The following is a 107,543-nucleotide window of genomic DNA, read 5'->3' on the forward strand; positions in this document are numbered from 1 at the left end:
CGGAAGAAGACACGGATTGATCAAACGAACTATGATTTTTCATGGACTCGCCCTCGCTGTCGTTGGCTGTTTAGACTGCCACCGTGGCGCATTGACGCCTCGGCTTGGGCGAGTCCATCCAATTACAGGGGAATTGCGGGGCGTCGGATTATTCGCGTGGAACGAGGTCCAGACACACCGAATTGATGCAATACCGCAGGCCAGTCGGCGGCGGACCATCAGGGAATACGTGCCCCAGGTGCGCATCGCATTTGGCGCAGACCACTTCGGTGCGGATCATGCCGTGGCTGACATCCCGGATTTCGGTCATGGCGTTGTCGCCGATCGGCGCATAGAAGCTCGGCCAGCCGCAACCGGAGTCGAACTTGGTCGTTGAGTCGAACAGCGGCTCGTTACAGCAGATGCAGTGGTAGATACCGTCGGTCTTGGTGGCGTTGTACTTGCCGGAAAACGGTCGTTCGGTGCCCTTGAGACGACACACGTTGTACTGCTCTGGATCGAGCATCGCCTTCCATTCTTCCAGGGTTTTTTCCAACTTTTCCATCATCACACCTCAGCGGCTGAAAAAGCCCGATCTGTACCTTTTCCACGGATCGGGCGGCACGTATGATTGCGCCTCGTCAAACGCCAGTCTGGCAGCCAGACCACGCGCATTCAAACGGAAATATGGGTGCTGCATCTCAAGGCGTCAGGCCTGTGTGAATACGCAGGATTCCCAGTACGGTTGTCCAAACGCCGACTGGATCGTTCATTTTCGGGAACACATCGCCATGCAGGTCAGCAAATCGAACAAGCTCGCCAACGTCTGCTACGACATTCGCGGCCCGGTGCTCAAGCACGCCAAGCGCCTGGAAGAGGAAGGCCATCGCATCCTCAAGCTGAACATCGGCAACCCGGCGCCTTTTGGTTTCGAAGCACCGGATGAAATCCTCCAGGACGTGATCCGCAACCTGCCGACCGCCCAGGGCTATAGCGACTCCAAGGGCCTGTTCAGCGCGCGCAAGGCCGTGATGCAGTACTACCAGCAAAAGCAGGTAGAAGGTGTCGGCATTGAAGACATCTACCTGGGTAACGGCGTTTCCGAACTGATCGTGATGTCGATGCAAGCCCTGCTCAACAATGGCGACGAAGTGCTCGTGCCTGCGCCTGACTACCCGCTGTGGACGGCAGCCGTGAGCCTGTCCGGCGGCAACCCGGTGCATTACCTGTGTGACGAGCAAGCCAACTGGTGGCCGGACCTGGCCGACATCAAGGCCAAGATCACCCCGAACACCAAGGCCCTGGTAATCATCAACCCGAACAACCCGACCGGCGCGGTGTATTCGAAGGAAGTGCTGCTGGGCATGCTGGAACTGGCCCGCCAACACAATCTGGTGGTGTTCTCCGACGAGATCTACGACAAGATCCTCTACGACGATGCCGTGCACATCTGCACCGCCTCCCTGGCGCCAGACCTGCTCTGCCTGACCTTCAACGGCCTGTCCAAGTCCTATCGCGTGGCCGGCTTCCGTTCCGGCTGGATCGCCATTTCCGGTCCGAAGCACCATGCCCAGAGCTACATCGAAGGCATCGACATGCTGGCCAACATGCGCCTGTGCGCCAACGTGCCGAGCCAGCACGCGATCCAGACCGCCCTGGGCGGCTATCAGAGCATCAATGACCTGGTGCTGCCGCAGGGCCGCCTGCTGGAGCAACGCAACCGCACCTGGGAATTGCTCAACGACATTCCGGGCGTGAGCTGCGTCAAGCCGATGGGCGCGCTGTATGCATTCCCGCGGATCGACCCCAAGGTCTGCCCGATCCACAACGACGAAAAGTTCGTCCTCGACCTGCTGCTCTCTGAAAAGCTGCTGGTGGTTCAAGGCACCGCTTTCAACTGGCCATGGCCGGACCACTTCCGCGTCGTGACCTTGCCACGCGTCGATGACCTGGAGATGGCCATCGGACGCATCGGCGGCTTCCTCAAGTCCTACCGCCAGTAAGCGGCCCGTCACCGTGCGACGCTGCTGCAGCGTCGCACGGTGATTCATTCAGCAACATATGCATGCGCGCCACCGGTGGCAACCGCTTCGCGCCCTGCCGGATGACGCCCTGCCTGCTCGCGCCTAACAAAGGCGGGGGCCTTCGACATGATTTGACTGACAAACACTTCCCGCACTCGCGTCGGAAATGCCCTGCAAGCAGCTAGACTGTTGCCGTAGGACACAGTTTGAAATAGTCACCCGGTTGAATACCCCGGTGCAGCACCTTATATACCCCGCAGTAAGCTACATCTTTAGCATGAGGAGATTTCTACAACCATGATGCGCATCCTGCTGTTCTTGGCCACTAACCTGGCGGTCGTGCTGATTGCCAGCATCACCCTGAGCCTTTTCGGCTTCAACGGGTTCATGGCGGCCAATGGGGTTGACCTCAACCTCAATCAGCTGCTGATTTTCTGTGCGGTCTTTGGTTTCGCCGGTTCGCTGTTCTCGCTGTTCATCTCCAAGTGGATGGCGAAGATGAGCACCAGCACCCAGATCATCACCCAGCCACGCACCCGTCACGAGCAATGGCTGCTGCAAACCGTCGAGCAACTGTCCCGCGAAGCCGGGATCAAGATGCCCGAAGTCGGTATCTTCCCGGCCTACGAGGCGAACGCCTTCGCCACCGGCTGGAACAAGAACGACGCGCTAGTCGCCGTGAGCCAGGGTCTGCTCGAACGTTTCTCGCCGGATGAAGTCAAAGCCGTCCTGGCCCACGAAATCGGCCACGTGGCCAATGGCGACATGGTTACCCTGGCACTGATCCAGGGCGTGGTGAACACCTTCGTGATGTTCTTCGCCCGGATCATCGGCAATTTCGTCGACAAGGTGATCTTCAAGAACGAAGAAGGCCAAGGCATTGCCTACTACGTGGCGACCATTTTCGCCGAACTGGTTCTGGGCATCCTGGCCAGCGCCATCGTCATGTGGTTCTCGCGCAAGCGCGAATTCCGTGCCGACGAAGCCGGTGCAAACCTGGCCGGCACCGCCGCGATGATTGGCGCCCTGCAACGCCTGCGGGCGGAACAAGGCCTGCCGGTGCACATGCCCGACACCCTGAACGCCTTCGGCATCAACGGTGGCATCAAGCAAGGGTTCGCTCGCATGTTCATGAGCCACCCGCCGCTGGAAGAGCGTATCGACGCTCTGGCTCGTCGTCGTGGCTAACAGGCTCCACAGCAAATCAAAAGGCCCGCAGTGATGCGGGCCTTTTTTTGTCTGCTGGAATGTTTCGGTGTTTTTTAGGACCTCTTCGCGAGCAAGCCCGCTCCCACAAGGGTCCTGCGTCGCTCACAAATCCCCTGTGGGAGCGGGCTTGCTCGCGAAGGGGCCAGTGCAGCTAATCGATCCTACCGACTGGAAACCCGATACACCCGCTCCTCAAGCCGTGTCACACCCGCCTCCAGAAACTTCCCGCTCTCGCTCAACACATCCTGATCTTCCAGGATCTTCAGCGCCCATGAGTCACTGAACAATCGCCGTACCTCATCATCGAGTACAGCAAACGGCGGGCCGGGCATTTGCGCCTGGTCATAGTCCAGGGTAATCACCAGGCCAAGGGCTTCCTTCGGCAGTATCCGCTTCAAATGGGCGGCATAGCGCTCTCGCATTTCCGCCGGCAACGCGATCAACGCCGCGCGATCATAAAGCGCGGAGCAATCGGCAACATCGCCTGCCGTCAGCTCGAAGAAGTCGCCGCACCACAGCTCAATGGAACCTGCCCGATAAACCTTGAACGGCCCCTGTTCGCTGACGGCCGGATCAAAGCCGTGTTCGCTGAAAAACTCCTCGACGGCTTTTTCCGACAGTTCAACTCCCAAGACCTCATGGCCTTGATGGGCGAGCCATAGCAAGTCCAGGCTTTTTCCACATAGCGGCACCAACACGCGTGCGCCTTCTTCAAGGCTTAACGCTGGCCAGAACCGCTTCAGATAAGGGTTCACTTGCGGCAGGTGAAAGCCGATCTGATTCGACGCCCACTTCTTGTGCCAAAACTCCGGCTGCATAAATAACCCCGAAAATTCGATCAAAACACCCTAAAACTTATATTAGATTTAGATTAATGATCTGACTGAAGATGTTGCATCTTAACCCTCAGGAGCTCATTCATGTTCCCCAGCCTGTACATATCCCACGGCTCCCCCATGCTCGCCCTGGAACCCGGCGCCAGCGGCCCCGCACTCGCCCGCCTGGCCGCCGAGATACCGAAGCCCAAGGCCATCGTGATTGTGTCTGCGCACTGGGAGAGCAATGAGCTGCTGGTCAGCGCAAATCCACAACCGGAAACCTGGCACGATTTCGGTGGTTTCCCCAAAGCCCTGTTCGAGGTCCAGTACCCCGCTTCCGGCGACCCACGACTCGCGGCAGAGGTTTGCCAGTTATTGAAAGCTGATGGCCTTCCTGCCCGTGTCGACAGCAATCGACCTTTCGACCATGGCGTCTGGGTACCCTTGTCGTTGATGTATCCGCAAGCGGATATCCCGATTGTGCAGGTATCTCTGCCCACCCGTGGCGGCCCCGCCCTACAGACCCGCGTCGGCCACGCGCTGGCCAGCCTGCGCGAGCATGGCGTCCTGCTGATCGGCTCCGGCAGCATCACTCACAACCTGCGCGAACTCGACTGGCATGCCGGCCCCGAGAGCGTTGAGCCCTGGGCCCTGGCGTTTCGCAACTGGATGATCGAAAAACTCGCAGCAAATGACGAAGCCGCCCTGCACGACTATCGCGCGCAGGCGCCAAACGCTGTACGCAGTCATCCGAGTGATGAGCACTTGTTGCCGCTGTACTTTGCCCGCGCTGCCGGGGGGCAATTCAGTGTTGCCCACCAAGGGTTCACCATGGGCGCACTGGGCATGGACATTTACCGCTTCGGCTGACAGGCAGACCGCGTCGCGGCCTTCGCGAGCAAGCCCACGGGGGATCGCGGTCAAATGTGGGAGCGGCGGTGCGACAATTCGACTTGCTCGCGAAGAGCGGTGCCACACATCAACCGCCGACCACAAAGCAGCAGGCAAAAAAAATCCCCGAACCAGTCGGGGATTTTTTATGTTCGATCAATCAGCCCGAGAGCGGATCAATCTTCGCGGTAGCGACGCAGCTTCAACTGCTTGCCGGCAACGCGAGTGTCCTTCAGCTTGGTCAGCAACTTCTCAAGACCATCTTCCGGCAGCTCGACGAGGCTGAAGCTGTCACGCACCTGGATGCGACCGATGGCTTCACGCGCCAGACCACCTTCGTTGAGGATGGCGCCCAGCAGGTTCTTGGCAGCGATACCATCACGCGCGCCCAGCGCGGTACGGCAACGTGCGCGGCCTTCGCCCAGTGGCATCGGAGCACGACGCTCACGGTCGCCACGCTCAGGACGATCACCGGAACGCTCCGGACGATCGCCACGCGGTGCGTTGTTAGGCACCAGCGGACGTTCTTTCTCGATAGCGGCCAGGTTCAGCGCTTGACCGTTGGTAGCCTTGCGCAGCAGGGCTGCAGCCAGGGCACGCGGGCTGCAACCGATGTCGGCGGTCAGGCGATCGAGCAGATCACCGTGAGTCGATTCGGCCTCGGCCACCAGTGGCGACAGGCTGTTGGTCAGTTTCTTGATGCGCGCATCCAGAACGGCTTGAGCGTCTGGCAGGCGAACTTCAGCAACCTTCTGACCGGTTACACGCTCGATCACTTGCAGCATGCGGCGCTCACGCGGAGTCACCAGCAGCAGTGCACGACCTTCGCGACCGGCACGGCCGGTACGGCCGATACGGTGAACGTAGGACTCTGGATCGTACGGCATGTCAACGTTGAACACGTGAGTGATGCGCGGAACGTCCAGGCCACGAGCGGCAACGTCGGTCGCCACAACGATGTCCAGACGGCCATCCTTGAGGGAGTCGATCACGCGCTCACGCTGGTTCTGGGCGATGTCACCGTTCAGCGCGGCGGCTTTGTAGCCTTTGGCTTCCAGGGCACTGGCCAGATCCAGGGTCGCTTGCTTGGTGCGTACGAACATGATCAGGGCGTCGAAATCTTCCACTTCCAGCAAGCTGAGAACGGCCGAAGTCTTCTGGTCAGCGTGAACCAACAGGTGAGCCTGTTCGATCGCGGTAACGGTCTGGGTCTTGGTCTGGATCTTCACGTGTTGCGGATCGCGCAGGTGGCGTTCGGCAATGGCACGGATCGACTGCGGCAAGGTGGCCGAGAACAATACGGTCTGACGGGTTGCAGGCAGAGCCTTGAAGATAACTTCCAGGTCGTCCATGAAGCCCAGCTTGAGCATTTCGTCAGCTTCGTCGAGAACCAGGTGGTTCACAGTCGCCAGTACTTTTTCGTCGCGACGCAGGTGGTCGCACAGACGGCCCGGAGTGGCGACAACGATCTGTGCGCCATTACGGATTGCTTTCAGCTGTGGGCCCATCGGCGCGCCGCCGTAGACAGCCACAACAGTTACGCCAGGCATTTGCTTGGCATAGGTTTCGAAAGCGGTTGCAACTTGTAGCGCCAACTCACGAGTTGGGGCCAGGATCAGGGCTTGCGGTTCGCGCTTTGCAGGATCGATGCGATGCAGGATCGGCAGGGCGAACGCAGCGGTTTTACCCGTACCGGTTTGCGCCTGACCAATCATGTCGTGACCGGCCATGATGATCGGGATCGATTGCTGCTGAATAGCCGATGGCTCTTCGTAGCCAGTCGCGGTGACGGCTGCAAGAATATTCGGATTAAGATTAAAAGCGGCGAAGCCGCCGGTTTCCTGGGTCATGGGTCTGCCTCTAAGTGCATCCGCAAAGACCCATGCTCCAAAGCTGCGCGTGCCGTGTTGAGACTCAAGAGTCGCCCTGGCAGCTTTGTCGGCGGGGATTTGCGAAAACGAATGAATGAAAAGAATCGTCAAGGAAGAGTCCGCTGGGCGGACGTGCAGCCGAAGCTGGCTTCGGGGAATTGCGCTACCTAAACGCGGCCCGGTTAAAGGCCGGCGCGCACTATACCGGAATTCGCTAAAAAAGGGAGCTTTTTTTATCGAAAATCCACCGGGCACGCCGTTGTGTCACATGCTTTGCGAATAATCGATCAGCCGTCTATTTTTCAAAGGCCCGGCCTTGCGGGTGATGGCGCTAAAACGGTTCACCTTTTGCCGTGCAGACCGCCGGTCTGGCACGCCTTTCCCACCCCGAGGATCGCCCCATGAATCAGCCCTGCTCCAGTCGAGTCAGCCGCGAACGGCATGGCCATGTGTTCATGATTGGTCTGGATCGGGTGGCCAAGCGCAATGCCTTCGATCTCGACCTGCTCAACGCCTTGAGTCTGGCCTATGGCGAATTCGAGGCCGATAGCGAGGCGCGCGTGGCGGTGGTGTTCGCTCATGGCGAGCACTTCACCGCCGGACTCGATCTGGTCAATGCCAGCGTCACCCTGGCAGATGGCTGGCAGGTTCCACCCGGCGGCTGTGATCCGTGGGGAGTGTTCGCAGGTCCCAGGGTCAACAAACCGGTGATCGTCGCCGCCCAAGGCTATTGCCTGACCATCGGCATCGAATTGATGCTGGCCGCCGATATCAACCTGTGCGCCAGCAACACCCGGTTCGCGCAGATGGAAGTGCAACGCGGGATCTTCCCGTTCGGTGGTGCGACACTGCGCCTGCATCAGGTTTCCGGTTGGGGCAATGCCATGCGCTGGTTGTTGACCGGCGATGAGTTCGACGCCCGCGACGCCTTGCACCTGGGCCTGGTGCAGGAGGTCATGGCCAGTGAAGACTTGCTGCCCAGGGCGATCGAGCTGGCCGAGCGGATCGCCCGCCAGGCGCCGCTGGGTGTGCAGGCGACGCTGATGTCCGCGCGACAGGCCCGCTATGAAGGGGAAATAGCTGCAGCACAGGCGTTGCCGGCGCTGGTCAAGAAGTTGATGGCCAGCGAGGACGTCAAGGAAGGTGTGCGGTCGATGGTGGAGCGGCGGCCCGGGGTTTTCAAAGGGATTTAACCCTGTATTGCCAGTTAGAAAGCCATCGCGAGCAAGCTCGCTCCTACAGTGGGTCTTCGGTGTCCACAAGACCCTGTGGGAGCGGGCTTGCTCGCGAAGAGGCCAGCAGCATCAGCGCATTCATGTCGCCGGGCGAATGCACTTGATCAACGAATCCAGCGAGTACCCCAACCGCGGTGCCAACGCTTCGGCGCGGGCGATCAGGCCGTCCAGGTCCAGTTCCTGATCCAGTTCCGACGGCACGATCAGAATCACATTGCCCTCCTTCACCGGCAACTCCCAGTAATGTCGGTGATACAAACCGCGCAACAAGGCGGCGCCCAGGGGTTTTCCATCGTCGGTTGCCCACTGATTGATGACCAGCCAGCCACCCGGATTCAATCGTTTCTGGCAGTTTTCCAGAAAGCTCCAGGCCAGATGCCCGACACCCGGTCCGACATCGGTATAAAGGTCGACGAAAATCAGGTCGGCCGATTCGGCGGTGTCCAGCAATTCCAGCGCATCGCCAACGCGGATGTACAGGCGCGGATCGTCATCCAGCCCCAGGTACTCGATGGCCAGGCGCGGTACATCCGGGCGCAGTTCGATGGCTTCGACATCTTCCAGCGGCAGGAACTTGAGGCACGCCTGGGTCAGCGTCCCGGCGCCGAGGCCGAGAAACAGCGCGCTTTCCGGTTGCTCGTGGCTCAGCGCGCCGATCAGCATCGCCCGGGTATAGTCGTACTCGAGCCAGCTCGGATCGGCCGTGAACACGCAGCTTTGCTCGATGGCATCACCGAATTCGAGAAAACGGTAATCAGCCACTTCCAGCACACGAATCACACCGAACTCGTCCTGCACCTCGGCGAGCAGATGCTCGACGCGCTCCTCAGTCATTTCATCTCCTGATCGTCACCGGGGCCGGCAACGCAATAACACCGCGTGTAGAGAGCGGCAAAGGCGAGATTGTCGACGAAGCGACGGGAACAGGTCACGCACTAATTTGCTGATAACATGGACGTCCAAGCGAAAACACTAGAGACCGTGATGAGCCAACCCTGGAGCCCTGACAGCTGGCGCGCCCTGCCGATCCAGCAACAACCCCAATACCCCGACGCCGCGCATTTGCAGCAGGTCGAGCAAACCCTGGCCAGCTATCCGCCACTGGTGTTTGCCGGTGAAGCCCGGGAATTGCGCCGTCAGTTTGCCGAGGTGACCCAGGGCCGCGCGTTTCTGCTGCAGGGTGGCGACTGTGCCGAAAGCTTCGCCGAATTCTCCGCTGCGAAAATCCGCGACACTTTCAAGGTGTTGTTGCAGATGGCGATCGTCATGACTTTCGCCGCAGGCTGCCCAGTGGTCAAGGTCGGGCGCATGGCCGGGCAGTTCGCCAAGCCGCGCTCGGCCAACGACGAAACCATTGATGGCGTGACCCTGCCCGCCTACCGTGGCGACATCGTCAACGGCATCGGCTTCGACGAAAAAAGCCGCGTGCCGGACCCGGAGCGCCTGTTGCAGTCCTATCACCAGTCCACCGCCACCCTGAACCTGTTGCGCGCATTCGCCCAGGGCGGTTTTGCCGACCTGCATCAGGTGCACAAGTGGAACCTGGACTTCATCGCCAACTCGGCGCTGGCGGAAAAATACAGCCACCTGGCCGACCGCATCGACGAAACCCTGGCGTTCATGCGCGCTTGTGGCATGGACACTTCGCCACAACTGCGCGAGACCAGCTTCTTCACCGCCCACGAAGCACTGCTGCTGAACTACGAAGAAGCGTTCGTGCGTCGCGACAGCCTGACCAATGATTACTACGACTGCTCGGCCCACATGCTGTGGATCGGTGACCGCACCCGCCAGCTCGACGGCGCCCACGTCGAATTCCTGCGTGGGGTGAACAACCCGATAGGGGTCAAGGTCGGCCCGAGCATGAACCCGGACGACCTGATTCGCCTGATCGACGTGCTCAACCCGGACAACGACCCGGGTCGCCTGAACCTGATCGCACGGATGGGCGCGAACAAGGTCGGCGATCATTTGCCGCAACTGATCCGTGCCGTCCAGTGCGAAGGCAAGCAAGTGCTGTGGAGTTCCGACCCGATGCACGGCAACACCATCAAGGCCAGCAGCGGCTACAAGACCCGCGACTTCGCGCAGATTCTTGGCGAGGTGAAGCAGTTCTTCCAGGTGCACGAAGCCGAAGGCAGTTATGCCGGTGGCATTCACATCGAAATGACCGGGCAGAACGTGACCGAGTGCATCGGTGGTGCGCGACCGATTACCGAGGACGGCTTGTCGGATCGTTATCACACCCATTGCGACCCGCGAATGAATGCCGATCAGTCGCTGGAGCTGGCGTTTTTGATTGCTGAAACCCTGAAGCAGGTTCGGCGCTAGATAGCGTCGCGCCCTTCGCGAGCAAGCCCGCTCCCACATTGGATTTGTGAACGACACAGACCCCATGTGGGAGCGGGCTTGCTCGCGAAGAGGCCAGGTCAAACACCGCCAATTTGTGAGAATGCCACCCGCAAACGCGCCGCACTCGCCCGCGGGCAATTCAGTTGAACCTGCGCCAACCCCAGCCAATCCGCCATCTGCCGCAGATTGACCGCCAACGCCAGCATCCCCTCGTCATCCAGCCCCGCCTCTTCTTCATGCACCGCGTGCACCGCCAACCGCCCCGCCGCCCGCTCGGCGCGCAAATCGACGCGCGCGGCAATCCGTTCGTTGTGCAAAAACGGCAGGACGTAATAGCCGTACACCCGTTTATCCTGGGGTGTGTAGATCTCCAGCCGGTAGCGGAAATCAAACAACCGCTCAGTCCGGCTGCGTTCCCAGATCAGCGAATCGAAGGGCGAGAGCAAGGCACTGGCCGCGACTTTGCGCGGCACTTTTACTTCGGGCAGGCAATAGGCCGGCTGTCGCCAGCCCTGGACTTCGCAGGTCAGCAATTCACCGGCTTCGACCAACTCGGCCAAACGTGGACGACTGTCCGCAGGGTTCAAGCGGAAATAGTCACGCAAGTCCTTCTCCGTACCGACACCCAAGGCCGTTGCCGCATGCCGCAACAGGCCGCGCTGGGCATCGTCTTCACTCAGGACGGGCTGCGCAAGAATCGCCGAGGGAATCACCCGTTCCGGCAAATCGTAGAGCCTTTCAAATCCGCGCCGTCCGGCGACGGTTACTTCACCGGCAGCGAACAACCACTCCAGCGCATGCTTTTCCGCGCTCCAGTCCCACCAGGGCCCAGCCCGTTCCTGACGGGTCGACAAGCTCCCGGCGCCAAGCGCGCCTTGCTTCTCAACCGAAGCCAGCACCCGACGGATCGTGTCTTGCTGTTCACGCCCAAAACGCGCCAATTGCTGATAGATGTCTTCGCCACGACTCGCACGCTGCATGCGCCAACGCATCAACGGGTACATGGAAAGGGGCAGCAACGAGGCTTCATGGCCCCAATACTCGAATAGTGTTCGGCGGCGGCCCTGACTCCAGGCAGCCTGGTCGAGCAAATCGAAAGAGTAGTTACCGAGGCGGGAAAACAGCGGAAGGTAGTGCGAACGTACCAATGCATTGACCGAATCGATCTGCAAAATGCCCAGCCGTTCGATCAGTCGGTTGAGCGCAACAGCCTTGATAGACGCTGGCGGCTGCCGCCCGTTGAACCCTTGGGCGGCCAGCGCCAGACGCCGAGCCTGTTTGAGGGTAAAGGACAATGTTGCGGGCATGGGCATCTCCTTGTCTGCTCGCAACCTACCTCACCGGTAAGGGGTTTGTGTAGCGTGGCATTCATCATTTATTGATCGGATCATTTATGCATCGGGTCGCTCCAGAACGGTTTGATCGACTCGTTCTCCACATCCGCACGACTCATGCCGATGTCCTTGAGTGCTTCGTCGCTCAAGCTCGCCAGCAGTTCACGCTCGCGATGCAGTTCGTACCAGCGGCCGACCTTGTGCAGCAGATCGGAGATCAGGTGGACCGAGTGTTTTTCCGCACCTTGAAACTCATGTTGACCTTTCATCTTGTTGCCCTCCGTTTGGATGGCTTCAGTCTCGCCCCGGGTCTAAGATCAATCCAACGAATGTTTCTGATGTCACATATCTCGGAGATTGATGGATGTCAGCCTACCCGAGCATCGATACCGAAGTGCTGCGCACCTTCGTCGCCATCGCCGACCAAGGCGGCTTTACCCGTGCGGGTGAATTGGTCAACCGCACCCAGTCAGCCGTCAGCATGCAGATGAAACGACTGGAAGAAGACGTGTTGCAGCGTCAGTTGTTCCAGCGTGACGGACGGCAGGTGCGATTGACGGCCGAAGGCCAGGTATTGCTGGGTTATGCGCGGCGGATCCTCAAGCTGCACAGCGAGGTTTTCAATACCCTGCGTGAGCCCGACATGGTCGGCACGGTGCGCATCGGCACCCCGGACGATTATGTGATGCGATTCCTCCCGGGGATTCTGCGGCGGTTTGCCCAGTCCTACCCGTTGATCCAGATCGAAGTGCACTGCGAATCATCAAAACAACTGCTGATGCGCCAGGACCTGGACCTGTCCATCGTGACCCGCGAACCGGGCAGCGAAATCGGCCAGTTGCTGCGCAAGGAGCGTTTTGTCTGGGCCGAGGCGCAATGCTATAGCGCCCACGAGCAGACGCCGCTGCCGCTGGCGATGTTCAACAGTGACTGCTTCTGCCGCCAGTGGGCCTGCAATGCCCTGGATGCCCGGGGGCGCGATTACCGGGTGGCGTATAACAGCGACAGCCTGTCGGCGATCATGGCGGTAGTCAGCGCCGGGCTGGCGGTCACCGCGCAGCTTGAAAGCCTGATCACCGCGGACATGCGCATCCTCGGCGAGGCCGAAGATCTGCCGCTACTGCCCGAGGCCAGCATCATGCTCGTGCGTAATCTGCATAACCCGTCGCCGATCACCGAGTGCCTGGCCGAACACATCATCGACGGCTTCAAACTTTGAAGGTGAGCATCACCGCACAAAACACCAGGAATCCGCAAAACAGCCCGCGCAGCAGTCGCTCTGGCAGTGCGTGGGCAACCTTCACGCCCCAACTGATGCTCATCAGCCCACCGATCGCCAAGGGTAGGCCGATCACCCAGTCGACCTGATGGTGCACAGCATAAGTCACCAGCGTCACCCCTGTGCTCGGCAAGGCCAGCGCCAACGACAACCCCTGCGCAACCACCTGGCTGGTGCCGAACAGACTGGTCAACACCGGTGTCGCCACCACCGCGCCCCCCACGCCGAACAACCCGCCCATTGTGCCTGATGCCGCACCGAGCACGCCCAGCCAGGGCCATGAGTAGTTCATCTGCGAAGCCGCCGGGGCGCTGGCGGCGAACATGCGAACGAGGTTGTACGCCGACAGTGCGATGAGAAACGCGACAAAGCCTATGCGCATGGTTTGCGCATCGATGCCCACCGCCCAGATCGATCCGAGCCAGGCGAAGCAGAACCCCATACTGGCCAGCGGTAAGGCGTGGCGCAGTTCGATCCGGTTGCGCTGATGGTAGCGCCACAGCGCCAGCATCACGTTCGGCACTACCATCACCAACGCCGTGCCTTGGGCAATTTGCTGATCTAGCCCGAACAGCACGCCCAACAGCGGAATGGCAATCAGGCCGCCGCCGATGCCAAACAATCCGCCAAGCGTGCCCAAGGCAGCGCCGAACACCAGGTACATCAAGAACTCAATCACAGCATTTTCCCCGTTACCGTCAGGACTTTGATCCTACGCAGTTGCTGCTGGCGCGGAAACGCACAGCAACGCACAATGGCTTTGCCAAACTCGCACAAGCACAAACCTGCCATGAACCCCAATCAACTGACCGACCAACTGGTTTTGTTCCTCGACGTGCTGGAAACCGGCAGTTTTTCTGCCGCCTCGCGCCGTCATCCGCTGACCCCTTCGGCCGTGGCTCGGCGGATCGACAACCTGGAAAACGCGGTCGGCAGTCAGTTGTTCATCCGCAGCACCCATGCGGTACGCGCCACCCCGGCGGGATTGGCCTTTGCCGAACGAGCACGGCGGATCGTCGCCGAGTTGCGCCTGGCCCGGGCCGAGGCGGTGTCTTTGAGTAGCGCGCCGGAAGGTCTGATCCGTATCGATGCGCCGGCAGCCTTTGGGCGCCGGCACCTGGCACCGGTGATTGCCGATTTCCTCATGCTCTATCCGGGGCTCGATGTGCAACTGCACCTGATCGACAGCTTCGTCGACATGCAGGGCCTGAACCTCGGCAAGGTCGATCTGGTGCTGCGCGCCGGACAATTGGCCGACACCCGACTGGTGGCCACGCCACTGGCGAGCATGGTCCGTATCGCCTGCGCCAGCCCTGATTATTTGCGGCGTCGCGGCGTGCCGACGGAGCCGTCACAACTGATTGAACACGACGGACTCGACTGGGATGGCCTGGCGCCGCCCTTCGCCTGGCGTTTCGAACGGGACGGGCAAATGCAGTTGCACCGGCCGGCGCGGGTCCGCATGAGCGCCAACAATGCCGAGGCCCTGGTCTGCGGCGCAGTGGCCGGGCTGGGTATCGCGCACCTGCCGACTTGGCTGGCCAGCGAGTACCTGTTGCGCGGTGAATTGCTGCCACTGTTCTGCGACAGCGGCCTGCCGAAACCGGAAAGCGCCGGTATCTATGCCTTGCGCCTGGAACAGCAACCCAACTCCCGCAGTCGTTTACTGCTGGAGTACCTGAAAACCCGCTTCAGCCCGGTGCCGCCCTGGGATCTGCTGCTGCAAACCCATTTGCAACGGCATTGATCAAAATTATCTGGCGCATTAAAGATTCGCCCGCTAGATTTCAGAGATCACAGATAAAGGCTTCGACATGACCACCGAGCGCAACTCCCCGGACAACTGCGACAACCTGCTGCTGGATAATCAGGCCTGCTTCGCCCTGCATTCCACTTCGCTGATGATGACCAAGGTCTACAAGCCCTTGCTGCAAGCGCTGGGCCTGACCTACCCGCAATACCTGGCGATGATGGTGTTGTGGGAACGGGACGGTTTGACCGTAGGCGAAATCAGCACGCGATTGCTGACCGATCCTGGCTCGTTGACGCCGCTGCTCAAGCGCCTGGAAGCCGAAGGCCTGCTCAGCCGTACCCGCAGCCGCGAAGATGAACGGGTGGTGATCGTCGAACTCACCGAACAGGGCCGGGCATTGCGCGACAAGGCCCGGGATGTGCCCCAGTGCATCCTCGGCGCCAGCGGGATGACCGTGGAGCGCCTGCAAAAACTGCAAGCAGAGCTGCAAGAGCTGCGTCGTCACCTGCAAGACAGCCTGTAATTTCAAGACCACCACAAAACCCTTGTGGGAGAAACTGTCTTCACCATCACACTCCGCCATCGCTGGCAAGCCAGCTCCTACAGGGGATTGCCGCCAGGCACAAATCCGGGAGCACCCAATAATCCTGTGGGAGCGGGCTTGCTCGCGAAGAGGCCGGCATAGCTAACATTTACTTCGCCTGACACTCCGCCATCGCTGGCAAGCCAGCTCCTACAGGGGATTGCCGCCAGGCACAAATCCGGGAGCACCCAATAATCCTGTGGGAGCGGGCTTGCTCGCGAATAGGCCGGCACAGCCAACATTTACTTCGCCTGACACTCCACCATCGCTGGCAAGCCAGCTCCTACAGGGGATTGCCGCCAGGCACAAATCCGGGAGCACCCAATAATCCTGTGGGAGCGGGCTTGCTCGCGAAGAGGCCGGCACAGCCAACATTTACTTCGCCTGACACTCAGCCATCGCTGGCAAGCCAGCTCCTACAGGGGATTGCCGCCAGGCACAAATCCGGGAGCACCCAATAATCCTGTGGGAGCGGGCTTGCTCGCGAAGAGGCCGGCACAGCCAACATTTACTTCGCCTGACACTCAGCCATCGCTGGCAAGCCAGCTCCTACAGGGGATTGCCGCCAGGCACAAATCCGGGAGCACCCAATAATCCTGTGGGAGCGGGCTTGCTCGCGAAGAGGCCGGCACAGCCAACATTTACTTCGCCTGACACTCAGCCATCGCTGGCAAGCCAGCTCCTACAGGGGATTGCCGCCAGGCACAAATCCCGCTCCCACATTTGTTTTGGGTCGCGCTAAAGAACCCGATTCTCCCCTTCCTGAAAATTCGCCTGTAAAACCTCACCCCCTCAGCCAATTCTGTTCAACCGTTCGTCCGTTCGTGTAAATTCATTTCATTTTTATATTGCGCGCAAAATATTAGCGCGATACATTCACCTCGCACTTACTTAGCGCGCAAACATTTAGCGCAAAACAACCCAATCCTGAACGAGGCTTTCACCATGCAAACTCTCTACACCGCAATCGCAACTTCCACCGGTGGCCGTGACGGTCGTGCGGTTTCCAGCGACAACATCCTCGACGTCAAGCTCGCCACCCCGAAAGAACTCGGCGGTGCCGGCGGCGCAGCCACCAACCCTGAGCAACTGTTCGCCGCCGGTTACTCCGCCTGCTTTATCGGCGCCCTGAAATTCGTGGCCAGCCAGACCAAGCGCAGCATCCCCAATGACGCATCGATCACCGCCCACGTCGGCATTGGCCAGATCCCTGGCGGCTTCGGCCTGGATATCGACCTGCACGTCAGCCTGCCGGGTCTTGAACAAGCCGATGCACAAGCACTGGTCGATGCGGCCCACCAGGTCTGCCCGTACTCCAACGCCACCCGTGGCAACGTCGATGTGCGTCTGCACGTAACCGTCTAAGCGCTGACTACCCAGGCCCGAACAGGAAACGAACATGAACACCTTCAGCAAAGTCTTGACCGGTACCCTTCTCGCCTTGTCCATCAGCAACGCGATTGCAGGAAACGGCGTTGAACACAACACCCAGGCATTCCTCGACGCGCTGAACGCCGGCACCGGCAAGCCGATGGAACAAATGACGCCCGCCGAAGCCCGCGCCGTTCTGGTAGGCGCGCAGGCTGGGGTGAAGCTGACGCTGCCAAAAGCCGATGTCAGCCAGAAGACCATCCAAGTGGATGGCCAGCCGATCAGCTTGACCATCGTCCGGCCGGCCGGGGCCAAGGGCGAGCTGCCGGTGTTCATGTTCTTCCATGGTGGTGGTTGGGTTCTGGGGGACTTCCCGACCCACGAACGACTGGTTCGAGACCTGGTGACGGGTTCGGGTGCAGCGGCCGTGTTCGTGAACTACACGCCGTCGCCGGAAGCGCATTACCCAGTAGCGATCAACCAGGCTTACGCCGCGACCCGATGGGTGGCCGAGCACGGTAAAGAGATCAACGTCGATGGCAAGCGCCTCGCGGTAGCCGGCAACAGTGTCGGCGGCAACATGGCGGCAGTGGTAGCGCTGATGGCCAAGGACAAGGGCACGCCCGCCATCAAGTTCCAGGTGCTGTTGTGGCCGGTGACTGATGCCAACTTTGAAACCGCGTCCTACAACCAGTTCGCCGAAGGGCACTTCCTCAGCAAAAACATGATGAAGTGGTTCTGGGACAACTACACCACTGACGCCAATCAGCGCAACGAGATCTACGCCTCGCCCCTGCGTGCGACCACCGCCCAGTTGAAAGGATTGCCTCCAGCGCTGGTGCAGACCGCCGGTGCCGACGTGTTGCGCGACGAAGGCGAGGCCTACGCCCGCAAACTCGACGAAGCCGGTGTGCCGGTGACCTCGGTTCGCTACAACGGCATGATCCACGACTACGGTTTGCTCAACGTGGTGAGCCAGGTGCCAGCGGTGCGTTCGGCGATGTTGCAGGCATCTGAAGAGCTGAAACAACACCTGAAGAAATAACGCGGATCAACAGGTGTGGCTTGCTCGCGAAAGCGGTGTGTCAGTCGACATAAATATCGAATATGAAGACGCCTTCGCGAGCAAGCCCGCTCCCACAGGGGGTCAACGTAGAATCCGACAGGCACAAAAAAGCCCGACTCAATGGTCGGGCTTTTTCATTACTCAAGCAGTGCTTATTTAGCACGGCCTTTGTAGGAACCGCCTTCGCGGGTATCGATCTCGATCATGTCGCCGATTTCGATGAAGTCAGCAACCGACAGCTCGGTACCGTTCTTCAGTTTGGCAGGCTTCATTACCTTGCCGGAAGTGTCGCCGCGAGCGGAACCTTCGGTGTAGTCAACCTGACGCACGATGGTGGTCGGCAGCTCTACGGAAACCAGACGCTCTTCGAAGAAGATCGCTTCGCAAACATCGGTCATGCCTTCTTCAACGAAAGGCAGAACGGCTTCGATGTCTTCAGCGTTCAGCTCGTACATGGTGTAGTCGGTGGTGTCCATGAACGTGTAGGTGTCGCCGCTGATGAAGGACAGGGTCGCTTCTTTGCGGTCGAGGATTACGTCGTCCAGTTTGTCGTCGGCGCTGTAAACGATCTCGGTCTTGTAACCGGTCAGCAGGTTCTTCAGCTTGGTCTTCATGATCGCGCTGTTACGACCGGACTTGGTGAATTCAGCTTTCTGAACCAGCCAAGGATCGTTTTCGAGACGAATCACGGTCCCGGGTTTCAGTTCTTTACCAGTTTTCATTGCGAATATCCGAATTTGGATGGGATTTACAAAAATCTAGGCCGCGTATCATATCCAATTTCCATAAAACTGTACCAGCGCTGTGGCAAGATCGGCCTGCAAGGCCTGTTCCAGACACCACGCTTCGGCGTGTTTTTCCAGCTCTGGCCAGTATTTACGGGTGAGTTGCCAGTGGTCGGGCATTTTTTCGCCAGCGTTCCACGCCCGCCAAAGACCGCTGATCGCCTCCCGCGCAGGCGCAGATAACCCCTTTACATAGAGTTCGAGGAAAGCTTCGAGCTTGTCCAGGTGGATGTCTTCTTCCTGCTGGTAGATGTGCCAGAGAAATGGCCGGCCCGCCCACTGCGCGCGCACGAAGGAGTCTTCGCCGCGCACGGCATTGAAATCGCAGGACCACAGCAACAAATCGTATTGATCCTGGCGGACGAACGGCAGCACTTGCACGGTCAGGGCTCCCCGCACATGCACCGCGCCAGCCGCCAGCCCCTGCACACCGAGCCAACGTTCGACATCGCCCAGAATCCGCCCTTCCGGCACCAGCAGATGAGTGGCGGTCGAATCGCCGGCCATCGCATCGAGCCAACTGGCCAGTCCAGTGTTTTCATAGGCAAACAATGAGATCAAGTGAGCGCCGGGTGCCCGATCAATCCCTAGACCCTGCAGGAATTCTCCTTGGGCTTGCGGGTCTTGCTGAAACTGCCGACGACGGTCAAGCAACCCGCGCTCACGCAACAACCCGCCTGTGCCCTTTTGGAACCCCGGGAAGAAAAAGAACTTCTGCACGTTTTTGTATTTCACCGAGGGCAAACCGTGACAGCCGATCACCCAGTCCTCGGCGCTCAAGTAATCCAGGTTCATCCACAGCGGTGGCTTCTCCCGCTCGGCCATGGCGTCCATATAGGCGCTCGGCAGTTGGCAGGCAAAAGCGGCGATCACCACATCGGCGGCTTGCGTCGGCTGCCACTCGGCTGGCCATTGACGCACGTCGACGTCTTGCTGGCATTGCTGCGCAGCGTGGATGTCAATTTGTGGACAGATACGCTCGAACGCTCGCAGATCATCGACCCAGAGACGCACCGCCAGCCCATGCTCGGCCACCAGTTGCCGGGCCAGTCGCCACGTCACGCCGATGTCGCCGAAGTTGTCGACCACGGTGCAAAAAATATCCCAGCGGGGTTTCATTTCAGGCATTACAGGCTCCCGTTGGCAAAGGCGCCGATTGTCCGCATAAATTACCCCGTGCAGAAGAGCCGACGGCGATTATTCTTCATGCGACAATCACCACTCGCCAGTGACCTTTCGCCAGGAGGCAAGCATGCCCCACCGTCCCACGCCGCGCCGATCCTTTCCAATCAGCCTCAACGCCCTGCAACTGACCGGCAGCATCGCCCTCGGCATGTGGCTCGGATTCATTGCCATCGTGCTGACTTGCTGGCTCGCATCGCGCCTGCTTTTCAACGAACAGATGGCCCCTGTGGCGGCGGCTGTGGAGCAACTGGCCAAACCACCCGTAACGACCCAACCGGTGCCGGATATTCCGCCACAGAGCCCGTTGTTCGAGCAGTATGAAGAAAACCTGCGCAAGAACGAGCAGCAGCAACGACTCGATCAGGCGCGTGGCAACAGTCGTAACCTGTCCAACCCGAACTGTCAGTTCTGGTTGCAACAGGACCGCACTGCACCGAGCGAAAAAAGCCGTGCCAACGTCCTGCAATTCTGCGATTGATCATGAATAAGCACAGCGTCCACCAACTGATTCTCGAAAAGCTCCGGATCGATCTCGACATCGCCGAACGGGCCGCGCAAACCGCATACGAAACGGCGACCCACGAAGAAAACATCGCCGAGAACAAGTACGACACCCTGGGGTTGGAGGCCTCGTATCTCGCGGCCGGACAAGCCAGGCGGGTCGAAGAAATTCGCCAGTCATTGGCCCTTTGCCAGAACCTGGCCCTGCGCCCGTATGACGATCAGCGGGGCATCGAAGTGGGCGCATTGCTCGGGCTCGAGGACGAAAAGGGCCGCGAACAATGGCTGTTTCTCGCCCCCGATGCGGCCGGGTTGAAGGTCGATCTGGTGGGGCAACTGATTACCGTCATTACCCCGCGCTCACCGCTGGGCAAAAGCCTGCTGGGCAAGTTCGAGGGCGATGAGGTGGAGATTCTGGTGGCGGGCGCTCGGCAACAGTTCGCTGTCACCGAGGTGATTTGAGCGGCAGGAAACGCTATCAGTGAACGGGCAGTTCGACGCCTTCGAACAGTTCTTCCAGTTCCTGCTTGTTGTGGCATTGAATGGCCTTGGCCATGACTTCGCGGGTCAGGTGTGGCGCGAACTTCTCGATGAAGTCGCACATGAAACCACGCAGGAAGGTGCCGCGACGGAAGCCGATCTTAGTCACGCTGGACTCGAACAACTCACTGGCATCGAGCACCACCAGGTCACTGTCGAGCTTGGTATCTACGGCCATTTTCGCCACGATGCCCACGCCCAGCCCCAGGCGAACATAGGTCTTGATCACGTCGGCGTCGGCAGCGGTAAACACCACTTTTGGCGTCAGGCCACGATGGCTGAAGGCTTCGTCGAGTTTCGAACGGCCGGTAAAACCGAACACGTACGTCACGATCGGGTATTCGGCCAGCGCTTCGAGGGTCAGTTTCGACAGTTTGGTCAGCGGGTGGCCCTGGGGCACGACCACGCAGCGGTTCCAGCGGTAGCACGGCATCATCACCAGATCGCCGAACAGCTCGAGCGCTTCGGTGGCAATGGCGAAATCCACGGTGCCATCAGCGGCCATTTCGGCGATTTGCATCGGCGAACCCTGGTGCATGTGCAGGGCAACATCCGGGTATTGCTTGATGAAATTGCTGATCACCGGCGGCAACGCATAACGCGCCTGGGTGTGAGTGGTGGCAATCGACAGGGTGCCTTTCTTCTCGTTGGAGAATTCCTGGGCGATCTGCTTGATGCTTTCAACCTTGCGCAGAATCTCGCCAGCGGTGGTGATGATGCGCTCGCCGGCCGGGGTAACGCGGGTCAGGTGCTTGCCGCTGCGGGCGAAAACCTCGACGCCCAGTTCATCCTCCAGCAGGCGAATCTGTTTACTAATGCCCGGTTGAGAGGTGTAAAGACTTTGGGCTGTAGCGGAAACGTTGAGGTCGTGGTGCGCCACTTCCCAGATGTAGCGCAATTGTTGAAGCTTCATATGAATCCCTCAAAGCAGGTAGACGCCACGGGCATCAGCGACGATATATAACTATATTAATGGCACGAAGAATAAATCTAGAACTTTTTTATCAGATTGCCACTATTCGTGTTCTAGCGATCCCCTTGGCGACGACGTTGCACCAGCGGCACCAGGTAGACCGGCACCTTGGACAGTTGCAACACACGGGCGGCGGTTCGGCCCAGAGGCGTTTCCGCACCAGCACCATGGCTGTGACTACCTACGATCAATAAATCCACGGAGAGTTTCTGCGCCTGATCCAGAATCACCTGCGACGGATCCCCCTGCAGCACCCGCACCGCCTGAATCCGCTCGAGGTCGTGCTCGCCCTCTTCCCCCAACTCTTCACGAAAACTGTCGAGCACCCGCTGCTCGATACTGGCAATCACTGTGCTCAGGCCCTGGCTGTGAAACTCGTTCAGAGCCTGTTCATCGAGATAACTTTGCAGCACCGATTCGGCAAACAAGCCCATGGGTTCAACCGCATGCACGACATACAAATTGGCATTGAAGGTCCGGGCCAGTTCCAGGGCATGCTGCATCACCACGGGCGCGTACAGGCCAAGGTCAGTGGCGTACAGCATCGAACGAATCATATGACCTCCTCGACTGCCAACATGGCGGAGATTTGATTCAGCTTAGCAGTGCCTTGGCGACTGCGACGTCCTGCGCAACACATTGAACGGCGGGCTTAAACCTTTTGCTCGTTGCTTATGCCATGGGGTACATGACCGGTGGCTACGACTTCTCGGGCCAATTCGCAGTGGCCGGCCTGATCGTCGAAAAACACATCGGCCGCGAAGGCTTCGAGAAAGGCCGACTTGGTCAGGCCGCCGAGGAACAGCGACTCGTCGAGACGGATGTCCCATTCGCGCAATGTGCGAATGACCCGCTCATGGGCGGGCGCCGATCGCGCCGTGACCAGCGCGGTACGGATCGGACAGGCGTCCTCCGGGAACTCACGCTGCAACAGGTTGAGGGCCGCGAGAAAGCCCTTGAACGGCCCACCGCGCAACGGCTCGCGGGCAGCCTCACGCTCACTGGCCTGGAACGCTTCCAGGCCGCCGGCCTGATAAATGCGCTCCGACTCATCGGAAAACAGCACCGCGTCTCCGTCGAAGGCAATGCGCAATTCGTCGCTGGCGGCACGGCTGGCACCGCCCGACAGAATGGTCGCCGCGGCAAACCCGGCGTCCAGTGCATTGCGTACGTCTTCGGCGTGGGTCGAGAGAAACAGGTCACAGCCAAAGGCCTTGAGGTAGGGATACGGACTGCGCCCGCCGACAAACGCCGCACGGGAAATCGCCAGCCCGTAGTGGTCAATCGAGTTGAACACCCGCAACCCGGTGTCGGCGCTGTTGCGCGACACCAGAATCACCTCGACCCGGGCGCGGCCGAGGCTATTGTTGAGGTTCAGGAGTTTCTGCACCAACGGGAAGGCATCGCCGGGCTCGAGAATTTCGTCTTCGTGTTCGATCTGATACTGCCGGTAGGCTTCGACGCCACTCGACAGATAGACCTTGTGGCTTTCGCTCAGGTCGAACAGCGCCCGCGAAGAAATCGCCAGCACCAGCTTGTCGTCGATTGCCTTTGGCATGCCCTTCCCCCTCAGGTCGGTGAACTCAGGTATTGCGTCGATCAATGAAACTCAAGCTGCGATACAAGGCCTCGATGCGCGGCATTTCACATCCCGCGGCCTTGGCTGCCGCCAGTGGCCGGGCGTAGATGGCGGCCAGTTCCAGCGGCCGCTTGTGCAAGAAGTCGTGATACATGCTTGGCCAGTAGTCGGGCATTTTTTCGGTCACCATGAACAAGTGCTCGGCATACCCCGTCGGTACGTCGTGCCCGCAGGCAATTGCGCCTTGCACCACTTCAGCCATCAGCGCCTTGATCAGCTCGCGACTGTCGGCATCGGCCATCAACGGCGTGGTGCTCGCCCCCAGCAAAACCGAGAGACCGTTGTAAGGAATATTCCAGACCAGTTTTTGCCAGCGCGCCTGATGCAAATTCGCCATCGCCTGGGAATCGAGGCCGGCGCTGCGAAACAGACCGACACCCTCCTCGACGATCGCAGTGCGTGTCGGCCCTTCGGCGGGACCGCTGTGATATCCAACGTGCACCGCGCCCAGCGCCTGATGGGTGATGACGCCCGGCGCCTCGCGATGGACGCAGATGTAGCAGAGCCCACCGAGCACATGCAGTGAATCGGGGAGCAACTCACGCAGGCTGTCTTCGACGTCCAGGCCATTTTGCAACAGCAGCACTTTGGCGTTCGGTGCCGCCGCTTGCAGGATCGCGGGCGCAAGGCCTGCGTTGCTGGTGGTTTTCGCGCCCACCAGCAGCCAGTCGCAGGGCGGCATGTCTTCAGCGTTCGAGTAAGCCTGCACCGGGTTCAGCTTCAGCGCTCCATGGGGCGCGCTATCGACTTGCAACCCGTGCTCGGCCACCGCGGAAAACTCGCTGCGCAGTAGAAAATGCACATCAAAACCGGCACGCGCCAACATCACCCCGTAGAAACCGCCGATTGCGCCGGTCCCGATAATGCCGATCGTCGGCCTGGCAACTGTCCCCATCATGGCAACTCCTCTGCTGTTCGACCCAGCGCCTGGCGCACCGCCCGATTGAGTACGGTGTCGGTCAGGCGCGATTTCAGTGCTCCGAAGAATTCGCCGTCGCGAACGACAAACAGCGCCGGCAAGTGAAAGACCTGATAACGCTCGACCACCCCGCCGTTGTTGCCGGCATCGATCCAGCACAGGCGATCGACTGCCAGGTCGAGTGTCGGCAATTGCTCCCGGGCAAAACGGCAACTGGCGCAGCCGACACTGGTAAAAATAACCAGCGATACGCCGCTCATCGCCAGCAGCCGTTGGTCGGCGTCAAAATCGGTCAGTTCCAATTCGACCACTATACTGGGGGAAACAATGTCAGATGGCCGACACATGGAGTCTGTGTTCATGGGACGTTTTATTCCTCACCCTGACGATGTTCCCGTCGAATTAACGTTGCTGAAACCTGATTGTATTTCGCGACGACAGCTGCACACTATCAGCCTCGGGGGCATGGCTTGCAATTATCACCGCGCGTGGCGTCACGGCACGGCGCTCGAGGTACGCATGCCGACCGTGAACCCGGACATGCGCTACCTGGGCTATGTCGCCTGGTGCCTGCGGCGCAAACGCGGATATCTGGTGGGCATCGCCTTCGTCGACGAACAAACGCTGTTCAGCGCCCGGATGGGTGAGCAGGTGTGCCAGATCGAACGCTACTGCCGCCTGCATGACGCCCACGAAGATTTGCAGGGTATTCAGGCCCTGGCCCTCGAATGGGTCCAGGAACATGCCGACGAGTTCTCTCACGAATCAGTGCGCAAGGCTTTTGCGCAGCCTGTGCCGGAATAGGAGCGTTCTTGATCAGTTTGCCCCCCGCGGCAGGGAAACTGACTGCGAAAGCCCACCAAACCGGCGTCTGCCCATTGTCGAGCCACGGTGTAACGCGCTAAGGTTCGGCTCCCCGACGCGCTTAATTTGCTGTGCTCCGCCGCGCGGGTTCGCTGGCGGCCGGCACCCGTGACCTGACGAGTAAACGATGGCTGATTTACCGATCAACGACCTAAACGTCGCCTCCAACGAGACGCTGATCACTCCTGATCAGCTCAAGCGCGATATTCCCCTGAGCGACGCCGCACTGCGCACCGTCACCAAGGGCCGCGAAGTCATTCGCAACATCCTGGATGGCACCGACCACCGCCTGTTCGTCGTCATCGGGCCTTGCTCGATCCACGACATCAAGGCCGCCCACGAATATGCCGATCGCCTGAAGGCACTCGCTGCCGAAGTGTCCGATACCCTGTATCTGGTCATGCGCGTGTATTTCGAGAAACCACGCACCACCGTCGGCTGGAAAGGCTTGATCAACGACCCGTACCTGGACGACTCGTTCAAGATCCAGGACGGTTTGCACATCGGCCGCCAGTTGCTGCTGGACCTGGCCGAAAAAGGCCTGCCGACCGCCACCGAAGCCCTCGACCCGATCTCCCCGCAATATTTGCAGGACCTGATCAGCTGGTCGGCCATCGGCGCGCGCACCACCGAATCCCAGACTCACCGCGAAATGGCGTCCGGCCTGTCCTCGGCCGTCGGCTTCAAGAACGGCACCGATGGCGGCCTGACCGTGGCGATCAACGCCCTGCAGTCGGTTTCCAGCCCTCACCGTTTCCTGGGCATCAACCAGGAAGGTGGCGTGTCGATCGTGACCACCAAGGGCAATGCCTACGGTCACGTGGTACTGCGCGGCGGCAACGGCAAGCCGAACTACGATTCGGTCAGCGTTGCGCTCTGCGAGCAGGCGCTGGACAAGGCGAAGATCAAGCCGAACATCATGGTCGATTGCAGCCACGCCAACTCCAACAAGGACCCGGCCCTGCAACCGCTGGTGATGGAAAACGTCGCCAACCAGATCCTTGAAGGCAACCAGTCGATCATCGGCCTGATGGTTGAAAGCCACCTGAACTGGGGTGCCCAGGCGATCCCGAAAGACCTCGCCGACCTGCAATACGGCGTGTCGATCACCGACGCCTGCATCGACTGGACCGCGACCGAAAACACCTTGCGCAGCATGCATGCCAAGCTCAAGGATGTGCTGCCGAAACGCGATCGCAGCTGATCGCCTGATTGGCTGTACAAAAACGCGCATAAAAAAACGCCGGGCTGAACCCGGCGTTTTTTTATGCGTTCGTTTTAACGAAGGTCACTGACTCAGCTTGGCCGCATGCCGCTGGTGACGCTCCATGTAGCGCTCGACGTAGGAGCACGATGGAATGACCGTGTAGCCCATTTCGTCAGCGTACTCCAGCGCCTTCTCGGTCAAGGCTGCCGCAATACCGCGACCACGCAATGCGTTGGGCACGAAGGTGCGATAGATATCCAGGGTCTGCTTCCCCAGATCCATATAGGTCAGATAGGCACGATGACCGTCCACATTGGTCTCGAACTGATGACCAGCCTGGTCATGGTGGATGGACAACGCCTCGCTCATCACTACTCCTCGCGGGTCTGGAATTCCGACCCCTACCTTACCGATGTTTTTCCGGCGAAGGAACATCTACGCCACCCCGTGCCTGAATGGACACCGAGAAGAGCTGCACCGATCTCGCGCTACCGAGCACGTACAAATAGTAGGCACCATTGACAGAAATGCTCAAGGTGCGCTCGTCATCATGCAGGTTGGCGGGTGCTGCTCCGGATCACGCAGGAATGGCTCGACCGAAGATCACTCCGGGTCGATAGCCTGAACATTGCCGGATGTTGAGACTTAAGACGAGCGCCCGTTGTTAAAGTCACCTGAACATCGAGAAAGATATTGAGAGCTGCCACGCAAAAGCCGAACAAAAGTATAGACGAATCCATATAGGCGGACTTTAGCCAGACCGGGAAAAAGAGCGCTGCGCCGAAGGAACTTTTTCTTGCCAGCTCGCTCAGCCACGGGCCTTGCAGCTGGATGTTTTTTAATCAGTTCAGTTAAAAGTTGCTCGAAAAAGAATCAACGCCTACAATTTTTTTTGCTTCTTGCTTCACGTCAGTTTTACTTACTACAAGTAATGGGTAGTATGTACGCCGGCTATTTCCTCAATCGGAGGAGATAGCTACTTAATAGAAAGTCCTTGAAGGGGAACACGATGAACAACGTTCTGAAATTCTCTGCTCTGGCTCTGGCCGCAGTTCTGGCTACCGGTTGCAGCAGCGCATCGAAAGAAACCGAAGCACGTCTGACCGCTACTGAAGACGCAGCTGCTCGCTCCCAGGCTCGTGCAGACGAAGCTTACCGTAAAGCTGATGAAGCTCTGGCTGCTGCTCAAAAAGCACAACAGACTGCTGACGAAGCTAACGAGCGTGCTCTGCGCATGCTGGACAAAGCTAGCCGCAAGTAATAGTCCTTCGGGATTGTTATCAAGCCGACCCATTTTTTGGGTCGGCTTTTTTATTGCCCGGCGTTTCTCCAGGCAATAAAAAACCCGTCGACGCGGTCTGCGTCGACGGGCTCTTTGCAAGCGTTACTGCAAAGGGTCGATCGGGGTGCTCGACACCATCGGTGCGACGCCGTTGCTCGGCACAGCGATCTCAACTGGCAAGCCGTCTTCAGCGGCGACCACATCACGCACCACATCCCAGTTCATGCGCAGGTTGTTGGTGATGTCTTCACGCTTGAGCATCGCATTGATGACCGCCGTGTGCTTGTCGACCACCGACGGGTTGCCCTTGTCGTCCAGCGGCGTATGCGCCTCCAGATAGACCTTGCCGCCACTGAGGCCAAACTTGTACGGGTCGTTGATGATTCGGACCGACGTACCGACCGGCACCATGCCCGCCATTTCCAGCACGTTGTTGTTGAACATGCGGAAGCAGCCGTGGCTGGTGCGCATGCCAATGCCGAACTTCTTGTTCGAACCGTGGATCAGGTAGCCCGGTGTGCCCAGGGTGAACTTGAACGGCCCCAGCGGGTTGTCAGGGCCGGCCGGCACGACGTTGGGCAGCGGATCACCGTCTGCCGCGTGCTCGGCCTTGATCGACGCCGGAGGCGTCCAGGTCGGGTTAGGTGTCTTGGCGGTGATGCTGGTGTGGGCAATCGGCGAGCCCCAGCCTTCACGACCAATCCCCAGCGGGAACGTGTACACCACGTTCTTGCCTTTCGGGTAGTAGTAGAGGCGGTATTCAGCCAGGTTGATCACAATGCCTTCACGCGGGCCTGGTGGCAGGATGAAGCGGGTCGGCAGGATGATTTCCGTGCCAGCGCCTGGCAACCATGCATCGACACCCGGGTTGGCCGCGACCATTTCCGTGTAGCCCAGATCGTAGGCGGTACCAAGGTCGGCGAAGGTATCTTCGTATTTGGCCTTGATCACCTGCACCTGGCCGATGATGTCCTCACCGGGCGGTGGCAGGGGAAACTCCAATGCTGCGACGGGACCGGCCACAAAGAGGGCGGCAAGAGTCAGGCAGCGGGTGACGGCAGGAAAGCGCGGCAACATCCGGAAAATCCTTCGCATGATCAACTGAGGGTATAAGAACGCGATTGTACACCGCTGTCCGTTATTTCGGGGAGATGGCCCGATTGCAGGCGATACAAGGTGTTTGGCGATTATCCTCGATCTCGCGTGGGATAGAGCGATGGCCTGACTTTTTTGAACGTGTACATATCCGTTTTTGCGGTAATGGCGGCTATTGGTTCCGCTCTTACAGCGGGTCACTTGGAAGAGCCCCAAGTAACCAAGGGCTCTTGCCCCTTTCGTTCGGTGCCTCGCTGTGGCTCGGCATGCCCTCGCTCCGGTCCTGCTCCGTGGGCCCGCCGCCATCGGCCATCCATGGCCGGGGGCGGCTAACCCGGCATCCATGCCGGGTTGCCCACTGCGCAGAACCTGCGCTCGGCCTCTCGAGGGGGGCGTGCACCGCAAAACCCAAACCGAGGCGGCCTACCGGCCGGCCTGTTTGCCGGGTTCGTTCGTCTGTGAGAATTGAGTTGGCTGGCAGGCCGCCTTCGCGAGCAAGCCCGCTCCCACAGTATTTGCGTCGAACACATTTTTTTGAACACCATCAAACCTGTGGGAGCGGGCTTGCTCGCGAAGAGGCCGGTACATCCAATATTGATGTTGCCTGACAGATCGCCATCGCCGGCAAGCCAGCTCCTACACGGATTGGGGCATATCTGCAAAATCGGGCCGACTGACAGGCCGCCAAGCCAGCTCCTACAGTTGATCGGCGTACACACGCCGCTTTTCACCACTCATCAGGCCGAGCGTTAGCTCGCCTGCAGCTCTTGATCTTGATCCACCCGCCCCCTCGGGAGGCCTCGTTCCGGTGTTCATCCGGGGATGGGCGCGCAGCGCCGTTCGACGCAGTCGAACACGCTGCATGTAGGTCGAAGCGAAGCCGACCGGAGGGCAGTGTCCCCGGATGGATACCGGAGCGAAGGAACGCCGAGCCTTAGCGAGGGGCCGGACGCAAGGGGCGAGCGTTTTTTTGGTTACTTTTTTTAGGCGCTTGTAAAAAAAGTGACTCGCCGTAAGGGCGAAACCATAAGTGGCCGTTACCTAACCAACGGATATGTACACAACCACCAAGGATCAAAGCTCAAACCGCAATTCAGGCCAGATCGGCGAAGTCCCCCGCTTCTGCGATTCAAGAATAGCCCGGCACAACGAACATAACCGCTGATCCTGAAACACCCGGCGATCAACACTCGACCAGCGCGGCTGCGCCGGCAACAGACTCCCACACAAGGTGCGGTCCGCCGAGCCTCCCAGCTCCAGTTGACGGGTCACCAGATGCACCCGCACTTCCTGGCAGGCGAACAGATCCAGCTGTTCGTCAGGCTCGATCAGTTGGTAGGCAAATAGTGACCAGGCAGGACGCGGCATCGGGGGCTCCAAATCGGGGGCGCCACCTTAGCCGAAAGCCTGCTTCTAGAAAAGTGTCATAACAGCGGTTTTAGGGTAGGCCAGACATTTTCCAGCAACTTGTCCTGGGCCCCGGCCGCCGGGTGTATGCCGTCAGCCTGCATCAAGTCCGGATGGCCGCCCACGCCGTCGAGGAAAAACGGCACCAGCGGGATCTTTTTCTCATCGGCCAGGTTGCTGTAGACCTCGACGAAGGCCTTTGTGTAGCGAGCGCCATAATTGGGTGGCAGTTGCATGCCGAGCAACAACACCTTGGCACCGCTGGCCCGGGAGCTGTCGATCATCGAAGCAAGATTTTGTTGCAATTGAGTTGGCAGCAAGCCGCGCAGGCCGTCATTGCCGCCCAACTCGAGGATCACCAGTTCCGGTTTATGCTCTGCAAGCAGCGCGGGCAGGCGCGCCTGGCCTCCGGCACTGGTGTCGCCACTGATGGACGCATTGATCACTGTATCGTCGAAACCTTCGCGCTTGAGCCGTTGCTCAAGCAGTGACACCCACCCCAACCGGGTATCCAGCCCGAAACCGGCGCTGATACTATCGCCAACGATCAGGACTGTACCCGCCGCTGCGTTTTGGGCCATGCACATCAAGGCCAGGCCAGCACTCAAAAACCAGACACGCATCGGACTCTCCATGGGCGCAAGCATTCTCATCGCGAAGGACCTTAGCAAAGTGGTTCCCAGCGCGGAAGGTGAACTGACCATCCTGCACCAACTCAGCCTGGAACTGAACCAGGGCGATAGCCTGGCCATCGTCGGCGCATCGGGCTCCGGCAAGTCCACCTTGCTGGGCTTGCTCGCCGGCCTCGACCTGCCGAGCAGTGGCGAAGTCACTCTCGCCGGGCAAGGCCTGAGCAACCTCGATGAAGACCAGCGTGCGCGCATCCGCGCCGAGCACGTGGGTTTTGTCTTTCAATCGTTTCAGCTGCTCGACAGCCTCAATGCCCTGGAAAACGTCATGCTGCCACTGGAACTCGATGGCCGCAAAGACGCCCGCGAGCGCGCCACCGAACTGCTGCAACGCGTGGGGCTGGGTCAACGCCTGACTCACTCGCCGCGCCAGCTCTCCGGCGGCGAGCAACAACGCGTGGCGATTGCCCGTGCATTTGCCGCCGAGCCCGACGTGCTGTTTGCCGACGAACCGACCGGCAACCTCGACAGCCACACAGGCGAGCGCATCAGCGACTTGCTGTTCGAGCTCAACAAGGAGCGCGGCACGACCCTGGTGCTGGTGACTCACGATGAACGCCTGGCCCATCGCTGCCGGCGCCTGATCCGTCTTGAAGCCGGCCTACTGGTCGCCCCACTGGAGCCTTGATGGCACGTCTGCCGCTGTTGCGCCTGTTCAGTCTCGCCATCCGCCAATTGCTGCGCGATGCCCGCGCCGGTGAATTGCGCGTGCTGTTCTTCGCCTTGCTGGTGGCCGTGGCCGCCAGCACCGCCATTGGCTATTTTGGCGCGCGCCTGAACGGCGCCATGATGCTGCGCGCCACCGAGTTTCTCGGTGCCGACTTGCTGCTCGAAGGCAGTTCGCCTGCGCGCCCCGAACAGATAAGCAGCGGCGTCGAACTGGGACTGGAACATGCGCAGGTGGTGGAGTTTTCCAGCGTCATCGCCACCGACAACGGCATCCAGCTGTCCAGTATCAAGGCGGCCGATGACACCTACCCGCTGCGCGGCGAACTGAAAAGCGCACCCGCGCCCTTCGCCGTGGAGCAACCCGGTGGAGGACCAAAACCCGGTGAAGCCTGGGTCGAGGCACGACTGCTGACCGCCCTGGACCTGAAGATTGGCGACAGCATCGACGTCGGCATGAAAACCCTGAAGCTGGCGCGAGTGCTGACGTATGAACCGGACCGCGCCGGCAACTTCTATAGCCTGACACCCCGCGTGCTGATCAACCTCGGCGACCTCTCGGCGACCGGCGTGGTGCAACCCGGCAGCCGGGTCAGCTATCGCGAGCTCTGGCGAGGCAATGCCCAGACGCTGGAAACCTATCGCCAACTGATCAAACCGGGGCTTGCCGCCAACCAACGCTTGCAGGATGCCCGAGATGGCAACCGGCAAATCGGCGGTGCCTTGGGCAAGGCCGAACGCTACTTGAACATGGCCAGCCTGGTGGCGGTATTGCTGTCCGGCGTAGCGGTGGCGTTATCGGCGACCCGATTCGCCACCCGCAGGTTCGATGCCAGCGCCTTGTTGCGCTGCCTCGGGCTGTCACGCCGGGAAACCATGCTGTTGTTCAGCCTGCAACTGACCGTGCTCGGTCTGCTGGCCAGCATCAGCGGCGCCCTCATCGGCTGGCTCGCACAGTTTGGGTTATTTGCCCTACTGCATGACTTGCTGCCCACCGACGTGCCTCCGGGTGGGTTGTTTCCGGCCATTGCCGGGATCGGCACCGGACTGGTCGCGCTGGCCGGCTTCGCCTTGCCGCCGCTGGCGGCACTGGGCCGGGTTCCGCCATTGCGTGTATTGCGTCGGGACATGCTGCCGATCCCATCCAGCACCTGGATGATCTACGGCGCAGCGCTGGGTGCCCTCGGCCTGATCATGTGGCGCCTGAGCCTGGACCTGGTACTGACCTTTGCCCTGCTTGGCGGCGGCGTGATTGCAGCGCTGGTGCTGGGCGGCTTGTTGCTGCTGCTGTTGAAGAGTCTGCGGCGCATGCTCGCACGTGCATCCCTGCCCTGGCGCCTGGGACTCGGCCAATTGCTGCGTCATCCGCTCGCCGCTGCGGGTCAGTCGTTAGCGTTCGGCCTGATTCTGCTGTCGATGGCGCTGATTGCGTTGCTGCGCGGCGAGTTGCTGGATACCTGGCAGAACCAGTTGCCGAAAAATGCCCCCAATTACTTTGCCCTGAACATCCTGCCTGCGGATAAACAAGCCTTCACCGATCATCTGATCGCTGTGTCGGCGCAATCGGCGCCGTTGTACCCGGTGGTGCCGGGGCGTCTGATCAGCATCAACGGCGAGCCGGTGCAGCAAATCGTCACCAAAGAGTCAGCCGGAGATCGGGCAATCCAGCGCGACCTGAGCCTGACCTGGGCGGCGGACCTGCCAGCGGGCAACAAGCTCACGGCGGGAAATTGGTGGAACCAACAAACGCCAGACGATGTACCCGGCGTGTCGGTAGAAGGCAAAGTCGCCGAAAGCCTGAAACTCAAGCTTGGCGACCATATGGTTTTCAGCGTTGGCGGGGTCAATCGCGAGGCGAAAGTCACCAGCCTGCGGGAGATCAACTGGGACAACTTCCAGCCGAATTTCTTCATGATCTTCCAGCCCGGAACCCTGAAGGATCTGCCGGCGACCTACCTGACCAGCTTCTATCTGGCACCGGGTCATGATCAACAGATCGTCGACCTGTCCCGCGCGTTCCCGGCGGTGACGATCCTGCAGGTCGAAGCCTTGCTGGAACAACTGCGCAGCATCCTCGCCCAGGTCACCCTGGCGGTGGAGTATGTGTTGTTGTTCGTATTGGCGGCGGGGATGGCGGTGCTGTTTTCCGGCCTGCAAGCGACGCTGGATGAACGCATTCGCCAGGGTGCGCTGCTGCGTGCACTGGGGGCCGAACGGCAACTGCTGGTCAAGGCGCGGCGGATCGAGTTCGGCTTGCTCGGTGCAGTCAGTGGTTTACTGGCGGCATTGGGATCGGAACTGGTGAGCCTGGTGCTCTACCGCTATGCCTTTGACCTGCCGTGGCATCCGCATCCATGGTTGTTATTGCTGCCATTGATAGGTGCCGTGCTGATCGGTGGGGCCGGGGTGTTCGGCACCCGTCGGGCATTGAACGCCAGCCCGCTGACAGTCCTGCGCGAGGGTTGATAGACTCCAGCCGTCTCCACCACAAGAAGTTGCCATGAGCCGTTACCGCCCTCCCCGCACCGCCGGCACCGCGCTGATCACCCCAGAAGGTGAAGCGCGGATGCGCGCCGAGTTCCATGAGCTGTGGCATGTACGCCGTCCCCAGGTGACCCAGGCCGTCAGCGAAGCCGCGGCCCAGGGTGATCGCTCGGAGAACGCTGAATACACCTACGGCAAAAAGATGCTGCGAGAGATCGACAGCCGCGTGCGTTTTCTCACCAAACGCCTGGAAGCGCTCAAGGTCGTCAGCGAAAAACCCAGCGATCCGAACAAGGTCTATTTCGGCGCGTGGGTCACGATCGAGGACGAGGACGGCAAGGAATCGCGCTACCGCATTGTCGGGCCGGACGAACTGGACCTCAAACAGGGCCTGATCAGTATTGATTCGCCGCTGGCCCGCGCACTGATCGGCAAGGCACTGGACGCCGAAGTGCGGGTCCAGACACCGACCGGTGAGCAGTGTGTTTATATCGTGGCGATCGACTACCCGTGAAACTCAACGGCGAGTAATCAGCCCTTGCCGGGCGACACGGGTCAGTTGCCTGATCATTTCAGGCGCGTCTTCGAGACTGGGGGATTGAATGACCGCCAGATCGAAACTGTCGTCGGCAAAACGGGCAAGCGACTCACCGTCTTCGACAAACTGGATCAGGAAGGCAGCGGGACCGCCGGTACGACGTGGCCAGCCATCGAGATAACGCAAGAGCGTCGGCTGATGTTTGCCGCCAAGCAGGATTTTTGGATTGCGCTGGGTCAGGTGTGCCGTGATCGGCGCGGGACGTATAACGGCGTTTAGTGCATTCATTGTGTCGTGTCTCTGCCTCAAAAGTCTGCATGGCAGGTGAGAGGCAACACCGAACCAGCGCTTTAGCGGTATTTCGAAGCCTGTTCTGGCTTCTATCGGCAACTGGATGAGTCACCTGGCGCCCCGCAAGTAGCTGTTTAAATCGGCGCATGGGCAACATCCTAGAGAAGCTGACTGGACAGTGTCAAGAATGACGCGCAACAAAAAAGGCCCGCACAATGCGGGCCTTTTCGTTGAGCCAGAGCGGTCAGCCGGCGATGACACGGTCCGCCGAGAATTTGCCCGCACCTTCGATCAATACCGCGATACTGCCACCGAGCAACGCCAGGGCGAATTCATAACCGTTGTTGGCCATGAACAGGCCGTGGCTGATGTGCACCGTGAAAATCGCCACCAGCGACAGGAAGATCAGACCAAGCGCGGCCGGGCGAACCAGCAGGCCAATGATCAAGGCCAGGCCGGCGAAGAACTCGGTACCGCCCGCCAGTGTCGCCATCAGGTAACCCGGTGTCAGCCCGAGGCTTTCCATGTACTGCGCGGTTCCCGCCAGGCCATAACCACCAAATGCCCCGAAGAGTTTCTGCGAGCCGTGGGCGGCGAATACGATACCGACGACGATGCGCAGAACCGTCAGGCCGTAGCCAGCGCGGGTAGACAGTACCTTGTTGATCAGAGTGCTCATGCTGTTTCATTCCTTGTAAGTGTGTGTGGGTTGGCCGCTATATTAATCAGAAAATTAAATGCTAAAAGCGCAAAAATCTCACCATAACAATCAAATTAGCTGATTATTTACGGGAGACAACCTTTTGTCCCTGAGGCTCCAACGACTCCCGCTCCCGGTCGAACGCCAGGTAATACTTGTTCACACTGTTAACATAGCTGACCGGCCCCATACCCACTTGCTCCATGGCAACGCGCTCGACCTGGAAGAACCACTGATTGGGGTTCAAGCCTCGCCGCCGGGCTTCGGCGCGCATGCCCTGCACCCGCTCCGGCCCGATGTTGTAGGCCGCCAGCACGAAGGCCATGCGTTCGCGTTCGTTGAGTTTCGGGCTGGCAAAGAACTTGCGCCGGATCATCGCCAGGTACTTGGCCCCGGCCTGCACATTGCCGTCGACGTCCTGAATATTGTTGACCCCCACCCGCTGCGCCGCAGAAGGCGTGATCTGCATCAGGCCGGTCGGCGCACCGCCACTGCGGGCGGTGGGCTGCAGGCCTGACTCCTTGAAGGCCAGCGCCGCCAGGTTCAGCCAGTCCATGCCCTGGGCATCGGCGTGTTTCTGCAGCACCGGGCGAAGTTTTTCCAGACGCTGGCGGTCCGCCTTGGCCAGTGGATAGTGCACTTGATAGAGGCGACGATAGATGCGCAGGAACGCGGCGTCCTGATCCGATGGTTTTTTGTAACCGGTGAGAAAGCGGTCAATGCTGGCCCGCAACATCGAGGCATCACGGCGCACGAACCAGAACTCTTCGCCCGGATCACTGATGAGTACCTGCTTGTCGAAACGCAGCTTGGGCAGGATCTTGCCCCAGCGTTCGGCGATCGGCTGCTCGACGATGGTCAGGTGGAAGATCCCGCCCTGCACCATCTCCAGTACATCCTCGACGGCAAGGCTCGGATCGACCCATTCGATTGTGACCGGTGGCAGTTTGTGCAGGGCAAGCTTTTGATTGATCTGGCTGACGGCATCCCCGGCGGCGCTGCCGGCGGGTAACGCCAGGGTCTTGCCGGAAAGCTGTTCAAGCCTGGTGTAGCGGCGTTCGCCCTTGATGCCCACCAGGACCAACGGGATGTTGCTGGCAATCGGCTCACTGGTGCTGACGGCGAAACCCGGTTGCAGATCGAGCAACTCGCCTGGCGCCACCAGATCGCCCTCCCCGCGCTGCAACGCACCGAGCAGTTGATCCTTGGCCTTGGGAATGATCTTGAGGGTGATTTCCTGACCGTCACGGGCATGGCCATTGAGGTATTGCTCGAATGCTCTCAGGCGATGGTATTCGACCCCGATCGCCTGCCCCTGGACTTCGCCGGAGCTGTTGCGGCTCTGGTTGACCAACACCCGCAGCACACGGCTGCTGCGAATTTCGCCAAGGTCGCGCACCTTGCTGGCCGGTACGGCTTGCAGCGGCCCGGGCAGACGCGCGACCGCCGACATCGGCAGCAGCAGCGAACAACACAGCAGTAGCAAAACCGAGGGACGAATCATCCACTCTCCGGAAAGAATATGAGGCCCGCTTCAATGACGAAATCCATCAAGCAGGGCGACAAAAACAGAGCGCCCAAGGCGCTGGCAAGGTGCGAGAGACTGGCACAATGATGGCAAAACTACCAACCCAGCCTGCTCCGCGGCTCAAGAGACAGCGTTAACCCGTTGTAGTTCTTGGCTTTTCTTATAAATCCGCGGCTCTGATATGCTTTCCGGCATTTGGGCCGAGGTAGCACCATGCAACTCATCGATATCGGCGTCAACCTGACCAACCCCAGTTTTGCCGACAAACACCGGGCCGTACTCGACCGCGCCTACGCGGCCGGCGTATGCCAACTGGTGCTGACCGGCACCAGTGTCGAGGGCAGCGAACAGGCCCTTGAGCTGTGCCAGCAACTGGACGAAAGCACTCAGCGTCTGTTCGCCACCGCCGGTATTCACCCTCACTGCGCCAGTGACTGGAACGCCGACAGCGCCCGACGTTTGCGCAGCTTGCTCAACGAACCGAATGTGGTGGCCGTGGGCGAATGCGGGCTGGATTTCAACCGTGACTTCTCGCCGCGCCCGCAGCAGGAAAAGGTCCTCGAAGAACATCTGGCCATGGCCGTTGAATTGCAGTTGCCGGTTTTTCTGCACGAGCGCGACGCCAGCCAGCGTTTGCTGGAAATCCTGCGCGACTTCCGCGACCGGCTACCGGCCGCCGTTGTGCACTGTTTCACTGGGGAACAGAAGGCACTGTTCAGCTACCTCGACCTGGACTTGCACATCGGCATTACCGGCTGGATCTGCGACGAGCGCCGGGGCACGCATTTGCATCCACTGGTCAAGGAGATCAAGCGCGGACGCCTGATGCTCGAAAGCGATGCACCGTATCTGCTGCCGCGCAGCTTGCGCCCCAAGCCGAAAAACGGGCGAAACGAGCCGGCGTACCTGACCGAAGTATTGCGCGAAGTCGCGCTGCATCGCGGGGAAAGCCAGGAGGATCTGGCCGCACACACCACAGCGTGCGCACGGGCGTTCTACGGGTTGCCCTCCATTCCCCAGTAAACACAGAACCACCTGTGGGAGCGGGCTTGCTCGCGAAGGCACCGTGTCATTCAACATGGAAGTCGACTGATACACCGCCTTCGCGAGCAAGCCCGCTCCCACATTGACCTGCATCAAAATCCGGATTCTCCATGGCGGCACAATAATGGCACCTTGCCAAAACTGTTTCCGCTATCAGAGAAGACCTCCATGGGTGCCTGGCTTAGCAACATCTCGCTGAAATACAAATTCTGGGCGGTCAACGCAGTCGCCTTCGTCACCACACTGCTGTTGGTGCTGTACGCCGTACACCTCGAACAACAGGCCCGTGTTCATGCGTCCCAAGCCTCGTCTCAGGCACAAGCACGATTGCTGGTCGACTGGCCTGCCGGGCAGCCTCTGCCCAAGGCCGACAACCTTCTGACGTTCGATCGCGGGCAGGCACCATCGCTGAATGGACAGCCCATGCTCGAACTCGTCGATGCAAACGGCTGGGTCGAGATCAACGCGATGCCGCTGTTCGGTGACAACCCGTTGATGGGCGCCGAAGTATTTACCCGCGCGGGTGGTCAGCAGGTTGCGGTCATCGCCCACGGTCCAAGCCTGAGCCAGGTGTTCAACGAACGTTTAGCCAACTACGCGGTGGCCGTGCTCATCCTGATGCTGGCAATGCTCGGCGCCTCGCAGTTGTTGATCCGCTTCCTGCTCAGCCAACTCAACACCTTGAAAGACGTCATGCTGCACGTGGAGAAAACCGGCGACCTGTCGGCCCGCGTGCCACTGGCTTGCACTGACGAAGTCGGGCAGATGGCCAATGCCTTCAACGCCATGCAGGCCGGTTATCAAAGGGTGGTCAACACCGTCGCAAGCACCGCCCGGCAACTGGATGACGGCGCTGCGCGGCTGGCAACCAGCATGAATGAAGTGCGCCACGGCATGCTCGGCCAGCAGAGCGAAACCGATCAGGCGGCCACGGCGATCAATGAAATGACCGCCACGGTCTATCACATCGCCCAACACGCGGGTGCCACCCGTGACCTTTCGCAATCGGCCGATACCCTGGCCGGCAGCGGGCAGGAGGTCGTGGCGCGGGTGCAACGCTCGATTGCCGGACTGTCCACTGGCGTCCAGCAGACCGCCGAGATGATTCAGCGCCTGGCCGAGGACAGCCAGAAGATCAACGGCGTGGTCAACGTGATTCACAGCATCGCCGAGCAGACCAACCTGCTGGCACTGAACGCCGCCATCGAAGCGGCCCGGGCTGGCGAAATGGGGCGCGGGTTTGCGGTGGTTGCCGATGAAGTGCGCAACCTCGCCAAACGCGTGCAGGCCTCCACGGACGAAATCACCCTCATGGTCTCGGCACTGCAGGCCGGCACGCGGGACGCAGTGGATTTCATGCAGGAGAGCTCGCTCAAGGCCGACGACTGCGTGCAACAGGCGCAGGAGGCCGGGGCCGCATTGGCCGAAATCACCGGCGCGGTGGCGCAGATGCGTGAGAGCAACACGCAGATCGCGGTGGCGGCCGAGCAGCAGAGTCAGGTGGCGGAAGAGATGAATCGCGCGGTGGTGAGCATCCGTGACGTGACCGAGAACACGGTGCAGCAGACGGTGACCTCGGCGACCACCAGCAATGAACTGGCGGCGCTGGCCGGAGAATTGAGCAAGGCGATAGGTCAGCTCAAACTTTGAGGGCCTCTTCGCGAGCAAGCCCCACAGTTGGAAGGCGCTCAAAATGTGGGAGCGGGCTTGCTCCGGGCGGCGTTCCGACGAAGGCGTCAGAACTGACAACATCAATCCAGACCATGACGCCTATCAAGCCAATAGCCAGCCTTGATTCGCCGCCAGCATTGACCGGGCCTATTCTTCCTACATGTGTTCAACATGGATCGAGGATCAGCATCATGGGCAAACGTCACCCCAACCTTCCCGCCTGGCAATGGCGAGCGTACCCGAACAATCATCAGCACCCGACCAATCTGGTGTTGCACCTGATCGCGGTGCCGCTGTTCATTGTCGCGGCCCTGCTGATTGTGTCCGGGGTGTTCAGCCTGACCCTTTCGAACATCGCCATCGGCGTGATCGGCGTGATTGCGGCGCTGGCCTTGCAACGCCACGGCCACAGCCTGGAGTCGCAAGCCGCCGAGCCGTTCAGTGACCGCAAGGATGCGATATCGCGCTTGTTGGTCGAGCAGTTCCTGACGTTTCCACGGTTCTTTCTCAGCGGTGGCTGGTGGCGCGCCTGGCGTGAGCGCCACCGCCGTCACTGATCAGGCGAACACCGTCACTGTCTGCCGGCTCATGGCAATCAAGCGGCCATCCGCGCTCCACATTTTTGCGGCGGCATGCCCGTAACCGTCGGCGGCGTGCTCGGTCTCAACGAGGTATTTGCACCAGTCCAGGGTGTTCAATTCCAGTAGCGGCTGCACGAACTCGATGGTCCAGGTCAGCGTGCTGCCCATCGCTGGCTTCTTCAAAAACGGCATCAGGGCCGGCGGCCAGGCGTCCACCAGCGCGAGGATATGTGCCTCGCTGATGACCTCTTCTTTTTCGCCGCCACGCAAGCGTACCCAACCGCCCATTTGCCGGGATGTGCTGCCGCTGAACGGCAACCCGCCGACACTCCAGCGCATCGCCAGGTGCCGCATGAACTCAGGGATAACGCCTTCGATAAAAGGCAGTTCCTGGCACTCGTCCCAGTGTTTCATTTCAGGTGCCGGTTCAGCGGCTACCGCCACTTCCGAGGGGCGTGAGGCGCCAAAACTGCCCTGGATCAAGGTCACCACCTGCCCCTTCTGCATCACCCGGCCCAGCACCTGGCTGACCGCCTTGCCTTCGCGCAATACGTCGACTTCAAAACTGACCGGAACCTGGGGTTCGACCGGCCCGACAAAGGTGATTGCCAGCGAGCGCACCGGACGATCCGCCGGCACCCGGGCTCGCATGGCTTCGTACTGCAAAGCCGCCACCAGGCCACCAAAACTGGCGCGCCCCTGGGCCCATGAGGCCGGGATAGACAGGTCCATCGGCTGGCTACGGACCGCGTCAAGTAGTTCGCAAAAGCGCATGAAAACCTCAGGGATCGAAAAAAGATGAAGGGATCTTACCCAGCCGGAGAGGGCTATACAGCACCCATTCCGGCCAATTTGACTGACAGATGAGCCGCACAGGTTCCATGTCGAACATAAAAACCCTGTGGGAGCGGGCTTGCTCGCGAAGAGGTCATCAGCTTAAGCATTGATGCTGACTGACACACCGCCTTCGCGAGCAAGCCCGCTCCCACAATGGATCTGGGGAGGTCTCAGGATTTGAAACAGGCCTTGCTGAGTTTTTCCAGTACCCGGTCCGCACGGCTTTCAGCCTCGGCCATGGTGGCTTCCCACACGGCAACACAGGGCCGTAAATCCGCTTCCCGTTCAGCCATGGCCAGCCATTGCACGCAATCGTGCCAGTCACCAAGCGCACCCTGGGCCGATTTCAACCGGGGCATGGCCGCTTTCGGCAAACGATCCAGTTCAGGGTAAGCCTCGATGCCATAGCGCACGCGCTTGATCAGCAGGCGCAGCCGATGACGGTCGTGGGTCGGGTCGTGCAGTGCCTCGTCGAGTTTTTCCCATTGTTTGCCCAGACGCTTTTCGATGCGCTTGCGCAAGCCCTTGAGCAATCCCTGGCGTTGGGCGGCGCGCAGAAAACGCGGAAATGCATCGAGAACGATCAGCAACTGCGCAAGTTCAGGGCTGGCCGCCACGGCCGGGTAGGCCTCGGCCATCTGCGCCATGCGCTGCTGTGCGGCCAGGGGTTGATGGTGCTGGAGCAGGTACGCCGCCAGCACTTCGCGATCACGTAATGGCGTGGTCAGATCGCCCACCCGCGAGGCGGCCGCTTCCAGTTGCTCGACGCCGGGCAATCCGCGCAAAGGTCGCAACAGGCTGCGCAACCGACGCATGGTGGTGCGCAGATCGTGTAACGCCTCAGGGTCTGTACGCGCTTTCAAGCGGGCCTGACAGGCCAGCAGACGAATCTCCAGGCCCAGAACACGAGCCACCAACCGATCGATCATGGGGGTTTACTCCGTAAAACAGTGCCATGCGTTACCTATAGGAGCTGGCTTGCCAGCGATGGCGATATCAGGCCACGGTAACATTCGAGAGCCTATCGCCGGCAAGCCGGCTCCTACAGGAGTAGCAGTGTTTTCAACGCCCCGCACGCGACTCACGAATGTAGAAACGGGCCTTCTCGGCCTTGTTGGTGCAGCCCTCGAACCCCTCGAATTGCTGCTGGGTCTTGGCCGCGGTCAACAGCGACAAGGCCTTGGAGTAGCTGACGGTCCCGGCGAAACCCTCGGCTTTGGCCAGGTCCAGTTCATGCCATGCCGCATCCAGGTTACTACCGCAGCTGTCGCGGTAGGCGGTTTTACCGGCACAACCGGCGAGCGCCAGGGCAATCAATGGCACGCAGATCCAGGCTTTCATCACTCACTCCTCAAGAATAGGTCAACAGTCATGCAGGTAAGACGTTGTGGCACCTGAAAAGTGCCGTTGGTCCGCTGTGCAAACTATAGCGCTGACGAGAATAACCATGCGCCGCCATGGAGTGTCGAAAATACGACGCTCTTACCCCATCGAACGACCATGACGATTGAAGCGTGCCCCTCGATGGGTGCATTGTTGAACCATTCAAACGAGGGCGATTCATGAAAAAGCGTGTCGCACTGGTATTGGGCTCGGGTGGAGCCCGGGGTTATGCACATATTGGGGTCATCGAAGAGATCGAACGGCGCGGCTATGACATTGCCTGTATCGCCGGCTGCTCCATGGGCGCGGTGGTGGGCGGGATCTACGCCGCCGGCAAACTCAATGAATACCGCGACTGGATCGAGAGCCTGGACTATCTCGACGTGTTGCGTCTGGTTGACGTCAGTTTTCGTCTGGGGGCGATTCGTGGCGAAAAGGTATTCGGGCAGATCCGCAAGATCGTCGGCGAGATCAACATCGAAGACTTGCGCATCCCCTATACCGCCGTCGCCGCCGACCTGACCAACCAGCAGGAAATCTGGTTCCAGGAAGGCTGCCTGCACCAGGCCATGCGCGCCTCGGCAGCGATTCCCAGCCTGTTTACCCCGGTGATGCAAGGCAACCGCATGCTGGTCGATGGCGGCATTCTCAACCCGCTGCCGATCGTGCCCGTGGTGTCGAGCCATTGCGATTTGATCATCGCGGTCAACCTCAACTCCACCAACCAGCGCCACTATCAACTGCCGGTCATCCAGCGTCCCGCCGCCTTCAAGACCCGCTTCGACAGCCTGATCAACTCCCTCGGCTCGAAGCTGCCGTTCCGCCGTAAACAGGCCGAGCAATTGCTGATCCTGGAGCGGGAAGCCCTGAGGGCGGAAGGCGCGGATCTCAATCCGTGGATCGAATCCGCCGAGCCCGAAGCGCAGCAACCCGCGGCCGCTCCGGAAGCCAGCGGCGCACCCCGCTCGGCCACCGGTTCGTTCATCATCGACAACGTCGGGCCGGCGTCCCTGCTGGATTTGATCAACCAGAGTTTCGAGGTAATGCAGACGTCGCTGGCGCAGTACAAGATTGCCGGGTACCCACCAGACATCCTGATCAACGTGCCCAAGCGCGTGTGCCGGTTTTTCGAGTTCTACAAGGCGCCGGAGCTGATCGCATTGGGCAGGGAGATTGCGCGGGATACGCTGGATCGCTATGAAAGTGAGCAGAACTGAGCGTCTGAAAATTCTCGGGTGACTATCCGGGCCTCTTCGCGAGCAAGTCCGCTCCCACAATGACCGCGTCGGTCACACGAACCCTGTGGGAGCGGGCTTGCTCGCGAAAGCGCCAGATCAGTTACCAAAAAACTTCAAAACTACTCACTCAACAACCGATACCCCACCCCCGCCTCGGTCACGATGAACCTGGGTTGGGTCGGGTCATCCGCCAGTTTCTGGCGCAAGTGCCCGACCACGATACGTAGGTAATGAGTGTCTTCCGTGTGCGTCGGCCCCCAGATGTCCTTGAGCAATTGCTGCTGGGTGATCACCCGCCCGGGGTGCCGCGCCAGTTGCGCCAGCACGGCGTACTCCTTGCGAGTCAGGGCGACTTCGGCACCGTCGAGCAGCACCCGGCGATACGCCAGGTCGACCGTCAACGGGCCGAAACTCAGCGCCGCTGGCTGGCTTTCCCCCACGGGCGCCTGGCGCAACAACGCACGAATCCGCGCCAGGAACTCCTGAATGCCGAACGGCTTGGTCACGTAGTCATTGGCACCGCCATCCAGGGCTTCGACTTTCTGCCCTTCATTGGCGCGCACCGAGAGCACCAATACCGGCGCCGTCGACCACTCGCGAAACTCACGCAAGACCTGCTGGCCGTCCATGTCCGGCAAGCCGAGGTCGAGCACCAGCAAGTCCGGTTTGTTCAACGCGGCTTGCGCCAACCCTTCGTTGCCGGTGCCGGCCTCCAGCACTTTGTAGCCTTGGGAGGCGAGGCTGATGCGCAGGAACTTGCGGATCTGCGGTTCGTCGTCAATGACCAGGATGGTCGCGGTCTGGCTCATGAATTCACATCAACACTGATAAGTGGCAAGAGAGTAGCGCAAGCAGGATCAGGCTTCACCTTCGTATCCCGGCTGAGCCTGTAGCGGCAGGTGCAACGTGATGCAGGTGCCGCGCCCCTCGATGCCGTCGGCGACGCTGATGCGCCCGCCATGGGCACCGACCATGCCCTGACAGATCGCCAACCCCAATCCGGTTCCCTGCCCGCCACGATCACCCCGGGCCGCGGTGTAGAACATGTCGAAGATCTTCGCCCGCTCCTCCTCTGGAATCCCCGGGCCCTCATCGCTGACCGAGAAAAACAGCTCACTGTCATCGGCCCCGGCGCGCAATTGCAAACGCCCGCGGGGTGGCGAAAACCGCGCGGCGTTTTCCATCACGTTGATCAGTGCCTGTTCGATCAGTGCAGCGTGGACGAACAGCAGCGGCAAATCCGCCGGGACTTCGGTGCTGACCTGCAGCGACGCGAGTACCGCGCGCAGGCGATTGAGCGCACTGCCGACGATATCGGCCGGCGACACCCAGTCCCGCGCCAGCTTCAGGGCACCGTGACCGAGCCGGGTCATGTCGAGCAGATTCTGGATATAACGATCAAGACGCTCGGCTTCATCGCGGGTGCCTTCGAGCAGTTCGCGGCGATCCTCCAGCGGGATCGCTTCACCCAGGGCCAACAGGCTGTCGATACTGCCGCGCATGGACGTCAGCGGTGTGCGCAAATCGTGGGACACCGAAGCCAGCAAGGCACTGCGCAACTGCTCCGTTTCGCCGTGCAGCCGCGCCGCTTCCAAATCGTCGGCCAGTTGCGCCCGGGCCAGCGCCTGGGCCAGTGGCTGGCTCAGCGCGGTCAACAAGCGACGGCGCTGGCCGCTTAGGGTCTGACCTTCCCTGGCGCATACGCCGAGCAACGCCAGCGGACCGTCCTCCACCGATAACGGCCACCACCACCAGCGGCCGAACGGCAAGGTGCCGGTGCCCGCGCCCGCCGGTTGATCGTGCTGCCAGGCCCAATCGGCGGCGGCGCGTTCGGCTTCGGTGAACTCCAGCGGGCCACCGGTTTCGACTTTCCAGCCGTTTTGCCCGTCGCGATTGAGCAGGCACAGTTGCACGTCGCTCCAACCGTTGAGGTGTTGGGCGGCCGCGCTGACCACGGCCTGGCGATCGGTGGCGGCGGTGAGTTTGCGTGACAGGTCGAGCAGTTCAGTGGTCTCTTCCTGGGTGTCGCGCAGGGCCTGCAATTGCCGGCGCTGACGCGCCGCGAGATTGCCGGTGAGGGCCGCCATCAGCAGGAAGAACAGCAAGGTCAGCACGTCTTCTTCGCGCTGGATGCTGAAAGAGAAATTCGGCGGAATGAACAGAAAGTCATAGGTCAGAAACGACAGCGCCGCACAGGCCAGCGCCGGTCCGAGACTGCTGCGCACCGCCACCAGCAGCACAGCGGCAAGGAACACCAGCGAGATGTTCGGCAGCGGCAGTACACTCGCCACGGCCCAGGCCAGGGCACTGGCCAGAACCGTCGCGACCACCGCCAACACGTAGTCGAACCAGATCAGCGACTGCATTGAGCGTTGATGGAGTTGATGCTGTTGGTGATCACTATCGAGAACGTTGATTTCCAGTCCGCGCGCATTTCGCAGCAGCCGCGCCGCCAGCCCGCCACCGAACAGACGCCGGCGCAAGCGCGGCCGGGATTGGCCGACCAGCACCAGGCTGGCACGCCGTTCGGCGGCATGCTGGATCAGGGTTTTCGCCACCTCACCAGCGCGCAGCAACACCACTTCGCCGCCGAGGCGTTCGGCCAGTTGCTGGGCGCTTTGCAGGCGCAGGCGCGACTGTTCGTCACGCACGCTGCCGTTGTCCACATGCACCAGGCTCCAAGGCAGGTGCCGCCGTTGGGCCACGCGACTGGCATGGCGTACCAGGCGTTCGGCCTGGGCATCGCCGTCCACCCCTACCAGCAATCGCCCGCGTACGGCCGGTGCCGCTTGCCCCAACTGACGATACCCTTGGGCGAGATCGTTATCGACCTGAGCCGCCGCGGTTTGCATCGCCAGTTCGCGCAGGGCCGTGAGGTTGGTCTGGGAGAAGAACGCATCGATGGCCGCCCGCGCCTGCTCAGGCACATAGACCTTGCCGTCGCGCAAACGCTCGAGCAGCTCCCGTGGCGGCAAGTCGATCAGCAGCAGTTCGTAGGCTTCCTGCAACACCCAGTCCGGCAGGGTTTCGCGGACCTGCACGCCAGTGATGCCACGCACCTGGTCGTTGAGGCTTTCCAGGTGCTGGACGTTGACCGTGGTGTACACGTCAATGCCGGCGGCGAGCAGCTCCTGAATATCCTGCCAGCGCTTTTCGTGACGGCTGCCGGGGGCGTTGGAGTGCGCCAGTTCGTCGACCAGCACCAGCTTTGGTTTGGCGACAAGCAGGCCGTCGAGGTCCATTTCTTCGAGCAACACGCCACGGTACTCCGAGCGTACCAACGGCTGCTGCGGCAAGCCGCCGAGCAGGGCTTCGGTTTCGGCCCGGCCGTGGGTTTCGACGACACCGGCAATGACTTTCACCCCCTGGCGCAATTGGGTGTGGGCCGCTTGCAACATGGCGTAGGTCTTGCCGACACCCGGCGCGGCGCCGAGAAACACTTTGAGCCGGCCACGGCCATCGCGGGGCAGGTCTGCTAACAGCGCGTCGGCGCGGCCGGAGTTGCTCATGCTTGAAGCTCTCTTTTTTCTTGAAGGAAATGGGTGACGGTTCTACTGCCTTCGCGAGCAAGCCCGCTCCCACATAAGATCTTCAGTGGCCACAAGTTGTGTGTACGACACCTATCCAGTGTGGGAGCGGGCTTGCTCGCGAATGGCAGCACCACGCACCTAAAGTTTTTCCAGCGCCAGATTCAACTCAAGCACATTCACCACCGGCGGGCCTACCAACGGCTGCTCGATATGCGCGTCCAGCAGTTGTTGCAGTGTCGCTACCGGCAGGTTGCGCGCCGCCGCGACACGCGCCAGTTGATAGGCAATCGCCGCCGGTGGCAAGTGCGGATCGAGACCGCTACCGGAGGTAGTGACCAGCGCCAATGGCACCGGTCCCTGACCGGGCACCAACTGTTTGGAGGCATCGTCGATCACCCGCGTCGCCAGCGCCGGGTTGCTCGGCGACAGGTTGCTGGCACTGCTCGACACGGTGGCAAAGGCACCGGCCGAAGGGCGCGGGTGGAACCAGGCGTCGCCGACGAAATCCTGGGCGATCAGCGATGAGCCGCGGACCTTGCCCTCGGCATCACGCACCAGGCTGCCGTTGGCCTGATCCGGGAACGCGACCTGGGCCACGCCGGTGACCACCAGTGGATAGGCAACGCCGGTGATCAGCGTCATCAGGACCAGCAGGCTCAGGGCCGGGCGTATCAATGTGGACATTTCAAAATCCTCGAATTCGGTGAAAACAAACACATTACCTGTGGCGAGGGAGCTTGCTCCCGCTGGGCTGCGAAGCAGTCGTCATCCTGGTGAATGCGGTATGCCTGAACAAATGTGGTGTCTGGGATGGGGCTGCTTTGCAGCCCAGCGGGAGCAAGCTCCCTCGCCACAAAAGCCCCACCACAGCTACCTATCGCTAAACCAGATGCAACGCCGTCAACAGCATGTCGATCGCCTTGATGCCCACGAACGGCACCAGGATCCCGCCCAGGCCGTAGATCAGCAGATTGCGTCGCAGCAACGCCGCCGCACTCGCCGCCTGTACGCGCACTCCGCGCAATGCCAAGGGAATCAGCACCACAATGATCAAGGCGTTGAACACGATCGCCGAGAGAATCGCGCTCTGCGGACTGCTCAGGTGCATCACGTTGAGCACGCCCAGTTGTGGGTAGATCGCGGCGAACAGCGCCGGCAGGATCGCGAAGTACTTGGCCACGTCGTTGGCGATCGAAAAGGTCGTCAGCGCACCGCGGGTGACCAGCAACTCCTTGCCGATCTGCACCACGTCCAGCAGCTTGGTCGGGTCGCTGTCGAGGTCGACCATGTTCGCCGCTTCACGTGCCGCTTGCGTACCGTCGTTCATCGCCATGCCGACGTCCGCCTGGGCCAGTGCCGGGGCGTCGTTGGCGCCGTCGCCGCACATGGCGACCAGGCGACCGTCGTTTTGCTCGTGACGAATGCGCGCCAGTTTTTTCTCCGGCGTGGCTTCGGCCAGCACATCGTCCACCCCTGCTTCAGCGGCGATGGCAGCGGCGGTCAACGGGTTGTCGCCGGTGACCATGACGGTGCGGATCCCCAGCTTGCGCAGCTCGGCGAAACGCTCGCGGATGCCGGGCTTGACCACGTCCTTGAGGTGAATCGCGCCGAGCAACTTGCCGTCGGCACACACCAGCAACGGGGTGCCGCCGCTTTGGGCGATCTTGTCGATTTCACGCGACAAGGCCGGTGCCAGGTCAGCGCGTGTCAGGCCGACGAAGGCCAGCAACGAATCCACCGCGCCTTTGCGGTACACGCGGCCCTGATAGTCGACACCGGACAAGCGGGTTTCAGCACTGAATGGCACGGCGGTCAGCACGTCAGCGGACGGTTCCGGTTGCGGATGGGTGCCACGCAGGTACTCGACGATCGACTTGCCTTCAGCCGTGTCGTCGGCGAGTGAAGCCAGCAATGCGCCTTCGGCCAGTTCCCTGGCTGTCACACCCGGGGCGGCATACACCGCCGAGCAACGACGGTTACCGAAGGTGATGGTGCCGGTCTTGTCCAGCAACAGGACATGCACGTCCCCCGCCGCTTCCACCGCTCGGCCGGACTTGGCGATCACGTTCAGGCGCACCAGGCGATCCATCCCGGCGATACCGATGGCCGACAGCAAACCGCCGATGGTGGTCGGAATCAGCGTGACCAACAGCGCCACCAGGAACACCAGCGGCAGGCTGCCGTTGGCGAAGTGGGCGAACGGTTGCAGGGTGACGACCACCAGCAGGAAGATCAGGGTCAGGCCGATCAGCAGGATGTCGAGCGCCACTTCGTTCGGGGTTTTCTGGCGCTTGGCGCCTTCGACCAGGGCGATCATGCGGTCCAGGGTCGACTCGCCAGGGTTGGCGGTGATTTTCACCAGCAACCAGTCGGACACCAGCCGTGTGTTGCCGGTCACCGCCGAGCGGTCGCCGCCGGACTCGCGAATCACCGGCGCCGATTCACCGGTAATCGCTGCTTCGTTGACCGCCGCAATGCCTTCGATCACTTCGCCGTCACCGGGGATCATCTCCCCTGCTTCGACGCGCACCATGTCACCCTTGCGCAGGCTGGTGGCGGGCACCACCTGGAAGCTGCCGTTGCCGGTTTTGCGCCGGGCGCTCAAGCCTTCGCTGCCGGCCTTGAGGCTATCAGCGCGGGCCTTGCCGCGACCTTCGGCCAAAGCTTCAGCGAAGTTGGCGAACAGCACGGTGAACCACAGCCACACGGCGATTTGCGCAGCGACGAAAGTCGGTACGGCCGTGTCGGGAATGAAGCACAACACGGTGGTCAGGATTGCGGTCAGTTCGACCACCAGCATCACCGGCGCACGCTGCAATTGCCGTGGGTCGAGCTTGACGAAGGCTTGCACCAGCGCCGGGCGCCACAGGGCCGAGATCGCGGTTTTCGGTTGTTCCGGTGCCTTGACGGCGACGGTTTTGGTTACGGGCATATTCATCATTGATTCCTCAGCTCCTTATTCAAAAGGCAGCCATGCTCAGGTGTTCAGCGATAGGACCCAGTGCCAAGGTCGGCAGGAAGGTCAGGCCACCCACCAGCAAAATGGTCACGGTCAGCAGGGTGACAAACAACGGGCCGTGGGTCGGGAAGCTGTTCTGCCCGATCGGCGCGGTTTTCTTCATCGCCAGGCTGCCGGCCAATGCCAGGACTGGGAGGATGTAGCCGAAGCGACCGATCAACATGCCCAGGCCCAGCATCAGGTTGTGGAACGGTGTGTTGGCACCGAAGCCACCGAACGCGGAGCCGTTGTTGGCACTGGCCGAGGTGTAGGCGTAGAGCAACTGACTGAAACCGTGGGGCCCGGGGTTGCTGACGGCGGCTACCGGGCCAGGCAGGCTGGCGGCGATCGCGCCGAGTACCAGTACGCCAATCGGCATGACCATCAGGGTCACCACCAGCAATTGGACTTCTTTGGCCTGCAGCTTCTTGCCGAGGTATTCCGGGGTGCGGCCGATCATCAGGCCGGCGAGGAACACCGCGATCAGCACGTTGAGCAACATGCCGTAGAGCCCGGCACCGACGCCGCCGAAGATCACTTCACCGACCATCATGTTGACCAGCGCGACCATGCCGCTCAGCGGATTGAGGCTGTCGTGCATGCCGTTCACCGAACCGTTGGACGCGGCCGTGGTGGTCACCGACCACAGCACCGTTGCAGTGGTGCCAAAGCGCGCTTCCTTGCCTTCCAGTGGCGCGGTCTGTTCGACAGCGGCATTGTTCAATGAAGGGTTCGGCTGGTACTCGGCCCACAACGAAGTCGCACCGCCGATCAGGAACAGCGCCAGCATGCAGGCGATGATTGCGCGGCTCTGACGCAAGTCCTTCACGTAATGGCCGAAGGTGAAGACCAGCGCGACGGGGATCAGAATGATCGAGGTCACTTCGAACAGGTTGCTCCACGCCGTCGGGTTCTCGAACGGATGCGCCGAGTTCACGCCGAAGAAACCACCGCCGTTGGTGCCCAGTTGCTTGATCGCAATCTGACTGGCAGCCGGCCCCAGCGGAATCACTTGGTCAACACCCTGCATCGTCACCGCATTCACGTACTGCGCGAAGGTCTGCGGCACGCCCTGCCAGACCAGGTACAGCGCCAGCAGCAGGCACAGCGGCAGCAGGCCGTAGAGGGTGGCGCGGGTCATGTCGACCCAGAAGTTGCCCAGGGTCCGGGTGGACTTGCGACCGATGCCACGACACAGCGCAACCAGAACCGCCAGGCCGGTGGCGGCGCTGACGAAGTTCTGCACGGTGAGGCCGACCATCTGGCTCAGGTAGCTCAGGGACGCTTCGCCGCTGTAGGCCTGCCAGTTGGTGTTGGTCATGAAGCTGACGGCGGTGTTGAACGCCAGCGTCCATTCCTGCCCCGGCAGGTTTTGCGGGTTCAGCGGCAGGTGGTCCTGGAACACCAGGATCGCGAACAGCAGCAGGAAACCCGCGAGGTTGAAGGCGAGCAAGGCCAGCGTGTACTTCTGCCAGCTCTGTTCGACCTGCGGATCGACGCCGGCCAGACGATAACAACCGCGTTCGACCGGGCCGAGAACAGGCGTCAGCCAGGTGCGCTGTCCTTCCATCACCTTGTAGTAGAAGCGCCCGAGAAACGGCGCAGGGACCAATACCAGGGCGAAAAACCCGAGGATCAGCCAATAGTCATAACTGTGCATAGCCGCTCCTAGTTCCGGTCCGCGCGCAACAGCGCAACCAACAGATAAATGAACAGCCCCACTGCCAGCAGCAGTGACACTCCGTCCAGAACGCTCATGGAAGTTCTCCGTGTTACGGCGTATTGCCGCGTGTGGAGTCATTGTCGGAAAGGAGGCTGTAAAGGAACGAGACCGAGGGTGCGCGCGGGGCATAAAGAAAGCGTAAAGAGTGGGTTTACGCCGGGGTTACAGGGTGCGCGAGCGAGCTCCAGAGCGGAAAACACCCGCAGTGCCTTACCTGGAACTCTAAATTGTGCGCCGGAGTAGTGAGTGAAGGCGGCAAGTCATGGATAATCCAACCTGATCGGCGCGACGCAACCCAATGGGGTCAAGAACTCTTGCACCTCCCCGCTCGCGCCTGCAAGCTACCGCCATTCGCATTACTGAAAAAAAGGCTGGCCCAACGTGCGTATCCTTATTACCGGCGGAGCCGGTTTCATAGGCTCGGCCCTTGTTCGCGAGCTGATCCAACACACCGGGCATGAAGTGCTCAACCTGGACAAACTGACGTATGCCGGCAATCTCGAATCGCTGACCAGCATTGCCAACGACACTCGCTACGAGTTCGTTCAGGCCGATATTGTTGACCAGGCGACCGTCAGTGCCGTGCTGGCGCGTTTCCAGCCGCACGCGATCATGCACCTGGCAGCGGAGTCCCACGTCGATCGCTCCATCGACGGGCCATCGGAATTCATCCAGACCAACATCGTCGGCACCTACAGCCTGCTCGAGGCCGCCCGCGGCTATTGGCAAACCCTGTCGGAACCCGAGAGAAGCGCCTTCCGCTTTCATCACATTTCCACCGACGAGGTCTACGGCGACCTGCACGGGGTCGACGACCTGTTTACGGAAACCACGCCCTACGCGCCGAGCTCGCCCTACTCCGCCAGCAAGGCAGCGTCCGACCATCTGGTCCGCGCCTGGCAGCGAACCTATGGCCTGCCGGTGCTGCTGACCAATTGCTCGAACAATTACGGGCCGTTCCACTTCCCGGAGAAACTGATTCCGCTGGTCATCCTCAATGCCTTGGCCGGCAAACCTCTGCCTGTGTATGGCAATGGCCTGCAAGTGCGCGACTGGCTGTTCGTCGAAGATCACGCCCGGGCACTGCTCAAGGTGGTGACCACCGGCACCGTCGGCGAGACCTACAACATCGGCGGGCACAACGAACAAAAGAACATCGACGTGGTGCGCGGCATCTGCGCCCTGCTTGAAGAGCTGGCACCGCACAAACCTGAGGGCGTTGCGCATTACGCCGACCTGATCACGTTTGTCCAGGATCGTCCTGGTCATGACCTGCGCTATGCAATCGATGCCGGCAAGATTGAACGCGAACTGGGCTGGGTGCCCGAAGAGACCTTCGAAACCGGCCTGCGCAAAACCGTTCAATGGTACCTGGATAACATGGAGTGGTGCCGCCGCGTCCAGGACGGCAGCTATCAAGGTGAACGCCTTGGCGCCATCAACCCCAAGGAGCTGCTCGCATGATGAAAGGCATCGTTTTGGCGGGTGGCTCGGGCACGCGTCTGCACCCGATTACGCTCGGCGTGTCGAAACAGCTGTTGCCGGTCTACGACAAGCCCATGATCTACTATCCGATCTCGGTTCTGATGCTGGCCGGCATCAAGGATATCCTGCTGATCTCCACCCCGCAGGACCTGCCGCAGTATCGCAATCTGCTGGGTGACGGCAGCCAGTTCGGGGTGAATTTCAGCTTTGCCGAGCAACCTTCACCGGACGGTCTGGCCCAGGCTTTCCTGATTGGCGAAGCGTTCATCGGCGATGACCCTGTGTGCCTGATCCTGGGCGACAACATCTTCCACGGTCAGCACTTTGGCGAGCAACTGCAGAGCGCGGCACAACGCTCCTCCGGTGCCACCGTGTTCGGTTACTGGGTCAAGGATCCCGAGCGCTTCGGCGTCATCGATTTCGACAGCGAAGGCCGTGCGCTTTCGATCGAAGAAAAACCGAAAAAGCCGAAATCCAGTTATGCCGTTACCGGCCTGTATTTCTACGACAACGATGTGATCGAAATCGCCAAGGCGGTGAAACCTTCGCCGCGCGGCGAACTGGAAATCACCGACGTCAACAATGCCTATCTGCAACGTGGCGATCTGCAGGTCGAGCGTTTTGGTCGAGGCTTCGCCTGGCTCGACACCGGCACCCACGACAGCTTGCTCGAAGCCTCTCAATACGTGCAAACCATCGAACACCGCCAAGGCCTCAAAGTCGCCTGTCTCGAAGAGATAGCCTATGAAAATGGCTGGATCGACCGAGATCAGTTGCTCGAACGCGCCCGGTACTTCGGCAAGACCGGATATGGCCAGTACCTGGCCAAACTGGCAGGGGAAGAGCAATGATCCTGTACGAGCCCGGTTTGCCTGGTAACGAGACTGGACTGTTCCGGTGAAAATACTCATCAATGGCCGGCACGGTCAGGTTTCACATGAATTGCAACGGCGACTGGGGGCGGTCGGCGAACTGATCGTATTGGGTCGCGACCAACTCGATCTCGCGCAACCCGATCAGATCCGGCGCCAGGTGCAAACCGTCCGGCCTGATCTGATCATCAACGCCGCGGCCCATACGGCGGTTGATCTGGCAGAAAGCGAGCCGCAATCAGCGTTTGCCATTAACGCCGTAGCTCCCGGTATTCTTGCCGAAGAAGCGCTGGCTCTCGACATTCCGTTGATCCATTACTCCACGGACTATGTGTTCGACGGGACCAAAGCCGCGCCTTACAACGAGGACGACACACCCAACCCGCTCGGGGTGTATGGCAAGAGCAAGCTGGCCGGTGAGCAGGCCGTCAGGGACGTGCAAGGTAAACACCTGATCCTGCGTACCAGTTGGGTCTATTCAACCCATGGCCGCAATTTTCTGCTGACGATGCAACGTTTGCTGCAAGAGAAAGCGGAGTTACGTGTAGTCGCCGATCAAATCGGCGCACCTACCTGGGCCGGCACAATCGCCAACAGCACCCTGGCCTTGATTGAACACTGGCAGGCGAACGAAGTGGCCAACTGGGGTACTTATCACCTGAGCGCGCAAGGTGAGACCTCCTGGTTTGGCTTCGCCCAGGCGATCGGCGAAGCGCTGCGACAACAGGGCAAGCCTTGCGCCGACCTGTTTGCGATCCCGTCCAGCGACTACCCCACTCCCGCCGCCAGGCCGCTCAACTCGCGACTCGATTGCAGTCGCTTGCAGCGCGACTGGGGCGTCAGCCAACCGGACTGGCAAACAGCGCTGCGCGAATGCCTGACTGAACAATCCTGAGCACCAACCGCTGCCCGCACCGGTGTCGGGTAGCGGGCATGCGGATTTGCTCGCGAAAGCGGCACTTGCCGCAACGGCGCCCCTGACTGACGCACAAAGTTCGCGCATCCAGTAGCGAACATCCCCGATACGACAGCTTTCCAGCCATTACGACGTACTATCGCAAAATGGCACGTCCGCTGCACAGCCCTCCCCTGAGCTTTCCAAACCACTCAGGGAGCAATCGCATGAACACACAACTCAAACCCACGCTGGGCACATTGCATCTGTGGGGCATCGCGGTCGGGCTGGTGATTTCCGGGGAGTATTTCGGCTGGAGTTATGGCTGGGGCGTGGCCGGGACTTTGGGCTTCCTGGTGACCTCGTTCATGGTCGCCACCATGTACACCTGTTTCATCTTCAGTTTCACCGAACTGACCACCGCCATTCCTCACGCCGGTGGCCCCTTTGCCTACAGCCGTCGAGCCTTTGGCGAAAAAGGCGGATTGATCGCCGGGTTGGCGACCTTGATCGAATTCGTCTTCGCTCCACCCGCGATTGCCCTGGCCATCGGTGCCTACCTCAATGTCCAGTTTCCAGCCCTGGACCCGAAACACGCGGCAGTCGGTGCCTACATCGTGTTCATGGGCCTCAACATCCTCGGCGTGAAACTGGCGGCGACCTTCGAGCTGGTGGTCTGCGTGTTGGCGGTCGCTGAATTGCTGGTGTTCATGGGCGTGGTCGCTCCGGCCTTCAGCTTCAGCAACTTCGCGCTCAATGGCTGGGCCGGCTCCGACGTGTTCGGTGCTCCGGCGATTGCCGGGATGTTCGCGGCGATCCCCTTTGCCATCTGGTTCTTCCTCGCCATTGAAGGCGCAGCCATGGCCGCCGAAGAAGCCAAGGACCCGAAACGCACGATTCCCAAGGCCTACATCAGCGGTATCTTGACCCTGGTGTTGCTGGCGATGGGTGTGATGTTTTTCGCCGGTGGCGTCGGCGACTGGCGCACCCTGTCGAACATCAACGACCCGCTGCCGCAAGCGATGAAGACCGTGGTAGGCGAAAGCTCGGGCTGGCTGCACATGCTGGTGTGGATCGGCCTGTTCGGCCTGGTAGCGAGTTTCCACGGGATCATCCTCGGCTACTCGCGGCAGTTCTTCGCCCTCGCCCGGGCCGGTTACCTGCCGGCGTCCCTGGCCAGATTGTCGCGTTTTCAAACCCCGCACCGGGCGATCATCGCCGGCGGTGTCATCGGCATCGCTGCCATCTACAGCGACGGCCTGATCAACCTCGGCGGCATGACGCTGACCGCCGCGATGATCACCATGGCCGTGTTCGGCGCCATCGTGATGTACATCATGAGCATGCTCAGCCTGTTCAAACTGCGTAAAACCGAGCCAAACCTGGAGCGCACCTTCCGCGCCCCCTGCTACCCGCTGGTGCCGTTCATTGCATTGATGCTGGCGGTGGTGTGCCTGATTGCGATGGCCTGGTTCAACACCTTGATCGGCCTGATCTTCCTGGGCTTCATGGCGGCTGGTTTCGTGTACTTCACGCTCACCGCGCAATTGCGCGCCGACGCACCGGCGGATGCGATGCTGACCGGACTTTGAAAGCGCTCGAGTGAACCTTGAACAACAGGCATAGAATGAGGGTGATAGCGATGGAACTGCGATAAAACCCCATCACTCAAAGTGGTATGCACGATCGGTTGGCGAACCCTCGCCGAACCGCCTGCTTTTCAAGGAGAGTCCTATGCCCTGGTATGCCTGGTTGATTCTGGTCGTTGCCATCGGCTCGATCGTTGGTGGTCTGATGATGCTGCGCGACACCGCCAACAAGGTCGAACTGACCGAAGAGCAACGTAAGCGCGTCGCCGAACGCAATGCGGAAATGGACGCCAAGGAAGCGCAGGACCGCTGAATGAAAACCCCGCCTGCAACGGCGGGGTTTATTTTTTGCGTGAAAACTGCCTGAAATCATGCGGCTTTGTACCGATATCGAAGCATCTGCATGTTCTTTAGAAGTAGAAGTACAGTCACCATGCAATTTTCATTGGTTAATATGGGCCGCATTGATGCGGAGATATCTGATGCGTTACTCGCAGGACCATAAAGCCCAGACCCACCAACGCATTATCAAGGAAGCTTCAGCGCGATTTCGACGCGACGGTATCGGCGCGACCGGGCTGCAACCCCTGATGAAAGCGCTGGGCTTGACCCACGGTGGCTTTTATTCGCACTTCAAGTCCAAAGACGAACTGGTAGAAAAAGCCTTGCAAGAGGCTGGCGTACAAGTCGACGGGTTGTGCGCGCAAATCTTCGCCGAGGAACACCCACTCGAAACCTTCATCGACACCTATCTGTCCGAATGGCATCAAACCTCCCCCCACGAAGGCTGTCCGCTGCCAACCATTTCCTCGGAACTGGGCCTGCGTGGTCAACCGAGCCCAACCAGCGACGTCGTGCTCCAGGCGCGACTCGATCAGATCCGCAACACCCTTGACGGCGAAGGCACCCCAAACCGCAGCATCGTCATCATGTCGACGCTGGTCGGCGCCTTGCTGTTATCGCGCAGCGTTGCAGACGCCGAATTTGCCCAAAGGATTCTCGACGTCGCACGCGAACATCTCAAACACTCACAGGATTAACCCTGCCAACGCTTGAACAGCACACTGGCATTGACCCCGCCAAATCCGAAGCCGTTGGACAACGCGTATTCGATGGCCATCGGCCGCGCGCTACCATGAACGATGTCGACACCTTCAGAGGCAGGGTCCGGGTTCTCGAAATTGAGCGTCGCCGGCACGATCTGGTCGCGGATCGCCAGCAGCGTAAAGATCGCTTCAAGTCCACCCGCTGCACCGAGCAAATGCCCGGTCGCCGACTTGGTCGAAGTCACAGCGATACCATTTTGCGCGCCGAACAATGCCTTGATCGCCGCCAGCTCCCCCAGATCCCCCACCGGAGTCGAGGTTGCATGAGCATTCAGATGCTGGACCTGAGCCGGTGAAACACCGGCCTGCGCCAATGCCAACGACATCGCTCGCCGCGCACCGCTGCCATCCTCCGGGCCGGCGGTCAGGTGATAGGCATCGGCGCTGGTGCCGTAGCCGACCAGCTCCGCCAGTGGTTGAGCGCCGCGAGCCAGCGCATGGTCCAGAGACTCGATGACCAGCAGCCCGGCCCCTTCCCCCATGACAAAACCGTCGCGGCCGCTGTCGAAAGGTCGCGAAGCGCGCTCGGGCGTTTCGTTGTAGCCGCTGGACAAGGCGCGAGCCGCCGCGAACCCGGCAAGGCTGACCCGATCGATCGCCGCTTCCGCACCACCGCACACCGCGATATCCGCCTCACCGACGCGAATCAGCCGCGCCGCGTCGCCAATCGCCTGAACCCCGGCAGCGCATGCCGTGACCGGCGCGCCTAGAGGCCCCTTGAAGCCATGCTGGATCGACACATGACCTGCCGCAAGATTGACCAGAAATGAAGGAATAGTGAATGGAGACAAACGTCTCGGGCCACGGCTATCGGTGGTACGCACCGCGTCGGCAATCGCGCCGAAACCACCCACGCCGGAACCGATGATGGTAGCCGTGCGCTCCTGGGCATTGGCGTCCAGCGCTTGCCAGCCGGCTTGCTCCAGTGCCTGACGTGCGGCCTCCATGGCGAACAGGATGAAGCGGTCCATCTTCTTCTGTTCCTTGGGCGGGGTTGCCCGATCGGGGTCGAAACCCGCCTGCGGATCATCAGCCAGCGTCGGCACCGCACCGCCGACCTTGGCCGGCAGATCGGCAACCACCTCATCCGGCAGATTGCGCAGCCCGGAACGCCCGGCCAGCAGCCGCTCCCAGACAACCTCAACACCGCTGCCCAGCGGCGACACCAGGCCCATGCCCGTTACAACCACACGACGATCTTTCATACCACACACACCTCAAGCCAATTGATGGCGCTTACCGATAACGGTCAGCGGCTTTGCTTTTGGAAAGGTTAGGCGCCATCACAAGGCGCGCCGCCACGAACGCATCCCAATCCGCCGCATCGGGCAACGAAGGAATGGTGATCAATTCACCCTGATCAAGCCCCGACAATGCAGCATCGACCATCTCACCCGCCTCCATCACCATGTCCGCGGGAATCTGCGACGCATCGATGCCTGAGCGCTCCCAGATCTCGGTTCGCGTCACGCCGGGCAGCACCGCCTGGATCTTCACCCCGGTGCCATCCAGTTCGGCGTTCATCGATTGAGTCAGGCTCAACACATAGGCCTTGCTGGCGCTGTAAGTCGCGTTGAAACGCTCGGGAAACAATGCCACCACCGATGCAATATTGATAATCGTGCCGCGCCCGGCCTTGGTAAAACTGGCTGCAGCCGCCGAGGCCAACCGCGTGACAGCGGTGATGTTCAACTGAATCATTCGCTCCATCTGATCGGTATCGGCATTGGCCAATAACCCGTCCGCCGCTATGCCGGCGTTGTTGAGCAACAGACTGATACTTGAATCGCTGCGCAGCCGCTGCTCGAGCTGCAGCACGTCGGCTTTTTGGGTCAGATCCGCCTTCAGCACTTCAACCTTGACCCCATATTCCGAGCGTAGCTTGCTCGCCGCCGCTTCCAGTCGCTGCTCATCGCGAGCCACCAGCAACAAATCAAAACCACGGGCTGCCAACCGCTCAGCGTAAACCGCCCCGATACCGGAAGAAGCGCCGGTGACGAGGGCCGTACCTTGGGACTGAACTGAATTCATGACGGTGCTCCTGAAGGATGCTGAAAGACGCCTGACGCCAAAGCACTTCGGCGCAAGCGGTTTTTATTATAGTCATAATTCAAATAAAACATGATAGACGTAATTTATTTTTCCCGAGAAACGGTCGGCTCTCCTCGGTGGCCCGGCCAGAATGAGAGTAGACCCTGAACGAACACGAAACAGCACCGAGCCCAGGCGATGGAGTGAACGGTATTGCGGGCCGACCGATAAGGGATGGGGTGGATGAACAGAGCGCTTTCAACGGTAACCGAGGGACAGGAGTCGCATGCTTCGAACCCGTCCCTGAAGGTATCGAAGCGACGCCTGATCCGCCTGCGCTCGTATCTGCGAGCCTTTCTCACCCTTGCTGTTTGGTATCAAATGCAGGAAAATCCAAAAAAATTTAACCAGATGTAAATTTTTCCAACCTGGATGACGATTATTTTCCAGATACACTTTGGAGCGTCTGTCCAAACTTTCAGAGCGCGTGATGAACATTCCAGTAAATACAATTAATACCCCCGGACACGAAGTTGCTGAAGTAAAGGAGCTTATTGGTAGCCTCTGGAGCCAACGGGCGATTGTTTTACTGTTTACTGCACTGACTGTTACTGCCTCTATTGCTTATGCCCTATTGGCAACACCGGAATATGAAGTTGAAACTACTGTTCGACCTGTGCCACTGGCCGACCTGGACGAGCTAAATGAGTCCGGACTTTACAAAATCCTGCCAAATGACGCACTGAATAACATCGGCTCGTCAATGCAGTCTTATGATGTCCGCCTGAAGTTCTTCCAGGCCAACCCACAGTTCCTTGCACCATTGCAGGCACCTGGGCAATCCATTGAAGAAACATTCGAGAAGTTCAACGAAAAAGCATTTTCGCTTGAAAAAATCGACCCTAAAAAAAGCTCCAGCCTTACCGAAGCCGTTGGCCTTAGTCTCAGATACCCTCAGGGTGTAGATGGTGTAGGCATCTTGAAAGCCTTTACCGACTTCGTCGTTAAAGTCGAAAAAGAAAAAGCTGCCGCGAACCTGAAAACACTGGTTGCCAACCGTATCGACAACGTAGAAAAGAAGCTGGAGTCAAAAAAATCCGTCTATGAGGCGGAAAAAGACTCAAAAATTGCCCACTTGCTGGAAAAAGACAAGTTAAAGAAACAAACACTTCAAGACGAACTCAAAGCACTGCGTCAACAACTGCAAAGCCGCAGACAAAACCGCATCAAAGAGCTTGATGAAGCCATCGTCATCGCCAAGAAACTCGGCATTGTAAAACCCACCACGCCCTCGGCGCTGGGAGATGGAGAGCAGGCACATCAGGGCAACATGATCCGCACGGAAGTCAACAATCAGAAAATACCGCTGTACTTCCTGGGACAGGCGGCACTGGAAGCAGAACGCGCCACCTTGGTAGCTCGTACTTCCGATGACTTCACCGAGCCGCGCATTGATGATATTCAAAAAGAACTCAGCCTGCTGGCTACAAACCGTGAAGCGGCACTGCTCAAGGAGCGGGATCATCCTGAGTTGTTTCTCAAGGAGTTTGCAGATATTAGCGGAGAGTTGACTCACCTGAAACAGCTGAGTGTAAACTTCGATCAATTCAACCTGGTTCAAGTTGATAAAGATGCGACAGCACCTCAAGCGCCTATAAAACCGAAGAAAGCCCTGATCGTTGGATTTGGTCTGATCTTTGGATTCATTCTCGGCGTGGGTGTCGCGATTCTTCGTCGCGCCCTGCTTTCAATGCATACATCTCGTCGTTAATTGTCGATAGCTGCGCTTGCTCTGCAAGCGCAGCCAAACTTGAGCTATCGCTTCAGTGCCTGCCTTTATCGCCTCAAAAACCAACATCGCTTGTTAAACGACCCAACTAGTCGAATACGCGATACACAAAAAATGGTTAACGACCGACAACTTATTTGCGCAGCGTCTCTGGTGGAGTGATCGCTTGATCATTCCCACTCAACCAGACATTGACGTTCTCGACGCTTTCTTGCGACAACTTTCCAGCCCAGCGATTCAGGATAAACAGGTTGGTTATAAAGTCGTACTGAGTCTTGAGCAGATCGCGACGTGCCGTGAACTCGTTCTGCACCGCCGTCAATACATCCACGGCATTGACCACGCCGTAGGTGAATGCCTTCTCTGCTGCAATGCGCGACTGCTCGGCCGACGCCAGTGCATTGCGATTGGCATGAATCTTTTCCACGCTTGAGTCTGCAGTCAAATACGCGTTAGTCGTTTCCTTGACCACCTGACGACGTGTCGCCACCAATTGCTGTTCCGCGGTAAGTTGATCCTGATACAACTGCCTTACCCGCGCGGACGTCGCGCCACCGCTATAGATCGGAATCTGTACCCCTACACCCGCGACATAGCTGTCGGTCTGCGGCGCCAACGAATTGTTGTAACCCTCGTTGGTCTGTTGTGCGCTCAGGTTCAGATTGACCGTAGGATAGTGCCCGCCCTTACCGGCGCGCAGGGCAGCCTCGGCAGCCTCCTGAGCGTTTTCACTGGCCTTGATTGCCGGATTATCAGCGATCGCCAAATTTACCCAACTCTCCAGGCTTTCGGCGGACACCCTCAATTCGACGTCATTACGCACACGGCTCAGCTTCTCCTTGACCGGCCGTCCGATAATTTCCGACAACGCAACACGGCTCAGACTGGACTGGTTACGCGCATCGACTTCCTGGGCAGCCAACGAATCGACTCGAGCCTGTAGATCCAGCAGATCGGTAACCATCGCCAGTTGTTTGCTGTAAAGCGCACTGACCCTGTCGAGGTTTTTCTGGGTAGCCCTGCGTTCGGCCTGCACCAATTCAAGTTCATCATCGGCAGCCAGTGCAGCGAAGTAACGCTGCGCAAGATCCACCGTGGCCTCGGCCTGAGCCTCCTTTGATTCGGAGTCCGCCTGCTTTGCCAGGCTTTTGAAGTGCTGGTAGTTTTCCCAGGCAGCCTTGTTATACAAAGGCTGGGTCAACCCCACCGAATAATTGCGGCTGTTGAAGGCCTCGTCGATCTGAAGGTTGGTCTGCTTGATCCGGTTGAAACCGGCGTTAGCCGTCACCGAGGGCAACAGACTGCCAAATGCCTGGTTTTGCTGTTCGACCCCGGATTGAGCCTTGGAGTAAGAAGCGAGCACCCGAGGATCTTCCAGGCGTGACTCGCGATACAACTGCATCAAGTCAACCGAGTAATTCTGTTTACTGACCGAAGCCGTAGGCGGTGTCGTGATGGAGGAGCGGGCGATGGGCGCTTCGGTCGCGTGGACAGGCAATGCCATCGAACCCAACACCAGGCAGGGAAACAAACGCACAATCACTCCTCGATCATCGACTGGGCGATAACGGTACGTGCCGGCTGCATCAAGTACTGCAACATGGTGCGCTCTCCGGTGTTGATCAATACGTCCGCTGGCATGCCCGCCAACAGCTTGCGATCACCCAGTTTGCGCGCCCCTTCCAGAGTCACGCTGACCCGGGCCAGGTAATACGGCGCACTGGTTTTCTCATTGATCAAGCGGTCGCCGGACACACTCGTCACCCGACCTTCGATGACGGGTGTAGTGGCCGTGTTGAAGGCGCTGAAGCGGATGTCCGCCAACTTGCCGATAGCGATTCGATCGATGTCATTGGGCGAGACCTGCGCCTCGACCACCAGATCGGAAACCGATGGAACGATATCCAGTAACGGGGTTGCGGGGCGCACAACGCCACCGATGGTGTGAACCGTCATGCCGATCACCATCCCGTCTTCCGGAGCGCGGATAACCACCCTGCTCAGGCGATCCTCCAGCGCCGAGGCTTTTTCCTGCAAGTCGTAGGCCTTGGTCTGGGTCTCTGCCAACTGCTTGGTAACGTCGGCGTTAAAGTCCTTGTCGATCTGCAGGATCTGCAACTGGGTTTCGTTGATCTGCAACCGGGTCTTGATGTTTGTCGAGCGGTGATCCGCCACTTCAGACTTGAGCATGTCCAACTTGCGCGCCTGCTCCAGCATCCGCTGCTTGTCGACAAAACCCTGGGCCAGCAATTCTTTCAATTCGGCAATTTCGCCGCTATAGGATTCCTGCAAGTTGGTCTTGGTACCGATCATGGTGTCGGTTCCCTTGATTTGCTGATTCAACTGACCAATACGCTCTTGCAGTACCGCGATCTGCCCAAGTCGCGAGCTACGCCGTGCGTTGAACACCTGAGTCTCGCCGTAACGCGCCTCGGAACTGCGCTGACTGTCGGAGTTGAGATCATTAGGGAACGCGATCGTCGACAGGTCATCCCGCTCGGCAAGCAAGCGCGCCTCCATTGTCCTGGCAGCGATTAGCTGGCTGCGGGTCATCTCGTACTCGGAGCGCAATTGAGCGTCATCGAGCACGATGATCGGGTCACCTTTTTTCACCACATCGCCATCATGGGCGAGCAGGTCCTTGACGATGCCGCCCTCCAGATGCTGCACCGTCTTGCGATACGTTTGCACGGTAACGACGCCTGGCGCGTAAGCCGCGCCGTCGAGCGGAGCAAGCGCCGCCCATCCGCCAAACAGGCCGAACGTCACGAATACAATGAGAAATCCTTTACGGCGTACGGATCCGTCGGACGTGGGCAGATCCGCGAAAGTATCGGCAGGAGTAGTGAGCGTGCGATTCATCGATAACTTCCTGTCAAACTTCGGTCGAAGCGACGTCTGTGCCGGCCCGTGCGCCAGGCTTTTGCTGGGCGGGCAATTGATGCGCATTGAGTTGCGCAAGGACCTGGTCCCGCGGGCCATACAAACTGATCGTGCCGGCGTTCATCACCAGCAAGCGGTCGAGTTGGGCCAGAATCGAAGTCCGGTGGGCGATCACGAAAACCGTTGCCCCGGTGAGCCTGATCTGTTGCAACGCCAACGCCAGCGCTCGCTCGCCGACCTCGTCCAGGTGAGCGTTGGGTTCATCCAGCACGATAAGCCGCGGGCTGCCATAGATTGCCCGGGCCAACCCGATACGCTGCCTTTGCCCACCCGATAGATTGATGCCGCCTTCGCCGATGACCGTGTCGTAGCCATTGGGCAGCATCAGAATCATTTCGTGGACACTCGCGGTCCTGGCCGCCAACACCACTTTGTCCGGATCTACGACACCAAAACGCGCGATGTTGTCGCTGATAGTGCCTTCGAACAACTCAATGTCCTGCGGCAAATACCCGAGGTGCGGCCCCAATTGGCTTTTGTCCCAATTGGCAATATCGGCAGTATCCAGACGGACTACGCCATGCTGTGGCTTCCACACGCCCACCAGGGCCTTGGCGAGCGTCGACTTGCCCGAAGCGCTCGGACCGACGACACCGATCATTGCGCCTGCCGGTGCGTTGAAGCCGATGCCTTTGATGATAGAGGTCTTTGCACCGGGAGCACCCAGGGTGAGGTTCTCCACCGTCACATGACCGATTGGAGCGGGCAATTGCATACGCTCGGGTTCGGCATTTTGCTGGTCGAGAATGCTGTTCAGACGCGCGTATTGTGAACGGGCAGAGATGAATCCTTTCCAGCTGCCGATCATCAAGTCCAGAGGGGCCAGCGCTCGACCTAACAGCACGGAACCTGCAATCACCAGGCCGGGGTTGATCTCATGGCTGACCGCCAGATAAGCGCCAAGACCCAGAATCAGTGATTGAACAAGCAGGCGAAATGTTTTTGATATCGAAGTGATGATCCCGCTGCGGTCACTGGCTCGTGATTGCAACAGCAGCACTTTCTTGTGCCGCAGACTCCAGCGCGACATGAGGGAGTCAAGCATGCCCATGGATTCGATCACTTCGGCATTGCGCAAATTCTTGTTGGTTTGCAGCGTCGCACCAATGCTCTCTTTATTGGCCTCTGCCAGGACTTTGCCCGTGGATTGCTCATTGATATAGGCCAACGCCAGCAAAATCACCGCACAACCGATTGCCGTCCAACCGTACCAGGGGTGAAACAGGAAGAGCACCGCAATATAGATCGGCAGCCACGGCGCATCAAAAAACGCGAACAGACCGTTCCCGGACATGAACTGGCGCAGCCCGGTCAGATCACTCAGCGACTGGGCGGACGCGTCCTGGCCACCGCTGTCCAAGGCCCGCTTGAAACTGGCCCGGTAGACATCCCGGCCAAGCAACACGTCGAGCCTGGTGCTGACACGCACCATGATCCGCGAGCGTACCCACTCCAGCAGGCCCATCGTCACGAGCAGAAAGGTCAGAATAATGGTCAACATGGCCAGCGTCGTCAGGCTGCCGCCCGTGACTACCCGTCCGTAGACCTGAAGCATGTAGAAGGTCGGGACCAACATCAGTGCGTTGATGAACAGGCTGAAAAAACCCACCGACATGAAACTGTTCCTGCAGGCCCTCAGGGCTACTTGCAAGCTGTTTTCGGGCGTACTGCGTATCATCTCGGAACTGACAACCTAATGTGTTGATCGGGGATTGCGGGGCGCGCGAGTGTACCACCTGAGCAGCGCCTGCAGAATGAAATCGCCATCATCCTGGTGTTGCCATGCAGACGACGAACAGCGCTGGCCCTTGCGCTCTGAAGATTTATAATCCCGCTATAGCTGATAATGATTCTTTAACATACCGGCCAAAGAACTGTAACATATGTGAAATTTTGGCCAGCAACGCCGTTTGCAGAACGATTTGGATATCGGGAGCGGCCACCCAATCAATATGGAGTCACTTTTGATCAATTATTTTTCTTATCTCGCCGATATCGTCCGGAAAGAAGCGGCTGCAACTGGCGCTTTGTTGCAAGACGTTGCCCGCGAACTATTGGCCACCAATACAACCCACTCGGATGGCGCCTGGTGGGTTGCCCACGGCAATGACCCCTTCTATACCGCCGAGCAAATTTACAAAACCGTCACCGGCGACCCGACTGCCGAACGCGCAGAACTTCTGTGCGGCAATATGGTTAACGTATTCAGCGGCCTCTGTGCGGAACTTGGCCTGCAAAAACGCACCATCTGGACATATTCAGACTCCCAGGGTTTCTTTCAGGGACATACGTACCTCGAAATTTTTAATACAACTACCAACAAATGGGAAATTCAGGACGCGGACTATAACGTCTATTACACCGACGTTCGCACGGGCGAGCGTGTCGGTGTCAAAGACATGATGAACGCAGACGATATTGAAAATTTCATTCCTCATAATGCCAGTGAATCCGGATGGTCAGAGACAGGCGCAGAAGCCTTGCGTCTGGCTAATCTCTACGCTGCGCAAATTATTACTACGGAGCATAAGCTCTATACCAGTAACGACAGTCTGAGCGATACCTTACTGGCCAGCATTGCCAACTCTCTGAGCGGAGTCTTTACCTATACCGTAGACGGCGGTATCAACGATCTGACCTCCACGCACTTTACCGATAGCAACGCCGTCACCAACAACGGGAGAGCCACGATCACCGGCACTTCGAGCGCTGACTTCATTTCATATGATGGCAGTTCACTTAGCCCAGTGTTCGCCACGCTCATCGGTGGAGCGGGCGATGACACGCTCGCGCTACGCTTTTCCGGCGGCCAACTTTACGGTAATGAGGGCAATGACATCCTCATTGGCGGGCAATTGGCAGATCTTCTGGTCGGCGGCAGTGGTGATGACTACATGTCTGGCGGTTACGGTGCAGACCAGTACGCGTTTTCGAAGGGCGACGGTTTCAACGACACCATCGACAGTTTCGGCGTAGGTGCCGACCAACTGGTTTTCCTCGGCGTTAGCGGTACCGGCGGTACCGGTCGTACGCAGATTTCGGAAAAAGAGTTCAACTTCCGGGTCGACCAGAAGCTGACCTCGGACGGCGTCTATCTTCGCTATGACATAGATGGTGACGCACGTTTTGATGGCGGGATGTTGATCGAAGGCCGTACGACGCTGCTCACCGCCAAAGACGCTACATTTGTTTTCAACGCTGACCCGCTCAAAGGCTTTAATACGACGACCGTGGCTACCAACCCTGGCTCGGGGTATGCCGAAAAAATCCACGGTAGCAACGCGGCAGACAAAATCCTCTATCTCGGCACGCTTGGCGCGGAACTGGCTGGCAGTACGTCTGGAGTAAACAGTGGCAATAACGTCATCCAGTCTCACTCGGATGCGGGCTGCTCGCTGTACGGCCAAGATGGCAACGACGTATTGGTTGGAGGAAACGGCGGCGACTTCATTGTCGGCGGCACCGGCAACGACCTGCTGATTGGAGGCAAGGGCCGGGACGTCTTCGTATTCACCGCGGGCTCGGGCTCAGACACCATCCAGGACTTCAAACAAGGTGAAGACACCCTGTATATCTACGGCTGGACGGCTTCTACCAAGGCTGTGACGCAAACGCTGCAGGACAACGGGCTGGTTGTGACTTTCGATACCGCCGGCGATGGCGCTCACGGTGGCAATATCACGCTACTTGGCCAAACGACCTTGCTGAGCAATACCGACATGTTGTTTGCCTGAGTTCGGGTGATCAGCCCATCGGGCAGGGGGTGTCAGAAATTTTGTGTTCGGGCATAACATGAGTAAGAGGTGCATGTATGCCAACCAAGAAGAAACCCGCGTTGCGAGAGCTACCGAAAATCCCGAAGGAGCTGCTCGAGCAATTCACCGATGGACCGATGACCGCTGAAGCCATTGAGGACGCCTCTGCGGCGTTCAAGAAGGCTTTGATCGAGCGAGCCCTGAGCGCTGAGCTTGGTCACCACCTGGGCTATCCGCCGGGCGCGCAGCGCCCAGAGGATGAAACCAACCAGCGCAATGGAAAAAGCGGCAAGACGGTTCTAACCGGCGATGGCCCACTCCGGCTGGATATTCCTCGCGACCGGGACGGCAGTTTTTCTCCCATCCTGATTCCCAAACACGAGCGCCGATACACCGGGTTCGACGACAAGATCATCGCCATGTATGCCCGTGGAATGACAGTCAGAGAGATCCGTGCGTTTCTCTCCGAGCAGTACGGCACCGACGTTTCGCCTGATTTCATCAGCTCCGTAACCGACGAGGTCATGGCAGAGATCGGTGCATGGCAACAGCGGCCATTGGAGCCGATGTATCCGGTTATTTTCTTCGATGCGCTACGGGTCAAAATCCGCGAAGAGGGTCTGGTTCGCAACAAGGCAATCTACTTGGCACTGGGTGTTTTGCCTGACGGAACGCGCGATATTCTCGGCATTTGGATCGAGAATACGGAGGGCGCCAAATTCTGGATGAAGGTTTTCAATGACCTCAAGACTCGCGGCGTCGAAGACGTGTTGATCGCTGTGACCGATGGTCTCAAAGGCATGCCAGAAGCCCTCAGCGCCGTGTTTCCAGACACGACACTGCAAACATGCATCGTTCATCTGATCCGCAACAGCCTTGATTACGCGGCTTGGGATAAGCGTCGCGAACTGGCCAAGGCGCTCAAGCCGATCTATCAGGCAGTCACCGCCGAAGCGGCCGAGCAGGCGCTGGATGCGTTTGAAAGCGGGCCATGGGGCAAGCAGTATCCGACGGTAGTGGCTGCCTGGCGCCGCGCCTGGGATCGGGTGATCCCTTTTTTCGTTTTCCCGCCAGCGATCCGAAAAGTGATCTACACGACCAACGCCATTGAAAGCATCAACGCTCAACTGCGCAAGATCATCAAGACCCGAGGTCACTTCCCGACCGACGATGCGGCGACAAAACTGATCTGGCTTGGACTGCGCAATATCACAGCAAACTGGGGCTCAGCGGCCCATGACTGGAAAAGTGCGATGAATCAATTCGCGATTCTGTACGGAGATCGATTTATCAGGCCGACCTGGTAAAAGCATGGCCTGCCTAACGGCAGGCCGTTACCGGCCCGCACACAAAATATCTGACAGTCCCATCGGGCATTAGTTTCTCTAAAGAAAAAGGCCGATCAATGATCGGCCTTTGTCGTTTCTATCACACCTCAGTTCACTACGATCCTGTCGCGGTTACTATCCAGAATCGCCTTGCCGATACCCTTCACTTCCAGCAATTCGTCAACTGACGCAAACGTGCCATTACTTTCACGATAAGCAACAATCGCCTTGGCTTTTGCCTCGCCCACGCCAGTCAACTCACGTTGCAGCGTAGGCGCATCAGCACTATTGAGATCGACTTTGCCGGATTGCGCCTTGGCGCCCGCATCCTGCACCAATGGCGCATTCATCACCCCAGGTGCGTTGACAGGTGCGGCAATTGCCGTAAGAGAGGCGCTGGTAAGAAGGGCGAAAACCAGAGAGTGGAAACTGCTTGTACGCATTAGTGAAGCTCCATGCCGTTGTTTGAGAAAGCAGCTTTTCCGAAGCTGCCCTCCAAACTTAGGCCATGACATTCAGCTGTCAAAAATGTGTACGTTACCGGATATGAAACAATCAGGGTTCAAGGCGGCGCTGCTGGTAGATCCAGTCGACAATCTCACCGTCCGGGGTATAGCCGCTGACCGTGTCGCGCAGCAACTGGCGGACGCGTGCATAGTCGTCCTGATCCACTGCAGCCAGCAACTCAGTCAGCTTGGCCTTCAGAACATCCCAGGACAGATGATCCTCGTTGGCCGTCATGATCATCGGGTGCTGAGTGGCCGCCACGTTGTCACCAATCAGCAGCTCTTCGTAAAGCTTCTCACCCGGACGCAGCCCGGTGAACTCGATAGCGATGTCGCCATGCAGGTTCTTCTCCGAGCGCACGCTCAGGCCGGACAAATGGATCATCTTCTCGGCCAGCTCGACGATCCTCACCGGCTCGCCCATGTCTAGGACGAAAACATCACCGCCCTGCCCCATCGAGCCCGCCTGAATCACCAACTGCGCAGCTTCAGGGATGGTCATGAAGTATCGAGTGATCTTCGGGTGCGTGACAGTCAGCGGACCACCCGACTTGATCTGCTTGTGAAACAACGGAATGACCGAACCCGACGATCCCAGGACGTTACCAAAACGCACCATCGTGAAGCGCGTCTTGTTCACACGCGAAACATTGCTCGTATCGCCGAACAATACCGGAGCCAACTCACGACTCAGCGCTTGCAACGTCAACTCGGCAAGGCGCTTGGTGCTGCCCATGACATTGGTAGGTCGCACGGCCTTGTCCGTCGAAATCAGGACAAAGTTGGCCACTCCTGCTTGAAGAGCGGCCTGGGCCGTATTGAGCGTGCCGATCACATTATTGAGCACACCTTCGGCAATGTTGTGTTCGACCATGGGCACATGCTTGTAGGCGGCGGCGTGATACACCGTGTCTACTCGCCAGGTTTTCATGACATCCAGCAACTTGTCCGGGTTGCGAACCGACCCAAGAATCGGCAAGAGACGGATGGACAGCGACTCTCGAGCGACCCGCTGCTCCAGCTCGGACAAGATGGAGTAAAGATTGAACTCACTGTGTTCAAACAGCAGAAGCGTTGTCGGGCGCAGTGCCAGAATTTGCCGGCAAAGCTCGGAGCCAATGGAGCCACCAGCGCCTGTGACCAACACCGACTGCCCCGTGATGCAATGTTCGAGCAAGTCAGCCTGGGCCGGGACTGCATCACGCCCGAGCAGGTCGGCAATGTCTACTTCCTGGATATCGTCGACCTTGACCCGGCCACTGGCCAGGTCCATGAAACCCGGGACACTTCGAACATGCAGCGGAAAGCCTTCGAGAAACCCGAGAATCTCGCGACGGCGTCCGCGGTTGGACGAAGGAATAGCGAGGAGAATTTCCTGAGCGCCAGTGTTGTCGATCATTTGCTGGATATTTTCAGGCTGATATACCTGCAACCCGGAGATCACCCTGTCGGCGATTCCACTATCGTCATCGATAAAGGCCACGGGCCGCATGACACGCCCCATCCGCAGCGCAGTAACGAGTTGATTACCCGCTGCCCCCGCGCCGTAGATAGCCACTTTTGGCAGGCCGTCATCCCGGCTGGTGAACGGGACGTGCTGGGCAGCACTGAACCAGTCGCCCATAAAATACTGACGCATGGCCAGGCGCAGCCCGCCGATCATGATCAGACTCAACCACCAATAGTTGAAAATGATCGAACGCGGAACGACGTTTTGATGATTGCTGTACCAGTACACCACAACGCCAAGTATCAAGGATGAGAGTGTTACAGCCTTGATAATGGCAATGAGTGCGTCATTTCCAAAATAACGCATGACGGCACGGTACATGCCAAAGCGGACGAAAAGAGGAATGGCGATGACAGGTGCACTGACAAAAAGCCAGACATGCTCAGTGAACGGGTTGATCAACTCGTCCACCCCGAGACGCACGACAAACGCCATCCACAGGGCAAACCAGACCAAGAAAGTATCAGTCAGGACCTGCAGAATGCGTTTATGTCGTCTTGGCAGACTTAACAACTTTGCCCGAATCTTATCCATAACCCCTCTAAACACCTCTCGAAGCTCCTAGCATTGATACAGCAACTACAGCTTTCGGTAACTCACTTACCGACAAAGCAATACTCAAAACCCAATGCGTCCATCACGCCTTGCCGGCAATTTCCAACTCGCCTGCGTGAAACTTGAAAGCCAGCAACACCAGAGGTACGTAGGCCAGGACCAGTCCTGCCACGCCATCGAGATATTGCATGACGACCAATATAGCCACTGGTACTAACCACAACAAATTGATCGCAGCAATTGCCAGCGTGACCACCCGATGGCTGCCAAATTTTCGTGAGGCATACTGGTATCCATGGCTGCGATGGGCTTCATAAACCTTATCCCCTCGCAATAGCCGACGGATGAGGGTGAAGGTCGCATCAACAATAAAGACGCCCAACAAAATGAGCCAGGCCCAGAGAAACAGTGGATTAGTCCAGGCTGCATAAAGCGACATCACTGCCAGCACAATGCCCAGAAAACCACTGCCAGCGTCGCCCATGAAAATCTTCGCTGGCGGGAAATTCCAGATAAGGAATCCCAAGACGGCCGCCGCCAATACGAGCGGAGCGATGGCAAGGCTGGCGTGGCCTGCAATCCAGTAGACCAGGCAGGCACCGACACAGGCACAAATCGCCTCGACGCTGGCCAGGCCATCAATGCCATCCATGAAGTTGTAGAGGTTGAGCATCCAGACCAGATAAAACGCGCCGATGACATAGCCGAACCAGCCGAGACTGAACTCGTGACCGAACAGATTGATCGGCGCCATCCCCCCAATCCAGATCAATGCCCAGATGGCTCCTGCGAAATGCGCAAGCAGGCGCCAACGCGCGGCAATATGCCCATGGTCGTCGAGAAAACCAATGATCGCGATCCAGCCGCCAGCCCCCAGCAGAGCCAGCGCCATCGGCCAGGCGACGGCATCCGTCCAGGCCAGGACAGGCAGCGCAATCAGAAAGCTCAGGACGATAGCTACACCACCACCCCGTGGGGTCGGAACGGAATGTGAGCTACGCGCATTAGGAACATCTATCAGGCTGCGTGCCAACGCGTATTTGCGCAATGCACCGGTGCCCAAGAATGAAACACCCACCACCAACGCCAACAACCATATTGAGTTCAAAGGTCAACTTCCTGAAACAGCCACAATCAATTTTGCAATTGAACCGTCATTGTCATAAGGCAGCTTAGCGCTGCCTTTCCTTGTAGTAGTTGGCAGCCGACACAAGCGCCTCGTCGACGCTGACCGGAGGAACCCAGCCCAGCAATTCTCGAGTTTTACTTATATCGACCTGCAACGAACCGCACAGTCGTTGCGACAAAGCCTGCTTGCCCAGAAGCTGTGCCCCTCGTTCAAGCAACACGCTTGGCACAGGCAACAGGCGTGCAGACTTACCCAATGCCTGTGCCATCCGCGTCAACAATTGTGTCGTGGACAGATCCTCCCCATCGCTGACGAGGAAGGTCTGATTGGCGGCGGCCGGATGACGAATGCAGGTCACGATCAAATCAGAAAGATTGTCGAGCGCGACCAGGCTGCGTCGATTATGGATAGCCCCGAATGGCAGGGGTATTCCCTTGTCCAGCCAACGCATCATGTTCAGAAAGTTGGCTCTTACACCCGGGCCATAAACCAGCACCGGGCGGATGATCACCACTTCCATCCCCGAGACGCTCGCAATTTCGCGCAGCCCTTGCTCGGCCTCCATTTTCGAAACGCCATAAGGATCGCCAGGCGCGGGTGTCGCGTCGGCGAAGTAAGGCTGGTTGAGTGGCGTACCTTCGCCATTCACCTTGATCGAACTGATGAACACAAAGCGACGAACACCCAACGAGGCTGCTTGCCGAGCGAGGCTTAGCGTGCCTTCGACATTGACCTTGCGAAACGCCTCCAGCGGATCGGACTCGGTGTCATTCATGACGTGAACGCGAGCCGCGCCATGAATGACAACCTCAACCTGATCCAGCGCCTGCGACCAATCGGTATCAGCACTGAGCCCGGCGGTTCGAATGGTAGTAACGCGCGACGGACAGTCAGGCAAGGCGTGCCCACGAATGGCTGCCACCGGTTCCAGATCGTCAGTGGCCGACAAACGACCCAATACTGCGCGACCAACGAAACCCGTAGCACCTGTCAATAAAACACGCATTTTTCAAACCTCGACGACGCTCAGGATTTCGACCAGACAGTACGATTGATGTAGTCGGTGTAACTCAACACGACCCGAACGACCTGCTTCGACACTGGACCCGCCTGGTAATCCCTCACGACCGGAATAACGCGCTGGGTACGATCATGCTGGCTGGTTACCACACGTACGGCATCCAGAACGCCTTCCACTTTCAGGCCACTCATGATGAGGGTGCCTTCATCCATCCCTTCCGGACGCTCGTGCGCATTACGAATGGTAATGGCAGGCAGATTCAGGAGAGAGGCTTCCTCGGTAATGGTGCCGCTATCGGACAGCACGCAGAACGCCGACATCTGCAACTTGATGTAGTCGAGCAGACCAAATGGCTTCGAGAAACGAATCAGAGGGTGGTCCAAAGACTCACCGATCGCTTCCAGGCGCTTGCGGGTACGCGGATGCGTGGAAACGATGATCGGGTACTGGTACTTGTCGGCCAGGGCTCGCAGCGTTTTGAGCAAATCGCGCAGGTTGTCCGGCGTATCGACGTTTTCCTCACGGTGAGCACTGACGATGAAGAACTTGTCCTGCTCCAGGCCTTCTCGCGCCAACACGTCGGAGGTGAGGATTTTCGGCATGTAATAGTCGAGCACCTCCTCCATGTGCGAACCGGTCTTGATGATGGTTTCAGGACGAATCCCTTCCGCAATCAGATAACGCCGGGCATGCTCGGTCAGGACCATATTGATATCGCTGAGGTGATCGAGCACCTTGCGATTCAATTCTTCAGGGACGCGCTGGTCAAAGCAACGGTTACCGGCTTCCATGTGGAACACCGGGATCTTGCGGCGCTTGGCGGCAATGACGGCCAGACAGGTATTGGTATCGCCATAGAGGAGCAGCGCATCAGGCTTTTCGGCCTCAAACACTTCATCCGCCTTTGAAATCACTTCGGCGATGGTCTTGGCTGCGGTATCGCCAGCGGCACCCAGGAAGTAATCAGGCTTGCGGATTTCGAGATCATCGAAAAAAACCTGATTCAATTCGAAGTCGTAGTTCTGACCCGAGTGAACCAACACATGATTAACCTGCTTATCAAGCTCGGCAATGACGCGGCTCATCTTGATAAGTTCTGGTCGCGTACCGACCAGCGTCATGACCTTAAGCATCAAGTTGCTCCTGAATGTATTCCAGATTCAACAGCACTTTCTTCACGCCTTCTACATCGAGACGTTCTGTGTTGTGAGAGGTGTAGTCGTCGAGATCGGAGATCTCCTGTTCACCTTCAACAAAAAACTTCTTGTAGTTAAGGTCACGATTGTCCGAAGGAATACGGTAGTAGCGCCCCATGTCTTCGGCTTTGGCCATTTCCTCACGGGAGATCAGCGATTCGTAGAGTTTTTCGCCGTGACGGGTACCAATGACCTTGACGGCATTGTCACGAACAAACAGTTCCTTGAGCGCCTGGGCCAGGTCGGCCACTGTCGAGGCAGGTGCTTTCTGGACGAAAATATCACCTTGCTCGGCATGTTCGAATGCGTGCAGAACCAGGTCGACGGAGTCCTCGAGCGACATCAGGAAGCGTGTCATGTTCGGGTCAGTGACGGTCAATGGCTCGCCGCTCTGCAGCTGATTGATGAACAACGGGATCACCGAACCGCGCGACGCCATGACGTTACCGTAGCGGGTTGCACAGATCACTGGACCTGTCGCCGGAATCATCCGCGATTTGGCAACCATCAGCTTTTCAGCCATGGCCTTGGAAATACCCATGGCATTGATCGGGTAAACAGCCTTGTCGGTACTGAGTACAACAACGCGCTTCACGCCCGAAGCAATGGCCGCATTCAGAACGTTTTCGGTACCCATGACGTTGGTACGCACGGCTTCCATTGGGTAAAACTCGCAGGAAGGCACCTGCTTCAGGGCTGCAGCGTGGAAAATGTAATCCACACCCACCATAGCCTGATCAAGGCTATCGCGATCACGTACGTCACCGATGTAGAACTTCACTTTGTCATTCGACAAAGCAATGCGCATATCTTCCTGCTTCTTCTCGTCACGGCTGAATACGCGAATCTCTTTTACATCGGTATCCAGAAAACGCTTCAACACCGTATGGCCAAACGAGCCCGTACCGCCCGTGATCATCAAAACTTTATTATCGAACATAACTACCTTCCCAAACCTGATTGAACTTAATGATCAACGCAACGCGCGCATCGACTTAACCAATTCCAACCACGACGGTGGAACGTAACCGGTTGCAGCCTGAAACTTCGAGGAGTCCAGCGAGCGATCTATAGAAACCTGGCTGTCGGCGATGATATCGATTTCCTTTTCGTAAACTTCCGCAACCAGCGTCAGAAGAGACAGCTTGTCAATCGGAGCCACCGAAACATGATATAGGCCGTGGAGCTGTGGGTTCGGGATCACGTAGTCGCGAATGACACGTGCCAGCTCTACGGTAGGAAGCCCCGAAAAAATGGCCTTCTCATACCCCTTGACCGGTCCGTTCTGGGACAGGAACCAGTCCACCAGCGAGTACTGGCTCCCCAGTTCGTGACCAATGATGGAGGTCCGCAGCGTGACGGCATTCAGATCCGTGTGGAGCTCACCGATGTACTTGGACTTGCCGTAGAGATCCTCTGCATCGGAGATATCCTCCTCGGCGTACATGCCTTTACGGCCGGAAAACACGCAATCGGTGCTGATATGAATCAGGCGAGCACCGGACAATGCACACAACTTGGCAATGCGATGCGGCAACATGGCATTGATAGGAAGTGCGGACAGGGGGTCCTTGGCGTCAGCCAATTGCTTGATCAGCCCGACGCAGTTGATGACGACATCCGGCTTGACCCGTGCCAGGACCGACACCAGTGAATCCTGGTCAAGCACGTCGACATTACTGATCAACGAACTGTGCATGTCCTCAGAAAAGTATTTTGCGCCACCCGGATTGCGCAAAGTGCCCCACACCTCGAAGTGCGGGTTTCCATGGAATTGCCTGAACACTGTGCTACCCAGCATTCCGGTGACCCCTAACACAAGAACTTTCATTTTGAGCTACCTTTTAATTCATTGATCCTGCTACTGAGGATTTCGACCAATCGCTGGCTTTGCCGCTCCATCTCGAAATGCTCGAGGTAGTACGCTCGACCTGCCTGTCCCAACGATTCCCGCTCATCCGAAGTCATGCGAAAAAGTTGTTCAATGCAGTTGGCCATACCTTCGGCGTCTTGCGCCGCAGTGGTCAGACCGGCTCCCGCCTCTTGAATGACGCGCGCGCCCTCCCCGTCCAGCGCGGCGATGATCGGCCTCCCCGCTGCCAGGTAAGCCTGAACTTTACTAGGGATGGTATAGGAGAACGCCTCATCCTGCTTCAACGTCACCAACAATCCCTCGGCACGACTGAAAAAATGCGGCATTTCAGTGGCCGCGAAGCGTCCGGCAAGAATGAGGTTGTCCAAACCACGGGATTTCTTCTGGCTTTCGATCCAGCTCAACATACTGCCACTACCGACCAACACAATCCTGAGCTGCGACAAATGGCGAAGCTTGTCAGCTACCTCAACCAGGGTTTCGACCGACTGTGCCGTCCCCAGATTTCCGGCAAAAACGAGGCAGAAATGACTGTCGAGTTCCGCGAGCAAGGGTGCCGGAATCCGTGTTTCCTCTACACTCGGCGGCACGTCCTGATAGGAGTTGGGGTAATACACAACCTTGCCAGGGTTGGCATAACGGGCGACCGGCTCTCGAAACGCGCGCGATTGAACAAGAAGCGTATCGACGAAGGCGTAAATACCTTTCACCAGCCAACCCACAACCCGCAATATTGCTTTGTTCTTGATGAATCCGGTCGCACTCAAGCTCTCCGGCCAGAGATCTTGAACCCATACAACCAGATGGCTCTTGAGTTTCCACTTCAAGTAAATCGCTGGGATTACCGAAGTAATTGGAGATGGCGCAAATACAAAAATCGCATCATAAGCCTCCCCTTTTACTGCACTCGGGTAGTGCTTCAAGCCATTTAAGATAAATGACAAATAGTTCAACACGAGGTTCTTTGCACCTGAAGCGCCACGAGGTCTGAGCGGTGCACGGAAAACACTGACAGAAGACTCGAAGTTTTCTTCCTGGACCCCAGAAGCACTGTAGCCGTTAAAAACTACGCCATCCGGGTAATTGGGCTTTCCGGTAAGAACCTTTACGGTGTGGCCCTGGGCAGATAAGGTTTTGACCAAGTCATTGACAATAAAAGACTCTGGCCAAAAATATTGCGACACCACAAGAACCTTCATTTATCAAACACCTTTTTTGCGGCTCACGGCCAATTCCAGCAACTCTGACCATGTCTTTCTTGAGGTTATTTCCCAGTCGAATTTATCGCTCTGCGTCGCTGCTGCAGCGGCAAGCTTCTCTAAAAGCGCAGGACTGGTTAACGCCTCAGACAGCACATTATTTATATCTTTTGAATCAAACGGAGAAAAATACAGTGCTGCTTCAGCTCCAAATTCCGGCATCGGCATAACGTTGGAGCATACCATCGGCCTGCCAGAGGCAAGCGCCTCGAGAAGAATATTAGGGCAGTTCTCGCACGATGAAGCAAATAGATTCAGATAGGCGTGATGATAAAGTGGAGGAAGACTCTGATAGGGAATAGCGCCCAACAGCAGTACTTGGTCCTCGAGGCCTAGTGTAGAAACCAGACCCTTGACCCGCTCGGCTTCCGGTAGGTTTGTCTCGCCTACAAGAACCAGGGGGAAGCGTTCACGAAGTGCCTTTGGCAGCGCTGCGTAAGCATTAACCACTTCATAATGATGTTTATAAACATCAAATCTCGACACGTATAAAACATATTCGCCAGCTGGCAAAAATTCTGGCCGAGGAACAGCAGAATCGCCGTGAGTGCGAAATACCGAGCCAATTCCGTGAGGAATCGTAACAGCATTCTTGATACTGGTTAGTGATTCAATGACACTGCGCGCGTAATTTGAAATGAATATCGTCAAATCCGCTTCGCGCATGCTCTTGAGCATAATACGATTCAACAACCAATTTCTCAGGCGCTGCAACCCGAGCGGTATGCTTTTGCGTACTCGCAAATCAAATGGAATCATGTTCCGAAACATTGTCGCAACTTTACAACCAGCGGGTACAGAGGTGCCCACTACGCCACCGGGACAAAACAGGACGTCCGCCTTTTCAGCCTTCAAAATACCGGGCAGCACCCACCGTTCCCACATGGCTCTCACAATCGGATTTTCAGTGGGCCAGGCTGGCTCGACCCGCTTGATCCTCGGATGATCCGGCAGCTTGAGTGACGCTGGGGCGAAAACCAGAATCTCAAGATCCGCATTGTCAGGTACGAACTGAAAAAGATTAATCAGATAAGTCTGACCTCCACCAAGACGGGCAGAGAGCGCGTTGAAAACTATCTTCATGGAAAGCCTTTTGCTCAATCTAAATTAGTGGCTATTTTTATCGAGCCAGGATTGGAACATTAGAATATTCCACAAATGAAGACTACGATCGTATGTTCCGTTTTGATGCTGGAGCCATGCCGAGCGAATTTTCTGACAATCGAAGTAGCCCTCTCTCTTGAGACGCTCCTCCGTTAACAGTTCCTCTGCCCATTCTTTCAGCGGCCCACGCAGCCATTGCGCCAATGGAATAGAGAAACCCGCCTTCGGCCTGTCAAAGAATGAATTAGGAACATATCGCTTAAGAAGCTCGCGAAGTGGCCATTTCCCCACACCATTTTTTATCAGTTGGTCTGAGGACAAGGAAAACGCGAGTTCTGCAACTCGATGATCAAGCAATGGCGCGCGGGTCTCCAGACTTGCGCTCATCGCGCCACGATCCACTTTGACCAGCAAATCATCAGGCAAATACTGGGAGACGTCCCAGCGACGCATTTCCTCGACGTAATCCACTGCCGATTCCCAGGAAGCAACACCTTGCTGTTGAGCATCGATACCCAGGACCACACTTTCGTTCGACTGCCACTGAGACATCAAACCGGTATACATCTGCGCCAGATTTTCAGAGCCCAACAGCTCGGACATTCTGTAGATACGTCGACCATTAATCTTGGTCCGAAGGCTGTCCGGCAAAATCGAACAGACGTTGTCCCAGCCCTTGGACGAAAGTGAGCGAAGTGAATAGGCCATGATCTGGCGTGCAGGCAACGGCAGCTTTTTAATGCGTGTCCATAGTCCTGCAGTAACCTGATAGCGGGGATACCCGGCAAAAAGCTCATCGCCACCGTCACCGGACAAGGCGACGGATACATGCTGTTTTGTCATCCTGGAGACCAGGATTGTAGGGATTTGAGAGGAGTCAGCAAACGGCTCGTCGTATATTTCCGGCAAGTGCGGGATTATTGAAACAGCATCGTCGGCACCGAGATAAAACTCGGTATGGTTAGTCCCCAAGTGCTTGGCAATAGCTTTGGCGTAAGGCGCTTCATCAAACTCAGGCTCATTAAAACCGATCGTATAAGTGTTGATGCTGGTAGAGCTTTGCGATTGCATCAACGAAACGATCAAACTTGAATCAACACCGCCTGACAAAAACGCCCCAAGTGGAACATCGGAAATCATTTGCGACTTTACCGCAGCAGACAATTTCTCACCGACAATGTCTACAACTTCCTTATCACTGGCCTGCGACAGCTCGTACTTTAGCTCGCCAGCGCGCGGCAACGACCAGTAGGAAACAGGTTCTAGCGCAGCAGAAAGCGAGCCAACATTCAAATAATGCGCTGGCTCTAACTTTTTAATGCCTTCATAGATAGACTCCGGAGCCGGAACGTAGCCATACCTGACAAACTTCGCTAAAGCATGACGATCAATTCGCAGATCGCTGCCAAACGCAGCCTTGATTGCCTTCAATTCGGAGGAGAAGACAAAACGGTTGCCCACAATACCGTAATAGAGTGGTTTTTCTCCCATTCTGTCTCGTGCCAGGGTTATCGTTTTGGAAACTTTATCCCAGACGGCAAAAGCAAACATGCCCACCAGATTTTCGAGGGTTTTTTGTACCCCCCACGCACCGAGCGCAGCCAGCAGCACCTCTGTATCAGAGTGACCTCGCCAAACACGCGTCAAGCCTGAAGCAATCAGTTTCTCGCGCAACTCGTTAAAATTATATATTTCACCATTGAAAACAATAATGAACCGCTCGTCATCGGAAACCATCGGCTGACTTCCGTGCACCGACAGTTCCAGGATCGAAAGCCGTCGGTGACCCAGCGAAACTCCACTATCGGCATCTGACCAAACTGCTCCATCGTCGGGCCCACGATGTATCAGCGCATCCACCATCTTGCCAACGGCAACGGCGCCTTGCTGATCCAGCTTCCACCCGACAACTCCCGCAATTCCGCACATACCTACTCTCTCAATCCAATGAAAATATTAAAGCTCACTTCAAAACCCGAACGAGCTTCATCGTGAAGAATAATCCTAACGCCATCACATAAAAAACCAATGAGTTCAGCAAGTATATTTCGCCGTACCAAACCCAGTGCATAACCGATGCGGCACACAGCATGTACAAGAAAATTCGCAAAAAATCATCCTCGCGACAGCGCGAGTCGATCAACCGCAAGAAACAGACACTGATGAATCCATTAAGGAAAACACCAAACAATCCGAAATTCTCAAAAGCCACACCAGAAACGTGGATCCCGCCGAGCCCGGTAATGTAATACCAGAGGGCAGGATTATCCACCATAATGGGTTTTTCCATTCCCAGAGCCGAATAGAAAGGCGATGGCGCCAACGAAAGAAACATGTCGAGGTACGTTTGACCGTAACGTAGGTGCTCACCATCCCAGAAATTGGTTAACTGCTGCACAAGCGGCAAAATTATCGCATTCCACGAGTTAAACAATAAATACTGCGTAATGTTATCCGAGGTTAAGTCCACATCCATTCGGCTCATTGAAACAATAACGCCGCTGACGAGCAGAAGAACCATGAATACAGCTACGAAGAATAGAGTTTTAAACTTGATATATTGATTATAGCGAAATAACAACCCCAGGATTGAAGCGACAACCAGGACAACGAAATCGCGATCCCCGGTCATGGCGTTGGCAACGCAATAAGAAATTACTAGAGCACCAGAAACAAAAAACATCGATCTGGAGGGGTAGGAAAACGCCAAGGCAATGATCGCAATGATGGAAAAAACCACCACCGACTCAATACCCGCGAAACTCTCAAGCAGTGCGTTCGCGTTGACAAGCCTGAAACTAATAAAGAAGACTGACAGCGCAAGGAAGATCGCACCCGCCAGCTTGAAGTCCAACGCGGACAAAAAAGTTTTCTGCGGTGAGTCCAAACTTCTGGGAGGAACCAGCAATGACAACAGATAGCCAATGAGTCCACCAGCAACACCAAGGAACCAGACCAGAGAAAGTCGGAATACTAATACATCATCCAGATAAAAAGCATAGTCGCCAATGGGCCAAAGCGTAACTACTTCACCCCACAGACAACTGATAAGGCCTAAAAAAGGCACCGAATAGCAAACGGCGTACAAGGCAACGAGATATTTTTTTGATATCAGGCACAGAACGCATTGCGTCAGTAGAAGCAGCAAGCACGTCGAAACCAGTAATATAACCATTAACCCTGACCAACAAAAACAAAGCAACCGAAGCGTAAACCAGACTCAATACTGGCCCCAATATCACTTTCAGCCATGAGCCCTGCATAAACAACGCTCACACCCAATACACTTGTCACTGCACCAACTTACGGCCACCCAGGACCGCGAGCACAACAATTTGAGTCGCCAACGCCAAAACAAATGACCTGAAAAGGTCGACCGCCAACATACCGCCCTTGAATCCTGCCACTACCGTCATGGACAAATAAACAAACGCATAAACACAACTACCAAGAAAAACCACCCGGGTCATATTTTTACTATGCAGTATTTGAGTGACGATTGTAGTCGTTAGCCCGATGCCACCCGCCACCACTGCGTAATCCAGAAGATCATTTTTGCTGCAAATGCTACTACCGAGCAAACACAACCAGTAGCTCTGTGACAAGACCAGGAACACAGGCAAACAAACCGAAATTACTAGCCCAAGCATCAAGTACAATTTACTGGCACTGTTCCCGCGTCCTGCCAGTTTTACAATGGCGTAGGATGTAAGCGAACTTGGCAGCACAGTGACCAGAATATAAAAAAGAAAAAACAGGTTAAAGTAGCCAACTTCAGATACGTTCAAGCTCGACTTGGCAAATATCATCAGACAAACAATATGAACAGGCGCCCCGAGAAGCATACTACCGGCAATAGTCGCAGCCCCTGAGCGTGAAAGCAAAGCCACCATTTGTTGAAAAGAGGAAGACTCTCGCCCCTCACTACCCTCGTGGCTAAACTTACTTCTCTTTATTGTTAGAAATCCAAATGCAGGAGCGATTAGCGTACAAATTGCGAACGTTAGAATCACCCCCTCTATTTGACCTCCAATCTTCGCAATGGAAACTACCAACAGCAATCCAAGCAGTCCATGGGCAGCCAACGCAGCCGCCCATTTCCCTGAGGTTTCAAGGGAAAACATCAACCCGGTTATAGTCAAATTGCAAACACAAGCGAAACCTAGAAAAAATGCTCCGACCAGCAAATAGCCAGAGTTCACTTCGTAAGAGGAAGCAGGCGCCGGAAAAATTAAAAATACGATGACGCAGAGGGCACCTACAACGATGCCACCCCACGACATGAGACCCAAGGAAGTCTTGTAGTTTACTTTTTCGGCATTTAGGACTGCATAACGACTCAACGCCACACTCAGGCACTCTCCTACCACCGTCGCGATACCTGTTACAATCGCGTAATGGTAAGAGAATACCCCGTACAGTTCGACGCCTAATATTCGCGCCAAACTGAACAACAATACAAACATGCAAAGTTTGTTTGCAAGGACAGTGATTGCGCAGATCTCTTTAATCACTAGTCTTAACTTCTTGCAAAGAACGAGACATACCAACTTGCCGCTTTCAGCATACCTTCACCAACATTGAAAAGCGGCTCGTAGCCCAACAGATTCTTTGCCTTGTCAATATTCGCCTGCGAGTGTCTTACGTCACCAGCGCGAAAATCCCGATAGACCAAATCCGAAGTAGACTTGACATCAACACGAGCCAAAGCGTCCTTGATACAGGTAAAAACCTGATTCAATGTTGTCCTGTCACCGACAGCGACGTTGTATACGTTATTCTTTGCTTCCGAACCCGCGCAAGCAGCCAGTATATTAGCTTGAACTGCGTTCTCTACGAAACAAAAGTCTCGACTGGTTTCACCATCGCCATTCACGAAAACTTCTTCGTTATTGATCATGGCAGCAGTCCACTTAGGAATCACGGCTGCATAGGCGCCATTAGGATCCTGACGCTTGCCGAAGACGTTAAAATAGCGAAGCCCAATGGTATTGAAACCGTATGTACTGGAAAAAACCTCGGCATACAATTCGTTTACATACTTGGTGACCGCATAAGGGGACAGCGGCTTGCCAATCACACCTTCGACCTTGGGAAGTCCAGGGTGATCGCCATAGGTAGAACTGGAGGCAGCATAAGTAAAGCTTTTTACTTTCGCATCCTTCGCCGCAACCAACATATTCAGAAAGCCGTCGATATTGGTGCTGTTGGTTGTAATAGGATCATTGATGGAGCGAGGAACAGAACCTAATGCTGCCTGATGCAAAACGTAGTCCACCGGAATATCAGCGTCCCCACGGAAAGTCATTGCATTCTTGCAATCGTCGATGTTCCTGATATCGCCGTTTACCAGTGCGAAGCGCGCCCATTGTTCAGGACTCACTACCGATTGCACTTCATCGAGATTACGCTGATGACCTGTCGCAAAGTTATCTAGACCTACAACCCGCTGATCTAATTGCAGCAGTGTCTCCAATAAATTGGAGCCAATAAATCCGGCCACCCCCGTCACCAACCAAACCTTTGGGGATTGTTGAATTTCAGCTTTAACTTCTTCGAAACGGATCATGTAATTCTCGACTTGGTTTTTCTGGCAGTAACGAATCAGGGTCTTTACAGACCCTGATATTCAGAGACGCAGATCTGATTGAGAGGCATCCAATAGGTACTTGAGATCGTAGAGAACGTGCTCCGCCTTACCCAGGCTCCGAATTTGCTCAGCCCCCATCGCAGCGAATTCATTGTGTGCGACAGCCAGAATGATACCGTCGTAAGAGTTCACCTGTGGCTGGCCGACAGGAGTGATTGAGTACTCATGCATTGCTTCCGCCGCATCTACCCACGGATCATAAACGTCAACAACAATATTGAACTCAGCGAGTTCATTCACAATATCAATGACTTTAGTATTACGCAGGTCCGGGCAGTTCTCTTTGAACGTCAACCCCATGATCAAGACGCGAGCACCATCAACATGAATTTTGCGCTTCAGCATCGCCTTGACAAGTTGAGATACTACATAGGCTCCCATGCTGTCATTCAAGCGACGACCCGCTAAAATGATTTCAGGATGATAGCCGATGGACTGTGCTTTGTGAGTCAGGTAATAGGGGTCTACACCGATGCAGTGACCGCCAACCAGTCCCGGACGGAAAGGCAAGAAGTTCCACTTCGTCCCGGCTGCTTCCAGAACCGCCTGAGTGTCGATACCCATTTTATTGAAAATAAGTGCCAACTCATTGATCAGGGCAATATTCAAGTCGCGCTGCGTATTTTCAATAACCTTTGCCGCTTCGGCAACTTTGATACTCTTGGCCTTATGAGTTCCGGCAACAATGATTGTGTTATACAAAGCATCGACCAGATCAGCGACCTCTGGAGTGGACCCGGCAGTTACTTTCTTGATGGTAGTAACACGATGTTCTTTATCGCCAGGGTTTATCCGCTCAGGGCTATAGCCTGCATAAAAATCAACATTGAATTTCAGCCCGGATACTTTTTCCAGCACAGGAACACAATCTTCCTCGGTAGCACCAGGATAGACCGTTGACTCATAAATAACGATATCGCCTTTTTTCAAAACACGGCCAATCGACTCACTGGCTTTAACCAGAGGAGTCAAATCCGGTCTCTTATGTTCATCAATCGGGGTTGGAACGGTAACAATATAGATATTGCAAGCAGACAACTCTTCCAGCTCAGAGCTGAAACTTAAACCCGACGCAGAACTCAACTCAGAGTCAGACACCTCGAGAGTAGCGTCATGGCCCGCTTTCAGCGCTTCGATTCGACGCTGACTGATATCAAATCCGACGACTTGCATTTTTTTGCCAAACTCAACCGCCAGCGGCAAGCCCACATAACCGAGACCCACTATGGCCAACTTCACATCTTCGAGTTTAAGCATTGTTTTCCCTTGCCATTCATCAATATTAAGTCGATCGTAAAAAACGCGCCTAATTTAGCGCTTTAGAAACAAACATCACGGCTGCGTAAATGAGAAATTATACCGAAAGCGCCTAAGGGAGCCATAACAATTTTCAGAAAGCCAAGGAGCGGCTCGAACGCCCCACCCCTCCGTCCTGCACACACTCAGAGCCACGGCCGCAAGGCATAGCCACCGCAACGCGATTGCCAGTTTTCGATCGCGACCTACTTATCACGATGTCGAGGACACACTCAAGCCAGCACAAAAAAAAACATGCTGGACCTGAAAGCAGGGGTTCACCCTTGAAAACACTCTTGTCGAATCCGACACCAGCCAAACCTCTGGAGCCAATAATTCAACAAAAAACCGATCATTTCGACTAAACGGCCAGACAACCCACCCCTAGTCAAAAAATAGAAGCCGCCCCTCCCTGGGCGACTCACTACAAATGCACATCAGACAAAAAACTGAAATTCAGTTAATCCGACTTCACGGCAAACAGCCCACGAAACAATACGAAGGCAATGCCTGCGATCAGGCCAGCAATCACCCCAAATACAAGGACCAGAGTCTTGTTAGGTTTCACTGGATTGTCTGGCAGCTCCACCACCCCGTCTTGCCGATAGACGGACACCAATGCCGGCTCTGTTTTCAGGCCCTTGAAGAAATTGAAGCGGTCCTGAAGATCACGCAAGCGATCCGTAAAAGGGTCATCGGACTCGCGAGCCTGCAAACTTTCAATTTCCGCCTTTAGCGCTTTCGAGCCACGCATGTACGTAAGCTGACCAGCCTCCCCGCCAGCGATGACGGACTGGCTCACCGTGATCGCGGGCGGTTTTTCCAGACCAATTGAATCAGCGATGCGCAGAGCCTCATTCAATCTGACAATCGAATCCTCTCTGGCCTTAGTGCTTTTCTCCCTGGCGGAACTGATCTGTTGTTCCAGATTACGAGCCCGGACCTCAGACTCAATTGAAACGTTCTTGATCATTTCATTCTTGGCCAACTCACCAGCCTGGACCACATATTCAGTGACCCACTCCTTGGCCTTCTCAGGATGGGTGGTCTGCACGACAACCGCATACCTGTCAGAGCTCTCCCTAAGCGGCGGAACCACACGCAGCACCTCAGAGAAATGCGAATACAGGACATCCCTGGATTTTTTTTGCTCTTCCGGGGACAAGCTCGGTACATAAACCTTGCTAAAAAAGTCTAGTCGGAGCGACTCCGCCTGCAAATATCGCGTGTAGATATCGTAGACGTCCTTAACCGTGTAAGGAACCAACTCTGACTCTTTCATTCGACCGTAGTTGAAGTTGGATATATCACTCTGAGACGGCGGTATTACAAATACCTTCGCCTCATAGACGGGAGAAGCAAGGAAAGCATAGCTCGCGGCAAGAGCAGCACCCAAAACAACAAAGCCGATAACAATAAATTTTTGACGAAAAATCGCACGAACGAATCGTTGAAACTCAAAATCTTCTAGCTCATTACCTTTGTTTGAATCGACACGCATATATTATTAGCCTTTTTCACTTAAGTAGTTACGCTAACCCATAAGCTAGACCACTTGAGAATAATCAATGTAGATCGAGGCAGATAAGGAGGAAACGACAACACTCCTTTCTCAACTCACGAAAAATACTTTGCTACATCCTCAGACGCGAACCTTAAAAACACCAGGAAAACCATTACCCAGCCTATCGTCCACGCTTTCTCCCCAAGAAATGAGCCACAACAACCCCCCCACCAAAGATCATTCCCACCAGGAACGAAGCAACTCCGAACATCGAGATCTGTAGCTGAGGTGACGAAAAACCGAAGAAGGAAACGACGACAAGCTGCTGGTTTTCCAGCACGAAGAGCAGGCATGTAATTGACATTAATAAGACAAGCCCAGTGATCATGACTCGCTTGATGCGACTCTTATCTAGCCAACTCATCGCCACCTAACCCCTCCTCTTCCTCATTTACACGATCACGCAGTTCTTTACCTGGCTTGAAATGCGGGACGAATTTGCCGTCGAGACTGACTGACTGGCCGGTTTTCGGGTTGCGACCAACCCTTGGAGCACGATAATGCAGAGAGAAGCTGCCAAACCCCCGGATCTCAATACGGTCCCCGGTAGCCAGACATTGGGACATTTGCTCAAGCATGGTCTTGATGGCCAGTTCAACATCCTTGGATGAGAGCAGCCCTTGATGGGTGACAATTCGTTCGATCAACTCCGACTTCGTCATATTTTTCCCTTCTTTTTCAAGCAGCTAGGTCAGCGCTTCAAAGGTTTTAGCACGCCGGCGTGATTTTGAACAGCCCGAGTTTTGCCATCTATTCCAGCCCCCCAATATGCTTGATTCCTGGAAGGCGGCAGGCTTCTGAGCGATCACGATCTCCGACAAACCACCAACATAGTGCGCGTCAGGAAACCCGCCGGGTTGAATCCGAAAAGGTAGCTTTCCTCTTCTTCCTTGACATCATCAGATCTCACCACGACCTTGTAGCCAGCCCCCCTGCACTCCTTAGCCGCGCGCTTGTAACACTTATCCCATTTCGAACCGAGACCCGAACAATCGACCTCAATGCCATTGACCCCGTGTACGACGTGAGTTTTGGCGTTGGTGGTACAGCCCGCCAGTGCCAATACTGCTACTACGACAATGAGCTTGTTCATTCACTTCCTTTTGCCAGAAAGCCTACCGGCCGAACATTTGTCTCAGGCTAAAGACTAGCTGCAAATAAGCGTTTGATACGATTAAACAATCAGACATTTTTTCAGCGTTTTTGGTTCACGACCCGAGCAAGCAAACCCGAGCGTACTTCACCCAGCAAATTCCAGGCACAAAAAAGGGCGACCGAAGTCACCCTTTTTTACAGAAAATCAGAACTTAGTTCTGTTTTTCCATTTGTGCACGCAGCAGGTCACCCAGAGTGGTGGCCACAGGAGCATCAGTAGCTACTGGCTTGTCGCGCAGGCTCTGGATTGCTTCTTTCTCGTCTTCAACGTCTTTCGACTTGATCGAGAGCTGAATTACACGGCTCTTGCGGTCAACGCTGATGATCTTGGCTTCTACTTCTTCGCCTTCTTTCAGAACGTTGCGCGCGTCTTCAACGCGGTCACGGCTGATTTCGGAGGCTTTCAGAGTCGCTTCGATATCGTCGGCCAGAGTGATGATGGCGCCTTTAGCGTCAACTTCTTTCACGATGCCCTTAACGATTGCGCCTTTGTCGTTCTCTTGAACGTACTCGGAGAACGGATCGCTTTCCAGTTGCTTGATACCCAGGGAGATGCGCTCGCGCTCTGGGTCAACCGACAGGATAACGGTGTCCAGCTCGTCGCCCTTCTTGAAACGGCGAACGGCTTCTTCGCCCACTTCGTTCCAGGAGATGTCGGACAGGTGAACCAGGCCGTCGATGCCGCCGTCCAGACCAATGAAGATACCGAAATCGGTGATCGACTTGATGGTGCCGGAGATTTTATCGCCCTTGTTGAACTGGCCAGAGAAATCTTCCCATGGGTTAGATTTGCACTGCTTGATGCCCAGGGAGATACGACGACGCTCTTCGTCGATGTCCAGAACCATAACTTCCACTTCGTCGCCGACTTGTACGACTTTCGAAGGGTGGATGTTCTTGTTGGTCCAGTCCATTTCGGAAACGTGTACCAGGCCTTCAACGCCTTCTTCCAGCTCAGCGAAGCAGCCGTAGTCGGTCAGGTTGGTTACACGCGCGGTAACGCGAGTGCTTTCTGGGTAACGGGCTTTGATAGCAACCCATGGATCTTCGCCCAGTTGCTTCAGGCCCAGGGAAACACGATTGCGCTCGCGATCGTACTTCAGAACCTTGACATCGATCTCGTCGCCAACGTTGACGATTTCGGAAGGATGCTTGATACGCTTCCAAGCCATGTCGGTAATGTGCAGCAGGCCATCGACGCCACCCAGATCGACGAATGCGCCGTAATCGGTGAGGTTCTTGACGATACCTTTGACTTGTTGGCCTTCCTGCAGGGATTCCAGCAGAGCTTCGCGCTCGGCGGAGTTCTCGGCTTCCAGGACGCTGCGACGGGAAACGACAACGTTGTTGCGCTTCTGGTCCAGCTTGATGACCTTGAATTCCAGCTCTTTGCCTTCCAGGTGCGTGGTGTCGCGCACTGGACGGACGTCAACCAGAGAACCTGGCAGGAACGCACGGATGCCGTTAACGTCGACAGTGAAGCCGCCTTTAACCTTACCGTTGATAACGCCCTTGACCACTTCTTCGGCTGCGAAGGCTGCTTCCAGAACAATCCAGCATTCAGCGCGCTTGGCTTTTTCACGGGACAGCTTGGTTTCACCAAAGCCGTCTTCAACCGAGTCCAGAGCAACGTGAACTTCGTCACCGACGTTGATGTTCAGTTCGCCAGCGTCGTTGTAGAACTGCTCAAGCGGGATGAGTGCTTCAGACTTCAGGCCAGCGTGAACGGTTACCCAGCGAGCTTGGTAATCGATATCAACGATAACACCGGTGATGATGGAGCCTGCCTGAAGGTTCAGGGTTTTTAGGCTTTCTTCAAAGAGTTCCGCAAAGCTTTCGCTCATTTTAATTCCTGTTGATGAGGGCGAAGAATACGCCCATCTCCACACCCCAGACGGTGTGGGTTAGTTTCATTTAAAAGAAGCCACCGCAGGACTATGACTGGTCCCCTGCGGCCTTCTTGGTCACCCGGCGATATCGCGAATGGCGATCTCGCTCATGATGCGTTCCAGCACCTGGTCGATGGACAATTCCGTGGAATCCAGCTGTATGGCGTCAGCCGCCGGTTTGAGCGGGGCTACCGCTCGCTGGGTGTCACGCTCATCGCGCGCACGTATCTCATCTAGCAGACTCGACAGACTAACACCCTCGACTTTGCCCTTCAACTGCAAATATCGACGGCGTGCCCGCTCCTCGGCACTGGCGGTCAGAAAAATCTTCAGCGGCGCGTCAGGAAAAACCACCGTGCCCATGTCGCGACCATCGGCAACCAGCCCCGGCGCTTCCTGAAAAGCGCGCTGGCGTTGCAGCAGCGCCTCGCGTACAGCGGGCAGCGCAGCCACCTGGGAAGCGCCGGAACCGACGCTTTCGGTACGAATGACATCGCTGACTTCATCACCTTCAAGGATGATGCGCTGCAACTGACCGTCCGTCGCGGCGATGAACTGCACATCCAGATGAGCGGCGAGTTTCTTCAGCAGCTCTTCGTTGGTCAGGTCGACGCCATGATTATGCGCGGCAAAGGCCAGCAATCGGTACAGCGCACCGGAATCCAGCAGGTTCCAGCCCAGGCGTTTGGCCAGAATCCCGGCTACCGTGCCCTTGCCCGAACCGCTTGGTCCATCGATGGTGATGACCGGTGCAATGTTGTTCACGACTGTGCCTCTTGTGCCACACGAATGCCGACCTGTGCGCACAGCGCCAGGAAGTTCGGGAACGACGTCGCGACGTTGGCGCAATCATGGATGCGGATCGGCGCACTGGCGCGCAACGAAGCAACGCTGAACGCCATGGCGATACGGTGATCACCATGGCCGTGCACTTCACCGCCGCCGATCTGGCCGCCGTCGATGATGATGCCATCCGGGGTTGGCTCGCACTTGACGCCCAGAGCCAGCAGACCGTCCGCCATGACCTGGATACGATCCGATTCCTTGACCCGCAGCTCTTCGGCGCCGGTCAGCACGGTGCGCCCTTCGGCGCAGGCAGCTGCCACGAACAGCACCGGGAATTCGTCGATGGCCAGCGGAACCAGCGCCTCGGGAATCTCGATACCTTTGAGTTTAGCTGCACGTACGCGCAGGTCGGCCACCGGCTCGCCACCCACTTCACGCTGGTTTTCCAGGGTGATGTCGGCGCCCATCAGGCGCAGGATGTCGATCACGCCGGTACGGGTCGGGTTGATGCCGACATGTTCCAGCACCAGCTCCGAACCTTCGGCGATCGAAGCGGCCACCAGGAAGAACGCCGAAGACGAGATATCGCCCGGCACTTCAATATGGGTTGCGGTCAACTTGTTGCCGGACTCGACCGATGCGGTCGCGCCGTTGACCGCTACCGGGTAGCCGAAGCCGCGCAGCATGCGCTCGGTATGGTCGCGGGTCGGTGCAGGCTCGGTAACCGTGGTCTTGCCTTCGGCATACAGGCCGGCCAACAGCAGGCAGGACTTAACCTGGGCACTGGCCATCGGCATCGTGTAGGTCAGCCCCTTGAGCTTGTGGCCACCACGAATGATCATCGGTGGACGACCCTCAGCGGCGGTCTCGATCACGGCACCCATTTCACGCAATGGATTGGCGACCCGATTCATCGGGCGCTTGGACAGCGAAGCGTCGCCGGTCAAGGTGCTGTCGAAGTCCTGCGCAGCCAGCAGGCCGGAGAGCAGACGCATCGAAGTACCGGAATTGCCCAGGTAGATCGGGCCCGGTGCCGGCTTCAGGCCATGCAGGCCAACGCCGTGAATGGTCACGCGACCGTGGTGCGGGCCTTCGATCACGACGCCCATGTCACGGAAAGCCTGCAAGGTCGCCAGGGCATCTTCACCCTCAAGGAAACCCTCGACCTCGGTGACACCTTCGGCCAGCGAACCGAGCATGATCGAACGGTGGGAAATCGATTTGTCACCTGGTACGCGAATCCGACCGGACAGGCGGCCACCAGGTTGAGCCAGGAAAATCAGATCGTTGGAATTCATAGCGTCCACATAGGCCCTGCGGGCCAGGATTTTACTGAAATGCTCGCGGGCAACCCGGGCGCGAGTGAAAACGCCCAACAATTGGTGCCCATCCCCTGCATCGACCGCGTCGCGCAAGGCGTCGAGGTCGCTGCGAAATGTATCGAGTGTGCGCAGGACAGCTTCGCGGTTGGCGAGGAAGATGTCGTGCCACATGACCGGGTCGCTACCGGCGATTCTTGTGAAATCGCGGAAACCGCCCGCAGCGTAACGGAAGATCTCAAGATTTTCATTGCGCTTGGCCAACGAATCGACCAAACCGAACGCCAGCAAGTGCGGCAGGTGACTGGTCGCCGCCAATACTTCGTCGTGACGCTCGACCTGCATGTGCTCGACATCGGCGCCCAGCTCGCGCCACAGACGGTCGACTACCGCTAGCGCTGCCGGATCGGTCTGATCCAGCGGAGTGAGGATCACTTTGTGGCGACGGAACAGCTCGGCGTTTGAGGCTTCCACGCCACTCTGCTCGGAACCGGCAATCGGATGGCCCGGCACGAACCGCGCCGGCATGCCACCGAACGCCTCGGTTGCCGCACGCACCACATTGCCTTTGGCGCTGCCGACATCGGTCAGGATCGCTTGCCCCAGATCCACGCTCGCCAAACGCGCGAGCACTTTCTCCATGGCCAGAATCGGCACTGCCAACTGAATCACGTCAGCACCCTGACAGGCAGCCACCAGGTCGTCTTCACAGCGATCCACCACACCCAACTCGACCGCCAGCTTGCGCGATTGTGGATCGAGATCGACCCCGACCACTTCGCGGCACACGCCGCGTTCACGCAAGCCCTTGGCAAACGAACCGCCGATCAGCCCGAGACCGACCACCACCAGGCGACCGATCATAGGTTCAGCAGATTGCAGAGCAGTGACATCAACCACGAGCCAGAACCTTGGTCAGCGCCTCAAGGAAGCGGCTGTTCTCTGCCGGCAGGCCAATGGTGACGCGCAGGTGATTCGGCATGCCGTAGTTGGCCACCGGACGCACGATCACACCTTCACGCAGCAGGCCCTGGAACACCGGGGCCGCGATCTGACCGAGGTCGACGCAGATGAAGTTGCCTTTGGATGGAATCCAGCTCAGCCCCAGCTCACGGAAGCCGGCTTCCAACTGCTGCATGCCGGACTCGTTCAGCTGGCGGCTTTGCGCCAGATACTCTTCGTCCTTCAACGCCGCACAAGCAGCGGCCAGGGCCAGGCTGTTGACGTTGAACGGCTGGCGTACGCGGTTCAGCACGTCTGCGACCACCGGCGTCGACAAGCCATAACCCACGCGCAGTGCCGCCAGGCCATAGGCCTTGGAGAAGGTGCGGGAAACCAGCAGGTTCGGATAAGCCGCGAGGAAGTCCAGGCCATCCGGCAGGTCGCTGCCTTCGGCGTATTCGATGTAAGCCTCGTCCAGCACGACCAGCACATGCTCCGGAACATCCTGCAGGAATTCGTCCAATGCCTCGGCATCGAACCAGGTTCCGGTGGGGTTGTTCGGGTTGGCGATAAAGACCACACGGGTATTGGCATCGATGGCTGCCAGCATGGCAGGCAGGTCATGCCCCCAATCCTTGGCCGGAACCACCTTGGCCTGTGCGCCGACGGCCTGAGTGGCAATCGGGTAGACCGCGAACGCATGCTCACTGAACACGGCATTCAGACCCGGCGCCAGATACGCACGCGCGACCAGCTCCAGGATGTCGTTGGAACCATTGCCCAGCGTCACTTGATTCAGCTCGACACGGCACTGTTCGGCCAGCAGGGACTTCAGCGCAAAGCCGTTGCCGTCCGGATAGCGGGTCAGCTCGGCCAGCGCCTCGCGGATAGCCGCCAGCGCCCTGGGGCCAGGACCCAGCGGGTTTTCGTTACTCGCCAGCTTGATGATGTTGGCTGGATCGAGATCCAGCTCACGCGCCAGTTCGTCCACGGGCTTGCCTGGAACGTAAGGCGAAAGTTGTTGCACGCCCGGCTGTGCCAGAGCGAGGAAATTGCCACTCATTTGCTACCGCCCCTTAGAGAACTGCTTTCGGGTAGGAACCCAGCACCTTGAGTGCCACTGCTTCCTGACTGATCTTTTCCAGCACACCTTTTACCAGCGGGTCGCGGTGGTGGCCGACGAAGTCGATGAAGAACACGTAGGTCCATTTACCGCTGCGCGACGGACGAGTCTCGATGCGCGTCAGGTCGATGCCGTTGTCGTGGAACGGCACCAGCAGCTCATGGAGCGCACCTGGCTTGTTGCTCATCGAAACAATGATCGAAGTCTTGTCGTCGCCAGTCGGCGGCACTTCCTGATTACCGATCATCAGGAACCGCGTGGAGTTATCCGGGCGGTCCTCGATTTTCTCGGCCAATCGGGTCAAACCGTACAGGCCAGCCGCCATATCACCGGCAATCGCCGCCGAGTTCCACTCACCCTTGACCCGCTTGGCCGCTTCGGCGTTGCTGGACACCGCCACGCGCTCGACATTCGGGTAATGGGCGTCCAGCCACTTGCGGCACTGGGCCAGGGACTGGGCGTGGGAATAGATGCGGCTGATGCTGTCGGTCTTGGTGTTTTCACCGACCAACAGGTGATGGTGGATACGCAGCTCGACTTCGCCGCAGATCACCATGTCATGCTCGAGGAAGCTGTCGAGGGTGTGGTTGACTGCGCCTTCGGTGGAGTTTTCCACCGGCACCACGCCAAAATTCACCGCACCGGCCGCCACTTCACGGAACACTTCGTCGATCGCCGCCATCGGCTTGCTGATCACCGCGTGGCCGAAGTGCTTCATTGCAGCAGCTTGAGTGAAGGTGCCTTCAGGGCCGAGATAAGCCACTTTCAGCGGCTGCTCGAGCGCCAGGCACGAAGACATGATTTCACGGAACAACCGCGCCATCTCTTCGTTGCCCAGCGGCCCCTGGTTGCGCTCCATGACACGCTTGAGCACCTGAGCTTCGCGCTCAGGACGATAGAACACCGGCACTTCGCCTTCGGCCAGCGAGGCCATCTTTACTCGCGCGACTTCCTGGGCGCAGCGCGCACGTTCACTGATCAACTCCAGGACCTTTTCGTCCAGGGCATCAATGCGCAGGCGCAGTGCCTTGAGTTCTTGCTCAGACATTAGCCGTGTTCCTTCTCGAACTCTGCCATGTACGAAACCAGCGCGTTGACGGCGTTGATGTCGACGGCGTTATAGATGGAGGCGCGCATGCCGCCCACGGAACGGTGACCCTTGAGGTTCAACAGGCCACGCTCGTCGGCACCGGCCAGGAACGGCTTGTCCAGACGATCATCAGCCAGGCGGAACGGCACGTTCATCCACGAGCGGTCCGACTTGTTGATCGGGTTGCTGTAAAGGCCGCTGGCATCGATGAAACCGTACAACGTGCGCTGCTTGATTTCGTTGAGCTTGCCGATGGCCTCGACACCGCCCTGCTCTTTCAGCCACTCGAACACCAGGCCGGACAGATACCAGGCCAGGGTCGGCGGGGTGTTGTACATCGAACCGTTATCGGCCGCGACCTTGTAGTCGAGCATGGTCGGGCACAGGGAACGGGCCTTGCCCAGCAGGTCTTCGCGAACGATGTTGACGACGATGCCGCTCGGGCCGATGTTTTTCTGCGCGCCGGCGTAGATCATGCCGAAACGCGAAACATCCACCGGGCGCGACAGGATGTCCGAGGACATGTCGGCGACCAGCGGGACATCACCGGTCTCGGGAATCCATTGGAATTCCAGGCCGCCAATGGTTTCGTTCGGCGCATAGTGAACGTAGGCCGCGTCTTTCGACAGCTTCCATTCGTTCTGGCCGGGAATGGCGAAATAGTCGTAAGGCTTGGCGGTGCCGGCAACGTTGACGTGGCCGTAGCGCGAAGCTTCTTCGATGGCTTTCTGCGACCAGATACCGGTGTCGATATAGTCGGCCGAGCCGTTTTCCGGCAACAGGTTCAGAGGAATCTGAGCAAATTGCTGGCTGGCGCCACCTTGCAGAAACAGCACTTTATAGTTCGAGGGGATATTCAGCAGATCACGCAGATCCTGCTCGGCCTTGGTGGCGATGGACACGAACTCATCACTGCGATGGCTCATTTCCATGACCGACAGACCCTTGCCGTGCCAGTCGAGGAGTTCACCCTGGGCGCGCTGCAGGACAGCTTCGGGAAGCGCCGCAGGACCGGCACAGAAGTTATAGGCTCTCTTGCTCACATCCAATCTCGCTCTGATTTGGTGGTATCACGCAATAAATCGCAACATCAATCGCCACGAAACTCATGTGGGAGCGGGCTTGTGTGGCGAGGGGGCTTGCCCCCGTTCGATTGCGAAGCAATCGTAAATCGGTCACTGCTTTCCAGAGCAAGACCGCGACGCCTGGTTTCAGGGGCGCTTCGCACCCCAACGGGGGCAAGCCCCCTCGCCACAACAAGCCCGCTCCCACATTTGATCTTCGTGGGTGTCGAAATTTTCTCATCGGACAAACAACAAGGGGGCGAATTTTCATCCGCCCCCTGCTTACCCGCTTATTCCTGTGGTTCTTCGTCAGCGGCAGCGTCGAGTTGCTGGTCTTCGGCAACGTCGTCGATCACGACTTCACCGACAAACCCTTCACCCTCTTCGCCTTCGAGCTCTTCACCCTCGACTTCCGACGGCTCCTGAACCCGCTCCAGCCCAACCAGCGTTTCATCGCTGGCCAGCTTGATCAGGGTCACGCCCTGGGTGTTACGACCCAGGCTGGACACTTCGTCGACACGAGTACGCACCAGGGTGCCCTGGTCGGAAATCAGCATGATTTCCTCGCCGTCGAGCACCTGGACCGCACCGACCAGACGGCCGTTACGCTCGTTGCTGACCATGGCGATAACGCCCTGACCGCCACGCTTGTACTCAGGGAACTCGGTGATCGCCGTGCGCTTGCCGAAACCACGCGCCGAAGCGGTGAGGATCTGGCTGCCTTCTTCCGGGATCAGCATGGAAATCAGCTTCTGGCCTTCCGGTAGACGCATGCCGCGCACACCGCGGGCGGTACGGCCCATGGCGCGAACGTCGGATTCCTTGAAGCGGGTAACCTTGCCGCCGTCGGAGAACAGCATGACTTCACGCTCGCCATCGGTGATGGCCGCGGAAATCAGCACGTCGCCTTCGTCCAGCTCCAGCGCGATCAGGCCGACGCTGCGTTGACGGCTGAAGGATTCCAGCGGGGTCTTCTTCACGGTGCCGTTGGCGGTGGCCATGAAAATGTAGTGACCTTCGGTGTATTCCTCGACCGGCAGCATGGTGGTGATGTACTCACCGTCATCCAGCGGCAGCAGGTTGACCAGCGGACGACCACGGGCAGCGCGGGACGCTTCCGGGATTTCGTAGGTTTTCAGCCAGTACACCTTGCCCTTGCTGGAGAACAGCAACAGCGTGGTGTGGCTGTTGGCAACCAGCAGGTGAGCGATGTAGTCCTCATCCTTGACGCCGGTCGCCGACTTGCCTTTACCGCCACGACGCTGGGCCTGGTACGCAGCCAATGGCTGGGTCTTGGCGTAGCCACCGTGGGAAATGGTCACGACGCGCTCTTCTTCCGGGATCATGTCACCCAGGGTCAGGTCGAGACGGGCATCGAGGATCTCGGTACGACGAACGTCGCCGTATTCGGCACGGATCACTTCCAGCTCTTCGCGGATCACTTCCATCAGGCGCGTGGCGCTGTTGAGGATGCGGATCAGCTCGCCGATCTGGTTGAGGATCTCTTGATACTCGGCCAGCAGTTTTTCGTGTTCCAGGCCGGTCAGGCGGTGCAGACGCAGTTCCAGAATGGCTTGTGCCTGTTCCGGCGACAGGAAGTATTTGCCTTCGCGCAGACCGTATTGCGGGTCCAGGGTCTCTGGACGGCAAGAGTCGGCACCGGCACGCTCTACCATCGCGACAACAGCCGAGGATTCCCAAGGCGTGCTGATCAGCGCTTCCTTGGCTTCCGACGGCGTTGGCGAGGCCTTGATCAGGGCGATGACCGGGTCGATGTTCGACAGGGCAACCGCTTGACCTTCAAGGATGTGACCACGCTCGCGCGCCTTGCGCAGTTCGAACACGGTACGACGGGTTACCACTTCGCGACGGTGACGAACGAAGGCTTCCAGCAGGTCCTTGAGGTTCAGGATGCGCGGGCGGCCGTCGATCAGCGCGACGATGTTGATACCGAACACCGCTTGCAGCTGGGTCTGGGCGTAGAGGTTGTTGAGGATCACCTCAGGCACTTCGCCACGACGCAGCTCGATCACGACGCGCATACCGTCCTTGTCGGACTCGTCGCGCAGTTCGGTGATGCCTTCGAGCTTCTTCTCTTTTACCAGCTCGGCGATCTTCTCGATCAGACGCGCCTTGTTCAGCTGGTAAGGAAGTTCGGTGATGACGATCTGCTGGCGGCCACCGACCTTGTCGATGTCTTCGATCATCGAGCGGGCGCGCATGTAAATACGCCCGCGACCGGTGCGGTAGGCTTCGATGATGCCGGCGCGACCGTTGATGATCGCGGCGGTCGGGAAGTCCGGACCAGGGATGTATTGCATCAGCTCGTCGACAGTCAGCTCGGGGTTGTCGATGAGCGCCAGGCAACCGTCGATGACTTCACCGAGGTTGTGCGGCGGAATGTTGGTCGCCATGCCCACGGCAATACCGCTGGAGCCGTTGACCAGCAGGTTGGGAATACGGGTTGGCATGACCGCCGGGATCATTTCGGTGCCGTCGTAGTTCGGCACCCAGTCCACGGTTTCTTTATGCAGGTCAGCCAGCAGCTCGTGCGCCAGCTTGGTCATGCGTACTTCGGTGTATCGCATGGCCGCGGCGTTGTCGCCGTCCACCGAACCGAAGTTGCCCTGGCCGTCTACCAGCAGGTAGCGCAGGGAGAATGGCTGCGCCATCCGAACGATGGTGTCGTACACCGCGGTATCACCATGCGGGTGATACTTACCGATCACGTCACCGACAACACGGGCAGATTTCTTGTACGGCTTGTTGAAGTCGTTGCCCAGCTCGCTCATCGCGAACAGCACGCGCCGGTGCACGGGCTTCAAGCCATCGCGCGCATCCGGCAGTGCCCGCCCGACAATTACGCTCATCGCGTAGTCGAGGTAGGACTGCTTCAGCTCGTCTTCGATATTGACCGGGAGGATTTCTTTGGCCAGTTCGCCCATGAGAAGCCTGATTCCTTTTTCTGGTGAAACTTCGTCATATCCATATGGGACAACGAAGCTCGCCGATACAGGCTGAGTGCCATGTATCGACTTACGACAAATCAACGAGTTATGCCATGGATCTGCGCAGTACGGGTCACCACTTCGAGCAACCCTGGAAACCGCCGGATGTTATCACAAGAGCCGCCACGCACCTATCCCCCAGATGCGCATGGAGAGTAGTTAGTTGACCGGTGACAGGCTTGAAGGGGACGTGAGAGGCTTAGAGCCGTTTTGAATGAGGAATTTGGGGCAGGATCTGGCTGATCCATTGGCTTTCAGGGCCTCTTCGCGGGCAAGCCCGCTCCCACAGGGTTTCAGGGTGTTCACAAAACCTGTGGGAGCGGGCTTGCCCGCGAAGGCAATCTGGCAGGCGCCAGTGACCGTCAATGCAGACGCTTGCGGCACATCAACTGTGCCATTTTCGCTGTATCCGGGCGCTCGACGATGCCTTTTTCGGTGACGATCGCATCGATCAGATCCGCCGGCGTCACGTCGAACACCGGGTTGAAGGCATGGACGTCGGCCCCGACGCGCTTGCCACCGACCTCCAGCAACTCACGACCATCACGCTCTTCGATCGGAATGTCATCGCCGCTGGCCAGGTTCATGTCGATGGTCGAGCTCGGCGCCACCACCATGAAGCGCACACCGTGGTGCATGGCGTTGACGGCCAGTTGATAGGTGCCGATCTTGTTGGCCACGTCGCCATTGGCGGTGATCCGGTCAGCGCCGACGATGACCCAGGTGGGGCCCTTGGTCTTCATGATATGCGCAGCAGCGGAATCGACGTTGAGGGTCACGGGAATGCCCTCATTGGCCAGTTCCCACGCGGTCAGTCGCGAACCCTGCAGCCATGGGCGGGTTTCATCGACATAGACCTGCTCGACCATGCCCTCGATGAATGCAGCACGAATCACGCCCAGCGCCGTGCCGAAGCCGCCCGTGGCCAGCGCGCCGGTGTTGCAGTGGGTCAGGATCGCCTGGGCGTTGCCCTGATGCTTGCGGATCAGGTCGACACCCAACTGCGCCATGGTCAGGTTGGCCTCGCGATCACTTTCGTGAATGGCGATAGCCTCAGCTTCCAGCACCTGCAGCGGATCGGCATTGTCTTTCAGGCGATCAAGCCGGTCGTGCATGCGGCCCAGTGCCCAGAACAGGTTGACCGCGGTAGGACGGGAGTCGGCCAACAGCATGAAATCCTCCTCCAGCGCAGCGTACCAGTCGCCACCTTCGGCAATCCGCGCGCGGGCCGCGAGCACGATGCCATAAGCGGCGCTGATGCCGATGGCCGGCGCGCCACGCACCACCATCGAGCGAATGGCCTCGGCCACGCCAGCAGCGCTGGTGTAGGCAATCCAGGTTTCCTCGAATGGCAAAATACGCTGATCCAGCAGATGGAGAGCGCCATCACGCCAATCGATGGCCTTCACCTTCTCCGCAGCCAACAGTCGATCGCGCATCCCACACCCCGCACTCATGAACAAAAGCCGCCGATTATAGCGATCCCCCCGCGAAGACGCTCGGGTATACTTCGCCATCCTTTATAAAAGCACTGGAACCAACCCTCGATGCCGAACACTGCCGCTGCGCTCGACCTGTTATTGCTGCCGACCTGGCTGGTACCCGTCGAACCCGCTGGTGTTGTCCTCAAAGAACATGGCGTGGGCATCCGTGATGGACGCATCGTGTTTATCGGGCCACGTTCCGCCGCCCTGAAGCTTAACGCAACCGAAATCCGCGAACTGCCCGACATGCTCCTCAGTCCAGGCCTGATCAATGCCCACGGCCATGCGGCAATGACGCTGTTCCGTGGCCTGGCCGATGACCTGCCATTGATGACCTGGCTGGAAAACCACATCTGGCCCGCCGAAGCCAAGTGGGTCGACGAGGACTTCGTGCGCGATGGCACCGACCTTGCGATTGCCGAGCAAATCAAAGGCGGCATCACCTGTTTCTCTGACATGTACTTCTTCCCGAAGGTTGCCAGCGAGCGCGTGCACAACAGCGGTATTCGCGCGCAGATCGCGATTCCGATCCTCGACTTCCCCATTCCGGGCGCCGCTACCGCGGACGAAGCCATTCGTCAGGGCGTTGAACTGTTTGGCGATCTCAAGCACCACGAGCGCATCAAAATCACTTTCGGCCCCCATGCACCCTATACCGTAGGCGACGAAAACCTGGAAAAAATCCGGGTGATCGCCGAAGAACTGGACGCTTCGATCCACATGCACGTGCACGAAACCGCCTTCGAAGTGCAGCAATCGATCGAACAACGTGGTGAGCGCCCGCTGGCCCGCCTGGCGCGCCTGGGCTTGCTGGGGCCGCGCTTCCAGGCGGTTCACATGACCCAGATCAGCGATGAAGACCTGGCACTGCTGGTAGAAAGCAACAGCAGCGTGATTCATTGCCCGGAGTCGAACCTGAAGCTGGCCAGCGGATTCTGCCCGGTCGAGCGTTTGTGGGAGGCCGGGGTCAATGTCGCGGTCGGCACCGATGGCGCGGCCAGTAACAATGACCTCGATCTTCTCGGCGAAACCCGCACCGCTGCTTTGCTGGCCAAGGCTGTCGCCGGCTCGGCCACCGCCCTGGATGCCCATCGCGCCTTGCGCATGGCCACTCTCAACGGGGCCCGGGCACTGGGCATCGAGGCCGATGTCGGCTCACTGGAAATCGGCAAAGCGGCGGACATGGTGGCTTTCGACCTCTCCGGCCTGGCCCAGCAGCCGGTCTACGATCCGGTTTCGCAGCTTATATACGCCACCGGGCGGGACTGCGTGAAACACCTCTGGGTTGCCGGCAAGCAGCTGCTCGACGACCGCCGCCTGACACGCCTGGATGAACAACAGCTTGGCACTGTCGCGAGGGCTTGGGGCCAGCGCATCAGTGGCCGCACCGAATCGTAAGCACCCTGGAACGCTTTCCGGGGCAACAGGATTTTTCAAGTTTTAGAGGACTTAAACCATGAGCAACGTCGACTACGCCGAAATCGCCAAATTCGAGGCCCTGGCCCATCGCTGGTGGGACCGCGAAAGCGAATTCAAACCACTGCACGACATCAACCCGCTGCGGGTCAACTGGATTGACGAGCGAGTCAACCTGGCCGGCAAAAAGGTCCTCGACGTCGGTTGCGGCGGCGGCATCCTCAGCGAAGCCATGGCCCAACGCGGCGCGACCGTCATGGGTATCGACATGGGCGAAGCGCCGTTGGCGGTTGCCCAACTGCATCAGTTGGAGTCGGGCGTGAGCGTCGAATACCGGCAGATCACCGCCGAATCCCTGGCCGACGAAATGCCCGAGCAGTTCGACGTCGTCACCTGCCTGGAGATGCTTGAGCACGTACCGGACCCGTCGTCTGTCATCCGTGCCTGCTTCCGCATGGTCAAGCCCGGCGGCCAAGTGTTCTTCTCCACCATCAACCGCAACCCGAAGGCGTACCTGTTCGCCATCGTCGGCGCCGAATACATCATGAAGCTGCTGCCGCGCGGCACCCACGACTTCAAGAAATTCATCCGCCCTTCCGAGCTCGGCGCCTGGAGTCGCATGGCTGGCCTGACCGTCAAGGACATCATCGGCCTGACCTACAACCCGCTGACCAAGCACTACAAGCTGGCCACCGATGTGGACGTCAACTACATGATCCAGACCCTGCGCGAGGAGTAAGCCGATGCCTATCAGAGCAGTTCTATTCGACATGGACGGCACCCTGCTCGACACCGCGCCGGACTTCATTGCGATCTGTCAGGCGATGCGTGCCGACCGCGGCTTGCCACCGATGAACGACAAGCACATCCGCGACGAGATTTCCGGTGGTGCCAGGGCGATGGTCGCCGTGACCTTCGCCATGGACCCGGAATCGCCAGGGTTCGAGGAGTTGCGCCTGGAGTTCCTGGAGCGCTACCTCGTCGGTTGTGCGGTCCACAGCAAACTGTTCGACGGCATGGCTGAATTGCTTGCCGATATCGAGAAAGCCAACCTGATCTGGGGCGTGGTCACCAACAAGCCGCTGCGCTTCGCCGAGCCGATCATGCAGCAGTTGGGGCTGGCCGAGCGCTCGGCATTGCTGATCTGCCCGGATCACGTAAAAAACAGCAAACCGGATCCGGAGCCGCTGATCCTGGCCTGCAAGATGCTCGACCTCGACCCGGCCAGCGTGCTGTTCGTCGGCGATGACCTGCGCGACATCGAATCGGGCCGCGATGCCGGCACGAAGACGGCTGCGGTGACCTTTGGCTATATCCACCCGGATGATAATCCGCGGCATTGGGGCGCGGATGTGGTGGTCGATCATCCGCTGGAGCTGCGCAAGGTGCTCGATAGTGCGCTTTGCAGCTGCTGAGGCAGATCGCTTGATGTGGGCATCTGCTTTTGTGGCGAGGGAGCTTGCTCCCGCTGGATCGCGAAGCGCCCCCTCTGCCTATGCATGCGCCTTCTCGGGAACCGTTATTAAAAGATTACGACTGCTTCGCAGCCGAGCGGGAGCAAGCTCCCTCGCCACAGTTTCGATGCAGGTCTTTGGAGAGGTTTTTTATGTTTGATTATTCCGCCCGCCCCGAACTGCTCAAGGATCGGGTCATTCTGGTCACCGGCGCAGGTCGCGGCATCGGCGCCGCAGCGGCAAAAACCTACGCAGCCCATGGCGCCACCGTGCTGCTGCTGGGAAAGACCGAAGCCAACTTGTCCCAGGTCTACGACGAAATCGAAGCCGCCGGTCATCCACAGCCGGCGGTGATCCCGTTCAACCTCGAAACCGCCCTGCCCCATCAATACGATGAGCTGGCGGCGATGATCGAAACCGAATTCGGGCATCTTGACGGCCTGCTGCACAATGCTTCGATCATCGGCCCGCGCACGCCGATCGAGCAGCTTTCCGGCGAAAACTTCATGCGAGTCATGCAAGTCAACGTCAATGCCATGTTCATGCTCACCAGCACCCTGTTGCCGCTGCTCAAGCTGTCGCAGGACGCTTCGGTGGTGTTCACTTCCAGCAGCGTCGGCCGCAAAGGGCGCGCGTACTGGGGCGCCTACGGCGTCTCCAAATTCGCCACTGAAGGCCTGATGCAAACCCTGGCTGATGAGGTCGATACCGTGGCCCCGGTACGCTCCAACAGCATCAACCCGGGCGCTACCCGCACCAGCATGCGCGCCCAGGCTTACCCGGGTGAAAATCCACTGAACAACCCGACGCCCGAGGAGATCATGCCGGTCTACCTCTACCTGATGGGCCCGGACAGCACCGGTATCAATGGCCAGGCGTTCAACGCCCAATAACGACCGTACGTCGCTTTTTTGCTGCCGCGCCGGCTTCCCGGCGCGGCACTCGAAAGGTCTCGAGTTCAGGTAACAACCCGTCAAACAAACGTCACTCGCAGCGCTCCGCAGGTTGCCACCTAACGACAACTTATTGATTTAATACACAATTTATTCGGATGAACCGAATGGCACGACTTTCGCTCTAAGTTTGCTCAGACAGGTAACGTGAATGCAGGCGGGGCGAAGCTTGAGTGGAGAGATTACTCATCTTCCATAAAGCAGATTAAACTTGTACGAAATGTCCTACGGGACTGACGGACCAGTACGACGCGCAGCCCTAAGCCGCTCTCACCCTGCTTGTAAGACAGCCTTACTGCTTAGGGGCGCACGCCTAATGAAACCACCTTCCCAGACCAACGCAATTGATTTCGATAGCGCCAAATTGCAGCGCCTGGGCTTTGGTCAGCAGCCGCCCCTCCTGGAAAGGCCTGTCAGTCTTGCGCAATTGCGCCAGCAACTGAGCCTGCAGCTGCAAACCAGTCTGGAGCCGCAACGCATTCTTGGGACGTTCTATCGCGAGATTCAGCGAATGGTGCCGTTGGATGCCTTGTGCTACCTGCACAAGAGCAGCGATCTACGCCTGGAGTTCGGCCAGCGCGGTCACCATTCCATCAGTTACAGCCTCAGCCACGAAGGCGAGCACCTGGGTGAGTTGATTTTCCGCCGCAATCAGCGTTTCAGCGAACAGGAACAAGGCAATCTCGAATCACTGCTGGCCGCGCTGCTGTTCCCGATGCGCAACGCACTGCTTTACCGTACCGCCACCCAAAATGCACTGCGCGACCCACTGACGGACACCGGTAACCGCATCGCCATGGACCAGACGCTGCAGAGGGAAATCGAGCTGTCCCGGCGCCATCTGCAACCGTTATCGGTGCTGATGCTGGACATCGATCATTTCAAGCAAGTCAATGATTCCCATGGCCATAGCACCGGCGATGACGTGCTCAAGGCGGTTGCTGCCTCAATCAAAAACCAGCTGCGCAACGTCGACATGGTGTTCCGCTATGGCGGTGAAGAGTTCCTGATCCTGCTGTCGAATACCTGTCGCGAGGCCGCGGCCATGGTCGGTGAGCGGCTGCGTTTTGCAGCGCAGTCTGAAGAGTACTTGGCCGATGGTCATACGATTTTGCTGACGGTCAGCCTCGGCTGTTCGACCCTGTTACCCGGCGAGTCTGCCGACAGCCTGTTGCGACGTGCCGACAGCGCGTTGTATGTGGCCAAGCGCGAAGGTCGTAACCGGCTGGAGATGGCCGGCTGATTTTTTAGCCACCGCACAAACCAATGTGGGAGCGGGCTTGCTCGCGAATGCGGTGTATCAGTGACATCCATGCCGCCTGATACACCGCTTTCGCGAGC

General features: G+C 58.1%; 96 protein-coding genes. 36 read left to right on the forward strand and 60 right to left on the reverse strand.

Going from position 1 to position 107,543, the window contains the following annotated elements:
- Nucleotides 1-148 precede the first annotated feature (148 nt).
- Complete coding sequence (gene msrB / locus KGA88_RS05680) at nt 149-544, reverse strand: peptide-methionine (R)-S-oxide reductase MsrB (protein ID WP_110659423.1); 396 nt, start codon at nt 542-544, stop codon at nt 149-151.
- Between the two features lie 226 nt (nt 545-770).
- On the opposite strand from msrB, the gene KGA88_RS05685 reads away from it, so the two are divergent.
- Together KGA88_RS05685 and htpX are read left to right on the forward strand one after the other, a co-directional pair.
- Complete coding sequence (locus KGA88_RS05685; RefSeq protein ID WP_007973513.1) at nt 771-1,982, forward strand: pyridoxal phosphate-dependent aminotransferase; 1,212 nt, start codon at nt 771-773, stop codon at nt 1,980-1,982.
- A gap of 318 nt (nt 1,983-2,300) precedes the next feature.
- A complete protein-coding gene (gene htpX / locus KGA88_RS05690) occupies nt 2,301-3,191 on the forward strand; it encodes a protease HtpX (RefSeq protein WP_007973520.1) in 891 nt (296 codons plus the stop codon).
- A 182-nt stretch (nt 3,192-3,373) separates the two neighbouring features.
- Here the strand turns inward: htpX and KGA88_RS05695 are convergent, their stop codons facing one another.
- A complete protein-coding gene (locus KGA88_RS05695) occupies nt 3,374-4,030 on the reverse strand; it encodes a thiopurine S-methyltransferase (protein WP_110659419.1) in 657 nt (218 codons plus the stop codon).
- 102 nt (nt 4,031-4,132) lie between these two features.
- On the opposite strand from KGA88_RS05695, the gene KGA88_RS05700 reads away from it, so the two are divergent.
- Nucleotides 4,133-4,900, forward strand: coding sequence for a DODA-type extradiol aromatic ring-opening family dioxygenase (locus KGA88_RS05700; protein ID WP_223589519.1), 768 nt, complete (start codon nt 4,133-4,135; stop codon nt 4,898-4,900).
- Nucleotides 4,901-5,097: 197 nt separating this feature from the next.
- On the opposite strand, the gene KGA88_RS05705 is transcribed toward KGA88_RS05700, so the two are convergent.
- Entirely contained in the window at nt 5,098-6,771 is a 1,674-nt protein-coding gene (locus KGA88_RS05705) for a DEAD/DEAH box helicase (RefSeq protein ID WP_034150150.1), read from the reverse strand.
- A gap of 422 nt (nt 6,772-7,193) precedes the next feature.
- Between KGA88_RS05705 and KGA88_RS05710 the strand changes: the two genes are divergently transcribed.
- Nucleotides 7,194-7,985 (forward strand): crotonase/enoyl-CoA hydratase family protein, encoded by a 792-nt coding sequence (locus KGA88_RS05710; protein WP_110659417.1) that lies wholly within the window; start codon nt 7,194-7,196, stop codon nt 7,983-7,985.
- 120 nt (nt 7,986-8,105) lie between these two features.
- On the opposite strand, the gene KGA88_RS05715 is transcribed toward KGA88_RS05710, so the two are convergent.
- Nucleotides 8,106-8,861: a spermidine synthase gene (locus KGA88_RS05715; RefSeq protein WP_223589522.1), complete on the reverse strand. Its 756-nt coding sequence runs from the start codon at nt 8,859-8,861 to the stop codon at nt 8,106-8,108.
- Between the two features lie 150 nt (nt 8,862-9,011).
- Here KGA88_RS05715 and KGA88_RS05720 point away from each other — a divergent pair, with 150 nt between their 5' ends.
- Entirely contained in the window at nt 9,012-10,358 is a 1,347-nt protein-coding gene (locus KGA88_RS05720; RefSeq protein ID WP_223589524.1) for a class II 3-deoxy-7-phosphoheptulonate synthase, read from the forward strand.
- 98 nt (nt 10,359-10,456) lie between these two features.
- On the opposite strand, the gene KGA88_RS05725 is transcribed toward KGA88_RS05720, so the two are convergent.
- Together KGA88_RS05725 and KGA88_RS05730 are read right to left on the reverse strand one after the other, a co-directional pair.
- Nucleotides 10,457-11,686, reverse strand: coding sequence for a winged helix-turn-helix domain-containing protein (locus KGA88_RS05725; RefSeq protein WP_223589526.1), 1,230 nt, complete (start codon nt 11,684-11,686; stop codon nt 10,457-10,459).
- A gap of 80 nt (nt 11,687-11,766) precedes the next feature.
- Nucleotides 11,767-11,982, reverse strand: a complete 216-nt coding sequence (locus KGA88_RS05730; protein WP_110659414.1) for a DUF1127 domain-containing protein — start codon at nt 11,980-11,982, stop codon at nt 11,767-11,769.
- A 95-nt stretch (nt 11,983-12,077) separates the two neighbouring features.
- Between KGA88_RS05730 and KGA88_RS05735 the strand changes: the two genes are divergently transcribed.
- On the forward strand, nt 12,078-12,932 hold the full coding sequence (locus tag KGA88_RS05735; RefSeq protein ID WP_110659413.1) for a LysR substrate-binding domain-containing protein: 855 nt from the start codon (nt 12,078-12,080) through the stop codon (nt 12,930-12,932).
- Here the strand turns inward: KGA88_RS05735 and KGA88_RS05740 are convergent.
- On the reverse strand, nt 12,922-13,671 hold the full coding sequence (locus KGA88_RS05740) for a sulfite exporter TauE/SafE family protein (protein WP_223589529.1): 750 nt from the start codon (nt 13,669-13,671) through the stop codon (nt 12,922-12,924). The two genes, KGA88_RS05735 and KGA88_RS05740, sit on opposite strands and share 11 nt — an antisense overlap.
- 111 nt (nt 13,672-13,782) lie before the next feature.
- Between KGA88_RS05740 and KGA88_RS05745 the strand changes: the two genes are divergently transcribed.
- The 4 genes from KGA88_RS05745 to KGA88_RS05760 all read left to right on the forward strand — a co-directional run bounded on the left by KGA88_RS05745 (nt 13,783) and on the right by KGA88_RS05760 (nt 17,744).
- Nucleotides 13,783-14,739, forward strand: a complete 957-nt coding sequence (locus KGA88_RS05745) for a LysR family transcriptional regulator (RefSeq protein ID WP_223589533.1) — start codon at nt 13,783-13,785, stop codon at nt 14,737-14,739.
- Nucleotides 14,740-14,806: 67 nt separating this feature from the next.
- Complete coding sequence (locus tag KGA88_RS05750) at nt 14,807-15,268, forward strand: MarR family winged helix-turn-helix transcriptional regulator (RefSeq protein WP_223589537.1); 462 nt, start codon at nt 14,807-14,809, stop codon at nt 15,266-15,268.
- Nucleotides 15,269-16,273: 1,005 nt separating this feature from the next.
- The gene (locus KGA88_RS05755) at nt 16,274-16,693 is read left to right on the forward strand and encodes an organic hydroperoxide resistance protein (RefSeq protein WP_223589539.1); all 420 of its coding nucleotides are present in this window, start codon (nt 16,274-16,276) and stop codon (nt 16,691-16,693) included.
- Nucleotides 16,694-16,727: 34 nt separating this feature from the next.
- Nucleotides 16,728-17,744, forward strand: a complete 1,017-nt coding sequence (locus tag KGA88_RS05760) for an alpha/beta hydrolase (protein ID WP_110659436.1) — start codon at nt 16,728-16,730, stop codon at nt 17,742-17,744.
- 173 nt (nt 17,745-17,917) lie between these two features.
- Here the strand turns inward: KGA88_RS05760 and KGA88_RS05765 are convergent, their stop codons facing one another.
- Together KGA88_RS05765 and earP are read right to left on the reverse strand one after the other, a co-directional pair.
- Nucleotides 17,918-18,487, reverse strand: a complete 570-nt coding sequence (locus KGA88_RS05765) for an elongation factor P (protein ID WP_007943632.1) — start codon at nt 18,485-18,487, stop codon at nt 17,918-17,920.
- A 48-nt stretch (nt 18,488-18,535) separates the two neighbouring features.
- Nucleotides 18,536-19,678, reverse strand: coding sequence for an elongation factor P maturation arginine rhamnosyltransferase EarP (gene earP, locus KGA88_RS05770; RefSeq protein WP_110659438.1), 1,143 nt, complete (start codon nt 19,676-19,678; stop codon nt 18,536-18,538).
- A 124-nt stretch (nt 19,679-19,802) separates the two neighbouring features.
- Here earP and KGA88_RS05775 point away from each other — a divergent pair, with 124 nt between their 5' ends.
- Complete coding sequence (locus tag KGA88_RS05775; RefSeq protein WP_223589542.1) at nt 19,803-20,213, forward strand: hypothetical protein; 411 nt, start codon at nt 19,803-19,805, stop codon at nt 20,211-20,213.
- A gap of 2 nt (nt 20,214-20,215) precedes the next feature.
- Nucleotides 20,216-20,698 carry a transcription elongation factor GreAB gene (locus KGA88_RS05780; RefSeq protein WP_223589545.1) on the forward strand — a complete coding sequence of 161 codons (483 nt, stop codon included), beginning with the start codon at nt 20,216-20,218 and terminating at the stop codon, nt 20,696-20,698.
- Nucleotides 20,699-20,714: 16 nt separating this feature from the next.
- Here KGA88_RS05780 and cysB read toward each other — a convergent pair whose 3' ends face one another.
- The 5 genes from cysB to KGA88_RS05805 form a co-directional block, all read right to left on the reverse strand.
- Nucleotides 20,715-21,689, reverse strand: a complete 975-nt coding sequence (gene cysB, locus KGA88_RS05785) for an HTH-type transcriptional regulator CysB (protein ID WP_015094029.1) — start codon at nt 21,687-21,689, stop codon at nt 20,715-20,717.
- Nucleotides 21,690-21,802: 113 nt separating this feature from the next.
- Nucleotides 21,803-22,306, reverse strand: coding sequence for a universal stress protein (locus KGA88_RS05790; RefSeq protein ID WP_110659441.1), 504 nt, complete (start codon nt 22,304-22,306; stop codon nt 21,803-21,805).
- A 95-nt stretch (nt 22,307-22,401) separates the two neighbouring features.
- The gene (locus KGA88_RS05795) at nt 22,402-23,307 is read right to left on the reverse strand and encodes a 5'-nucleotidase (RefSeq protein WP_110659447.1); all 906 of its coding nucleotides are present in this window, start codon (nt 23,305-23,307) and stop codon (nt 22,402-22,404) included.
- A 25-nt stretch (nt 23,308-23,332) separates the two neighbouring features.
- Nucleotides 23,333-24,286 carry a putative 2-dehydropantoate 2-reductase gene (locus KGA88_RS05800; protein ID WP_110659442.1) on the reverse strand — a complete coding sequence of 318 codons (954 nt, stop codon included), beginning with the start codon at nt 24,284-24,286 and terminating at the stop codon, nt 23,333-23,335.
- Complete coding sequence (locus KGA88_RS05805) at nt 24,283-24,669, reverse strand: thioredoxin family protein (protein WP_223589548.1); 387 nt, start codon at nt 24,667-24,669, stop codon at nt 24,283-24,285. Before KGA88_RS05805 ends, KGA88_RS05800 begins: the two co-directional genes overlap by 4 nt.
- Here KGA88_RS05805 and KGA88_RS05810 point away from each other — a divergent pair.
- Both KGA88_RS05810 and KGA88_RS05815 read left to right on the forward strand, forming a co-directional pair.
- Nucleotides 24,668-25,111, forward strand: coding sequence for a PilZ domain-containing protein (locus KGA88_RS05810; RefSeq protein ID WP_110659444.1), 444 nt, complete (start codon nt 24,668-24,670; stop codon nt 25,109-25,111). The two genes, KGA88_RS05805 and KGA88_RS05810, sit on opposite strands and share 2 nt — an antisense overlap.
- A gap of 187 nt (nt 25,112-25,298) precedes the next feature.
- A complete protein-coding gene (locus tag KGA88_RS05815; RefSeq protein ID WP_110659445.1) occupies nt 25,299-26,375 on the forward strand; it encodes a 3-deoxy-7-phosphoheptulonate synthase in 1,077 nt (358 codons plus the stop codon).
- An 84-nt stretch (nt 26,376-26,459) separates the two neighbouring features.
- Here the strand turns inward: KGA88_RS05815 and KGA88_RS05820 are convergent, their stop codons facing one another.
- On the reverse strand, nt 26,460-26,747 hold the full coding sequence (locus tag KGA88_RS05820) for a GNAT family N-acetyltransferase (RefSeq protein WP_007973562.1): 288 nt from the start codon (nt 26,745-26,747) through the stop codon (nt 26,460-26,462).
- A 640-nt stretch (nt 26,748-27,387) separates the two neighbouring features.
- Here KGA88_RS05820 and oprI point away from each other — a divergent pair.
- Nucleotides 27,388-27,639, forward strand: coding sequence for an outer membrane lipoprotei OprI (gene oprI / locus KGA88_RS05825; protein WP_003199355.1), 252 nt, complete (start codon nt 27,388-27,390; stop codon nt 27,637-27,639).
- 123 nt (nt 27,640-27,762) lie between these two features.
- Here the strand turns inward: oprI and KGA88_RS05830 are convergent, their stop codons facing one another.
- The 3 genes from KGA88_RS05830 to KGA88_RS05840 all read right to left on the reverse strand — a co-directional run bounded on the left by KGA88_RS05830 (nt 27,763) and on the right by KGA88_RS05840 (nt 30,785).
- A complete protein-coding gene (locus KGA88_RS05830; protein WP_110659446.1) occupies nt 27,763-28,737 on the reverse strand; it encodes a L,D-transpeptidase family protein in 975 nt (324 codons plus the stop codon).
- A 1,092-nt stretch (nt 28,738-29,829) separates the two neighbouring features.
- Nucleotides 29,830-30,123 (reverse strand): hypothetical protein, encoded by a 294-nt coding sequence (locus KGA88_RS05835; RefSeq protein ID WP_003226812.1) that lies wholly within the window; start codon nt 30,121-30,123, stop codon nt 29,830-29,832.
- A gap of 56 nt (nt 30,124-30,179) precedes the next feature.
- Nucleotides 30,180-30,785: an arylesterase gene (locus KGA88_RS05840; protein WP_110659392.1), complete on the reverse strand. Its 606-nt coding sequence runs from the start codon at nt 30,783-30,785 to the stop codon at nt 30,180-30,182.
- A 10-nt stretch (nt 30,786-30,795) separates the two neighbouring features.
- Between KGA88_RS05840 and KGA88_RS05845 the strand changes: the two genes are divergently transcribed.
- The 3 genes from KGA88_RS05845 to greB are packed head-to-tail and all read left to right on the forward strand — an operon-like array spanning nt 30,796 to nt 34,515.
- A complete protein-coding gene (locus tag KGA88_RS05845) occupies nt 30,796-31,479 on the forward strand; it encodes an ABC transporter ATP-binding protein (RefSeq protein WP_110659391.1) in 684 nt (227 codons plus the stop codon).
- Complete coding sequence (locus KGA88_RS05850) at nt 31,479-33,983, forward strand: ABC transporter permease (protein WP_223589550.1); 2,505 nt, start codon at nt 31,479-31,481, stop codon at nt 33,981-33,983. The genes KGA88_RS05845 and KGA88_RS05850 overlap by 1 nt, the downstream gene beginning before the upstream one ends.
- 34 nt (nt 33,984-34,017) lie before the next feature.
- Complete coding sequence (gene greB, locus KGA88_RS05855; RefSeq protein ID WP_007973570.1) at nt 34,018-34,515, forward strand: transcription elongation factor GreB; 498 nt, start codon at nt 34,018-34,020, stop codon at nt 34,513-34,515.
- A gap of 3 nt (nt 34,516-34,518) precedes the next feature.
- On the opposite strand, the gene KGA88_RS05860 is transcribed toward greB, so the two are convergent.
- The 3 genes from KGA88_RS05860 to KGA88_RS05870 all read right to left on the reverse strand — a co-directional run bounded on the left by KGA88_RS05860 (nt 34,519) and on the right by KGA88_RS05870 (nt 37,034).
- Nucleotides 34,519-34,827 (reverse strand): class I SAM-dependent methyltransferase, encoded by a 309-nt coding sequence (locus KGA88_RS05860; RefSeq protein ID WP_110659389.1) that lies wholly within the window; start codon nt 34,825-34,827, stop codon nt 34,519-34,521.
- Between the two features lie 247 nt (nt 34,828-35,074).
- Nucleotides 35,075-35,509, reverse strand: a complete 435-nt coding sequence (locus KGA88_RS05865) for a DoxX family protein (RefSeq protein WP_223589552.1) — start codon at nt 35,507-35,509, stop codon at nt 35,075-35,077.
- Between the two features lie 103 nt (nt 35,510-35,612).
- A complete protein-coding gene (locus KGA88_RS05870; protein ID WP_110659387.1) occupies nt 35,613-37,034 on the reverse strand; it encodes a transglycosylase SLT domain-containing protein in 1,422 nt (473 codons plus the stop codon).
- Between the two features lie 237 nt (nt 37,035-37,271).
- On the opposite strand from KGA88_RS05870, the gene KGA88_RS05875 reads away from it, so the two are divergent.
- The 3 genes from KGA88_RS05875 to KGA88_RS05885 all read left to right on the forward strand — a co-directional run bounded on the left by KGA88_RS05875 (nt 37,272) and on the right by KGA88_RS05885 (nt 40,330).
- Entirely contained in the window at nt 37,272-38,081 is an 810-nt protein-coding gene (locus tag KGA88_RS05875) for a TatD family hydrolase (RefSeq protein ID WP_223589554.1), read from the forward strand.
- A gap of 189 nt (nt 38,082-38,270) precedes the next feature.
- Nucleotides 38,271-39,752, forward strand: coding sequence for a methyl-accepting chemotaxis protein (locus tag KGA88_RS05880; protein ID WP_223589556.1), 1,482 nt, complete (start codon nt 38,271-38,273; stop codon nt 39,750-39,752).
- A gap of 212 nt (nt 39,753-39,964) precedes the next feature.
- Nucleotides 39,965-40,330 (forward strand): Mpo1-like protein, encoded by a 366-nt coding sequence (locus KGA88_RS05885; protein WP_223589559.1) that lies wholly within the window; start codon nt 39,965-39,967, stop codon nt 40,328-40,330.
- Here the strand turns inward: KGA88_RS05885 and KGA88_RS05890 are convergent, their stop codons facing one another.
- From KGA88_RS05890 to KGA88_RS05900, 3 genes are all read right to left on the reverse strand, one after another.
- Nucleotides 40,331-41,128, reverse strand: a complete 798-nt coding sequence (locus tag KGA88_RS05890) for an acyl-CoA thioesterase (protein ID WP_223589561.1) — start codon at nt 41,126-41,128, stop codon at nt 40,331-40,333.
- A 233-nt stretch (nt 41,129-41,361) separates the two neighbouring features.
- Entirely contained in the window at nt 41,362-42,120 is a 759-nt protein-coding gene (locus tag KGA88_RS05895) for a CHAD domain-containing protein (protein ID WP_223589563.1), read from the reverse strand.
- Nucleotides 42,121-42,253: 133 nt separating this feature from the next.
- Nucleotides 42,254-42,532, reverse strand: a complete 279-nt coding sequence (locus KGA88_RS05900; protein WP_103396971.1) for a hypothetical protein — start codon at nt 42,530-42,532, stop codon at nt 42,254-42,256.
- A gap of 221 nt (nt 42,533-42,753) precedes the next feature.
- On the opposite strand from KGA88_RS05900, the gene KGA88_RS05905 reads away from it, so the two are divergent.
- Nucleotides 42,754-43,791, forward strand: coding sequence for a patatin-like phospholipase family protein (locus tag KGA88_RS05905; RefSeq protein WP_110659381.1), 1,038 nt, complete (start codon nt 42,754-42,756; stop codon nt 43,789-43,791).
- A gap of 140 nt (nt 43,792-43,931) precedes the next feature.
- Here the strand turns inward: KGA88_RS05905 and KGA88_RS05910 are convergent, their stop codons facing one another.
- From KGA88_RS05910 to kdpF, 6 genes are all read right to left on the reverse strand, one after another.
- On the reverse strand, nt 43,932-44,621 hold the full coding sequence (locus tag KGA88_RS05910) for a response regulator (protein WP_223589565.1): 690 nt from the start codon (nt 44,619-44,621) through the stop codon (nt 43,932-43,934).
- Between the two features lie 48 nt (nt 44,622-44,669).
- Nucleotides 44,670-47,321 (reverse strand): sensor histidine kinase, encoded by a 2,652-nt coding sequence (locus tag KGA88_RS05915; protein WP_223589567.1) that lies wholly within the window; start codon nt 47,319-47,321, stop codon nt 44,670-44,672.
- 159 nt (nt 47,322-47,480) lie between these two features.
- Nucleotides 47,481-48,026, reverse strand: a complete 546-nt coding sequence (gene kdpC / locus KGA88_RS05920) for a potassium-transporting ATPase subunit KdpC (protein WP_223589570.1) — start codon at nt 48,024-48,026, stop codon at nt 47,481-47,483.
- A gap of 196 nt (nt 48,027-48,222) precedes the next feature.
- Complete coding sequence (gene kdpB / locus KGA88_RS05925) at nt 48,223-50,280, reverse strand: potassium-transporting ATPase subunit KdpB (RefSeq protein ID WP_223589573.1); 2,058 nt, start codon at nt 50,278-50,280, stop codon at nt 48,223-48,225.
- 22 nt (nt 50,281-50,302) lie between these two features.
- Nucleotides 50,303-52,000, reverse strand: coding sequence for a potassium-transporting ATPase subunit KdpA (kdpA, locus tag KGA88_RS05930; protein WP_223589575.1), 1,698 nt, complete (start codon nt 51,998-52,000; stop codon nt 50,303-50,305).
- 8 nt (nt 52,001-52,008) lie between these two features.
- Nucleotides 52,009-52,098 carry a K(+)-transporting ATPase subunit F gene (gene kdpF, locus KGA88_RS05935; protein WP_007899818.1) on the reverse strand — a complete coding sequence of 30 codons (90 nt, stop codon included), beginning with the start codon at nt 52,096-52,098 and terminating at the stop codon, nt 52,009-52,011.
- A 346-nt stretch (nt 52,099-52,444) separates the two neighbouring features.
- Here kdpF and rfbB point away from each other — a divergent pair, with 346 nt between their 5' ends.
- The 6 genes from rfbB (at nt 52,445) to KGA88_RS05965 (ending at nt 57,944) form a co-directional block, all read left to right on the forward strand.
- On the forward strand, nt 52,445-53,527 hold the full coding sequence (gene rfbB / locus KGA88_RS05940) for a dTDP-glucose 4,6-dehydratase (protein WP_223589577.1): 1,083 nt from the start codon (nt 52,445-52,447) through the stop codon (nt 53,525-53,527).
- On the forward strand, nt 53,524-54,399 hold the full coding sequence (gene rfbA, locus KGA88_RS05945) for a glucose-1-phosphate thymidylyltransferase RfbA (RefSeq protein WP_223589580.1): 876 nt from the start codon (nt 53,524-53,526) through the stop codon (nt 54,397-54,399). The genes rfbB and rfbA overlap by 4 nt, the downstream gene beginning before the upstream one ends.
- 46 nt (nt 54,400-54,445) lie before the next feature.
- Nucleotides 54,446-55,315: a dTDP-4-dehydrorhamnose reductase gene (rfbD, locus tag KGA88_RS05950; protein WP_223589582.1), complete on the forward strand. Its 870-nt coding sequence runs from the start codon at nt 54,446-54,448 to the stop codon at nt 55,313-55,315.
- A 227-nt stretch (nt 55,316-55,542) separates the two neighbouring features.
- Entirely contained in the window at nt 55,543-56,907 is a 1,365-nt protein-coding gene (eat, locus tag KGA88_RS05955; protein WP_223589584.1) for an ethanolamine permease, read from the forward strand.
- Between the two features lie 142 nt (nt 56,908-57,049).
- Nucleotides 57,050-57,217 (forward strand): DUF2897 family protein, encoded by a 168-nt coding sequence (locus KGA88_RS05960; protein WP_079246726.1) that lies wholly within the window; start codon nt 57,050-57,052, stop codon nt 57,215-57,217.
- A 169-nt stretch (nt 57,218-57,386) separates the two neighbouring features.
- A complete protein-coding gene (locus KGA88_RS05965; RefSeq protein WP_223589586.1) occupies nt 57,387-57,944 on the forward strand; it encodes a TetR/AcrR family transcriptional regulator in 558 nt (185 codons plus the stop codon).
- On the opposite strand, the gene fabF is transcribed toward KGA88_RS05965, so the two are convergent.
- The gene (fabF, locus tag KGA88_RS05970) at nt 57,941-59,215 is read right to left on the reverse strand and encodes a beta-ketoacyl-ACP synthase II (RefSeq protein ID WP_223589588.1); all 1,275 of its coding nucleotides are present in this window, start codon (nt 59,213-59,215) and stop codon (nt 57,941-57,943) included. The two genes, KGA88_RS05965 and fabF, sit on opposite strands and share 4 nt — an antisense overlap.
- Before the next feature lie 31 nt (nt 59,216-59,246).
- Complete coding sequence (locus tag KGA88_RS05975) at nt 59,247-60,041, reverse strand: SDR family NAD(P)-dependent oxidoreductase (RefSeq protein WP_223589591.1); 795 nt, start codon at nt 60,039-60,041, stop codon at nt 59,247-59,249.
- 490 nt (nt 60,042-60,531) lie between these two features.
- Between KGA88_RS05975 and KGA88_RS05980 the strand changes: the two genes are divergently transcribed.
- Nucleotides 60,532-61,812, forward strand: a complete 1,281-nt coding sequence (locus tag KGA88_RS05980) for a Wzz/FepE/Etk N-terminal domain-containing protein (protein WP_223589594.1) — start codon at nt 60,532-60,534, stop codon at nt 61,810-61,812.
- A gap of 151 nt (nt 61,813-61,963) precedes the next feature.
- Here the strand turns inward: KGA88_RS05980 and KGA88_RS05985 are convergent, their stop codons facing one another.
- From KGA88_RS05985 to KGA88_RS05995, 3 genes are read right to left on the reverse strand one after another with little or no spacing between them, the layout of a single operon-like run.
- A complete protein-coding gene (locus tag KGA88_RS05985) occupies nt 61,964-63,334 on the reverse strand; it encodes a TolC family outer membrane protein (RefSeq protein WP_223589624.1) in 1,371 nt (456 codons plus the stop codon).
- A 35-nt stretch (nt 63,335-63,369) separates the two neighbouring features.
- Nucleotides 63,370-64,692 (reverse strand): HlyD family type I secretion periplasmic adaptor subunit, encoded by a 1,323-nt coding sequence (locus KGA88_RS05990; protein WP_223589596.1) that lies wholly within the window; start codon nt 64,690-64,692, stop codon nt 63,370-63,372.
- Nucleotides 64,693-64,705: 13 nt separating this feature from the next.
- The gene (locus KGA88_RS05995) at nt 64,706-66,448 is read right to left on the reverse strand and encodes a type I secretion system permease/ATPase (protein WP_223589627.1); all 1,743 of its coding nucleotides are present in this window, start codon (nt 66,446-66,448) and stop codon (nt 64,706-64,708) included.
- Nucleotides 66,449-66,737: 289 nt separating this feature from the next.
- On the opposite strand from KGA88_RS05995, the gene KGA88_RS31395 reads away from it, so the two are divergent.
- Nucleotides 66,738-68,507, forward strand: coding sequence for a calcium-binding protein (locus KGA88_RS31395; protein ID WP_263296018.1), 1,770 nt, complete (start codon nt 66,738-66,740; stop codon nt 68,505-68,507).
- A gap of 77 nt (nt 68,508-68,584) precedes the next feature.
- Nucleotides 68,585-69,835, forward strand: a complete 1,251-nt coding sequence (locus tag KGA88_RS06010; protein WP_223589598.1) for an IS256 family transposase — start codon at nt 68,585-68,587, stop codon at nt 69,833-69,835.
- A 128-nt stretch (nt 69,836-69,963) separates the two neighbouring features.
- Here KGA88_RS06010 and KGA88_RS06015 read toward each other — a convergent pair whose 3' ends face one another.
- The 25 genes from KGA88_RS06015 to mtnA form a co-directional block, all read right to left on the reverse strand.
- Nucleotides 69,964-70,299 carry a ComEA family DNA-binding protein gene (locus KGA88_RS06015; protein WP_110658169.1) on the reverse strand — a complete coding sequence of 112 codons (336 nt, stop codon included), beginning with the start codon at nt 70,297-70,299 and terminating at the stop codon, nt 69,964-69,966.
- A gap of 112 nt (nt 70,300-70,411) precedes the next feature.
- Nucleotides 70,412-72,406 carry a polysaccharide biosynthesis protein gene (locus KGA88_RS06020; RefSeq protein ID WP_110658171.1) on the reverse strand — a complete coding sequence of 665 codons (1,995 nt, stop codon included), beginning with the start codon at nt 72,404-72,406 and terminating at the stop codon, nt 70,412-70,414.
- 103 nt (nt 72,407-72,509) lie between these two features.
- Nucleotides 72,510-73,535 carry an MraY family glycosyltransferase gene (locus KGA88_RS06025; protein ID WP_223589600.1) on the reverse strand — a complete coding sequence of 342 codons (1,026 nt, stop codon included), beginning with the start codon at nt 73,533-73,535 and terminating at the stop codon, nt 72,510-72,512.
- A gap of 64 nt (nt 73,536-73,599) precedes the next feature.
- Nucleotides 73,600-74,562, reverse strand: coding sequence for a UDP-glucose 4-epimerase family protein (locus KGA88_RS06030; protein ID WP_110658175.1), 963 nt, complete (start codon nt 74,560-74,562; stop codon nt 73,600-73,602).
- Nucleotides 74,563-74,582: 20 nt separating this feature from the next.
- Nucleotides 74,583-75,710, reverse strand: coding sequence for a non-hydrolyzing UDP-N-acetylglucosamine 2-epimerase (wecB, locus tag KGA88_RS06035; protein WP_110658177.1), 1,128 nt, complete (start codon nt 75,708-75,710; stop codon nt 74,583-74,585).
- Nucleotides 75,703-76,713, reverse strand: a complete 1,011-nt coding sequence (locus KGA88_RS06040) for a polysaccharide biosynthesis protein (RefSeq protein WP_110658180.1) — start codon at nt 76,711-76,713, stop codon at nt 75,703-75,705. The genes wecB and KGA88_RS06040 overlap by 8 nt, the downstream gene beginning before the upstream one ends.
- A gap of 33 nt (nt 76,714-76,746) precedes the next feature.
- Nucleotides 76,747-77,604, reverse strand: a complete 858-nt coding sequence (locus tag KGA88_RS06045) for a dTDP-4-dehydrorhamnose reductase family protein (RefSeq protein WP_110658182.1) — start codon at nt 77,602-77,604, stop codon at nt 76,747-76,749.
- Complete coding sequence (locus tag KGA88_RS06050; protein ID WP_110658184.1) at nt 77,601-78,845, reverse strand: glycosyltransferase family 4 protein; 1,245 nt, start codon at nt 78,843-78,845, stop codon at nt 77,601-77,603. Before KGA88_RS06050 ends, KGA88_RS06045 begins: the two co-directional genes overlap by 4 nt.
- A 3-nt stretch (nt 78,846-78,848) precedes the next feature.
- Complete coding sequence (locus tag KGA88_RS06055) at nt 78,849-79,988, reverse strand: glycosyltransferase family 4 protein (protein WP_223589602.1); 1,140 nt, start codon at nt 79,986-79,988, stop codon at nt 78,849-78,851.
- A gap of 24 nt (nt 79,989-80,012) precedes the next feature.
- Nucleotides 80,013-81,938 (reverse strand): asparagine synthase (glutamine-hydrolyzing), encoded by a 1,926-nt coding sequence (gene asnB / locus KGA88_RS06060; protein WP_110658188.1) that lies wholly within the window; start codon nt 81,936-81,938, stop codon nt 80,013-80,015.
- Nucleotides 81,939-81,972: 34 nt separating this feature from the next.
- The gene (locus KGA88_RS06065) at nt 81,973-83,157 is read right to left on the reverse strand and encodes an O-antigen polymerase (RefSeq protein WP_223589605.1); all 1,185 of its coding nucleotides are present in this window, start codon (nt 83,155-83,157) and stop codon (nt 81,973-81,975) included.
- A 142-nt stretch (nt 83,158-83,299) separates the two neighbouring features.
- A complete protein-coding gene (locus KGA88_RS06070) occupies nt 83,300-84,523 on the reverse strand; it encodes an oligosaccharide flippase family protein (protein ID WP_223589607.1) in 1,224 nt (407 codons plus the stop codon).
- A gap of 5 nt (nt 84,524-84,528) precedes the next feature.
- Nucleotides 84,529-85,578, reverse strand: a complete 1,050-nt coding sequence (locus tag KGA88_RS06075) for an NAD-dependent epimerase/dehydratase family protein (protein ID WP_223589610.1) — start codon at nt 85,576-85,578, stop codon at nt 84,529-84,531.
- 60 nt (nt 85,579-85,638) lie between these two features.
- Entirely contained in the window at nt 85,639-86,916 is a 1,278-nt protein-coding gene (gene tviB / locus KGA88_RS06080; RefSeq protein ID WP_223589613.1) for a Vi polysaccharide biosynthesis UDP-N-acetylglucosamine C-6 dehydrogenase TviB, read from the reverse strand.
- A gap of 499 nt (nt 86,917-87,415) precedes the next feature.
- Nucleotides 87,416-88,456, reverse strand: coding sequence for an LPS O-antigen chain length determinant protein WzzB (locus tag KGA88_RS06085; RefSeq protein ID WP_223589615.1), 1,041 nt, complete (start codon nt 88,454-88,456; stop codon nt 87,416-87,418).
- 410 nt (nt 88,457-88,866) lie between these two features.
- Nucleotides 88,867-89,181 carry an integration host factor subunit beta gene (ihfB, locus tag KGA88_RS06090; protein WP_104448966.1) on the reverse strand — a complete coding sequence of 105 codons (315 nt, stop codon included), beginning with the start codon at nt 89,179-89,181 and terminating at the stop codon, nt 88,867-88,869.
- A 143-nt stretch (nt 89,182-89,324) separates the two neighbouring features.
- On the reverse strand, nt 89,325-89,612 hold the full coding sequence (locus KGA88_RS06095) for a YgdI/YgdR family lipoprotein (protein ID WP_223589617.1): 288 nt from the start codon (nt 89,610-89,612) through the stop codon (nt 89,325-89,327).
- A 214-nt stretch (nt 89,613-89,826) separates the two neighbouring features.
- Nucleotides 89,827-91,518: a 30S ribosomal protein S1 gene (rpsA, locus tag KGA88_RS06100; RefSeq protein WP_007973639.1), complete on the reverse strand. Its 1,692-nt coding sequence runs from the start codon at nt 91,516-91,518 to the stop codon at nt 89,827-89,829.
- Between the two features lie 120 nt (nt 91,519-91,638).
- Complete coding sequence (gene cmk, locus KGA88_RS06105) at nt 91,639-92,328, reverse strand: (d)CMP kinase (RefSeq protein WP_007973641.1); 690 nt, start codon at nt 92,326-92,328, stop codon at nt 91,639-91,641.
- Complete coding sequence (locus tag KGA88_RS06110; RefSeq protein ID WP_263296021.1) at nt 92,325-94,532, reverse strand: bifunctional prephenate dehydrogenase/3-phosphoshikimate 1-carboxyvinyltransferase; 2,208 nt, start codon at nt 94,530-94,532, stop codon at nt 92,325-92,327. The genes cmk and KGA88_RS06110 overlap by 4 nt, the downstream gene beginning before the upstream one ends.
- A gap of 28 nt (nt 94,533-94,560) precedes the next feature.
- Nucleotides 94,561-95,673 (reverse strand): histidinol-phosphate transaminase, encoded by a 1,113-nt coding sequence (hisC, locus tag KGA88_RS06115; protein ID WP_223589622.1) that lies wholly within the window; start codon nt 95,671-95,673, stop codon nt 94,561-94,563.
- Nucleotides 95,674-95,686: 13 nt separating this feature from the next.
- On the reverse strand, nt 95,687-96,781 hold the full coding sequence (gene pheA, locus KGA88_RS06120) for a prephenate dehydratase (RefSeq protein ID WP_007939916.1): 1,095 nt from the start codon (nt 96,779-96,781) through the stop codon (nt 95,687-95,689).
- Complete coding sequence (gene serC / locus KGA88_RS06125) at nt 96,781-97,866, reverse strand: 3-phosphoserine/phosphohydroxythreonine transaminase (protein WP_110661832.1); 1,086 nt, start codon at nt 97,864-97,866, stop codon at nt 96,781-96,783. Before serC ends, pheA begins: the two co-directional genes overlap by 1 nt.
- Before the next feature lie 311 nt (nt 97,867-98,177).
- Nucleotides 98,178-100,832, reverse strand: a complete 2,655-nt coding sequence (gyrA, locus tag KGA88_RS06130; RefSeq protein WP_110660681.1) for a DNA gyrase subunit A — start codon at nt 100,830-100,832, stop codon at nt 98,178-98,180.
- A gap of 425 nt (nt 100,833-101,257) precedes the next feature.
- The gene (gene mtnA, locus KGA88_RS06135) at nt 101,258-102,334 is read right to left on the reverse strand and encodes an S-methyl-5-thioribose-1-phosphate isomerase (protein ID WP_110660682.1); all 1,077 of its coding nucleotides are present in this window, start codon (nt 102,332-102,334) and stop codon (nt 101,258-101,260) included.
- 108 nt (nt 102,335-102,442) lie between these two features.
- On the opposite strand from mtnA, the gene KGA88_RS06140 reads away from it, so the two are divergent.
- The 5 genes from KGA88_RS06140 to KGA88_RS06160 all read left to right on the forward strand — a co-directional run bounded on the left by KGA88_RS06140 (nt 102,443) and on the right by KGA88_RS06160 (nt 107,445).
- Nucleotides 102,443-103,777 carry a TRZ/ATZ family hydrolase gene (locus KGA88_RS06140; RefSeq protein ID WP_110660683.1) on the forward strand — a complete coding sequence of 445 codons (1,335 nt, stop codon included), beginning with the start codon at nt 102,443-102,445 and terminating at the stop codon, nt 103,775-103,777.
- A 58-nt stretch (nt 103,778-103,835) separates the two neighbouring features.
- Nucleotides 103,836-104,534, forward strand: coding sequence for a bifunctional 2-polyprenyl-6-hydroxyphenol methylase/3-demethylubiquinol 3-O-methyltransferase UbiG (gene ubiG / locus KGA88_RS06145; RefSeq protein ID WP_110660684.1), 699 nt, complete (start codon nt 103,836-103,838; stop codon nt 104,532-104,534).
- Nucleotides 104,535-104,538: 4 nt separating this feature from the next.
- Nucleotides 104,539-105,210 carry an N-acetylmuramic acid 6-phosphate phosphatase MupP gene (mupP, locus tag KGA88_RS06150; protein ID WP_007999922.1) on the forward strand — a complete coding sequence of 224 codons (672 nt, stop codon included), beginning with the start codon at nt 104,539-104,541 and terminating at the stop codon, nt 105,208-105,210.
- 191 nt (nt 105,211-105,401) lie between these two features.
- The gene (locus KGA88_RS06155) at nt 105,402-106,142 is read left to right on the forward strand and encodes a YciK family oxidoreductase (RefSeq protein ID WP_103397012.1); all 741 of its coding nucleotides are present in this window, start codon (nt 105,402-105,404) and stop codon (nt 106,140-106,142) included.
- Nucleotides 106,143-106,518: 376 nt separating this feature from the next.
- On the forward strand, nt 106,519-107,445 hold the full coding sequence (locus KGA88_RS06160; RefSeq protein ID WP_110660685.1) for a GGDEF domain-containing protein: 927 nt from the start codon (nt 106,519-106,521) through the stop codon (nt 107,443-107,445).
- Nucleotides 107,446-107,543 lie beyond the last annotated feature (98 nt).

The sequence above is a fragment of the Pseudomonas sp. A-R-19 genome (genome assembly GCF_019956575.1).
GTDB lineage: Bacteria > Pseudomonadota > Gammaproteobacteria > Pseudomonadales > Pseudomonadaceae > Aquipseudomonas.

Coding starts and splice junctions, on each gene's coding strand:
- msrB (WP_110659423.1), bottom strand. CDS start 544: ATGGAAAAGTTGGAAAAAACCCTGGAAGAATGGAAGGCGATGCTCGAT.
- KGA88_RS05685 (WP_007973513.1), top strand. CDS start 771: ATGCAGGTCAGCAAATCGAACAAGCTCGCCAACGTCTGCTACGACATT.
- htpX (WP_007973520.1), top strand. CDS start 2,301: ATGATGCGCATCCTGCTGTTCTTGGCCACTAACCTGGCGGTCGTGCTG.
- KGA88_RS05695 (WP_110659419.1), bottom strand. CDS start 4,030: ATGCAGCCGGAGTTTTGGCACAAGAAGTGGGCGTCGAATCAGATCGGC.
- KGA88_RS05700 (WP_223589519.1), top strand. CDS start 4,133: ATGTTCCCCAGCCTGTACATATCCCACGGCTCCCCCATGCTCGCCCTG.
- KGA88_RS05705 (WP_034150150.1), bottom strand. CDS start 6,771: ATGACCCAGGAAACCGGCGGCTTCGCCGCTTTTAATCTTAATCCGAAT.
- KGA88_RS05710 (WP_110659417.1), top strand. CDS start 7,194: ATGAATCAGCCCTGCTCCAGTCGAGTCAGCCGCGAACGGCATGGCCAT.
- KGA88_RS05715 (WP_223589522.1), bottom strand. CDS start 8,861: ATGACTGAGGAGCGCGTCGAGCATCTGCTCGCCGAGGTGCAGGACGAG.
- KGA88_RS05720 (WP_223589524.1), top strand. CDS start 9,012: ATGAGCCAACCCTGGAGCCCTGACAGCTGGCGCGCCCTGCCGATCCAG.
- KGA88_RS05725 (WP_223589526.1), bottom strand. CDS start 11,686: ATGCCCGCAACATTGTCCTTTACCCTCAAACAGGCTCGGCGTCTGGCG.
- KGA88_RS05730 (WP_110659414.1), bottom strand. CDS start 11,982: ATGAAAGGTCAACATGAGTTTCAAGGTGCGGAAAAACACTCGGTCCAC.
- KGA88_RS05735 (WP_110659413.1), top strand. CDS start 12,078: ATGTCAGCCTACCCGAGCATCGATACCGAAGTGCTGCGCACCTTCGTC.
- KGA88_RS05745 (WP_223589533.1), top strand. CDS start 13,783: ATGAACCCCAATCAACTGACCGACCAACTGGTTTTGTTCCTCGACGTG.
- KGA88_RS05750 (WP_223589537.1), top strand. CDS start 14,807: ATGACCACCGAGCGCAACTCCCCGGACAACTGCGACAACCTGCTGCTG.
- KGA88_RS05755 (WP_223589539.1), top strand. CDS start 16,274: ATGCAAACTCTCTACACCGCAATCGCAACTTCCACCGGTGGCCGTGAC.
- KGA88_RS05760 (WP_110659436.1), top strand. CDS start 16,728: ATGAACACCTTCAGCAAAGTCTTGACCGGTACCCTTCTCGCCTTGTCC.
- KGA88_RS05765 (WP_007943632.1), bottom strand. CDS start 18,487: ATGAAAACTGGTAAAGAACTGAAACCCGGGACCGTGATTCGTCTCGAA.
- earP (WP_110659438.1), bottom strand. CDS start 19,678: ATGCCTGAAATGAAACCCCGCTGGGATATTTTTTGCACCGTGGTCGAC.
- KGA88_RS05775 (WP_223589542.1), top strand. CDS start 19,803: ATGCCCCACCGTCCCACGCCGCGCCGATCCTTTCCAATCAGCCTCAAC.
- KGA88_RS05780 (WP_223589545.1), top strand. CDS start 20,216: ATGAATAAGCACAGCGTCCACCAACTGATTCTCGAAAAGCTCCGGATC.
- cysB (WP_015094029.1), bottom strand. CDS start 21,689: ATGAAGCTTCAACAATTGCGCTACATCTGGGAAGTGGCGCACCACGAC.
- KGA88_RS05790 (WP_110659441.1), bottom strand. CDS start 22,306: ATGATTCGTTCGATGCTGTACGCCACTGACCTTGGCCTGTACGCGCCC.
- KGA88_RS05795 (WP_110659447.1), bottom strand. CDS start 23,307: ATGCCAAAGGCAATCGACGACAAGCTGGTGCTGGCGATTTCTTCGCGG.
- KGA88_RS05800 (WP_110659442.1), bottom strand. CDS start 24,286: ATGATGGGGACAGTTGCCAGGCCGACGATCGGCATTATCGGGACCGGC.
- KGA88_RS05810 (WP_110659444.1), top strand. CDS start 24,668: ATGGGACGTTTTATTCCTCACCCTGACGATGTTCCCGTCGAATTAACG.
- KGA88_RS05805 (WP_223589548.1), bottom strand. CDS start 24,669: ATGAACACAGACTCCATGTGTCGGCCATCTGACATTGTTTCCCCCAGT.
- KGA88_RS05815 (WP_110659445.1), top strand. CDS start 25,299: ATGGCTGATTTACCGATCAACGACCTAAACGTCGCCTCCAACGAGACG.
- KGA88_RS05820 (WP_007973562.1), bottom strand. CDS start 26,747: ATGAGCGAGGCGTTGTCCATCCACCATGACCAGGCTGGTCATCAGTTC.
- oprI (WP_003199355.1), top strand. CDS start 27,388: ATGAACAACGTTCTGAAATTCTCTGCTCTGGCTCTGGCCGCAGTTCTG.
- KGA88_RS05830 (WP_110659446.1), bottom strand. CDS start 28,737: ATGTTGCCGCGCTTTCCTGCCGTCACCCGCTGCCTGACTCTTGCCGCC.
- KGA88_RS05835 (WP_003226812.1), bottom strand. CDS start 30,123: ATGCCGCGTCCTGCCTGGTCACTATTTGCCTACCAACTGATCGAGCCT.
- KGA88_RS05840 (WP_110659392.1), bottom strand. CDS start 30,785: ATGCGTGTCTGGTTTTTGAGTGCTGGCCTGGCCTTGATGTGCATGGCC.
- KGA88_RS05845 (WP_110659391.1), top strand. CDS start 30,796: ATGGGCGCAAGCATTCTCATCGCGAAGGACCTTAGCAAAGTGGTTCCC.
- KGA88_RS05850 (WP_223589550.1), top strand. CDS start 31,479: ATGGCACGTCTGCCGCTGTTGCGCCTGTTCAGTCTCGCCATCCGCCAA.
- greB (WP_007973570.1), top strand. CDS start 34,018: ATGAGCCGTTACCGCCCTCCCCGCACCGCCGGCACCGCGCTGATCACC.
- KGA88_RS05860 (WP_110659389.1), bottom strand. CDS start 34,827: ATGAATGCACTAAACGCCGTTATACGTCCCGCGCCGATCACGGCACAC.
- KGA88_RS05865 (WP_223589552.1), bottom strand. CDS start 35,509: ATGAGCACTCTGATCAACAAGGTACTGTCTACCCGCGCTGGCTACGGC.
- KGA88_RS05870 (WP_110659387.1), bottom strand. CDS start 37,034: ATGATTCGTCCCTCGGTTTTGCTACTGCTGTGTTGTTCGCTGCTGCTG.
- KGA88_RS05875 (WP_223589554.1), top strand. CDS start 37,272: ATGCAACTCATCGATATCGGCGTCAACCTGACCAACCCCAGTTTTGCC.
- KGA88_RS05880 (WP_223589556.1), top strand. CDS start 38,271: ATGGGTGCCTGGCTTAGCAACATCTCGCTGAAATACAAATTCTGGGCG.
- KGA88_RS05885 (WP_223589559.1), top strand. CDS start 39,965: ATGGGCAAACGTCACCCCAACCTTCCCGCCTGGCAATGGCGAGCGTAC.
- KGA88_RS05890 (WP_223589561.1), bottom strand. CDS start 41,128: ATGCGCTTTTGCGAACTACTTGACGCGGTCCGTAGCCAGCCGATGGAC.
- KGA88_RS05895 (WP_223589563.1), bottom strand. CDS start 42,120: ATGATCGATCGGTTGGTGGCTCGTGTTCTGGGCCTGGAGATTCGTCTG.
- KGA88_RS05900 (WP_103396971.1), bottom strand. CDS start 42,532: ATGAAAGCCTGGATCTGCGTGCCATTGATTGCCCTGGCGCTCGCCGGT.
- KGA88_RS05905 (WP_110659381.1), top strand. CDS start 42,754: ATGAAAAAGCGTGTCGCACTGGTATTGGGCTCGGGTGGAGCCCGGGGT.
- KGA88_RS05910 (WP_223589565.1), bottom strand. CDS start 44,621: ATGAGCCAGACCGCGACCATCCTGGTCATTGACGACGAACCGCAGATC.
- KGA88_RS05915 (WP_223589567.1), bottom strand. CDS start 47,321: ATGAGCAACTCCGGCCGCGCCGACGCGCTGTTAGCAGACCTGCCCCGC.
- kdpC (WP_223589570.1), bottom strand. CDS start 48,026: ATGTCCACATTGATACGCCCGGCCCTGAGCCTGCTGGTCCTGATGACG.
- kdpB (WP_223589573.1), bottom strand. CDS start 50,280: ATGAATATGCCCGTAACCAAAACCGTCGCCGTCAAGGCACCGGAACAA.
- kdpA (WP_223589575.1), bottom strand. CDS start 52,000: ATGCACAGTTATGACTATTGGCTGATCCTCGGGTTTTTCGCCCTGGTA.
- kdpF (WP_007899818.1), bottom strand. CDS start 52,098: ATGAGCGTTCTGGACGGAGTGTCACTGCTGCTGGCAGTGGGGCTGTTC.
- rfbA (WP_223589580.1), top strand. CDS start 53,524: ATGATGAAAGGCATCGTTTTGGCGGGTGGCTCGGGCACGCGTCTGCAC.
- eat (WP_223589584.1), top strand. CDS start 55,543: ATGAACACACAACTCAAACCCACGCTGGGCACATTGCATCTGTGGGGC.
- KGA88_RS05960 (WP_079246726.1), top strand. CDS start 57,050: ATGCCCTGGTATGCCTGGTTGATTCTGGTCGTTGCCATCGGCTCGATC.
- KGA88_RS05965 (WP_223589586.1), top strand. CDS start 57,387: ATGCGTTACTCGCAGGACCATAAAGCCCAGACCCACCAACGCATTATC.
- fabF (WP_223589588.1), bottom strand. CDS start 59,215: ATGAAAGATCGTCGTGTGGTTGTAACGGGCATGGGCCTGGTGTCGCCG.
- KGA88_RS05975 (WP_223589591.1), bottom strand. CDS start 60,041: ATGAATTCAGTTCAGTCCCAAGGTACGGCCCTCGTCACCGGCGCTTCT.
- KGA88_RS05980 (WP_223589594.1), top strand. CDS start 60,532: ATGAACATTCCAGTAAATACAATTAATACCCCCGGACACGAAGTTGCT.
- KGA88_RS05985 (WP_223589624.1), bottom strand. CDS start 63,334: ATGGCATTGCCTGTCCACGCGACCGAAGCGCCCATCGCCCGCTCCTCC.
- KGA88_RS05990 (WP_223589596.1), bottom strand. CDS start 64,692: ATGAATCGCACGCTCACTACTCCTGCCGATACTTTCGCGGATCTGCCC.
- KGA88_RS06010 (WP_223589598.1), top strand. CDS start 68,585: ATGCCAACCAAGAAGAAACCCGCGTTGCGAGAGCTACCGAAAATCCCG.
- KGA88_RS06015 (WP_110658169.1), bottom strand. CDS start 70,299: ATGCGTACAAGCAGTTTCCACTCTCTGGTTTTCGCCCTTCTTACCAGC.
- KGA88_RS06020 (WP_110658171.1), bottom strand. CDS start 72,406: ATGGATAAGATTCGGGCAAAGTTGTTAAGTCTGCCAAGACGACATAAA.
- KGA88_RS06030 (WP_110658175.1), bottom strand. CDS start 74,562: ATGCGTGTTTTATTGACAGGTGCTACGGGTTTCGTTGGTCGCGCAGTA.
- wecB (WP_110658177.1), bottom strand. CDS start 75,710: ATGCTTAAGGTCATGACGCTGGTCGGTACGCGACCAGAACTTATCAAG.
- KGA88_RS06040 (WP_110658180.1), bottom strand. CDS start 76,713: ATGTTCGATAATAAAGTTTTGATGATCACGGGCGGTACGGGCTCGTTT.
- KGA88_RS06045 (WP_110658182.1), bottom strand. CDS start 77,604: ATGAAAGTTCTTGTGTTAGGGGTCACCGGAATGCTGGGTAGCACAGTG.
- KGA88_RS06050 (WP_110658184.1), bottom strand. CDS start 78,845: ATGAAGGTTCTTGTGGTGTCGCAATATTTTTGGCCAGAGTCTTTTATT.
- KGA88_RS06055 (WP_223589602.1), bottom strand. CDS start 79,988: ATGAAGATAGTTTTCAACGCGCTCTCTGCCCGTCTTGGTGGAGGTCAG.
- asnB (WP_110658188.1), bottom strand. CDS start 81,938: ATGTGCGGAATTGCGGGAGTTGTCGGGTGGAAGCTGGATCAGCAAGGC.
- KGA88_RS06075 (WP_223589610.1), bottom strand. CDS start 85,578: ATGATCCGTTTCGAAGAAGTTAAAGCTGAAATTCAACAATCCCCAAAG.
- tviB (WP_223589613.1), bottom strand. CDS start 86,916: ATGCTTAAACTCGAAGATGTGAAGTTGGCCATAGTGGGTCTCGGTTAT.
- KGA88_RS06085 (WP_223589615.1), bottom strand. CDS start 88,456: ATGCGTGTCGATTCAAACAAAGGTAATGAGCTAGAAGATTTTGAGTTT.
- ihfB (WP_104448966.1), bottom strand. CDS start 89,181: ATGACGAAGTCGGAGTTGATCGAACGAATTGTCACCCATCAAGGGCTG.
- KGA88_RS06095 (WP_223589617.1), bottom strand. CDS start 89,612: ATGAACAAGCTCATTGTCGTAGTAGCAGTATTGGCACTGGCGGGCTGT.
- rpsA (WP_007973639.1), bottom strand. CDS start 91,518: ATGAGCGAAAGCTTTGCGGAACTCTTTGAAGAAAGCCTAAAAACCCTG.
- KGA88_RS06110 (WP_263296021.1), bottom strand. CDS start 94,532: ATGATCGGTCGCCTGGTGGTGGTCGGTCTCGGGCTGATCGGCGGTTCG.
- hisC (WP_223589622.1), bottom strand. CDS start 95,673: ATGAGTGGCAATTTCCTCGCTCTGGCACAGCCGGGCGTGCAACAACTT.
- pheA (WP_007939916.1), bottom strand. CDS start 96,781: ATGTCTGAGCAAGAACTCAAGGCACTGCGCCTGCGCATTGATGCCCTG.
- gyrA (WP_110660681.1), bottom strand. CDS start 100,832: ATGGGCGAACTGGCCAAAGAAATCCTCCCGGTCAATATCGAAGACGAG.
- mtnA (WP_110660682.1), bottom strand. CDS start 102,334: ATGCGCGATCGACTGTTGGCTGCGGAGAAGGTGAAGGCCATCGATTGG.
- KGA88_RS06140 (WP_110660683.1), top strand. CDS start 102,443: ATGCCGAACACTGCCGCTGCGCTCGACCTGTTATTGCTGCCGACCTGG.
- ubiG (WP_110660684.1), top strand. CDS start 103,836: ATGAGCAACGTCGACTACGCCGAAATCGCCAAATTCGAGGCCCTGGCC.
- mupP (WP_007999922.1), top strand. CDS start 104,539: ATGCCTATCAGAGCAGTTCTATTCGACATGGACGGCACCCTGCTCGAC.
- KGA88_RS06155 (WP_103397012.1), top strand. CDS start 105,402: ATGTTTGATTATTCCGCCCGCCCCGAACTGCTCAAGGATCGGGTCATT.
- KGA88_RS06160 (WP_110660685.1), top strand. CDS start 106,519: ATGAAACCACCTTCCCAGACCAACGCAATTGATTTCGATAGCGCCAAA.